The sequence below is a fragment of the Novosphingobium sp. UBA6272 genome (assembly GCF_002440635.1).
In the GTDB taxonomy this organism is placed as follows: Bacteria; Pseudomonadota; Alphaproteobacteria; order Sphingomonadales; family Sphingomonadaceae; genus Novosphingobium.
On record NZ_DJUW01000002.1, the window covers coordinates 108884 to 195566 of the forward strand.

An 86683-nucleotide genomic window follows, 5' to 3' on the forward strand; every position below is an offset into this window, starting at 1 on the left:
GATCCGCGTGACATCGCCGCGCAGCACGCAGTTGTACCACACGCTGACATCGGGACCGATTTCGACATCGCCGATGATCCGGCAGCCGGGGGCGATGAAGGCGCTATCGTGAATGCGCGGTGTCTTGCCATGGATGGCCATGATGGTGGTGTCGGGTCGATTCATGACTAGTACTTTCCAAGGAAGTTGGCCCAGGTGACATAGGGCAGGATCGAGGCGTGGTCATCGCTCCATACACTGGCTGCCGGAGCAACCGGCTTGCGCCACGGCATTGCCGGAGCAAGCCTAGCCAACTCGTCGAGCCGCGCCGGATCGCGGCTTATCGCCACCCAGGTCGAGCCGGTGAAGGGGCTTTCCTGCGGCGGGGAATCCTCGCGCACCAGTGCATGAAGCCTGCGGCGCTTGACCAGTGCGGCGAGCGCAGGCTCGAGTTCGATGTAACGATTTGAGATATGCACGAACAGGATGCCTTGCGGGGCCAGTGAATCGAAATAGACCCCGAACGCTTCGTCTGTCAGCAGGTGCAGTGGGATTGAATCCGAAGAGAATGCATCGATCGCGAGCAAATCGAAGCTGCCGTGGCGAATCCGGGCGAGATTGATTCGGGCATCGCCCAGCACAACCTGCGCGGCCGGGGCACATGCGCTCAGGTAAGTGAAGCGCCCGTTGCGCGACAGGTCAAGCACGGCCTGGTCGATCTCGAACACAGTCCAGGCCTGCCCCGGCCGGGCGTAACCGGTCAGCGAACCGGTGCCGAGGCCAACCACGGCAAGCCTGGGTCGATACGGGACCAGCCGGTCGGCATTGGCAAAGCCGATCGCTACGCCGGACCCCGGACCATAATAGGACATCGGCAGGCAGCTCAGCGCCGGATCGGTCGATTGCTGGCCATGCAGCGTCGTGCCATGCGCCAGGGTCCTGAGCTTCTGGTCGGGAAAATCCCGAACCGTATAGATTCCGAAATAGCTGCGGGTACGCACACCAATGCGGCTGTCCTCGATTGTCTGGAGGCCGCCCTGCGTCACCATGGCGAGGCCCAGAACCGCCAGCGCCAATCCCCGCCAGCTAACCAGCGCTAGGCCGACCAGCGTCAAGCCGGCGGTCAGCGACCAGGTTATTGCAGCGGCATCCTCTTGTTGATTGAACTCATAAAGAAACCGCGCCAGCGCCCCGGCGGCAAAGACCAAAGCTCCCAGTGCCACGAACTTGAGCGGGGTACTGAGATCCTCGCGCGAACCCCAATCGAGCATGGCCGGCCGCGGCAACAGGGCCGCCGCGGCCAATACCAGCAGCGGATGCTCCCACACCCAGTCGAACAGCAGCGGCGCGATCAGCGCGGTAAACAGCCCGCCGAGCACTCCGCCCACCGACATGGCAAGATAGAACCCGGTCTGCCGCGCGCTATCGGGGCGTAAGTCGTAGAGCCGCGCGTGGAGCGCAACGCAGACGAAGAACAACAAGGCTACGCTGGAGATCACGGGCAGCAGTCCATGCGATCCCTGCGAAACCATCGCCAGGCCGCCGATCGACAGGATCGCCAGCCAGGCCAATGCCGAAATCACCCGCGCCGGACCGCGCCAGTCTGCGAAGGCGATAACGAAGCTCAGCAGGTAGATCCCGAGCGGAATGACCCACAGCAGCGGCATAGCGAAGATATCGGTGGTCAGGTGCGTCGTGGTCGAAAGCATCAGCCCCGAAGGCACGGCGGCAAGTGCGATCCACATGGCCAGGCGGCGGCCCGGGACCGGCGCTTCGGCTGCGGGAGTCGCTTCGCCTGCGGTGCCCAGGCCAGACCGTGCCCGTGCGCAGAGCGCAATCAATCCCAGCAGGAGCAGGTAGCCGGCCGACCAGCCCCAGGCCTGGGCCCGGATCGGCAGGTACGGTTCGAGCAGCAGCGGATAGGCGACCAGCCCGGCGAAACTGCCGAGATTCGATGCTGCATAAAGCGCCCACGGCTCACCGGCACCGGAGTGCAAGGCATACCAGCGCTGCATCAGCGGTGCCTGGGCAGAAACGAGAAAGAACACCGGCCCGATCGACAGCGCCAGCAAGGCCGGAACCCACAACACTTCGGACCCCGGCGTGGGACTGTGCAGATCGACCAACCCAACCGGCAAGGTCACCAAGGCGACCGCGAACAGGATCAGGTGCAACCGGGCCTGGCGCTTTTGTGGCAGGCGCGACAAGCGGTGTGCATACCAATATCCCGCCAGCAGCAGCGCCTGATAGACCAGCATCGCGCTGTTCCAGACATTCGGTGCGCCGCCAAGCCGGGGCAGCGCCATGCGCGCGACCATCGGCTGGATCAGGAACAGCAGGAACGATCCGGTCAGGATCGTCGCCACGAACAAACGGCGCGACGGTCCGGCCGTCGTAGTCACCGGTGCCAGTCCCTGCGGTTTATCCGGTAGGTGACATGGCGGAGCAGTGGGTCGTCTGCTGCAACCCGGGGATGATCGAAATCCTCGTCCACCTGATGGATCATCCCCAGACGCTCCATCACCGCGCGGCTGCGGTGGTTGCCGGTGCTGGTGATCGCGTAAGCGGCCTGGTCGTCGCGATTGGCGAACAGCCAGTCGATCGCCCCGCGCGCGGCCTCGGTGACATAGCCATGGCCCCAGGCATCCCGCGTGATCCGCCAGCCGAATTCGGCCTTGCCGACGATCGGCCCGACTGACCCGCGGATCACCCCGCACCAGCCGATCAGGCGTTCATCCTCGCGGCGGACCAACGCCCAGAAGCAATGGCCATGTTCGGCTTCGATTCCCTGCATCCGGGTAATCAGCGCAGCCACTTCATCGCGGCTCATCACCGGGCCGAGCGTCGCCATGACCTCGGGATCGCTACATACCGCATGGAACGGTGCGATATCCTCCGCTCGCCACGAGCGCATCGCCAGCCGTTCGGTCTCCAGCCGGATCTCAGCCACCCAGCAGCCGTGCCGCATGGGCGGCATGATATGTCAGCACGCCCGAGCATCCCGCGCGCTTGAACGCCAGCAGGGTTTCCAGGACCAGCGCATCGCGGTCTCCGGCTCCGGCAGCAGCGGCGTGCTCGATCATCGCGTACTCGCCGCTAACCTGGTATGCGAATACCGGAACCTCAAAGGTTTCCTTCACCCGGCGAACGATGTCGAGGTAAGGCAGGCCCGGCTTGACCATAACGCTGTCGGCCCCTTCGGCCAGATCCATCTCGACCTCGCGCAGAGCCTCCTCGGCATTGCCAGGGTCCATCTGGTAGGTCTTCTTGTCACCCTTGAGCAGGCCTTTGCTGCCGACCGCGTCACGGAATGGGCCGTAGAAGGCGCTGGCATATTTGGCGGCGTAGGACATGATCTGGACATTGGCATGCCCGGCCTGCTCCAGCGCCTCGCGGATCGCACCGATCCGGCCGTCCATCATGTCGCTCGGCGCGATCACATCAGCCCCGGCGGCGGCCTGGTTGAGGCTTTGCCCGACCAGCACATCGACGGTCGAATCGTTGAGCACATTGCCCGCGCTGTCGACCAGTCCGTCCTGTCCGTGACTGGTATAGGGATCGAGTGCGACGTCGGTTAGCACCCCGATGTCATCGCCGCAGGCTTGCCTGATCGCCTTGATCGCCCGGCACATCAGGTTGTCGGGGTTGAGCGCCTCGGCACCGTCATCGCTGCGCAGCGCCGGTGGGGTGTTGGGGAACAGCGCGAGGCAGGGGATGCCGAGTGCAACCGCTTCCTTTGCCCGGGCCGCGATCAGATCGACCGACCAGCGCGAAACCCCGGGAAGCGAAGCGATCGGCTCTTCCACGCCGGTGCCTTCGGTAACGAACAGCGGCCAGATCAGATCGGCAGGGGTGAGCACCGTCTCGCGGTGCAGCGCGCGGCTCCAGGCGGAGGCCCGGGTGCGGCGGAGGCGGGTTGCGGGATAGGACGACATTTCCGGGTCATAGGCCGGGGGCCGCGCGGCCTCAACTCTTCAATCGATCGATCTCGCGGCGCGGGCTCTGCCCGGCATTGGCCTGGCGCGGGGCCAGGCTGGTCATCGCCGCGCCCGGGGCCACTGCCTTGAGCTGTGCCATGCGGGCCTTGAAGGCGGTCAGTTCCTTCTGATCGACCTGGTTATTGACGGTAAAGCGCACCGACAGCGGGTTGACCACCGTACCGTTGCGGTAAAGCTCATAGTGCAAGTGCGGCCCGGTCGACAGGCCGGTCGAACCGACATAGCCGATAACTTGCCCGGCATTGACCCGTGCGCCGTTGGGCACTGCGATCCGGCTCATGTGGGCATAGGCCGTTGCATAACCGCCGCCATGATCGAGCTTGACGTAATTGCCGTGGCCGCCATGCCAACCGGAGTAGATCACCCGGGCATCGCCGACAGCGTAGATCGGGGCTCCGTGGGGGGCGCCAAAGTCCACCCCGGCATGCATCCGCGTATAGCCCAGCACTGGATGGCGACGCGCGCCGAAGTTCGAAGTCACTCGCCCGCCATAGACCGGCATGATCAGCCCGGTGCGCTGAGCACCCATGCCGGTAGCTTCGAAAAAGATCCCTTCCTTGCCCCAGCGCAGCAGCTGCGCCTTGGACCGGCCGTCGTGCTCCAGCCCGGCGAACAGCAGATCGCCGACCTGGGTTTCGCCGCTGGAGGAGCGACGGTAGGAGACGATGATATCGAAAGTATCGCCCGGCTCGATCGCGGTATCGAGGCTGAGATGCTGGTCGAGCGCCTGCAGATATTGCTGGATCGCCTCGATCGGCGCGCCGGCAGCGCGGGCCGAGCGGTAGAGGCTGGTGCCGACCACGCCGCGAATCCGCAGGGGGGTGTTATCGACCGCGATCGGCTGCTGCGTGATTGCCAATCGGCCATCAATCCGGGTAACCGTCAGGTCGAGATCGAAGCGGGCACGAAAGGCCAGATGCTCCAGCGGTGGCGCCATGCCCGGAGCAGCGGCGGCGCCAAGCCGCAGATCGACCTGAGTGCCGGCCGGGATCGTCCCGACCGGAACAACACCGGCAACCAGCGCCGTGGCCAGTCCGGCATCGGCATCGCTCACCCCGGCGCGCATCAGCATGCGGGCAAAGCTGTCCCCCTGAGCCAGGGTTGCGGTCAGCTGCCGGTTGGTCCTCTCGGGCGCGACAGCGAGCAGCGCCACCGTCTTGGTTGCACCCATCCGCCGGCCGCTGTCGCCACCGAAGGCCAGCGGCTGAATCATCTGGCTGCGAAATTCGTCGCGGGCAACCGTATCGAGTGGCATGGCCGGGGCGGAAGCAATCGCATTGTCGGTCGGCCAGCAGGCCAGCGCGGCAAGACTGAGGCCAAGCAAGGTTGCCAGACCGCGAAACCATTTGGCGCTGCCGATGTCTTCGGCAAGGTCGGGGGCCCAGTCGATGCTCTCAAGCCGTTCGAAGAATGCGTCGCGGTCCTGCCAGAGCTGCGCCAGCCGCAGCGGTTCGGCCCGGCGCTGGCCAAAGCTGCGCGGCGCCGCGGTTGCAGCGCTGACGGCCAGACTGGGCGCTGTTTCGCGCGGCTTCAACAAGGCATGCCCCCAAAGTGCTGCAACACGGGCATTTCCCTGCACCCGGCGTGGTTAATCTTCGCCTAAGACCGCTTCCTTTTTTGGTCCTTGCGATGGGTCCCTTGGGGGAATCTCGGCTTCCCGCCCTTGCCCTCCGCCATGCCGCTTGCCACATCGCTTGTATGGGCACGCGCAACCCCGTCCGGTCGACCCGCCTCAAGGCGGTGCTCGGTCCGACCAATACCGGCAAGACCCACTTGGCGATCGAGCGGATGTGCGCCCATTCGTCGGGCATGATCGGTTTCCCGCTGCGGCTGCTGGCGCGCGAGGTCTATGACAAGGTTTGCGCGATCAAGGGTGCCGACAAGGTCGCACTGATCACCGGTGAAGAGCGGATCGAGCCCAAGAATGCCCGCTATCTGCTATGCACGGCCGAGGCCATGCCGGTCAGCGCCGATCTGGCCTTTGCCGCGATCGACGAGGCGCAGCTCGGCGCGGACCGCGAGCGCGGCCATATCTTTACCGACCGCCTGCTCCACGCCCGCGGCCGCGACGAAACCATGATCCTGGGTTCGGCCACGCTCGAACCGATGGTCAGGGCGCTTTTGCCCGACGCCGAAATCGTCTCGCGCCCGCGCTTTTCGACGCTCAGCCATGCCGGAGCCAGAAAGCTCAGCCGGATTCCACCGCGCAGCGCGATTGTCGCCTTCAGCGCCGAGCAGGTTTACGCAGTGGCTGAAATGCTGCGGCGCTTCCGCGGCGGGGCGGCCGTGGTGATGGGCGCGCTCTCGCCCGAGACGCGCAACCGGCAGGTAGCATTATACCAGAATGGCGAGGTCGATTACCTCGTGGCCACCGACGCGATCGGGATGGGGCTCAACCTCGATATCGATCATGTCGCCTTCGCCGGCCTGTCGAAGTTCGACGGGGTGCGCCAGCGGCGGCTGACGACCTCAGAAATGGCCCAGATCGCCGGGCGGGCCGGACGCCACCAGCGCGACGGGACCTTCGGCACCCTGGCCGGCAGCGGCAGCCACGATTCGGAATTCACCCCGGAAGAAGTCTACGCCATCGAGGAGCACCGCTTTCCGCCGCTGACCAAGCTGTTCTGGCGCGAGGCCGAGCCTGATTGCGCTAGCCTCTCGGCGCTGATCGCGGATCTTTCGCGCCCACCCGAGCGGCCCGAACTGGCTCCGGCTCCCGAAGCGGTCGATCTCGCCGTGCTGCGGAGGCTGGCCGAAGATCCGGAGATTGCCGCGTCGGTGCGTGGGCCGGCGCTGGTCCAGCGGTTCTGGGCGACCTGCTCGCTCCCCGATTTCCGCCAGCATGGTGCGGAGACCCACGCCCGATTCGCGGCGCGGCTGTGGCAGGACCTGCGCCACGGCCAGCTCGGCGGAGACTATGTCGCCAAGGCGATCGCCGATCTCGACAATCCCGGCGGCGATATCGACACGCTGCAGATGCGGATCGCGGCAATCCGGACCTGGGCCTATGTCGCCCAGCGGCCAGACTGGGTGCTTGCCAAGGAGGAGATGGCCGCACGGGCCCGCGCCGTCGAGACCCGGCTGTCCGATGCATTACACGCCCGGCTGACTGAACGGTTCGTCAACCGCCGCACTTCGGTGCTGATGAAGAAACTTGGTCCCGATGCCGGACTGTTGCCGGTAACGCTGGAGGGCGACGAAGTCCGCGTCGATGGCGAACCGATCGGCCATCTTGCCGGGTTCCGTTTCCGGGTCGACCCATTGGCCCGGCTGGCCGACCGCAAGCTGCTGCTAGCCGCAGCCGAGCGCCACCTTCCCGAGCTGCGGGTACGCCGGGCCGAAGCGCTGCTGCAAAGCGGGCTCGAGGCCCTGACGCTCGAAGGCGCAAAACTGGCCTGGGAAGGCGAACCGATCGCCCGGCTTGAAGCGGGGCGCAGCGTGCTCGCGCCGCGAATTCTGCTCGATCTTGCGCTCGATATGCTGCCGGGTGAACTGAAAGGCCGCATTCTTGCAGCACTGGAAGGCTGGCTGGGCACTGCGCTTGGGGCGCTGGCTCCCCTGCGCAAGCTTGAGGTCGCCAGCGCCGAACTGGCCGGCGGGCCGGAACTGCGCGCCTTGCTGATTCGCCTGATCGAACAGGGCGGACTGCTGCCGCGGGCCGATTCGGGGCTTGAGCGGCTTGCCCCGGACCAGCGCGACCGCCTGCGCAAGCTGGGGGTGCGGGTCGGGGCGCTCGACCTGTTTGTGCCCGACATGCTGAAACCTGCGGCGCTGGCGAGCTGGCGGACGCTGTGCGCGGCGCGGGGTAGCGCCCTGCCTGCGCCGGTACCCGGCATGCCACCGGTGGTGGCAACGCCGGGCAAGATGGCAACGCCGCCGGGCTATCGCCGGATCGGCAAGCAGGCGCTGCGGCTCGACATTGCCGAGAAGCTGCTGCGCGCGGCGCACGAAGCGCGCGTGAACGCAAAGGGCCGTCCATTCACGATCGACCCGGCGCTTGCGATCTCAACCGGTCTTGCCACGGTCAGCTATGCCCAGCTGCTCCGGCTCGCCGGGTTCAATGCCTCAGTCCCGCGGCCCTTGCGCGAGGGCGCGTTCGGCCCGCCGCAGCCGGCCAGCTGGCGCTGGCGCCCGGTGCGGCGAGAACCCTCGCCGCCCAGCCCGGCACCGCCGCCGCCAGATCCCGGCAATGCCTTTGCCGCACTGGCGACGCTGGTTCGCTGATGCGGCTCGACAAGCTGCTGTGGTTCCTGCGCCTGGCCAAGACCCGCAGCGCGGCCCAGGCGCTGGTCACTTCGGGGCATATCCGGCTCAACGGCAAGCGGGTGGATCGCACTGCCCAGTCCGTTTCCAGCGGCGACGTGCTGGTCTTGCCCCTGCCCCGCGGGGTCACTGTGATCGAGCTGATCACCCTGCCGGACCGGCGCGGACCGCCCGCAGAAGCGCAAGGGTGTTATCGCGTGCTTGACGCGGCGGGCGGAAATCCCATAGCAGCAGGCAACAACAACGCACCTTAGGGGACCAAGCCGCCATGACCTATGTCGTCACCGATGCCTGCATCAAGTGCAAGTACACCGACTGCGTCGAGGTCTGCCCGGTCGATTGCTTCTATGAGGGCGAGAACATGCTGGTGATCAATCCCAGCGAATGCATCGATTGCGGCGTTTGCGAGCCGGAATGCCCGGCCGAAGCAATCCTGCCCGATACCGAAAGCGGCCTGGAATCCTGGCTTGAGCTCAACGCCAAGTTCTCCGCCGAATGGCCCAACATCACCCAGAAGAAGGATCCGCCGGCCGACGCCGACGACCACAAGGGCGAAGAAGGCAAGTACGACAAGTTTTTCTCGGCCGAGCCTGGCCAGGGCGACTGAGCGCACGGCGGGCGCCCGCCCGCAGCTGTCCAGCACTGAAACAAGTGTCCTGAGAACGTTTCGATTCTCGGGACTGGCAATTATGTTACCGTTGTGTTATATAATAGCACGACTGCAGCGGGCTTTTGCCTGCAAGACAGCCAGTTTCAGGAAAGGCGGGATGCACATAGGCGGTTGATGGAAGCATCGGGCCGGGACCAGTCCCATCGCCCCGGCTTCTCCAGCTGTCCCTGATTGCAGGCGCAAATGCGCAATCCCGTGAACAAGAAGGACGGTTGCATGGTGGCCAAGGCCCACGCTTTCGATGTTGGTGACTACGTTGTCTATCCCAAGCACGGGGTTGGCCGGGTGATTGAACTGCAGGAGCAGGAAATCGCCGGGATGACGCTCGAGCTTTATGTGCTGCGCTTCGAAAAGGAACGCATGACCCTGCGGGTCCCGACCAACAAGGTCGAAGCGATCGGCATGCGCAAGTTGTCCAGCGACAAGACCCTGCGCGAAGCGCTCGATACGCTGAAGGGCAAGCCCAAGGTCAAGCGCACCATGTGGTCGCGCCGCGCCCAGGAATACGAAGCCAAGATCAATTCGGGCGACCTGGTTTCGATCGCTGAAGTGACCCGCGACCTGTTCCGCGCCGATGACCAGCCGGAACAGTCCTATTCCGAACGGCAGATCTTCGAAGCCGCCTCTTCGCGCCTGGCGCGCGAACTGGCCGCGATGGAAAAGACCGACGAACCCGCCGCGCTCAAGAAAATCCTCGCGATTCTCAACGAGTACGCGCCCAAGTATTACGCGGAAGCCGCCGCGACCGTCTGATCCGGCAGCTCGGCAATACGAAAAGGGCCGTCCCCAGGGGGCGGCCTTTTTTGTTTGGGCCCTTGAATGCGCCGACTTGCTGTATTATGTCTCCAACACACATTGGGAGAATCGCCATGAGAATCAGGTTCGGCAATTTCGCCAAGGCGCTCGGTCCGGTTATCGCCATTGCCCTGGCGGCCGGCGTCGCGGGCTGCGACGGCAAGGTTTCGATCAACGGGGACGAGGGCAAGCCGCTTGCCGAACTCGACATGTCGGGCAAGGCCCCGGACGAGCTGGTCCTGGCCGGCCCGGACGAGATCCGCGTCACCACCGGTGACAAGCTGGCGATTTCGGTCGAGGGTGATCCCGAGGTCAAGGACCAGATCCGCTTCAGTCTGAAGGATGGCAGCCTGGCGATTCACCGCAAGGACAAGGCCTTCGGTTCGGGTGACAAGGTCGCGATCGTCAATGTCACCATGCCCGCTCCCCGCGAAGTGGTAATGGCCGGATCGGGCAAGATCACCACTGCCCAGCTGGCCAGCAAGGCCGAGGTGACCGTGGCCGGATCGGGCACGATCGAGACCGGCTCGGTTTCGGGCGAATCACTTGATGTGACGATCGCGGGTTCGGGCAATTTCCGCGCAGCCGGGAATGTGAAGACGCTCGACATGACCATCGCCGGCAGCGGCTCGGCGCAGATGGACGCGCTTAAGGTCGACAAGGCGGATATCTCGATCGCCGGATCGGGCAGCACCACCTTTGCTTCAGACGGCGAGGTCGAGGCCAGCATCATGGGCTCGGGCAATGTTACCGTGAAGGGCCGCGCGCGCTGCACGGTCAGCTCGATGGGTTCAGGCAAGTTGGTCTGCGAAACTCCGGTCCAGCAGAAGCAGGATGACAAGCCGGAGCCGCCCAAGGCCTTGGAGCCGCCAGAGCCTCCAAAGCCCTGAAGCGCGCTTCAAACGCGGTGAACCGTTCACGCGGTTAAGGCGGATGCAATCGGCCAGCTCCCACAGAGGCGCAAAGCCCGTGGGAGCAACCGATGCGCCGCCTCTTCCTTTTGTTGCTGATGCCGCTGACCCTCGGCGGCTGCGTCGCGCGAACACTGGTCAATGTCGCGACCGCCCCGGTTCGGGTTGCCAGCAAGGGCATCGATCTCGCCACCACCAGCCAGGCCGAAGCCGACCAGAAACGCGGACGTGAACTGCGCAAGCTGGAAGAGCGCTATGGCAAGCTGGAGCGCAATTGGCGCAAGGCTGATCGCCACTGCAGCGAAGGAAATTCCGACGCATGTCTGGAACGCGACACGATCGCCGCCGAGATGGACCAGATCAGGCCCATGCTACCCGCGCCCGTTCCCGATTGATCAGGCTGCGGCGCGGAGCAAGCGGTCGTTGATCGCCGCGCCGATCCCCTTGCCTGGCACCGGCGCGATGGCAATGCGCGGCGCGCTGGCGGCCTGACCGGCGTGCAGGCATTCGTAAAGCCGCGCCGCAGCCTCCGCCAGATCTCCGCTCGCCGACAGGGTTACCTGGCCAGCAACAGCTCCGAACCCGATCAGGAACTCGTCGCCCTCTGCCCAAAGAGCATTCAGCCGCACCGGTTTTCCCGGCGAATAATGACTGGCAAGCTGGCCCGGGGCTTCGATCCGCCCTTGCGCCGTGGCGTCAAGCGGGGGGCCGATCAGCGCCGCGATTTCGTCTCCGGTAATCGGTCCGGGGCGCAGCACCTGCCAGCCCTCGCCGCGTAGTGCGACAATCGTGCTCTCGATTCCGGCGGTGCAGGCTCCACCATCGAGCACCAGATCGACCCGGTCGCCCAGCGAGGCGGCAACGTGTTCGGCACGGGTCGGGCTGACCCCGCCCGAACGGTTGGCCGAAGGTGCCGCCAGCGCCAAGCCGCTTTCCGCCAGAACTGCGCGCATCACCGGATGGGCCGGGCAGCGCAACGCAATGGTCGATAGACCCGCGGTCACCGCCGGAGCGATTCGCGCCGTGGGCTTGAGCGGCAAGACCATGGTCAGCGGACCGGGCCAGAACCGCGCGGCCAACATGCGCGCGCGATCGTCCAGTTCGGCGATTTCCTCCGCCGCAGCCAGATCGGGCACGTGGACGATTAGCGGATTGAAATCGGGCCGGCCCTTGGCGCGGTATATTGCCGCTACGGTCGCCGCGCTGTCCGCCCTGGCCGCCAGCCCATAGACCGTCTCGGTCGGCACCGCGACCAGCCCGCCGGCGCGCAGCACTTCGGCCGCGGCGGCTATTCCCGCAGCATCGCCTGACCTGATCTGCACCTTGCCCGTCATGCGCTCCCGCTATAGGCGGTTGGCGATAAAGCCAAGGGAAAGCGCGCCATGGATTACACCGCCCCCACCGCCGATCAGGTTCTGGCGATCCGGGTCAATGCCGGAATCGAGGAACTGGCCGGGCACGACCGTTTCGCCGCCGCCAGCGCCGACATGGTCGAAGCGATCGTCGAAGGGATCGGGCAATTCGCCGCTGGAGAATTCGCGCCGCTCAACCGCAAGGGCGATCTCGAAGGGGCCAGGCTCGCCAACGGCACGGTCAGCCTGCCGCAGGGCTTTGCCGAAGCCTATCAGGCCTATGTCGAGCAAGGCTGGAACACCATTTCCGGTCCGGTCGAGCATGGCGGGCAAGGCCTGCCGTTCACCCTCGCCGCCAATGTCCTTGAAAACCTCGGCGCGGCGAACATGGCCTTTTCGCTGTTGCCGATGCTGACCGTTGGGGCGATCGAATCGCTGCACCACCACGGCAGCGATGCGCAGAAGGCGACCTATCTGGCCAAGCTGATCAGCGGCGAATGGTCGGGCACGATGAACCTGACCGAACCCCAGGCCGGCTCCGATGTCGGCGCGCTGCGGACCACCGCGACACCGCGCGGCGATGGGACCTGGCTGATCAAGGGCACCAAGATCTTCATCACCTGGGGCGAGCACGATCTGGCCCGCAACGTGATCCACCTGGTTCTGGCCCGCACCCCGGGCGCGCCTGCGGGCAGCCGGGGGATCAGCCTGTTCGTGGTGCCCAAGTACCACGTGAACGGCGATGGTTCGCTGGGCGGTCGCAACGATCTGCGTTGCGCCGGGCTGGAACACAAGCTGGGGATCATGGCCAGTCCGACCTGCGTGATGAGCTTTGGCGATAACGATCAATGCATCGGCGAACTGGTCGGGCATGAGAACGAGGGCCTCAAGGCCATGTTCACAATGATGAACTCGGCCCGGATCAATGTCGGCAACCAGGGCGTGCAGATTGCCGAACGGGCGCTGCAGGCGGCCCGCTATTATGCCCGTGAGCGAGTCCAGTCGGCCCGCGCCGGATCGCTCGACAAGAACCCGGTGGCAATCATCGAACATCCCGATGTGCGGCGGATGCTGCTGCGGATGCGCGCGCTGACCGAAGGGGCCCGAGCCCTGCTCTATTACACCGCCGGCATGGTCGATCGCGGCGCACTGGGCATCGCAGGCGCACAGCAACGCGCCGATTGCCTGGTGCCGCTGATCAAGGCCTGGGGCACTGACGTCGGCTGCGAAGTGGCCAGCCTGGGGGTGCAGATCCACGGCGGGATGGGCTTTGTCGAGGAAACCGGCGCCGCCCAGCATTACCGCGATGCCCGGATTGCGCCGATCTATGAAGGCACCAACGGGATCCAGGCGGCGGATCTGGTCACCCGCAAGCTGGGCTATGAGCAAGGCGGCGTCCTCGCCGCGCTGTTCGCCGATGTTATCGCCGATAGCGCCGATGCGCCGCAGCTGCGCGCGCTGGCCGAGGATTGCCGCGACGTGGCGACGTGGATGGCGGGCAGTGCCAGCCTGGACGACAAGCTGGCCGGATCTGTGCCGTTCTGCACCATGGCCGCGATGGCAGTCGCCGGATGGCAGCTGCAGCGCCAGGCCCGCGACGGGGCCGGCGGCGCAGCCAAGACCGTGGTTGCTCGCTATTTTGCCGAACATCTCGCCCCCGAAGCGCGCGGGCTCAAAGTCGCAGCCATGGCCGGGGCAGACCTGCTCTATGCCCTCGATGCCGAGGCGCTGGCCGGATGAGCGACCAGGGCGAACCCTTGGCGAGGATCGCCGCCGCGTTGGAGCGGATGGCCCCCGGAGGTCCCGGTCTGACCGACTGGGATGCGGCCCCGGCCTATGTCTGGCACGGCACTGCCCGGCCAGTCACGACGCTGAGTGCCCCGCCGCTGGCGCTGCTGCAGGGTATCGACCCACAGAAGCAGGCCGTGGTCGACAATGTCGCGCGGCTCGCTGCCGGCCATGCTGCGCATGACATGCTGCTGTGGGGATCGCGCGGGATGGGCAAGTCGGCGCTGCTCCGCGCCGCAGTACTGGCCGCACAGCAGCAAGGCGGAAGGGTCGCGCTGATCCAGGTTGCCCCCGAAGCGCTGGCTTCGCTGAGTGAACTGTTCGGCGAACTCGGCCAGCAGGAACGCCGCTTCCTCGTCTTCATCGACGACCTCGGCTTCGAAGAGCATGACAGCGCCGGGCCGCGCGCGCTGCGATCGTGGCTGGAGGGCGGGATCGATGCGCGCCCTGCCAATGTCCGGATCGCCGTGACCAGCAATCGCCGCGCGATCGTGCCCCGGCATCTCTCCGAACAGGACGATCCGATCAACCCGCGCGACGCGGTCGATGATCGGTTGGCGCTGGCCGACCGCTTTGGTCTGTCGATCGGGTTTCACAATTGCAGCCAGGACGATTACCTGGCGATCGTTGGCGGCTATTGCGCTGAATATGGCCTCGACTGGGACCACGGCGCGGCGCTGGAATGGTCCAAACGCCGCGGCGCGCGGTCGGGCCGGGTCGCCTGGCAGTTCGTTACCGAGCTGGCCGGACGCGCCGGAAAGAACCTCTGACCTTACTGCTGCTTGACCTTCTGGTCTGGTTGGAACGCGCCCTTGTATTGCGCCGGATCGCCATCAAGCTGGCGGCGCGGAGGCAGGCTGCCGACCTTGACCGGCTTGATCGCCGGCGAAGGCGCGGCCCCCGGCGAGATCACCCGCCAAATGATCCCGGCGGTATCGTCGGAGACCAGCAGCGCCCCATCCTTGGCAAAGGCGACCCAGGTCGGCCGGCCGCGGGTTTCGCCATTGTCCTTGAGGAACCCGGTCAGCACCGGGACTGGCAGGCCCTGCGGATTGCCGTTGGCATCGAACTTGACGAAAACCACGTCGTAACCGGCCGCCGGCTTGCGGTTCCACGAACCGTGGCGGGCGATGAAGGCCCCGCTCGAGAACGCCGGACCGAGCCGTTCGCCCCCGACATCGAATGCCAGCCCCAGCGCGGCGACGTGGGCGCCCAGCGCATATTCCGGTTTGCGCACGAAATCGTCGATAAACTCTGGCGGCGGTGATTTGACCCGGTCGTCGTCGTACTTTTTCCAGTAGATCCACGGCCAGCCATAGTGCGCCCCGACCGGCACGTTGGTCAGGTAATCGGGTACCAGGTCAGGTCCGAGCTGGTCGCGCTCGTTGACCGTGGTCCACAGTTCCTCGGTCGCAGGATTCCACGCGAGGCCGTTGGGGTTGCGCAGACCGTTGGCGAACTGGCGCGGGCGGGCGTCCTTGGTCAGGTCCTTTTCCCAGATCGCGGCGCGGCCCATTTCCTGATCCATCCCGCGCTCGCCGATGTTCGAGGCCGAGCCGACGGCGACGTAGAGCCGGTTGCCATCGGGGCTGAGCACAAGATTGCGCATCCAGTGATTGCCCGCCGCCGGCAGGTCCATCACCTTGCGCGGATCGCCGGCGATCGCGGTTTCGCCCAGCTTGTAATCGAACACGATCACCGCATCGTGATTGCCCACATAGAGCCGGTCATCGGCCCAGGCGAGGCCGGAGGGCGAAGCCAGGTGCTTGCCCGCCAGCAGGGTGAACTTCTGTTCGGCGACACCATCGCCGTCGCCATCGCGCAGCAGGACCAGCGTATCGGCGGATTCGCCGTGCGATCCCGCGCGCTGCATCAGCTTTTCGGCGATCCAGCCGCCAATTCCGCCACCCATGTTCGAAACCGGCGAGTCCGCCAGCGCGACAACCACATCGCCATTCGGCAGGGTATAAATCACGCGCGGGTGGTCGAGTCCTTCGGCGAAGCGCTTGACCTCAAGTCCCTTGGCCGCGACCGGGGCTTCGCCCGCAGCCCAGCCAACCGGCCGGGCGATTTCGATCGAGGGGATTTTCTCGACTTTGGGTTCGGCAATCACCGGATCCTTGCCGGACAATTCGTCCGTGGTGTGCTCGGCCGGGGTACCGCGCCAGATGTAAAACACGAACCCGCCGATAACGAGCAGGAACACCGCGAGGGCAACGAGAAGCTTGCGTTTGGTCGACATGATAAGCGTGATACTTTGTCACCGCCTAGGCGGCAACCAAAGTCTGGGCTATCGCTGCCGCCATGTATGCTTTCACCCCCGATCCGAACCAGCCCAAGGCCGAGCTTTACCGCGAACTGGCCGAATCCGCCCGCGCGCTGACCGCTGGAGAGCCCGATCCGATCGCCAACATGGCCAATCTCGCTGCATTGATCTGGCAATTCGTGCCCGGGCTCAACTGGGCCGGGTTCTACCGCCTGGTTGAGGGCGAGCTGGTGCTGGGGCCGTTCCAGGGCAAGCCGGCCTGCATCCGGATCGCGCTGGATCAAGGGGTGTGCGGCGCGGCGGCACAAAGCGGAGCGACACAGCTGGTGCCCGATGTCCACGCCTTCCCCGGCCATATCGCCTGCGATGCCGCCAGCGCTTCGGAACTGGTCGTCCCGGTCCGGCGCGGCGGACTCGTAATCGCTGTGATCGATCTCGACAGCCCAGATCTGGGGCGGTTCGACGCCGAGGACGCGGCCGGAATCGAATCGCTGGCTGAAGTCATTGCGGCAGTAATTTAAGCCGTCAGCCCTGCACCGAATCGGGACAGCGCCGAGAGAGCGCCGCTCCAAGCCTTGGTCAAAGGCGGGACCTGATGCTAAATTCCGGGTTAACACCGGAATCGTCCGGCCAATCCAGGGGATTGCCATGTCTGTTCGTCTTGCCATCTTTGGCGTCACCGCGCTGGCTTTTGCCGCGCCGGCCTATGCCCAGTCGCACTTGCCGCCGCCTCCCCCGCCCCCGGGCGTGGTCGATGCCCAAGGCAATGTCTATGACGGGCCGATGCCGGACAACCGACCGGTGTGGCAGGGCTCTCGCCATGCAGCGCCCGGCTATCCCCCGATGCAGCCCGAAGCGACCCGCACCTATCCCCCAGGCTGGGAACAGGCCCGCGCCAACTGGCTGGGCGAGTGCCGCCGCCGCTATGGCAGCGGCAACAAGGTTGGCGGCGCAATCCTGGGCGGCGTGATCGGCGGGGTTGTCGGCAACCGCGTCGGCGGCAAGGGCAATCGCACGCTCGGCACCGTCGCCGGGGCGACCGTCGGCGCCGTGGCCGGCGGGGCGATCGGCGATGCCGCCGACAAGCGCGCCGCGCGCGACTGGTGCGAGGACTACCTCGAACAGAACACCACCTGGAGCCAGGGCATGAGCTATGGCCAGCAGGTGGTCGGTTATGGCTATGCCCCGATGACCGTGATGGTTCCGGTGGCCTACGTCCAGGGCCAGACCCAGCCGCGTGAGTGCAAGGAGACGATCGTCTATGAAGACTATGTCACCACCACGACCCCGGCGCGCTACCGCACCGTGACCACTTACAAGCGGGTGCCGGACAAGCGGGTCCGGATCGTGCCGGACAAGCGGATCCCCGCCAACTGAACCAAAATGAAGGGGGCCAATCGGCCCCCTTCTTCTATTCCGGCACCGGAAGGCTCACTCAGAGCTTGCGCCCGATCAGTTCCTTCATGATCTCGTTGGTGCCGCCGAAGATCCGGGTCACCCGCGCCCCGCGCCACATCCGTGCGATCGGGTACTCGTTCATGTAACCGGCCCCGCCGAACAGCTGCAGGCACTTGTCCATCACTTCCCATTGCAGGTCGGTGTGCCACAGCTTGGCTGCGGCGCCCTCCTCGGGGGTAAGCTCCTTCTTGAGGTGCCGGGCCAGCGCCCAGTCGAGGTGCGCCCAGCCAACCTGCAGCTTGGCCTTGATATCGGCCAGCACGAAACGGCTGTTCTGGAAATCAAGGATCGGCTTGCCGAAAGCCTTACGATCGCGGGTGTATTCCACCGTCATGTCGAAGGCGCGCTGCGCGCTGGCCATCGCCGAAACCGCGATCGACAGGCGCTCCTGAGGCAGCTCGCTCATCAGGTAGATGAAGCCCATGCCTTCCTCACCCAGACAATTGGTGATCGGCACGCGGACGTCTTCGAAGAACAGCTCCGAGGTGTCGGCCTCGTCCTGCCCGATCTTGTCGAGGTTGCGGCCGCGTTTGAAGCCTTCGCGGTTCGCTTCGACCAGCACGATCGAGACGCCCTTGTAGGCCGGCTGCACTTCGGTATCGGTCTTGCAGCAAACCAGGATCAGGTCGGCGTTCTGGCCATTGGTGATATAGGTCTTCGATCCGTTGATCACATAATGGTTGCCGTCCTTCTTCGCCGTGGTCCGCATCCCCTGAAGGTCGGAGCCAGTCCCCGGCTCGGTCATCGCGATCGCCGTGATCACCTCGCCCGAAACCAGCTTGGGCAGCCACTGGCGCTTCTGCTCTTCGGAACCGTAGTTGACGATATAGCTGACGACGATGTCCGACTGGAGCGAAAACCCGGTGGTGACCCCGCCGTAATAGGATGTCTCCTCGTCGACGATCGCGTTGTAGCCGAAATCGAGCCCGAGCCCGCCGTACTCCTCGGGCACGGTCGGGCACAGCAGGCCGAGCTCGCCCGCCTTGGGCCAGATCGACTTCGGAACGATTCCCGCCTCGGCCCATTCGGCCTGATGCGGGGCGATCTCTTCCTGCATGAAGCGCCGGACCGTCTGGCGGAAGGCTTCGTGATCTTCGGTGTAGGCCGTGCGGGCCAGCGAATCGAGCGACATGGCGGTTCCTCTCAAAGGCTTTGCTTGCCGAGAGGCGTAATGCGCCGTGGGCACGGCGGTCAACCGGAATTTAATCGCGCGGTTAATCGACCTTGGCGAGCTCGGGCGGGGGCGGCAACAGCGCAATCCGCAAGTGTCCCAGCCGCAGCGACGGCTGGGCGCGGTCGATCCGCAGCAGCCCGCCGAGTTCGGGCCGGGCGCCAAGTGCCTTGGCGCTGACCTCGGTCAGGCGCAGGCGGTAGGAACCATAGGGCACCGAATCGAAGAACACATAGCCGTCGAAATCGCTTTGACCCCGCAGCACCACGGCGCCGCTGGCATCGACCAGCTCAATCCCGATCCCGCCGCGCGGCTCGCCATCGGCGCCGAGCAGCGAACCTTCGATTTCCCCGGTCGGGGCAAGCGGGAGCGAGACCTTGGCGGTCACTCCCGGCCGCGGCACCACCACCATGCCCCGGCCCTTGGGCTGAAGCAGCGGGTCGGGCAGGCTGCCGCCGTCGATCGAGACCAGCACCGGAACATAGGGCACCAGCCCGTCGATCACCGCCCGGCCCGAGGCATTGGTGGCCTGGTCGCTGTGGCGGAAGCCGGCCTCGACCGCGACGCCCTCGACCGCCGGTTCGTTGGCCTGGCGATAGCCGTCGCCGTTGTCGTCGCGGTAGACCTCGATCGCGGCCTGCCCGGTTTCGGCCAGGCGTTCGCGCGAAAGGCGCCAGCCGCCGTCGACCGGATCGGGCCCGACGCTGAAGGCCAGGGTCAGTCCGAAGCCGACATTGCCGCGGTTGTCGACGCGCCCTTCTCCGCGCAGCGCAAACTTGCGGAACTGGTGAACGTAACCCAGCGAATACTCTTGCCGATCGCCAACGCCGTCATAATCGAAGCCGGCGCGGACCGACGATGCCTTGCCGACCGGCGCATCGACCACGATCTGGGTACGCTGGAAGCCGGGATGGTTGCCGTCGAGACCGAAGGCCACCTGGCCGCGCAGCCGAAGTCGCCCGATCCCGGTGTTTCCGATCAAAGTCAGCCGGTTACCACGGTCTTCCCCGACCAGAACCGGGGCCGGCCCGGCGATCTGGCGGTTGAGCAGTTCGAGCGTCAGGGTGGCACGACCGATGTGGGCCGAACCGCGCGTTAACACTTCGGTAACTTTCAGCCCGCGCCGCGACAGCGTCTGGCGCATCCCGGCCTCGACCGGAAGCCGCCACGACCCCAGCTTGACCGAACCCGACAGCCGAAGCCCGAATTCGCGGCGCTGTTCGATCGAAACCAGATCCGAATCGAATTCGCCATCGACCCACAGCACATGCGCGTCAAAGTTGATGCCTTTGATCCGGCCCAGCGCCTCACCGCGCAGCGCCCGGCCCGCGCCAAACTGCTGCGCCCCCGAAAGCTCGACGAGCATCGGGCCAACCGAGCGGCGCACGGTCGCTTCGAGGTAATGCTTGCGGCGTCCGGCGCGGGTGAGGCTGTGATAGCCGAGACCCGCGGTCGTTCGGCTATTCAGCCCGCGCTCGACCCCGACCCCCCAGCGCCAGCCGGACTGGGCCAGATAACTGGGCGCGCCCAGATCGACCAGATCCTTGCCCTCTTCGAGCATGCCCGCCCAGTACCAGGTCTTGCCCGCGGGCAGGTTCTGGAGCCCAACGTTCTGGCTGCTTCGTTCGTGGCGGACCTGACCTTGGGGGCCGTAAAGCACGACATCGAACTCGTTCTCACCGAACTGCAGCTCGACATCGGGGAATTCATAGCGCCCGTCACCGCGATCGGCCTGATAGGCCCGCAGCACACCGTTGCGGTAAAGCTCGGCATCCCAGCCAGCCGGCAGCGTGCCGCGCAGCGTGGTGGTGCCGAAACGCGAGGGCAGGTTGATCGGGCGATTCGAGATGAAGGCGCCGCGGCCATAGGCGCTTTGCCCGGAAAGCGATCCCGGCGGCGTTTCGACGTCACCGAAGGCGACCTGCGTCGCGCCGAGCGGACCAAGCAATTCGCCGGCGGGATCGTTGCGGTAAACCTTGAGCCGGAACGAATCCGGCAACAGCGAATCCCGCCCGGCCAGCCGCGCCGAATAGCTCATCCCCAACGCTTCACCGCTGGCCAGACCTTCATACTGGGTGCTGAACCCGCTCTTGCTGGACCATTGGCCCTGGATCTGAACGTCGACAGCCGGAGCGCGCCAGGCTTGATACGGCGCATCGGCCTGCGGCAGCTTGGCAAGGTCGAACTGGCCGCTATCGGGCTTGCGAAGTCGCGCCGCGCGACTTTTGCGCTCCATCGCTTCGAGGAACGGCAGCTTGCGGTCGCTTTCGATCACCACTGCCAGATTGGCCAGGTCAGGCCGCAGTTTCACGCCCATCCATTGCGACAGCGCCGAGAGGCTCATGCACCAGCCCTCGGGCGTATCCTGAATCGCGCCGGAGCCGATTGCACGACTTCCGTTCATGGTTTGTACCGTATTGGAGTCGCGATCGATGACGAGCCGCTGATCCTCGGCAAAGATCCAGCCAGTCGCGCGGCGCGACTTCTTGTCGAGTCGCACCGGCAGGTCGAGCGCCTGGATCAGATCCGCGAAATCGACGCAGACGCCGCTGGGGGTCTGATAACCGCGCAGCGGTTCGCCCAGCCGGAACTGGCCGCTACGCAGTTCGAGCAGGAGCGAATCGTCCTCGCTGGCGGTCCAGCCTTGGGCAGCCGCCGGCGCCGCCCAAACGGCAAGCGCCGCCGCAACGAGTGCGGCGGCCTTGCGCGTGCGGGTGAGCCAGCGTTTCATGACGTCAAGCCGGGGGAGTTTCGCTGCAGAATCGCATAGTTACGAGACTGTAAGGTTCGCTTCGGTGATCAGCGCGCCGCCGTTTTCCGGCAGTTCGCGGTATTCGAGCTTGATCGGTCCCTTGACCCGGGCGGCCTGCTCGGCATTCAGCGGTACGTGGACCTTGCGGCGATTGACTTCGGGATAGACCGCGATGCCGCGCAGGCTGAACAGCACCTCGCCGCGCGGGCTTTTGCCGATCAGTTCGCCATAGACCGAACGCTGCCCGGTCCGGCCCATGTCGACTTCGAGGAAGGCCTGGTTCTCGAACCGGACTTGCCGGGCGCTGGTGATCGAGGCCTGGGCCTCGAGCCGGCCCTTGCGGACGAAAACCGGGATGGTGATGCCGTAGATCGGCGTAAGCTTGATCGTCACGCCGCTGGCCGGCGCGGCCTCGGGCGGAGCCGCCGCATCGGGCGCGCCCGGGGTCGGGATCGCGCGAAAACTCATGTGCACGCGATATTCGCCGTCGGGCAGCCCTTCGGGTGGGCGGACGGAGATCCGAACTGCCTGGGGCTGTCCCGGCAGCAGGGTTACCCGGCGAGGCGCAAAGCGGACCATATCGAGCGCGGCGCGTTCGGTGCTGTTGGCGTCCGCCTCGGCCACTTCGTCGAAATCGCCGCTTTCCTCCATCCGGCGCAGCTCAAGCGAGATCCGGTAAGTTGCGGGCTTTTCGCCGATATTGCTCAGCACCACCTCGGCGTTGCCGCCGCTGTTGATCATCACCCGGGTCGGAGCGACCAGCAGATCGCCCTGGGCGGAGGCAGGAACGGACAGCGCCGCTGCGCAGGCCATGGCAAGGCTGCGGACCAGACGGCGGAGCGGAGGAATTCGGATCATCGGGTTCCCTCAAGGATCGCGGGCGAACAAGCCTGAAACGGCCGTCCGGGAATTCCCCTAGCTTTAGGAAATCAGAGTTAATTTTTGGCTAACCATGGCAGGGTCGGGCAATGGAAAGGGGCCGCTTCCGCCACGCGGAAACGGCCCCCTGTGCGATCCCGTTTACCCCTTTGGCGGGGATTTGGGTAACTTACTGGTATTCAACCGAAACCTGGAAGGTGCCGGCATAGGCGCCCGGGACCTGGCCGCCCGCAACGCCGAGCGTACCGCCCACGTTGAAGCTGCCCTGACCCGAACCGTTTAGCTGGAAAGCACCGTTCGGATTGGTGTTGAAGCCGCTCAGCGACATCGTTTCGGTGCCGCCCGAACGGGTCAGGTTAACCGGAGCGGTCGGGAGCGAGACGACGACCATCGCGTTCGGCGAACCGACCACGTCGAAGGCTGCCGGGCTGCGGGTGCCGGTCGAGATCAGCGAACCCGACGAAGAAACGGTCGAATCGGCGTTGACGGTCACGCTGCCGCCGGTGTTCGCAGCGATCTGGCCGAACTGCAGGTCGGCAGTGGCGGTGACAGTCAGCGAGCTGAGGACTTCCGCGGTGGCAGTGCCGGTCGCGGTGGTAGCGGCCTGAGCCGAGGTAGCAAACGAAGCGGCGGCGACGGCGCCGACCACAGCGAGGCGAAGCGAATTGCGCATAGTAATTTGGTCCCTTCAAAACTTGATGCCGGCAGCGCGTTGCATCGCTACCCGAATGGCCGGCAAACCCCCCATTCGCATCGCCTTAAGTAGGACCACTAAGTTCAATGTTTACTTGCAGGTGTGGTTAACAGCCCAGCCCGGTTTGTTAACGGATTCTCCTGGAAACTGCCTATATTCCGCCGCCGGTTAACCGCTGGCAGATCAGATCGAGCTGATCGAGAGTACGGTAACGGATCGTCACCGCGCCCGAGCGCGGATCGGCATCGGTGTTGATCCGTACCGACAGGCCGAGGAACTCTTCGAGGTGCCCCTGCACCGCAACGATATCGGCAGCATCCGCGCCGTCGCGTTCGCTGCGGGCCCGGCGCGGTGCCGTGCTCCCGGTGGCGGCCTTGCGAGTGAGCCGCTCGACCTCGCGGACCGAAAGATGGCGGGCCACGGCCTGGTCGGCCAGGGCCTGGGCGTTCTCGCTGCCGATCAACGCACGCGCGTGACCCATCGAGAGCTTGCCCTCCTCCACCAGCTCGATCACGCCTTCAGGCAGGCTTAAGAGCCGCTGCAGATTGGCGACATGGCTGCGGCTCTTGTCGACCAGCTTGGCGATCTCGGCCTGGGTCAGCCCCTCGTCTTCAGCCAAGCGGTGGTAAGCGCGGGCTTCTTCGATCGGATTGAGGTCTTCGCGCTGGAGATTCTCGATCAGCGCCAGCGCGGTAATTTCACGGTCACTAAGTTCGCGAATAATCGCTGGAATTTCATGAAGTTGAGCGCGCTGAGCCGCCCGCCAGCGGCGTTCGCCGGCAACCAGCCGCCATTGTCCGCGGCCATGCGGGGTGACGATCACCGGCTGAATCACCCCGCGTGCTGCAATCGACGCGGCCAGCTCGGCCAGCGCTTCTTCGGCGAAGTGCCGGCGCGGCTGACCGGGATGGGGCACGATGTCGGCCACGGCCAGCATGGCGAGGCCATTGGCCGGATCGAAGGAGGTGCCCTCCGCAGAACGCGGCGCGGCTGGGGTGACCAGCGGCTCTTCACGGCGGGTTTCCCCCAGCAGCGCGCCAAGCCCGCGACCAAGTGCCGGACGCTTGACTGCAGGCGTTTTGATTACGGATTCGTCGCTCATGCGGCCTTCCTCTTCTCGGGCAGGCGGGAAATCAGCTCGCGCGCCAAGGCCATGTAGGCGCGGCTGCCGGTGCAGTTGTGATCGTAGATCAGCGCCGGAAGGCCATGGCTCGGCGCTTCGGACAGGCGGACATTGCGCGGAATCACCGCCTCGAACACCAGGTTGCCAAGGCAGGAGCGGACATCGTCAGAAACCTGGTCGGTCAGGCGGTTGCGGCGATCGAACATGGTCAGGGCAATGCCGACAATGCCGAGATCGGGATTGAAGCGCTGCTGGACCCGCTCGACCGTCTGGAGCAGTTGCGACAGCCCTTCGAGGGCAAAGAACTCACATTGCAGCGGGACCAGCAGTGTATCCGCGGCGCACAGCGCGTTGAGCGTCAGCAGGCCTAGCGACGGCGGACAATCGATGAAGGCGATATCGTAACCGGTGTGACCCGAGAGCGCGGTGCGCAGCCGCTCGGTGCGGTTGTCGACCGAAACGAGCTCCACTTCCGCACCGGACAGGTCGACCGTCGCCGGAACGATGTCGAGGCCGGGGATCTTGGTTGGGGTGGCGCAGGCGCTGAGCGGCATCTGATCAACCAGCAGGTCATAAGACGAATGCTCGCGTTGATCCGTGCCGATCCCGATCCCGGTCGAGGCGTTGCCTTGCGGATCGAGATCCACTAGCAGCACCTTCCAGCCGATCGCGGCCATGGCCGTGGCGATATTGATCGCAGTGGTGGTCTTGCCCACTCCGCCCTTCTGGTTGGCGATCGCCACGCGAATCACGGTTTCTTGCCCTTTCTGCCTTCCAAGGTGCCGACAATAACCCCGGAATCCGCGTCGGTCAGCGATTGTTCCACGTGGAACAGGTGATTCCAGCCCTTGAGCTCCAACAGTTCCTGCCGGGCCGAGCGCCCCTTGGGCAACAGCCAGACCGTATCGCTTGTGGAGAATCTTGCGGATAGATCGAGCAGTTTCGGCAAGGGAGCGAAGGCCCGTGCCGAAATGGCGCGGAATTGGCGGGTCTCGAGTGCTTCAACCCGCATGCTCGCGACTTTGGCATTCGTCAGCCCGAGCGAATCGCAAACCCGCTGCAACCAGTTGATTCGCCGCGCCCGCGATTCAACCATCACCACTTCGCACTCGGGCCGCAGAATTGCGATCACCAGACCGGGAAATCCCGCCCCGCTCCCCAGATCGAGCCAGGGCGACCCTGTTTCACGTGGAACATGGGCGAGGAGCTGCGCCGAATCGGCATAGTGCCGCACCCACAGCGCTTGCAAGCTCGATTCGGACACCAGGTTCTGGACCTCGTTCTCGGCCGCCAGCAGCGCGGTCAGGCCGTCCAGCCGCGACTGAACCGCGTCGCTCCATTCGGGAAGGCTCCGGAACCAGTCCCGCGCAGCTGCTTCATCGGCCAGGATCATGCCGCCCTCCGCCGGGCGTGGACCAGCAGCGCCGCCAGAGCAGCCGGAGTGATCCCCGGCACGCGCCCCGCCGCCGCCAGGGTGGCAGGCCGCGCCCGGCTGAGCCGCTCAACCATCTCGCGCGACAGGCCCGGGATCGCTTCATAGGGAAAATCATCGCCCAGCGGCAGCGCTTCGCCAGCGCGCAGCTCGCGCAGCTCAGCGTCCTGACGAGAGAGATAGGGTGCATAGGCGGCATCTTCGGTCACTTCCTCGGCCAGGTCGGCATCGGTCAGCACCTGCGGATCGATCCACGAAGCCAGCGCGTCGAGCTCGACCCCGCCAAAGCGCAGCCACTCGCGCAGGCTCAGCCGCCCGACATCGGCGCGCACCGGCAGCCGCGCCCGGGCCATGTCGTTGCCGGTCACCACCTGGTCGAGCTCGGCATCGAGCCGCGCCCGGTCAGCTTCGCGCCGGGCAAACCATTCGGCCCGCGCCGGTCCCACCGCGCCCAGCGTCAGGCCCAGCGGTGTCAGCCGGCTCCCGGCATTGTTGGCCCGAAGGCGCAGCCGGTACTCGGCCCGCGCGGTCAGCATCCGATAGGGCTCGCTCACTCCGTGCAGGGTCAGGTCGTCGATCATCACCGCCATGTATGAATTGGCCCGGTCAATCGCCGGCCCGTCGCGCCCCAGCACGGCGGCAGCGGCATGCATCCCGGCGACCAGGCCCTGCGCGGCGGCTTCTTCATAGCCGGTCGTCCCGTTGATCTGCCCGGCGCAATAGAGCCCCGGCATGGCGCGCAGCTCCAGACTAGGCCGCAGCGCGCGCGGATCGATATGATCGTACTCCACCGCATAACCCGGCACGGCCATCTCGACCCGCTCCAGCCCCTCCATCGTCCGCAGCATGGCCAGCTGGACATCGGCAGGCAGCGAGGTCGAGATTCCGTTGGGATAGACCAGCGGGGTATCGAGCCCCTCGGGCTCCAGGAACACCTGATGCCCGTCGCGATCGGCGAAGCGGTGGATCTTGTCCTCGATCGAGGGGCAATAGCGCGGGCCATTGGCGCCGATCGCGCCGGAAAACAGCGGTGAGCGGTGCAGGTTGGCGCGGATCACGTCGTGACTGCGCGGATTGGTGCGGGTGATCGCGCAGAACAGCTGCGGCAGCACCCGGCCGACACCGCCATAGTGCAACGGCAGCGCCGACATGGTCCAGGGCTCCGCGTCGCTCGGCTGCTCGTCGAGCCGCGCCCAGTCGATCGTCCGCCCATCGAGCCGCGGCGGGGTCCCGGTCTTGAGTCGGGCCATCGGCAGGTCGGCCTCGCGCAGCTGCGCCGCGAGCCGCTGGGCCGAGGCTTCACCGATCCGACCGCCGACGATCCGCTCTTCCCCGCGGAACAGGATTCCCCCCAGGAAGGTCCCGGTGCACAGCACCACGGCGGGCGCAGCCAAGGCAGTGCCATCGGCCAGCTCGATCCCCACGACCCTTCCAGCCTCGATCCGCAGCGCCGCCGCCTCACCCGCGATCTGGGTCAGATCACCCTGCAAGGGCAACAGCCGCTGTACCTCGGCCTTGAAACGCTTGCGATCGGCCTGGACCCGCGGCCCCTGCACCGCCGATCCCTTCGAGCGGTTGAGCATGCGGTAATGGATCGCCCCGGCATCGGCCGCGCGGGCCAGGATTCCGTCGAAGGCATCGACCTCGCGGACCAGATGGCCCTTCCCCAGCCCGCCGATCGCCGGATTGCAGCTCATCGCCCCGATCGCGCCCAAATCGAAACTAACCAACGCAGCATGCGCCCCCATCCGCGCCGCCGCCGCCGCGGCTTCCACCCCGGCATGGCCTCCGCCGACAACGATGACATCGAACTGCTGCATGATCGCTGCGCCCTTAGCGCAGTGCGGCGGAAAGTGGGAACGGGTTTTCGGTGGGTGGTGGCTTGGTGATCACCAAGCGCTCTGTTTCACGTGAAACACTCACTTCCCGATGCAGAACCGTCCGAACAGCGCATCGAGCATATCCTCGGTCGCGGTCTGGCCGAGCAGGGTGTCGAACGACACCCGGGCCAGGCGCAGCGCTTCGGCGATCAGCAGGGGGTCCTTGTGCTCGGCGGCCTGGGCGAGTGCGGTGCGGGCCTCGCTGAGCAGGTCGTGCTGGCGTTCGTTGAGCGCGGCCTCGCCGGGGCGCGGCAGGGCCTGGCTGGCGGTCTCGATCAGATCGACCCGCAGTGCGCCGATCCCCTGACCGGTCCGGGCCGAGATCCGGTGGCGCGGGGCCTCCTTGACGAGGTGGTCGGGCTTGTCGGTCTGCGCCTCGATCTCCCAGGCGCCGGGCGGGCCCATCTCTTCGGGGCCGAGCCATAGCACCAGGTCAGCCCGGTCGAGCGCTTCGAGCGCGCGTTCGATCCCGATCGCCTCGACCACATCGTCGACCGAATCGTGCAACCCGGCGGTATCGGCGAACAGGAACGGCACCCCGGCGATCGCCACCGGGCGGGTCAGGACATCGCGGGTGGTTCCGGCGATCGGGGTTGCAATGGCCGCTTCCGCTTCTACCAAGCAATTGAAAAGCGTACTCTTTCCGGCATTCGGCGGGCCTGCGACGACGACCCGGAAGCCTTCCTTGAGCAATTCCGCACGGGGCCGCTCTAGCCAGGTCCGGATCGCCTTGCCGAGCACTTCGATCTTGAGCGCGAAATCGGCCGGCAGGGTGGCGACATCGTCTTCGTCAGCAAAATCGAGCACGGCCTCGACCGCGGCGGACAGATTAAGCAGTTCCTCGCGCCAGGCCTGAACCTCGCGGCTGAAGGCACCGCCGGCCATGGCCATGGCGGAGAGCCGCTGGAGCTCGGTCTCGGCCTCGAGCAGGTCGGCCAGCCCCTCGGCTTCGGCCAGGTCGATCTTGCCGTTGAGGAAGGCGCGGCGGGTGAACTCGCCTGGCTTGGCCCGGCGTAGTCCAGGTATCGCCGCCAGCGCGGTTTCAACCGCGGCGATCACTGCCCGGCCCCCGTGGCATTGCAGCTCGACCGTGTCCTCGCCAGTCTCGGTCCCTGGGCCGGGCAGCCACAGCACCAGCGCCTCGTCGATCACCGCCCCCTGCCGGTCACGCAGCCAGGCCAGCGCGGCGCGGCGCGGCGCGGGCACGCGCCCGGCCAGGTCAAGCAGGGCGTCGCGTGCACGCGGCCCAGTGACCCGCACCACCCCGATCGCCGCCGGAGGGGCGCCGCTGGACAAGGCAAAGATCGTATCGGTCATGGCAGGGGCCTAGCACGTCCTCCCCGCCAAGGGAGGATCAATCGTCCTTTTTCTTCGCCGCCCCCGCCGCAAAGGCATTGCCGCTTTCCATGAACTGCTGGAACAGCTTCAGCCCCATCTGGCCCATCGGCGCGATGTTCTTGGCGAAATCCTGGACCTGCTCGACCGAGCCCGCGCCCTTCATCGCCTTCGATATGACATCGACGTAGACCGAATTGGCCTTGGACACATCGGGCAGGCCAAGGAAGGCGCGCGCCTCTTCGGGGGTGCAATCGATCTCGACATGGACTTTCATGGCATTCTCCTCATCGCACCCAGTCGTTTCCCTGCGCCAAGCTGGCATAGGGCCTTCACAAAGTCCACGGCTGGCTTAGGAAGGGCGCGAAGTACCAGCGGAGAGCCCCCCAATGTCCGAGACCGTCCAGATCCCCTCCATCAAGCACGATGGCACCATCCCCGCCTATGTCGCGCGTCCGGCCGGCACGCCCAAGGCGGCGATCATCGTCATTCCTGAGATCTTCGGGGTCAATCCGGGGATCCGCCAAAAGGCCGACAAGTGGGCGGCGAAAGGCTATCTTGCGGTCGCGCCCGATATCTTCTGGCGCTTCGCGGCGGGGGTGGAACTCAACCCCGATGTCGAGGCCGAGCTCAACCAGGCGTTCGGCTATTTCCAACAATATGATCCGGCCGACGGGGTCTATGACATCGAGAGCGCGATCAAGTGGATCCGGGGTGAAGGCGTCAGCAAGGTCGGCTGCTCGGGCTACTGCCTAGGCGGGCGGCTCGCCTACATGGCGGCGGCGCGGACCGATATCGACGCCTCGGTTGGCTATTACGGGGTGATGATCGATACGATGCTGGATGAAGCGCATCACATCGCCAACCCGCTGCTGCTGCACATTGCCTGCGAAGACCAGTTCGTTTCGGCCGAGGCCCAGGCTGCGGTCCATGCTGGGCTCGACGATCACCCGCGGGTGACGCTGCACGACTATCCCGGCATGCCGCACGGCTTCGCCGCCGAGATGGGCGACCGCCGCCATGACGCCGAGGCCGAGCTGGCCGACAGCCGGACCGAAGCCTTCCTGGCCGAGCACCTGGCATGAGCGGCGCGCGCAAGGGCGTAGCCGCCTGGCACGAATACATGGAAAGCGGCGGCGATGCCGACCTGCTTTCCGCGCTGACCGCCGAAGACGCGGTGTTCCACTCGCCGGTGGTCCACTCCCCGCAAGCGGGCAAGGCCAAGGTCATGCTCTACCTGCTCAGCGCCGCAAAGGTGCTGGGCAATGACAGCTTTGTCTATGTCCGCGAAGTGGTCGAGGGCAACGACGCCCTGCTCGAGTTCACCAGCGAGATCGACGGGATCTACATCAATGGGATCGATCTGATCCGCTTTGATGATGAGGGGAAGATCAAGGATTTCAAGGTGATGGTCCGCCCGGTCAAGGCGGTCAACAAGCTATGGGAAATGATGGCGGCGCAGCTTCAGGCGGCGCAGGGCTAGGCCCCGAGGCTGCGGCGCAGGAATTCCAGCCTCAGTTCGACCGGCACCAGCGGCAGGTCGGTCACCGCATAGCCATAGCGTTTCCACGCTGCGGTCACGGCCTCGTCGCTCGCCACGGCTTGCTCCCAATCCTGAATCCGTTCGGCATCCTGGACATAGATTGCGGCCCAGGCCGGTGCGCGCAGGATCGGGCCCTGATAGCGCAGGTCACGGCAGGCCTGATCCACCGCGCGCGGCACGGTCAGACCCGATACGTCGAGAAAACCCACTACATCGGGAAAGCCGCGATCGAACAGCACCGGTTCGGGATGTCCGGCGTGGCGCTCGAACTCATGACGGTGCGCCGCAAGCATGGCTTCGGCGAAACCAAGTGGATCGCTTGCCCGCAGTGCCATGCCGCCGGGTGACTTGAGCAGCTCGCGCGCGACCTCGGGTGAGGTCTGTACGCCCGCGGCTGCGGCGGCATCCAGCAGGGTGGTCTTGCCCGCCCCCGGCGCGCCGGTAAGAACCGCGTGCCGGGGAACGAGCAGGCCCATCTTATTGATTCATCGTCGCGAAGAAGTCTTCGTTGGTCTTGGAATCCTTCATCTTGTCGAGCAGGAATTCCATCGCGTCGACCGTGCCCATCTGCATCAGAATCCGGCGCAGCACCCACATCTTGCTGAGCTTGTCCTTGGCGACCAGCAGTTCTTCCTTGCGGGTCCCGGACTTGCCGACATCGAGCGCCGGGAAGATCCGCTTGTCGGCCACCTTGCGGTCAAGCACGATTTCGCTGTTACCGGTGCCCTTGAACTCTTCGAAGATCACTTCGTCCATGCGGCTGCCGGTATCGATCAGCGCGGTTGCGATGATCGACAGGCTGCCGCCCTCCTCGATGTTGCGCGCCGCGCCGAAGAAGCGCTTGGGGCGCTGCAGGGCGTTGGCGTCGACACCGCCGGTCAGGACCTTGCCCGACGACGGCACCACGGTGTTGTAGGCGCGGCCGAGGCGGGTGATCGAATCGAGCAGGATCACCACGTCGCGCTTGTGCTCGACCAGCCGCTTGGCCTTCTCGATCACCATTTCGGCAACCTGGACGTGGCGGGTGGCGGGCTCATCGAAGGTCGAGGAGATCACCTCGCCCTTCACCGAGCGCTGCATGTCGGTGACTTCTTCCGGGCGTTCATCGACCAGCAGCACCAGCAGGAACACTTCGGGATGGTTGTCGGTGATCGCCTTGGCGATGTTCTGCAGCAGCACGGTCTTGCCGGTCCGTGGCGGGGCAACGATCAGCGCGCGCTGGCCCTTGCCCTGCGGCGAGATGATGTCGATCACCCGCGCCGACTTGTCCTTGACGGTCGGGTCGAGCGTATCGAGGCTGAGCTTTTCGTCCGGATAGAGCGGTGTCAGGTTGTCGAAATTGACGCGGTGGCGAACCGCTTCTGGATCGTCATAGTTGACACTGATCAGCTTGGTGATCGCGAAATAGCGTTCGCCGTCCTTGGGGGCGCGGACCTCGCCTTCGACCGTGTCGCCGGTGCGCAGGCCCCATTTGCGGACCTGATTGGGCGAGACGTAAATGTCGTCGGGTCCGGCCAGGTAATTCGCTTCCGGGCTGCGCAGAAAGCCGAATCCATCGGTCAGCACTTCGATCGTGCCCTGCCCGATGATTTCCTCGCCATCCTCGGCCAGTTCCTTGAGGATCGCGAACATCAGATCCTGGCGGCGCATCGTCGATGCGGCTTCGACTTCCAGCTCTTCGGCCATTTCGACCAGTTCGGCGGAGGTCTTTTTCTTGAGTTCTTTCAAGTGCATTTGTCTTGTATTCCAGTAATTTGCTTATGCTGATCTGGCCGACCGATCATGGGGCTTGGAGAAAGCGGATCGTGCCGCGAGCAAGGCGCGGTCTCGTGTCGGACAAGATCGAAATAGGCTCGCGCCCCATGTGTGTCAATCAAGCGCTGACAGCGCGGCCTATTGGCGACCCCGGCCTTGCTCGGCTTCGGCAGCATTCTGGGCGGCAGTCCCGGCGAACTGCATCGCCTTTCCGGCGCGCAGTGCGCAGCTGGCCACTTCGGCGTCGATCCCTTTGAAGAAGCCGGTTTGGGAACCGATCCTTCGGATGTGTCCGGTCCAGTCGGCTTCAGCGACCTGCCCATCCAATCGGCCGACAAAGTAGGATGAGGCGGCGAGCAGACCGTAACGCTTATCCTTCTCTTTCTCGTCAACACCGCCAACCGAATAAAGCATCGCCATGAAACAGCGCATGTCTGCCTCGGTGGCGGGGGGCAGCGGCTGGGTCGCGGCACCGGCCGCAGCGATCATCGGAAACAGGAACATCGGACTTCCCCTTCGAACTGGCCAGTCAGAACGGCCGCAGCACCACCAGGATCACGATCAGCACCGCAGCCAGGCCTGGCACTTCGTTGAGCAGCCGCAGACGCCGGCCGGTCAACCGCCGCTCACCGCGTTGCAGCGCGGCGTGATATCCCGCCAGCCAGACATGATAGGCGCTCAGCGCCAAAACCAGCGCCAGCTTCGCGTGGAACCAGCCTTGGGCAAAGGCTCCCGTGACATAGGCCAGCGTCAGCCCTAGCACCCAGACCACCACCAGCGAGGGCCACAGGATGATCTTGAGCAGCTTGCCTTCGCGGTCGAGCCAAACTGCGTTCTCGGGCGATCCCTCAGGCGCTTCCTGATGATAGACGAAATAGCGCGGGAGCATAAACAGCCCGGCCATCCAGAAGATCACGAAAATGATGTGGCCGGCCTTGAGCCAGAGATAGGTCATGGAAAGCACCCAGGTCATGTGCGGCTATATAGGTCAGCCCCACCAGTTTCGCACCAGATTCAACAGCTGGCCAACGTGCTCGACCGGCGTGGTCTGCCCGATCCCGTGGCCAAGGTTGAACACGTGCGGGCGATCGGCGAAGGCCTCGAGGATCTTCAATGCCTGACGGTCCATCTCCTCGCCCCCGGCCAGCAGCAACAGCGGATCGAGGTTGCCCTGCACCGGCAGCCCGGCGGGCAGGGCCTTGTCGGCCCACAGCGGATCGATCGTTTCGTCAAGCCCGACCGCGTGAACCGCGGTTTCGCGCGCATAGGCCGGGAGTTTTTCCCCGGCACCCTTGGGAAAGCCGATCACCGGTACATGCGGAAAGCGGGCCTTGATTGCCGCGACGATCGCCGCGTTGGGCGCGATCACCCAGCGTTCGAATTCGGATGGGGCCAGGCTGCCGGCCCACGAATCGAACAGTTGCACCGCTTCGGCCCCGGCAAGGATCTGCCCGCCGAGATATTCGATTGTTACCGCCACGATTCCATCGATGATCGCCTGGAACGCAGCAGGATCGCGATAGGCCAGCTCGCGGGTGACGTGCTGATCGCGGCTGCCCTCCCCCGCCACCATGTAGGTCGCGACGGTCCACGGGCTGCCCGCGAAACCCAGCATGGTCTTGCCGGGCGGGAGCAGCGCCTTCACCTGCTTGACCGTTTCATAGATCGGGTTGAGCCGTTCCGGCACGGCATGCAGGCTGGCCAGCGCGGCATCGGCGAGGCGCGGCGAAAGGTGCGGGCCCTCGCCCTGCAGAAACTCCAGATCCTGGCCCATCGCATAGGGCACGATCAGGATGTCGGAAAACAGGATAGCCCCGTCCATGCCATAGCGGCGCAGTGGCTGGATCGTGATCTCCGCGGCGGCCTCGCTGTTATAGACCAGCGCGAGAAATCCGCCCTTCTCGGCCCGCAGCGCGCGGTACTCGGGCAAGTAGCGCCCAGCCTGGCGCATCAGCCATGCCGGCCGGGGACGGACGTTTTCTCCATGCAGGGTATCGAGCAGCAAACCGGGCATCGCAGGCCTATTCCAATCAAATACAAATAAGATTCTTAATAGGATTCAGGTGTAGTTGGCCCTGTGGAAAGCGGGCACAAGCGCGCCTTGCCGGAATTCTCCCGCGCTGAACAGGGTAAAGGCGATCCCGAATCGCGTCGCCCCCGCGTCAACCGCATCTTATCCCCACTGTCCCCAGCCTGTGGGGAACACCGTCCACATGTCCACAAGTGCCCGATCCGAATCCCGGCAGTGGGGGCGGATCGTGATGGCAAACTTGTACCCGCATTCCTCCCGTGGTTTATGCAGAGGACTGTCCACAGGGGTTCTCCGTTTCCGATCATGCCGCGCCTGCACCTTCACCTGCTATCGGATTCGACCGGCGAAACGCTTGAGATGCTGGCCAAGGCCGCGCTCGCCCAGTTCGAAGGGGCAGAGGTGATCCGCCATTTCTGGCCGATGGTCCGCTCGCAGCAGCACCTTGACCGGATCATGGGAGAGATCGGTGCCAATCCGGGGCTGGTCTTCTATACCCTGGTCAATCCCGAAACGCGAACCAAGCTGGAGGAGCGTTGCCGCGCACTCGGCCTGCCGGTGGTCCCGGTGCTCGATGCCGCGGTCGAGGCGCTGGAAGCGGCGCTGGGCCAGCACCCGAAGGCCCGCCCGGGCAGCCAGCACGCGATGAACGAGGCCTATTTCAAGCGCGTCGACGCGATCCACTATACTATTGCCCACGATGACGGGGTCGGCTGGGAGAATTGGGAAGAGGCCGATATCGTCCTCGCCGGGGTGTCGCGCAGCTCGAAGACCCCGACCAGCATCTACCTCGCCAATCGCGGCTACAAGGTTGCCAATATCCCGATCGTGGTGGAAAGCCCGCCGCCTCCGGCGCTCTACGGGCTCAAGCATCCGCTGGTGGTTGGCCTCACCACTGCGCCGGACCGGCTGGTCCAGGTCCGCCGCAACCGTCTGCTCTCGCTAAACCAGGCGCCAGAGACCGCCTATGTCGATGCCGACCGGGTCGCGCGCGAGGTGCAATATGCCCGGCGGATGTTTGCCGACAACGACTGGCCGGTGATCGATGTCACCCGCCGCTCGATCGAGGAAACCGCCGCGGCGGTGATCAACCTCTACAACGAGCGCCACCCCCAGGAAGAGAGCGACGCGTGAGCCTGATCCTCGCTTCGCAAAGCGCTTCGCGGCGCGCGATGCTCGATGCAGCCGGGGTAACTTACCGCGCGGTCCCGGCGCATCTCGATGAGCGCGCGCTTGAGGCTGGCCTCGGCGATGCCTCACCGGGCCAAGTGGCGGTCGAACTGGCTGCGGCCAAGGCACTTGCGGTTGCTCGCGATCATCCCGGCGCCTTGGTGCTGGGCAGCGATTCGCTGGTCGAGGTCGACGGGCGGCGCTTTGACAAGCCGGAAAGCCGCGATCAGGCTGCGGACCATCTACGGACCTTCTCGGGCCAGGAAATGCGGCTTTACTCTGCCGCCGCGTTGGCGCGCGACGGCGCGGTGCTCTGGCGTCACGCAACCCTCGCCCGGCTCACGGTTCGCGAACTCTCCGATGCCTTTATCGAGGACTATCTGAGCCACGAATGGCCGGCAGTCTCCGGCTGTGTCGGGGTATTCCGGATCGAGGCGCGCGGCGTGCAATTGTTCGAAGCCATCGAAGGCGATCACTTCACCGTATTGGGCATGCCGCTGCTCGACGTGCTTGGTGCCTTGCGTGAAGCCGGGGAGTTACCGGCATGAGCGCTCCCTACGCCGAGGTGATCGGTGATCCGATCGCCCAGTCGAAAAGCCCGGCGATCCACACCTTCTGGCTCGGCAAGCTGGGGATCGATGCCGATTACCGCGCTTGCCATGTGGAGCCGGAGGGGTTGGCCGAGTACTTCGCCGCGCGCCGCGCCGATCCCGACTGGCGCGGCTGCAATGTCACCATGCCGCACAAGCAGGCGGTGATGCCGCTGCTCGGCGCGCTTGACCCGCTGGCTACACGGATCGGGGCGGTCAACACCGTGGTGCGTGGCGAGGACCGGCAGCTGACCGGGTACAACACCGATGTCGCGGGGTTTCTCGAGCCGCTTTTACCATTGCTGGCAGAAAGTCACCTCTACCGGATGGCACGAATCTTGGGGGCCGGCGGTGCGGCGCGGGCGATCGTTGCGGCGCTGGCCGACAAGGGCTTCACCCTGGTCCTCGCCGCGCGCGATCCGGCCAGGGCGCGGGCGCTGCTCGATGAGCTGGCACCCAAGGGCGAGCATCATGCGGTCGATCTCGCGCATTTTGCCCCAGAAACCGATTTCGCTTTCGACGACCGTACACAGTTGCTGGATCTGGTGATCAATGCCAGCCCGCTCGGCATGGCCGGGCAGCCGCCGCTCGCTTTCGATTTCAGCCATGCCCCGCCAGGCAGCGTGGTTTATGACATTGTCACCAACCCGCTGGAGACGCCGCTTCTGGCAGAGGCGCGGCAGCGCGGTTTTGCCACGATCGATGGCCTTGCCATGCTGATTGGCCAGGCGGCGGCGGCCTTTGAGAAGTTCTTCGGCCAGCCTGCCCCGCGCAGGTACGATGCCGAATTGCGCGAACTGCTGACCCGATGAGCGAGAAGCGCCCCTTCATCCTCGGCCTGACCGGTTCGATCGGGATGGGCAAAAGCGCTGTGGCGGCGATGTTCCGCGGCCTCGGCGTGCCGGTCTTTGATGCCGACGCCGCGGTGCACGAACTGCAGGGTCCGGGCGGGGCTTGCCTCGCCCCGATCGAACGGGCCTTTCCCGGCACGACCGGTCCGGCGGGAGTCGACCGGCAAAAACTGGGTGCGGCGGTATTCGGCAATCCGCAGGCGCTCAAACTGCTCGAATCGATCGTCCACCCCGAAGTAGCCGAGCTGCGTCGGGTCTTTCTGGCCGACAATGCCGATGCGCCGCTGATCGTGTTCGACATTCCGCTGCTGTTCGAAAAGACCGGCCAGCATGGGCTCGACGCGGTGGTGGTGGTTTCCGCCCCGGCCGATCAGCAGCGGGAGCGGGTCCTGGCCCGGCCCGGCATGACGGTTGAGAAATTCGAGCAGATCCTGAAGCTGCAGGTGCCCGATGCCGAAAAGCGCGCACGGGCCGATCATGTGATCGATACCGGGGTCAGCCTCGCCGAAACCCGCCATGCAGTTCAGCGCCTGGTCCATCTGCTGACCGGACAACAAAAATAGCTGCATGACCCCTTGTAACCGATCTGTAATGGGCAGATATCGGATGGGTAATGCGAGAGATCATCTTCGACACGGAAACCACCGGACTTGATCCCAAAAGCGGTGACCGTCTGGTCGAAATCGGCTGCATCGAGATGGTCAACCGGGTGCCGACCGGCGAGACATTCCACTGCTACTTCAATCCCGATCGCGACATGCCGGCCGAGGCCGAGCGGGTTCACGGGCTGTCGATCAGCTTCCTGTCCGACAAGCCGCGGTTTCACGAAAAGGCTGCCGATTTCCTCGAGTTCATCGGGGAAGAGACGATGCTGGTCGCGCACAACGCCGGGTTCGACTTTGGCTTCGTCAATTCCGAGCTGGAAATGTGCGGGCTGCCGCCACTGTCGCGTGAACGGATGATCGATACCGTGGCCATGGCCCGGATGCGGCACCCTGGTGCGAAGAACTCGCTCGATGCGCTGTGCACCCGCTATGGCATCGACCGCAGCCACCGCACCAGACACGGCGCGCTGCTTGACGCCGAACTGCTGGCGCAGGTCTATGTCGAACTGACCGGCGGACGCCAGATCGGCCTGTCGCTGGCTGCTGAAACCCAGGCGATCGAGGTGACGACGCTTTCTGTCGCCCGTCGGACCCGACCCTTCCGTCCCGCCCGTCCGCATGCGGCGAGCGAGGCTGAACGCGCGGCGCATGCCGCGTTCCTCGAAACGGTGAAGTCTCCGGTATGGAACGACTGATCCTGTTTCGATCACTTTGACAGGAGAAGCTACCATGGACATTCGCGTATCCGGCCACCAGGTTGAAACTGGCGAAGCGCTGCAAGAGCATGCACAGACCCGCCTGGCCGCGATTGTCGAGAAGTACTTTCCCAAGGCATTGTCCGGAACGGTGACCTTCAACCGCGCGCCGGCGGCGGCGTTCCGCTGCGATATTGTCACCCACCCGATGCAGGGGCTGGTGCTCAAGGGTGCCGGAATCGCGCAGGACGCGCATGTCGCGCTCGATCAGGCGGCCGAAAAGATCGACAAGCAGCTGCGCCGCTACAAGCGCCGGATCAAGGACCGGCACGAAGCCTCGACTCATGCCCAGCGGACCGAGGAAGCGGCCTATACCGTGTTCGCTGAGCCCGATGAGGCGGCCGAGGAAGTCAATGTCGATGCCCCGGTGGTGATTGCCGAAACCCGGGTCGACGTGCCCGAAGCGACCGTTTCCGACGCGGTCATGATGCTCGACCTGCGCAACACCAATGCCCTGCTGTTCAAGAATGCTGGCACCGGCAGGCATAATATGGTTTATCGCCGCGGTGATGGTTCGATCGGATGGGTTGAACCAAGCTGACGCGCAGGCTAAAGGCGCGCGCTATTCCGACAAGTGAGGGGGGCTTGTGGCGGCATCAACCGCTGCCCGAACCATTGCTGGTCCGGTCGCGCAACTTGGATTGAACGTCTGAAATGACAGCACTATTCACCTTGATGCCCGAAGCTGTTGGCACCATCGATGCCGACAGCAAGCAGGCCATCCTCGACCAGCTCGCGCAGCGATTCGCCGGCGTCTACGGGCTTGATCCCGTGCTGGTGCTCGAACGGATCGAAGAGCGCGAAAAGCTGGGCAGCACCGGTTTCGGGCGCGGCGTGGCGATCCCGCATGCCCGGATCCCCGGGCTCAGCCGTCCGGTCGGGGCCTTTCTGCGGCTGACAAGCCCGGTCGCCTTCGATGCCGCCGACGGTATGCCGGTTGATCTGGTGTTCGGCCTGCTTTCACCCGAATCTGCCGGAGCCGCGCACCTTCACGCCCTCGCCGCGATCAGCCGGCTGATGCGCGACGAGGCGATGCACCGCGCGCTGGGTGAGGCTCCGGGGGCAGAAGCGCTTTACGGACTGCTTTCGAATTCGATCGAAAAGGACGCGGCGTAATCACGCGCCTGCCCGCCCACCTTGAAGTGGCGGGCCTGATCCGGGCGGTCGAGGCATCGGGCGGTTTTGCGGCCGTGCTCCATAAAGGTGAACGCGAAGCCGGCACAATCCTAGTCGTCCTGACCGAAAACGGCGCGAATACGCGGCTTTTCGAGCGCATGCCGAGTGTCGAAACAGGCCGTGAATGGATCTGTACCTTGGTTCAAGATCCTGAAAATAAACCTGAATTTAACCAGGTATTGGAGCGCAGGACAGCCCGCGACCGTGATCTGTGGATTATCGAACTGGATATCGCGGATGGTGAACGGTTCATCCCATAGACAGGGATGATGGGTTGACTTTGCTGCAGCGCACAATCAAAGGCGCGGGCAATCTTTGATGCGCAGGCGGCGCGCGCGGGCAATGCGGTCCGCCACGCAAGCACGCAGACGGGGGGCAGCCGGCAGGACTTCCGGCTTGGGGCTTTGAAACCGCACAGCGGCAGAATCGTTCCCAACCATCCTGCGCCTGGTGCGTCCACCGCCCAAAAAGTTCTTATTGTGAGTCCCAAGCTTCAAAAGGCCTCCGCGCTTGCGGTGGCCGCAATGATCGTAACGATAGTTGCCAGCGCCGGTGGTTCGGGCGCGGCGGCGCAGAACAGAGTTCCTGCGCCAGCCATCCAGGAACCAGTCACCCAGATCAATTCGCAGCTGATTGTCGAGCCGCTTCCCGCTGAGGCCCAGATCAAGGTCCCCCAGGTGGTCGAAGCGCCCGAAGTCTTGCCTGCACCTGCCATCAAGGCGCCGTCGCTTGTCGCGATGGTCTCGGCCCAGCCGCAGCCTTCGGAACTCCCGCGTGAACTGCACTGCCTGGCCGGCGCGACCTATTTCGAGGCCAAGAGCGAATCGCTGGCCGGCCAGCTCGCTGTGGCGCGGGTGATCGTCGCCCGCTCGAAGTCGGGCCGCTTTCCCAATTCCTATTGCGGCGTGGTATTCCAGCCCTCGCAGTTCTCGTTCGTGCGGGGCCGTTCGATGCCGGCGATCGCGAAGGGTTCAAAGCAATGGAAGAATGCCGTGGCGATCGCGCAGATTGCCCATGCCAACAGCTGGGCCAGCCCGGTTGAAGGCGCGCTGTTCTTCCACGCGGCCTATGTCAGCCCCGGCTGGAAGCTCCGCCGGGTCGGCCGGATCGACAATCACGTTTTCTATCGTTGATTGACCGGACAGTTCGATCAAGGGGCGGGCCACGTGCCTGCCCCTTTTCGTTTGTACCTAGCTCTCGGGCTTAAATTCGACCCAGACTGGGGCGTGATCGCTGGCCTTCTCGCGCCCGCGGTGTTCCTTGTCGACGCCGCAAGCGACCAGCCGGTCGGCCAGTTCGGGCGAAAGCAGCGCGTGATCGATCCGGAACCCGTGATCGCGCTGCCAGGCACCGGCCTGGTAATCCCAATAGGTCCAGATCCCGCCCTGCGGATTATGCGTGGCAAGGGCATCGGTCCAGCCGTCACCCAGCAACCGGAAGTACGCATCGCGCGATTCGGGCTGCATCAGCGCATCATCGGCCATTGCCTTGGGTGACCAGACGTCGTTGTCGTGCGGGATCACGTTGAAATCGCCCAGCACGATTGCGGGAACCTCTTCGGCCCGGATCGCGGCCATCCGCGCCCGCAGCCGCTCCATCCAGCGCAGCTTGTAGTCGAATTTCGGACCCGGCTGGGGGTTGCCGTTGGGCAAGTAGATGCAGGCCACCCGGGTGCCGAATACCTCGGCTTCAAGGTAGCGCGAATGATCGTCTTCGGGTTCCCCCGGCAAGCCGCGCTGGACTTCGATCGGGGTCATCCCGTCGGCCAGGATCGCGACTCCGTTGAAGCTCTTCTGGCCATGCCACAGCGCGTGATAGCCCAGCTTGTGGAACTCGTCGGCGGGGAAACCTTCGTCCTGGGTCTTGATCTCCTGCAGGCAGGCCACCGCCGGGCGGGTCTCTGCCAGCCATTCCAGCAAGCGCGGCAAGCGCGCCTTGATCCCGTTGATGTTGAAAGTGGCGATCCGCATCAGATGGCGAAGGACGAACCGCAGCCGCATCCGGCGCTGGCATTGGGATTGGTCACCCGAAAGGCAGCGCCGCCCAGCGATTCGACGTAATCCACCTCGCTGCCGGCAACCAGATCGAGGCTGACCGGATCGACCACCAGGCTGACCCCGTCGCGTTCGATCACCAGGTCATCGCCATAGGGCGCATCTTCCAGTCCGAACTTGTACTGGAACCCGGAACAGCCGCCGCCTTCAACCGAAAGGCGCAGGATCGCAGGCTTGCCCTGCTTGGCCGCAATCGCTGCGACGCGGGCGGCGGCAGAGGGGCTGAGAGTCATCGTGGGCGCATCCATGGACCCGATGTAGGGACTGCCGTCCGCATCGGCAAGAAATCACGCGCTCTGGATATAGCTCCGCATCGCCTCGGCATCTGCAACCACCCGGTCGATCCGGTATTTGACCAGATCGCCGATCGAGACGAAGCCCAGCATTTTCTCGTCTTCGACTACCGGCAGGTGGCGAATCCGGCGGCGGGTCATCTGGCCCAGCGCGTCGAGCACGTCGGTGCGCGGATCGACCGTGATCGGCGGTGAGGTCATCACATCGCCGACCGACTTCTCCAGCATCGCCGGGCCGTGCGCCGCGAGCTGATAGACCACATCGCGTTCGGAGAAGATTCCGGCGATCTTGCCGCCGGCGAAAACCGGCAGCGCGCCGATTCGCTTTTCGGCCAGAATCTGAACCGCTTCAGCCACGCTGGTATGGGTGTCGCAGCTGACGATATCGCTGCTTCGCCCTTCAATCAGTCGCGCAATCGTCATGGCAACTCTCCGGGTCTGTTATGGTCCCGCGAGGATGACACGAAGCGCAAGCTTTGGCGAGTCAGGGTTCTTCCGGTTCGCTTTCTTCGGGATAGAGCCGGAAGTCCTCGACCGGGGTGCCCCCGATCAGATGCTCCTGAATGATCCGTTCCAGCACCGGCTCGCTCGCCGAATGGTACCAGACCCCCTCGGGATAGACCACGGCGATTGGCCCGGCGGCACAGATCTTGAGGCAATCCGCTTTCGTCCGGGCGATCCCGCCATCGCGGTCAAGCTTCAGTTCCTTGAGCCGCTTCTTGAGGAATTTCCAGGCCGGCGCACCGACTGCGGGCGAACAGCATTCGCCCTTCTGGGCTTCGGCGCACAGGAAGATGTGGCGGCGAGTGGAATCGCCGCCATTGATGGCAAGCGCGGCGCGGGCGCGGGCCAGCTCTGCCGGGTCGACGCTCATGCCCGCAGGCTCCATTCGGCCAGAATCGCGCGGTAATCCTCGGCAATCGGAGTCGGGCGGTCGTCGGCGATCGCCACCAGCGCAGAGCGGGCAAAAGCCACCGGGCGGCCGTTCTGGACCAGCAGCTGGACCACGCTCCAGCTGGAATTGCCGACCCGTTCGACCGCGCAGTGAACGGTGACCGGGTCGGGAAAATGGCCCTGGCTGAGGTATTCCATCGCCACGCTGGCAACCATGGCCCGGCGCTCTCCGATCCGGATCGCGCTGCCCATGCTCATGTTGAAGCGCACTCGGGCGTCTTCCATCATCGCTGCCAGCGCCACGTTGTTGAGATGCTGGTTGGGATCGATATCGGCGAACCGCGTGGTGATCGCATGAGCAAAGGGATAGCGCGCCGGATCGAGCAGCGCCGCGTCGGGACGGGCCATTGGCCTACTTCGGCGCCTTGAGCCAGCGATCGAGCCAACCGAGCACGGTCTGATGCCATTGCAACGAATTCTTGGGCTTTAGCACCCAGTGATTCTCGTCCGGGAAAACCAGCAACTCGGCCTCAACCCCCTTACGCTGCAACGCGGTGAAAGCGCCCAGCCCCTGGCTGTAGGGAATCCGGAAGTCCTTCTCTCCCAGCACGACCAGCATCGGGGTCTGCCACTTGGCGACGTGGTTGGCGGGGTTCCACTTTTCGTAAGCGGCCGGATCCTCGTGATAGGGTTTGCCGCCGTGTTCCCATTCGTTGAACCACAGTTCCTCGGTCGAATAGGCCATTGCGCGCGAATCGAACACGCCGTTGTGATTGACCAGGCACCGGAACCGATCTGGCCATTGCCCTTCGATCCAGTTCATCATGTAGCCGCCATAACTTGCCCCCAGCGCGCAGGCGCGGCTGCCGTCAAGCTGCGGCCGTCCGGCCAGCGCGGCATCGAGCCCAAGCTTGAGATCCTCAAGCGGCTTGCCGCCCCAGTCCCGGTTGATCGAATCGGTGAAGGCCTGACCGTAACCGGTGCTTCCGTGGAAATCGATCGAGACCACGGCATAGCCCTGGCTGGCAAAAATGCGGGGGTTCCAGCGGAACGACCAGCCATCGCCGAACGAACCTTGCGGGCCGCCATGAACGAACAGCAGGACCGGCAACTTGCCAGTGGCATTGGCCGGCATGTGCACTTGCCCCCAAACCGTGGCGCCGCCCGCGCCCTTGAAGCTGAACCGCTCGCTTTTCAGCGCGACCAGCGCGCCAAGCTGGGCATCGTTGGCGCGGCTCAGCTGACGCGGTGCCTTGCCCTTTTCGGCAATCCATACTTCGGCCGGGTAGGAGATGCTGTCACGCGTGTAGAGGATCGCGCCGTTCGCCAGCGGGGTAAGATTGGCGATGTGGCCTTCGCGCATTCCTTTGGGTGCGAGCGCGAGGCGGGTTACCTTGCCACCGGCCAGTTCGACCCGGAAGGCCGGGGTATCGAGCACATCTTCGGCGGTGACGATTAACGCCTTCGAATCCGGTGTCCATGTCAGCGACCCAGCCGAACGATCCCACCCGGCGGTGAGGGCCCGCTTCTCGTGTGTTGCCAGGTTCATGACATGCACGACTTGGCGGTCGCTTTCATAGCCGGGACGGGCCATCGCCACCCAGGCCAGCCACTTGCCGTCGGGCGAGGGAGTAGGCAGCGTGTCGGTGGCGAGATTGCTCTTGGTCGGGCTGTGCGGAGCCTTACCGTCCAGCATGGCGTGCCAGACATCGAGGTTGGTTGAGAGCGGCTCTTTGGCATCGGCCTGGCGCGCAGCGAAGAACACGCTTTTCGAATCTGCTGCCCAGGCCAGTTCCTCGCCCCCGCCCATCGGCTTGGACGGGATGTCGCCGGTCAACGTGCCGACCGGTCCGTCGAGCGAGACGGCCGCGCCCGCCACCTTGCCGTCGGCGGCCAGGTCCAGCGCAAAGCCGCGGCTATAGTTGCCAGGGGTTTCCCAGCTGTCCCAATGGCGGACGAAGCCGGTGCCGTGCTTATAATGCCGGGCACTGCCAGGGCCCGGCTGGCTGGTATTGCCATCGTTATCGCAGCCCAACGTCGGGCAATCGCGTGCAACATCGCCCCAGACCAGGATCCGCTTGCCATCCGGCGAAAGCTTGAATCCCGCCACATCGGCCTTGAAATCACTGGCCTGAACCGGCGCGGCGCCCGATGCAGAAAGGTCAAGGAACCAGACCTGATCCTTGCCGCTCTTGTCCGAGATGAAATAGAGCCGCTTGCCGTCGGGGCTGAAGGCCGGGCTGTTTTCACCCGCATCGGCCAGATCGCCGATCCGCTCGGCCGCGCCGCCTTTTGCGGGAACGCGCCACAAACCGGTCGCGCGCTTGTAACTGGCCGGATCGGTATCGGTCTGCTGGAATACCACCCAGGCCCCGTCGGGTGACGCGGTCGGCGCACCGACCCGCTTGAGAGTGATCAGATCTTCAGGGGTCATCGCCCGCGGCGCGGTCTGCGCGGCGGCGGGCATGGCGATCAGGGACAGGGCGAGCGCGCCAAGCGCAATGGCAGGATGCTTCATGGAGGCCCGATTAGCGCGGACCGCGCGGCAGGCCTAGCCCTTCTTGCCGACGATCCTGGCAATCTCGGCCGCGACCATCCGCTCCACCAGTGGCGGCAGGTTCTTGTCGAGCCATTCGGCCAGGGCCGGACGCAGCAATTCGCGGGTCAGGGCTTCCAGCGAGGTTTCGCCCGAGCGGACGATCTGCGGCGCGGCGCGCGGTTCGGCCATTACCGCCAGCGCCGCCAGCGATTCGCTGATCGAGCTGACCGTATCGTTGGGTAGCAGCGGGGCATCTTCTGCCGCGCTCTCTTCCTCGACCAGTTCGCCGATCGAATCGAGATCGAGGATGTCGTCATCCTCGGCCGATTCGGGTTCGACAGGTTGAGCGACAGGCTCGGCCCGCGTCGACGGCTCGGCCACAACGCCGCGATTGTCCCGCGCGATCACTTTCTTGATCGAATCGAGGATTTCCTCGACCGAAGGTTCACCAGCCTGGCGCATTGCCCAAAATCCCCAAGCCGTCCCGCAGCGGGACAGAATCACTAAGGGGTTACTGAACCGTCCTGCGCCTTGGTGTCAACGGTTCGTGTTGCCGCCGGCTTGGGGTCGGGGTTGTCGTTCCAGTCAAAGAACGAACCCTTTGCATTCCGGTAGTTGGTCTCGGGATCATAGAGCGTGCCGCCATCGAGCCCGAGATCGCGGGCTTCGGCCTTGCCCATCGCGGCCAGCAGGTTGAACCCGGCGACATAGGCATTTCGCTTGGCCGTGACCAGCTGGACCTGGGCGTTGAGCAGTTCGTTCTCGGCATTGAGGATGTCGAGAATCGTCCGGTTGCCGACCGAGTTTTCGGCGCGGACACCTTCCAGCCCCAACTCGGCCGCATCGACCGCGGTCTGCGAGCTGGCAATCAGCGATTGGGCCGCCTGCCACTGGGCATAGGCGGCGCGAACCGAAGCGATCACTTCGCGCTCGATTCCGATTTCCTGTTCCAGCGTTGCGCTTTCGCGGGCCTGGGCCAGACGCTTTTGCGCAGAGGGCAGCCCGCCCTGATACAGCGGCACTGTCGCCCTGACACCGACCGTGGTGTCGGTCGTGCTTTGCGCCGATCCCGGAATCTTGTTCGAGCCGAGGAAATCGTTGTAGCCGCTGCTGGCAAAGACCGAGACTTGCGGCAGACGCCGCGCGTTGGTTGCGGCGGTATCGTATCCGGCGGCGCGCGAGCGCTGCCGCGCGGCGATCAGATCGGGATTCGCATCAAGCGCGATCGCCACGGCTTCGTCGGCATTGCCCGGCAGGCCAACCAGCGGCGGCGGCGAGGCCAGGTTCTGCGGGGCCTTGCCTACCACCTGGATATAGCGTTCGCGTGCGGCGATCAGATTGGCTTCGGCGTTACGGGTCAGGCCTTGGGCCAGCGCCAGCCGGCTTTGCGACTGGGCCACATCGGTGCGGGTCAGATCGCCGATCTCGAACCGGTCCCGGGTGGCCTGCAGATTGACTTCCAGCCGCTGGACGTTGGCACGGTTCAGCTTGACCACGGCCTCGGCCAGAATCACGTCCATATAGACCGCAACGACCTGGCTGAACAAACCGCTTTCCACGCCGCGCAGGTCGGCCCGGCCGGCATCGACGCGGGTTTCGGCTGCGCGGACCGAGTTGCGAATTCCGCCGCCGGCATAAAGCGGCATGCCGAGGTTGAGCGAGGCATCAAGGTTGCGATCGGGCGCGAGCGGATTGCTGCTGCTGCCTTCGACAAATTCGCTGTAGGTCGCGGTACCGGATACCGACGGAAGCCCGGCAGAACGGGCAATCGGCACGCCCTCATCCACTGCGCGCTGCTGCGCCCGGGCGGCCTGCAACGTCGGGTTGGTGTTGTAAGCCATGACCAGCGCTTCGCGCAGATCGTCCGCCAGCACCGGGGCGGTGATCATCGCCAGCATCCCCGCAATCAGCGCTTGGCGCGCAATCCTTGAACCACTGGGACTAGCCATCCGGTCAGAAACTCCAAGCCTTGGGTGCGGCGAATTCGCGCAGCACCGGGAAACCCACGTCGGCGCTGGGGGCAAGAACCACCGCATCGCCTTGCTTCGTGCCAGCCGCGAGGCGGGTTACCCCGCGTTCGGCCAGACCCGCCACCACGCGCCCGCCATCGGCCAAGGCTTTCGCGAGATTTGCCGGAACCTGCGCAATCCCACCGTCGATCAGAATCAGCGTGAAGCTGCCGGCCGATTGCAGGGCCAGCGCCGCATTTGCATCCACGGTTTCGACCGACTGCACCAGAGGTTCGACCAATGCCGCCAGATAGCCGCTGTCGCTAACTACCAGCACCTTGTCGCCGGCTTGCGGGGCGGCATCGGCCAGCAGCATCGCCTGAGCCAGCGGAGCCGGTATTGCGCGGCCATTCGCGGCCGGTATTGCGCGGTCGATATAGGCATGGCCACGCGCTTCGACCGGAACGAAATCCTCTCGCGCAACGCGGGCAAAGCGGGCGAGCAACCAGTCCTGGTTGATTCCGGACACGCGCAGCTGGCTGTCGATCATCGCCCGGCGGGCAGTGGAAAGCGCATCGGACTGGGCGGAAATGGTTTCGGCGGCAAGGGTCATAGGGGCCTCTGGCAGGCTGTATTGCACAGACAATACAGTAACGCAATTCCTTCGCTCCTTAGGGGAACAGCCGCCAAGCGCCAAGTGCTTTGACGGCAGGGCATTAGCGGGCCTATGGGGCGGCAGAGACCCACTCCGAACCGACGAGGCACAGCATGGACATGGTGACGATCCGCGAGGAAGACCTGATCGAAAGCGTTGCCGACGCCCTGCAGTTCATCAGCTACTTCCACCCGATGGACTACATCCGCGCGCTTGGCGATGCCTATGAGGCCGAACAGGGCCCGGCCGCCAAGGATGCGATCGCCCAGATCCTCACCAACAGCCGCATGTGCGCCGAAGGCCATCGCCCGATTTGCCAGGACACCGGAATCGTCAACGTCTTCGTCGAATGGGGCCAGCAGTGCCGGCTCGATTCAAAGCTGTCGCTGCAGGACGTGGTCGATGAAGGGGTCCGCCGCGCCTACCTCCATCCGGAAAACAAGCTGCGCGCCTCGGTTCTGGCCGATCCCGCCTTCACCCGCCGCAACACCCGCGATAACACCCCTTGCGTGCTCCATGTCACCATGGTGCCGGGCAGCACGATTTCGATCGATGTCGCGGCCAAGGGCGGCGGGAGCGAGAACAAGTCCAAGTTCAAGATGATGAACCCCAGCGATAATATCGTCGACTGGGTGATCGAGATGCTGCCGCAGATGGGCGCCGGCTGGTGCCCGCCGGGCATGCTCGGGATCGGCATCGGCGGCACTGCCGAACATTGCATGCTGCTGGCCAAGCAGGCGCTGATGGAGCCGATCGACATGGCCCAGCTCAAGCAGCGCGGAGCGCAGACCGATATCGAGGCGATGCGGATCGAGATCTTCGACAAGGTCAACGCGCTGGGCATCGGGGCGCAGGGGCTGGGCGGGCTATCGACCATCCTCGACGTAAAGATCCTGGACGCGCCGTGTCATGCAGCGGGCAAGCCGGTTGCGATGATCCCCAATTGTGCAGCAACCCGTCACGCTCACTTCACGCTCGACGGATCGGGCCCGAGCTATCTGGAAAAGCCGAACCTGAACGATTGGCCCGATGTCCACTGGACCCCTGATAAGGCGGCCAAGCGCGTCGATCTCGACACGCTGACCGCTGAAGAGGTGCGCGGCTGGAAGCAGGGTGACCGGCTGCTGCTCAATGGCAAGATGCTGACCGGACGCGATGCCGCGCATAAGCGAATCCAGGACATGCGGGCCAATGGTGAGGCGCTGCCGGTCGATTTCAAGGGCCGTGCGATCTACTATGTCGGCCCGGTTGATCCGGTTCTGGGCGAGGTCGTCGGTCCGGCCGGCCCGACAACCGCCACCCGGATGGACAAGTTCACCGAGATGATGTGCGAGCTGGGCCTGCTGGTGATGATCGGCAAGGCCGAACGCGGGCAGGGCGCGACCGAGGTGATCGCCCGAAGCAAGACTGCCTACTTGATGGCGGTCGGCGGCGCGGCCTATCTGGTGTCGCGCGCGATCCGCGAGGCCAAGGTGGTCGCCTTCGAAGATCTCGGCATGGAAGCAATCTATGAATTCACGGTCGAAGACATGCCGGTGACCGTTGCGGTCGACAGCGAGGGCAACAATGTGCACCAGCTGGCCCCGCTGGTCTGGCGTGACAAGATCGCCAAGGAAGATCTGCTCGGTTGATCTATCGACCAAGGACCTTTGCGGTTCGACCAAACCGCTGGCCTTTGGCCCTTGAAGGTCGCTATCGCTGCCAGCCTGATGGAGCAATTCGACGTCCGACCAGACCGCGTGCCGACCCGTACGGTGCTGATCTCGATCGCCGGGATCTGGCTGTGCTATCTGGCGCTGATCACTCTGCGCAGCCTGCTGCTCGATCGCAGCTATTTCGTCGAGATGCTGGGCCTGCGCACCGTTGTGACCCTGGCCGGGATAACTGTCACCGCATTGGCTTGGCTGATCCTGCGGCTGTTCGACAATGCCCGGATCGGGATCCGGATGGGAGTGGCGCTGGTGGTGATGCTGCCAGCGGCACTCGGCCTCGCGATGATCAACCGTCAGGTTTTTTCCGGCCTTGACCAGAAGATGCTCGGCCAGCAGCGCAATCCGACCGAAGTCCAGATTCGCCACGACACTGCCGGCAACGTACTGGTCGATGTGCCCGATCCACCCAACCTGACCCCGGACCAGCTGGCTGCGCTGCAGAAGAAATTTGCCGAACAAGCGTTGTGGCGCCAGCTGACCGATATCGCAATCGGCCGCTACTTCCTGCTGCTGGCCTGGGCCGCGCTCTATTTCGCGATGGTCACCGCGCAGCAGGCCCGCGCTGCCGAACGGCGCGAGGGCGAGTACAAGCGCGCGGCCAAAGCGGCAGAGCTGCGGTCGCTGCGCTATCAGGTCAATCCGCACTTCCTGTTCAACACGCTCAATTCGCTTTCGGCGCTGGTAATGACCGGCAAGGGCCATCAGGCGGAGAAGATGATCCAGTCGCTGTCGAGCTTTTATCGCCGCAGTCTGGCCGAAGACCCGACCGGGGATGTTTCGCTCGATCAGGAAATGGCGCTCCAGCGCGCCTATCTGGAGATCGAGGCGGCCCGGTTTCCTGACCGGCTGATCACCCGGTTCGACATTCCCGAAGCGCTGGAAGATGCGCGGGTGCCGGGCATGATCCTGCAGCCACTGGTGGAGAACGCGGTCAAATATGCCGTTGCGCCAACCCGCCAGCCAGTGACCGTGACGATCGCCGCGCGCGAGGAATATGGCAGGCTGGTGATCGAAGTCAGCGACAATGGCCCGGGTGTACCGAAAGGCGAAAAGTCCGGGTTCGGTATCGGTCTCGCCAATGTCCATGATCGGATCGAGGCACGTTATGGCCAGGATGCAAGCCTTGCCGCCGGCCCCGATCAACAGGGAGGCTGGCATGCCTTGCTGCGCATGCCGCTGGAACGCCATGCTGGATAATTCTGCCCCCAAGCCGCTGCGTACCCTGATCGTCGATGACGAGCCGCTGGCGCTGGAGCGAATGACGATGATCTGCCGGGATATCCCTGCGATCGAAGTTGCCGGAACCGCTCAGGATGGTGCTGCCGCACTGCGCCAGATCGGGGCGCTGGCCCCCGACCTGGTCCTGCTCGACATGACCATGCCCGAGCTGGACGGGCTGGCGGTTGCCCGGGCGCTTACCCGGCAGGAAGATGCCCCGGCGGTGATTTTCGTCACCGCGCATGACAATTTCGCGGTTGAGGCCTTCGATCTTGAAGCGGTCGACTATGTCTTGAAGCCGGTCACGCCCGACCGGCTTGAACGCGCGGTGGTTCGCGCGATCGCCCGGCGTGGCCAGCGCGCCGCCGGCGGAGGCAATTGGCTCAGCGAATTCTGGGTTCCATACCGTTCCGAATTACTGCGAATCTCGGCCGAGGACGTCGACCGGATCGATGCCGAGCGTGACTATGTCCGGCTCCATGTCGGACAGAAAGAGGGTGCCAGCCGGTCCTACCTGCTGCTGCAGACCGTCTCCGGGCTCGAGGCGCGGCTTGATCCGGAACGCTTCATCCGCCTGCACCGTTCCACCATCCTGCGGCGCGACCGGATTAAGGGCCTGCGCCACGACGGACTGGGAGTCTGGTCGGCGGAGCTGGAGGATGGCAGCCTGGTGCGGATCGGGCGAACCTATCTCGCCAAGGCCAAGGCCATGGCCGGGCGCTAAAGCCGGTTCACCGTTCTACAATCGTGAAAGTGGGCCCGGGAGCGGGGACTGGGTGCCCCCGGGCCATTTGCGCTGCTTCAAGCCGGGAGAGCAGCGGTAACCTGGGCGCGGACGTCGACCTTGCAGCGATTGTGCTTGGCGCGATCGGCAAGCCGGCTGGCCACCGGTGTGATTTCGCAGACACGGCGTGCAGCGCTTTCGATTCGGCGGTCGAGTTCAGCCTGACCGGCCGCGCTGCGGAGGTTGAGATCGGCGTAGCGGACCTTGGCGGTATCGGCCTGAGCCACGCCCGCGCCGAGCAGGGTAAGGGCAATGGTGGATGCGAGAAACCGGGTCATGGCAATTCTCCTTGTCAGACTTTGCTGCGGCGCTTGGGTTGGGGGACTGAGTGGGGGTGGCGCCGATCTTTGGGATAGGGCTATCCCAATCAGGCGCCAGCGCAGCTCGATTTGCGGCCGCATTAGCCGGACGAAGGATCAACCGGCTCGACGAACCGCCGACGGGGCCCGCCGAGTGTATTGCATGAATAATACACATCGATTCGCGTGCTGGCCTTGCGCGCCGACTTGGCTATGAGGGGGTGATGGGTCTGTTCCTCGCCTTTTTGTTCGGCGTCGGCAATTTCGCCGCGCACCGCGCCGTGCTGAACAGCGACCACCCGATGCTGGCTCGGGCGCCGTGGCTATTCCAAATGATGGGCGGTCGCTTCAGCCTGGCGCTTGAATTCATCATGCTGCTCGGCGCGATGCTTATGATAGCGCAGGGTTCGACAAGCTGGGCTTGGATCTATGCGTTCTATTCGGCGGTCAATCTTGGTGCAGCCTGGCTGATCGTGACCAAGCGGATCTGATCCTTTTGGCCCTGACCCTGTTCCACATCAGCGACCTGCATTTTGGACGAGAAGATCGCGTGGCGCTCGATTGGGTCAGCGCGGCGATCGCGGCGGAACAGCCTGATGCGGTGCTGATCACCGGCGATCTGACGATGCGTGCCCGCCACCGCGAATTCGAGGCCGCCTGCGCCTGGATTGGCGGGCTGGGTGTGCCGACGACGGTCGAGGTTGGCAATCACGACCTGCCCTATTTCAACCTGCTTGAGCGATTCACCCGGCCCTATCGCCGTTACCGCGCGATCGAGCGGTTGATCGAGCGCGAGCTTGATTTCCCGGGCTTTGCCGTGGTTCCGCTCAAGACCACCACGCGCGCGCAGCCGCGCTGGCCGTGGGTCGAAGGTTGGGTTCGGCCTGCAGCGCTGGCCCAGACCCTCGCTGCAATCGATGCCTTGCCGCGCGACACGCAGATCGTCGTCACCGCGCATCACCCGCTGCTGGAACGTGCGCCGAGTGGGCGGCGGCTGACCATTAATGGCGAGGCGGCGATGGCTGCGCTGGCCGGGCGCAAGGTTGCCGCCGTTCTCACGGGTCATGTCCACGATCCGTTCGACCTGGTCCAGGAAACCGCGGCAGGTCCGCTGCGGATGATCGGAGCTGGGACGCTATCGACCCGGCTGCGTTCTTCCCCGGCGAGCTACAACCGGATCGTGATCGGACCGCAAGGCATCGCGGTCACCGCCCGTAACCGGGCGCATCAGTCTACCGCAGCAGTCCAGGTCGATAAAGTTCCGACCGGCCCGCTGCCAGGCGAATCTGCCAGCTTGCTGCTTGGCTGATCCGGCCGAGGCCGGCACAAATGAAAAGGGGCCGACCTTGCGGCCGGCCCCTCTTGAATTTCCGGCCGAAGCCGAACGCCTTAGCGCTTCGAGAACTGGAAGCTGCGGCGCGCCTTGGCCCGGCCGTACTTCTTGCGCTCAACCACGCGGCTGTCGCGGGTCAGGTAACCGGCGGCCTTGACGACCCCGCGCAGAGCGGGCTCGAACTTGGTCAGCGCGGTGGCGATGCCGTGCTTGACTGCGCCGGCCTGGCCCGAAAGCCCGCCGCCCTTGACGGTCGCGACAACGTCGTACTGACCGGCCCGGTCAGCAACCTGGAACGGCTGGTCGATCACCAGGCGCAGGGTCGGACGGGCGAAGTAGACTTCCTGATCGCGGCCGTTGACGATGACCTTGCCGGTGCCCGGCTTGATCCAGACGCGGGCGACCGCGTCCTTGCGGCGACCGGTGGCATAGGCGCGGCCCTGGGCGTCGACTATCTTGTCGCGCAGCGGCATGGTCGGCGCAGCGGGAGCTGCCGGGGTTTCGGCGATGGCGCCGAGATCGGCGAGATCGGTGACGGTTTCTTCAGACATTACGCGCCCACCTTGTTCTTGCGGTTCATGGCAGCAACATCGAGCGGCTGCGGCTGGGTACCACCGTGCGGATGCTCGGTGCCGGCGTAGAGGTGCAGGGCGCGCATCTGCGCGCGGCCCAGCGGACCACGCGGAATCATGCGTTCCACGGCCTTTTCAAGCACGCGTTCGGGGAAGCGGCCGGCCAGAACCTTGTCTGCAGTCACTTCCTTGATGCCGCCGGCATAGCCGGTATGCTTGTAATAGGTCTGCTGCTTGAGCTTGTTGCCGGTGAACTTGACCTTGTCGGCGTTGATCACGACGACGTGATCGCCGCAATCGACGTGCGGGGTGAAGCTCGGCTTGTGCTTGCCGCGCAGATGGTTGGCGATGACCACGGCGAGACGGCCGACCACCAGACCTTCGGCATCGATCAGATGCCACTTCTTTTCCACCTCGGCCGGTTTGATGGACCGGGTGACCTTGCTGAGCGCCTTCATGGCTGGATAATCCCTTGGCTGTTGCCGCGAATCCGGCCAGCCGGGCCCGCGGGAAGGCGGCCCATTCGTTCAATTGTTTGGTAAAGTCAAGTTTTCCGCGGCTCTTCGAAGAGGTAAAATAGTACCGTTACGAGTTCGACAAGGTCCAAACCTCACGCGAAACCTTGACGGTCCCTTCAAGTCTGGTCGTAATGATCCGCTCAACCTGCCGGGCGAGGCCTCCTGGCATCAGGCCTTCTGCATGGATTCGAATCTCCACTTCACCTTGGCCGCCATCGGGAAGTGGAACCTTGCGCGTCTCAATGTGCTCACGAAGACCTGGGTTGAAAAGCTCCTTGGGCCAGGCCGAAGTGCCGGCCGCTGCCGAAACCTGCTTCAGCAGCGCAGTCCCTTCCATCTTGGTTGTGGCTGCAATCGGTGCCCGGTCAATCAATTGCGCACCGACGGCGACCGTCTTGCGACGCACATCTTGATCTATGGGCGCGCCCATTGAGCGGATGATTCCGCGCGAATCAAGTTGCGCCGGAAACAGACCGTTGTCGGGCCGCTTGCGTTCAATCTCGGCAAGCCCGGCAAGCAGTTCGGGAGCCTCAACATCGGCACCGATCAATTCGCCATCCAGTCGATAACCATCACCGTCAGGCGTAAAGCGAATCGAATATCGCCGCGTCACCACGATCTGCTTGCCGCCCGAAAGCGACCGGTAAAGCACACGGGTCAAGGTGAGTGCGGTACTTGGCGGCGCGAAGCGGCTGGCTGCAGTTTCCGCCAAAGCCGAACCGGTATGAACCGTTGCCAGCGCCGGAATCAAAGCAGCAGCGCCAGCCAGAAAGAGTGCCCGTCTGCTCATGCGCCCGCTCCAGACACAATCAACTTACGCGCAGCAAGGCAGGGGTGCGTTTGGCCAAGCTGCAGCACGGCGCGATTGAACATCGCGGCGTCGATCTTGAGAAACACGCCCTTCTCCTTCTTGGCACCAGCTATATTGGCGCAGGCAAGTGGCGTTTCGTCAAGCATTTCTACGGATATTGTGTCCAATTTGGTACAGTTCAAGACGCGTAAGACCTGCCCCGAATTCGGTAAAAATACTTTGCCAATCATTATGTTGACCGCCCCAAACGGTGCACACCCCAGACTGTCGAGGCTAGAACAAGCGCTCCCACCAACTGGTGAAGCGCAGCCAGCCAGATGGCCATCCCGCTCCAAACTGTGGCAATTCCCAGCATGATCTGGGTCCCGAAGGCCGTGTGAATCGCGATCGAAGCGCGGCGGTCCATCTTCCGCACACGGCGAGCCAACCAAATCAACAGCGCTACAACCACCCAGGCCCACCAGCGGTGAACAAAGTGCACCAGATAGGGGTCATAAATCGCCGCATGCAGCGCGCCTGAATCGCCTGCGATCCCGGCGGGAACCAGGCGCCCCTGCATCAGCGGCCAGGCATCCCACGAAAACCACCCGCTGCCGGCGACATAGCCGGCGCGCAGCCCTGCAACCAGGGCACCGTAGAACAATTGCAGCGCAAGCCCGGCCAGTGCTGCGGCGCCGAAACCTGTCAGCCTCGCGCGCCCTTCACCCCTGGCCAGAGCCCGCAGATCAAGCGCGGTCCAGACCAGCAGCGCCAACGTCGTGAGCGCCAGCGAGAGGTGCGTTGCCAGCCGCAAGTGGCTGACCTTGACGTCCTGAGTCAACCCGGACTTGACCATCCACCAGCCCACAGCACCCTGCAGTCCGCCCAGCGTGAGCAGGCCGAGCAGCCGCCAGCCATAGCCCAGCGGGATCGCGCGGCGCAGCCAGTACCAGACTAGCGGCACGGCAAAGGCCAGCCCGATCACCCGGCCAAGCAGGCGGTGAAACCATTCCCAGAAATAGATTTCCTTGAAGCCCGCCAAGGTCATCCCGGCCGGCCCATTGACCTCGGTATATTGGGGAATGCGCTGATAGGCCTCGAATTCCGCCTGCCACTGCGCTTCGCTGAGCGGCGGCAGGGTCCCGGTAATCGGTTTCCATTCGGTAATTGAAAGGCCGGATTCGGTAAGCCGGGTGATTCCGCCAACCACCACCATCAGGACGACTAGTCCGGCCACGAACAAAAGCCAGCGTGCCAGGGCAAGCGGACGGGCGGTCGATGCGGTTTGCATGGCCGCGCATTTGCTGATGTCGGCGGCAAAGCGCAAGCCTGATCCGACGAACGGCGTGGCAACCTTCCCCTTTGGGCTTGAAGGATGTTACACCGTCACATACATGGGCCACGCAATGCGTGACGCTCTCGTCTTGATTCGCAACCGGTTGGACCGGGCAGGAGTGATCCTGTCGGGGCTCTGTGCCCTGCACTGCATTGCCGGGCTGCTGCTGGTTGCCGGGCTGGGTCTTGGCGGCGAATTCATCTTCGCCCCGGCAATTCACCGCATCGGTCTGGCTCTGGCGATTGTTGTCGGCGGCATCACTCTGGTGATGGGCGTGGTCCGCCATGGCGACCCCCGGCCCCTGCAGGTCGGCGCCGCCGGATTGGGCCTGATGATCGCCGCGCTGGTGATGGGGCACAACTCGGCCGAAGCCCTGCTGACCATTGCCGGGGTCTCGCTGCTCGCCTGGGCGCATCTTCGCAACTTGCGGCTTTCCCACTGATCGCTATTTGGCTGGGGCATGACAGCCCAGCTTTCCATCATCCTGAATGGCGAATCGCACCGCGCCGCGCCTGGCTCGATCGCCGATCTGGTCCGCAGCCTCGAACTTGATCCCACCAAGGTCGCAGTCGAGCGCAATGGCGATATCGTCGCGCGCTCGACTCTGAACGCTGTGGCGTTGGCCGAGGGCGACGTGCTGGAGATCGTCCATTTCGTAGGCGGTGGTCAGGGGGATGATACCTGGACCGTCGCGGGCCGGACTTTCCGCTCGCGGCTGATCGTCGGAACCGGCAAATACAAGGACTTCGAGCAGAACGCGGCCGCGGTCGAAGCTTCGGGCGCTGAGATCGTCACGGTCGCGGTGCGCCGGGTCAACGTCAGCGATCCCAAGGCCCCGATGCTGACCGATTTCATCGATCCCAGGAAGATCACCTACCTGCCCAACACCGCCGGCTGTTTCACCGCCGAGGATGCGATCCGCACCTTGCGGTTGGCGCGCGAGGCGGGGGGCTGGGACCTGGTCAAGCTGGAAGTGCTGGGCGAGGCCCGCACGCTCTATCCCGATATGCGTGAGACGCTGAAGGCCTGCGAAGTGCTTGCGAACGAGGGCTTCCTGCCGATGGTCTACTGCACCGACGATCCAATCGCGGCCAAGCAGCTCGAAAGTGCGGGGGCGGTGGCGGTGATGCCGCTGGGAGCGCCGATCGGCTCGGGGCTGGGAATACAGAACCGGGTGACGATCCGCCTGATCGTCGAGGGCGCAAGCGTGCCGGTGCTGGTCGATGCCGGGGTCGGCACGGCAAGCGATGCCGCCGTGGCGATGGAACTGGGCTGCGACGGGGTGCTGATGAACACCGCGATCGCCGAAGCAAAGGATCCGCTGCGCATGGCCCGGGCGATGAAGCTGGCGGTCGAGGCTGGGCGCCACGCCTATCTGTCCGGACGGATGGCGACCCGCAAATATGCCGATCCGTCGAGCCCGCTGGCCGGGCTGATCTAACCGGCTTTGCGCAGCCGGATCATCACGAAACGCGATTCGCCGCCTTCATAGCCGCGCCCTTCGCCGGTCTCGGTCTCGATCCGGTCCCAATCGCCGGCTGCGGTGTACCAGGCCCGAATCTGGTCTTCGCTGGGATAATTGTAATAGCGTCCCAGCCGGTCGCGACCCTCGCTCCCACCGCTCTTGTAAGTTGCGGCATGCCAGCCGCCGGGTTTCAACGCCCGCCAGATTCGCACCAGCACATCGGGCAGCCCCGCGCGCGGGACATGCAGCAGCGAATAGGCCGCGATCACTCCGTCGTAGCGCTCTGCGGCATCGAGTTCGCCGAACCGCATTACCCGCACGGCCCGACCCAGCCGCGCCTCGGCCTGGGCGGCCATTTCGGGCACGCCATCGGTCGGCTCGACCTGAAAGCCCAACGCTTCCATATGCGCCGCATCGCGCCCCGATCCGCAGCCCAGCTCGAGAATCGAGGCGCCCGCAGGCAGCTTCTCCAGAAAGGGATCAAGGTGGCGTCCGATTCCGCCTGGGCCGCTTGCGGCATAGTCCGGCGCTTCGCGGGCGTAGAATTCCAGCGTGGCGGGATCGAAGCTGGTCATGGCGAATTCCGGCAGGGCGTTTGGGTAGCAACCCCTAGTGTCACGGAAAGCGTCTGGAAGCCATCGTGGTTAACGGGATGATAACCAAGTTCTGGTGATCTCGGTGCCGAACCAAACGGGGCAAGATCATGGCCAATACCGGTACCGCATCGCTGACCATCGCCGAACTGCGCGAATTCGCCGGCTTCACCGCCTGCGAGCAGCGCTATATCAAACGCAGCCTCGATGTCGGGCTGGGGCGCCAGGATGCTTTCAAACTGTGGGCCCGCGATGCCGCGGAAACGACTTCGATCCGCAGCCAGTACGTGGTCTATCAGGAACTCAAGGGCCTGCGCGGCAAGGTCCCCGCTGAAACCGGGTTTGAAGCGCTGGAACAGTTCATGGGCAAGCTGATCCGGATCGCCGCTTTCGATCTGGCCCAGGAGCGGCTGACCTGCTTCTCAGCGTTCCGCTTTCTTTATGAGCGACTGCTTGGTCCGGAAGCCCGTCCGTTCTTGCCCAGCGCCTTTTGCGCGGCCAGCGCGCTGCCGCAAATCCGCCCCGAGCGGCGCAAGCATTTGCTGCAATCGATCAGCGAAGCAGCCGCAACCGCCCCGGGTTGGTCGGCGCGCGCACCTTCATTCTTCCCGGAATGGATCGAAAAAGAGGCGGCTTGAGCGCTTGAACGGGCATTCAGGCAATTTTCAGAATCGACAAGTACGGATTTAGCGGGCAAACCCCGCCTCGCTCGCCACCGGCGGGCAAGGGTTAACACAAGGGGATTCCCACATGAAGAAGATTGCTCTGTTCGCCGCCGTTGCGGCTGGCTCGCTCGCCCTCGCTGCTTGCGGTGGCGAAAAGAAGGAAGAAGCTGCTGCCACCACCGAAGAAACCGCTGCCGCAACCGACGCTTCGGCTGCTGCTTCGGAAGGCGCTGAAGCCGCTTCGACCGACGCTGCTGCTGCTTCGAGCGAAGAAGCCAAGTAAGCGCTAACGCGTTTGCGAATAAGGGCTGGGCCGGCGGGTGTGGACCACTGCCGGCCCGGCCCTTTTCATGTCCGGGGCAGATTCGCGTCGATTGCCGCGCGAATCGTAACCCCAAATCAACCATTGCCCGCATATCCCCTGTCCTGGCAAAGTTGCCGGGGGAGCCCTTGTGTCCACCATTGTCCTCGATGGAGTGAACGAAGAGGCCTTTCGCCGCTCGATCGAGAGCCGGCTGAGGCAAGGGCTTGATCGCGACGCGGTCGAGCGTCTGCGCGCACTGCTGGCACCCTTTGCCGGCCCGGATAAGATCCTCCCCGAACGGTTCCTGACTGTCCATTCCGCCGAACTGATCCTCAACGGCTGGGACCGCCTGGCCGAGGCTGTGGCCCGGCATGATCGTGAGGGCTGGCCGATCACCGCGCTTTCGATCGCCTTCGGCTGGCCGGGCGAGGAAGTGCCGGTTCCCGATGCCGACGGGCGGCTCAGCCCGCTGATCGAAACCGCGTTCTTCACCGACGAAGCCTATCCCTTTTCGCGCAGCGCGCGTGAGGATCTGCTCGAAGGCTATTCCTACCACGGCTGCACATGGTCGGACGAGAGCGTCGCGACCGAGACCTGCCTGCGGCTGGACGGGATCGACGATCTGCATGGCGCACTGGCCTTGCTTGAAGCTCGCCTGCTTGCCAGCGAAGAGCCCGACGAGGAAGAAATCCGCGCCGGTTCGCTGGGCGCCTGCCTGCTTTCGGCACTGTTGTTCCAGGCCGTGGCGGCGCAGATCGAACGGGCCGGACTGCCTCGGCCGCTTTGCGTGCTGTCCGGCAGCAACGGGGTCTATCCCTATTTCGACGCGCCCGTTGCCGGCATGCCGGCCGAACTGCTCGGTGCCGATGAAGAGGACGAGCCCGCGCTAAGCCAGGTTCCCGGGCCGCGCTACAGCAGCCTGCTGGTCACCGGCATTCCGCGCGCGCGCAAACGCGCCGTTCTGGTGCTCGAGGAGAGCGACGAGGACAAGGCGCTGCGCACCGCTGACCTGCGCAACCTGGCGCACCGCGAAGAGGGTGCCCCGGCTGCGCCGATCGCTCCGCTATCCGCAGCCGAACCGCAGACACCCGGCGAAGGCGGGATCATCCCGCGCGCCGATGGTCCGCTGCTGGCGAAGAAGGAACCGCACAAGGCCTGGGACTTCCGCGACATGCTGTCGCCCCGCGATGCGCCTGCGGATCAGCCGTCCCTGCCGCCCGAGGATCTGGGCGATGCGCATGCTGCGGTACCGGAATTGCCGCAAGGGCTGGCAGAACCGTTGCCCACCGAGCCGGACATGCCGCCGCAGTCCTTGCCCGAAAGGATGGCATCACTGTCCGGGGCTTCGTTCCCGCGCATCCCGCGCCTGCCTCGCACCCCGCCGCCCGAACCCGGATTTTCGCTGCTGGATGAAACGGTGGCGGAGCGCCTTGAGAAGCTGGTCGCGCCTGAGCCTGCACCGGAAGCGCCCGCTGAAACGCCGCGCGAGGCTGCGACAGAACCGGCACCGGCCGGCTTCGCGGCGCCCATCGACACCCCGGCCTGGCCACTCGGCATCGGTTGGCTCGAAGACATCGCGGCGGATCCCGGGCAGCTCGACACGACCCCGGTCGAAGAAGAACCAAAGGGTCTGCTCGCCAGATTGCGCCGCTGGATCAGCCGGCGATAAGAACTGAGGCCATCACGTGATGGCCGACCAGATCCCCTGAACCTTCTTGACGACGCTGGCGAAGAGATAGGCGACAACGGTCAGGCCCAGCGCGAGGTGCCCGCGCAGCTTGATCCACCGGGCATGGTAGATCGCGCCCTTCGCCAAAGCTTCGAAGTATTCCTCACGCATGTCGGCAATCGGCTGCGACAGGACGTTTTCGAAGGCTTTTTTCGAGAACGCGAACCGCAGGATCAATACAGCCAGCGTGCCGGGCGCCGGTTTGATGATCTGGCGACCCGAGAAGAACGAGGCGAACGAGAGGAGGGCCCCAAATGCCTTGTGGTCAATGTAATCCAGCATTGAGATGGCAAGATCTCCCAACGAACTGGCAGACATGAGCTTCCTGGCTGCGCGCAGTTCAGCTTCGCGGACCAGTATCTGCAGTTCGTTGATCCGTTCAATCTCAGCGATTTGACGTATTTGCCTAGGGTCCGCAGCTTCGATTTGAATCTCGAAACTAATCGCCCGCTGCCACTCCTCCGACGGATCAAGCATCTCCAACGGCGGACTCTTGTCGAGTTCTTCAGGCATAGGAAGCCGCCCCCCAATTCATCTGGCCGCCGCTGGCGGCAAACTCCCAGGCGTTGAGCGCGCGCTGGCCCGCCCCGGTAATCTGGTACAGCCGCCGCGGCATGCCCGGATCGCGCGGGTCCTTTTCAGAGCGGGACTTGATCAGCCCCTTTTCTTCCATCCGATTCAGCGTGACGTAGATCGTGCCACGTTTCAGGCGACCGGCACTTTCCTTAATCATCTCAAGGCCATACATCTCACTTTTGGCCAGCAAAAGCTTCAGGACGATGGATTCGATTCCGGTCGGGAATGGCGATTTGCTCACGGGCGAATGTCCTAGAAGTGAAATCCAGGAAATGAGTCTTACAACGTGTAAGACTCATCGTCAAGCGGGTGGCGGATTGTGGTAGCCGCCCGCCTCGCTCATCCCTTGTAAAGCGCGTCGAGCCGCTCGCCATAGCGTGCTTTCAGCTTGTGGCGCCGGATCGACTGTTTGGGGGTAAGTTCCTCGTTGTCGATCGTGAAGGGTTCATCCGCGAAGGTGAACTGGCGGACCTTCTCGATCACCGAGAGGTCCTGGTTGACCCGGTCAAGTGCGGCGCGCACCGCCGAGCGGAAGGCGGGAAGGGCCTGCAAGGCCTTCATGTTGAACTTTTCGCCATTGGCCTGGGCCCATTCAATCGCCCATTCGGGATCGGGCACGACCAGCCCGACCACATAGGGGCGGCGATCGCCGACCACCATCGCCTGGGCGATCTCGGGCTGCAAGGTAAGCAGGCCTTCGACCCGCGCGGGCGAAATGTTGTCGCCCTTGTCGTTGACGATCATGTCCTTCTTGCGGTCGGTGATCATCAACCGCCCGGCCTCGTCGAGATGGCCGATATCGCCGGTATGCAGCCACCCGTTCTGCAGCGCCTTGTCGGTTTCGGCCTGATTGCGCCAGTAGCCGTGCATCACCAGTTCGCCGCGCACGAGGATTTCGCCATCCTCGGCGATCTTCAGCTCGACCCCGTGAAGCGGCGGGCCGACGGTGTCCATCTTGAGGCCTGCCCGGGGCCGGTTGCATGAAATCACCGGGCCAGCCTCGGTCTGGCCATAGCCCTGCAGCATGGTCAGCCCCATCGATTCGAAAAAAACGCCCACTTCGGGGCTGAGCGGTGCGCCGCCCGAAACCATCGCCTTCATCCGCCCGCCAAAGCGGGCGCGGATCTTGGGGCGCAGGGTCTTCTCCAGGATTATGTCCATCGGCTTGTCGCGCCAGCGGCCGCGGCCGGCGGCCTTCTTCGCGCCGATCCCCATCGCCCGGTCCATCAGGTAGTTGGCGACCTTGCCCTGCTTTTCGACCTGCTTCATGATCCGCGCGCGCAGCACTTCGAACAGCCGCGGGACCACCACCATCACCGTCGGGCGGGTCTCCTCGATATTGCTGGCTAACTTCTCGAGCCCCTCGGCGTAATAGATCTGTGCGCCGACCGAGACCGGCAGCATCTGCCCGCCGGTGTGCTCATAGGCGTGGCTCAGTGGCAGGAACGAGAGGAAGGCGTCGTCATCGTCGAGCCCGAAATCCTCGTTCAACACCCGCGCCGCGCCATCGGCGTTCATCAGGATCGCGCCATGATGCTGCATCACCCCGCGCGGCGCCCCGCCGGTGCCGCTGGTGTAAATCAGGCAAGCGGTATCCTGCCGCCCGATCTTCGCGATCCGGGCATTGACTGCCGCCCGCGCCGGCGCACCGTCGCCGACGATCAGCTTCTGCCAGTCATGATATTCGAAGTTGCTCGCCTGGGCGATCTTGAGCGGCTCGATCCCGATCACATGCTTGGCATGGCCGGTGCGGAGCAGCGCTCCGATCAGCGGTTTGGACAGCTTGTCATTGGCGACGATTACCGCGCTCGCGCCCGAATCCTCCAGGATGTGCTGGTGATCGCGTTCGGTATTGGTGACATAGGCCGGAACGGTGATGCAGCCCGCCGCCATGATTGCGAAATCGGCGATGCACCATTCGGGGCGGTTTTCGGACACCAGCATTACCCGGTCACCGTCTTTCAGCCCCATCGCGCGGAGCGATTCGGCCAGGCAGCAGACCTGCCGCGCCGCCTCGGCCCAGCTGATCGCTTGCCACTTGCCGCCATGCTTGGCCCACAGGAACGGTGCCTCGCCCTTGGCGTCGGCCCGTTTGAGCAACAGTTCGACCAGATTGCCGGTCTCCGGCAGGTCCGATATATCAACCACGCGCACCGCCCCTTTCGCAGTACATCCTTGTCCCGTCAGTTTCGATAGGCGGGCTTTGTCCTAGCGGCAAGATGTCCGCGGCTTAGTCACCCATGCCTATTCGGTACGGCCTATTCCGAAACCGCCTTGCCCTCGCTGCGCGGATCGGCACCGCCCCAGGCCTGGCTGCCGCGCAGTTCGATCGCATTGGCTTTTAGCGGCAGCGCGCGCGGCTGCACTTCGGCGTGGCCCAGCGCCTTCAGCGCCGGGATCATCGCCTCGAGCGAGGAGCCCTGCTCGACAAAGACGATTTCGGTGCCCGGCGCGAAGATCACTGGCAGGGCCAGCGCATCCTGCACCGACAGGTCCCAGTCGATCACCCCGATCACCCCGCGGATCACCTGGGCCGGGATCGTTACTCCGCCGGCCGCGCCGATCACCAGCTTGAGCCGCCCATCGGGTCCGAACACCAGCGTCGGGGTCATCGAGCTGCGCGGGCGTTTGCCCCCTTCGACCCGGTTGGCGACCTGGCGGCCGTCCAGCTCGGGGTTCATGTCGAAATCGGTCAGCTCGTTGTTGAGATAATAGCCCCCGGCGATGATCCCCGAACCGAATGGGCTTTCGATCGTCGAGGTATAGGACACCGCATTGCCGGCCCGGTCGACCACCGAAAAGTGCGAGGTGCCGTATTCGGCCAGCTGCTCGGAGGTGGCGAAGGACAGCGTCTCCCCGCCCGGCGGCGTTCCGGCCACGGCCTTGGTGATCGACTTGCCCGGATCGATCAGCGCCGAACGCGCGGCAAGGTACTTGCGGTCGATCATCCCCGCGACCGGGACCGGCACGAAATCGGCATCGGCGGCATAGCGGGCACGGTCGGCATAGGCGAGCCGCTGGCTCTCTGCGATCAGGTGCCAGGCGACCGGATTGTCCTTGCCCAGCGCTTTCAGGTCGAACCGTTCAAGCTGGATCAGCGTGGCGATCAGCGTGGTCGCGCCCGAACTTGGCGGACCCATCGAGCAGACCCGGTAACCGCGATAGGTCCCGCAGACCGGGGCCCGGTCCTTGGCGGCATAGGCGGCCAGATCGGCCTCGGTCATCGGCGCCGGATTGACCGGGGCCAGGGTGACCTTGCCGACGATATCGCGGGCATTGGCGCCCGAATAGAACGCCTTGGCGCCTTGCGTCGCGAAGGATTCAAGCGAAGCGGCCAGGGCCGGATTCCTGACCAGGGTACCGACTGGGAGCGGCTGGCCATCGGCCCCGAAGAACATCGCCCGCCCCTCGGCAGTGAAGCCGGCGGTGCGAGCATTGCTCTTGAGCATGCCGTAAAGCCGCGGCGTGATCACGAAGCCGTCGCGGGCCAGCTTGATCGCCGGGGCGAACAGTGCGGCCCAGGGCAGGCGCCCATGCGCCGAATGGGCTCGTGCGGCGAGCGCGATATTGCCGGGCACGCCGACACTGGTCCCACCGGGCACGGCTTCCTGAAATTTCAGCAGCTTGCCGTCCTTGTAGAACCAGTGCGGATGAGCCGCCGCCGGGGCCTTCTCGCGCCCGTCAATCGTTTCGACCGTCCCGCGGGCATTGGTGGTGACGTAAAGCCCGCCGCCGCCGATCCCGCTGCTTTGCGGCTCCACCACGGTCAGCGCGATCATCGTCGCGATTGCCGCATCGGTGGCGCTGCCGCCCTGGCGCAGCATCTCGGCCCCGGCCTCCGCCGCGCGCGGATCGGCGGCGCTGACCATGCCCTTTTCATAAAGCGAAGCGGCCGGCGGCCTGGTGGATGACGGGGCAGTGGCGCAGCTGGACAGGGCCAGCGCGGCTGCGATCGGGAACAGGGTGCGCAGGTTCATCCGCGCAGTGCTATTCGCTTCCAACCGCCTCGGCAATGGTGGCGAAGCCGTCGCGCTGCATCAGCCGTTCCAATCCGCGCACGATCGTCCGCGCGATGCCCGGTCCGGCATAGGCCATGGCGCTGTAAAGCTGGACCAGGCTGGCCCCGGCGCGGATCCGTTCCCAGGCGTCTTCGGCACTGGCGATGCCACCGACTCCGATCAGCGGCACCTGGCCGCCGGTCGCCTTGCGGAAATCGCGCACGCGCTGCAGCGCCAGCGGCTTGAGCGGCGCGCCCGACAGGCCGCCTGCCTCGCCGACCTGAGCCGAACGCAGCGGCGGGCGTGAGATCGTGGTATTCGAAACGATCAGCGCACCGAGCTGCTTTTCGATCGCGATCCGGGCGATCGCCTCCACATCGGCAGGCTCCAGATCGGGCGCGACCTTCAGGAACACCGGCACCTTGGCGCCCCCACGCGCTTCGATCACCGCATCGAGCAGGGCGGTCAGCGCGCCTTCATCCTGCAGCGCGCGCAGGCCGGGGGTGTTGGGGCTGGATACGTTGACCGCCAGATAGCTTGCCAAGGGAGCCATCAGCCGGGCCATAGTGGCATAGTCGGCAATGCGGTCAGCCGAATCCTTGTTGGCACCAATATTTATCCCGACGATCCCAGGGCGGCCATGGCGCCGCGCCAGCCGCTCGACCGCCGCCTGCGCGCCGCCATTGTTGAAGCCCATCCGGTTGATCACCGCGCGGTCCTCGGCCAAACGGAAAAGCCGCGGTTTCGGGTTGCCGGGCTGGGGCAGGGGCGTGATCGAGCCGACCTCGGCAAAACCGAAGCCCAGGCCCAGCAATGCATCGGGAACTTCGCCGTCCTTGTCGAACCCGGCGGCCATGCCGAGCGGGTTGGGAAAGCGCAGGCCAGCCACTTCGATCGCCAGCGGGCCATCGGCGCGGTTGGTTCCGGTCAGCGGCAAGGCCTTCAACGCGGCCAGCGAAAGGCCGTGGGCCGATTCGGGATCGATCAGAAACAGGGCGGGGCGAAACAGCGAATAGAGCATGGCCGCGCCTATGGCAGCGGCGGCTTTGACTGTCGATTCCGGAGGACGCCGAATCGAGTCGTCACCGTCTGAAAAGGCGGAATTCCGCCGATTATGTCCGAAACATCCAACTTCTGAGGCAAATTTGTCGATTCCATACAATCCCTTCGCTGCCGGTATACGTATGCAGCTCATGCGACCCGAAGGACTCGTGGCATTCTGCACCGAGATCCTAACTTCAAAAGCGGCTCCCCGGTTTGACCAGGGAGTCGCTTCTTTTTTGCGCCACGCACAGGCGTTGCAAGCCTTGGTCGATGGGCCTAGGGGAAACCGGAACGAATCACTCCGATTTAACCGGGAGCCCTGCCCATGCGCCTCTCCAGCATGGCCGACTATGCCGTGGTGACCATGACCGCTGCCGCCAAGCACTGCGGTGGCGCGCGCGTCTCTGCGACCCAGCTGGCCGAAGAGACCGGCCTGCCGGCACCGACCGTGCAGAAGCTGGTCAGCCGCCTGACCGCTGCCGGCCTGCTGCGCAGCGCGCGCGGGGCGGGCGGGGGCCTAAAGCTGGCGCGTCCGGCTGCGGCGATCACTCTCGCCGATATCATCGAGGCAGTCGAAGGCCCGATCGCGCTGACCGCCTGTGTCGATAATGGCAAGCACGATTGCGGGATGGAGCAGGCTTGCTCGGTCAAGCCGCACTGGCCGGTGGTCAATGCCGCGATGCGCGGCGCGCTGGCCGGCGTATCGCTGACCCAGCTGACGGGAGCCGCCCAGTGAGCGAGGCGGTAAAGGATCAGGCCGCACGCGATGCGGCCGCCAAGGTGGCCGATTACGAGCACGGCTGGTCGGCCGATATCGAAACCGATTTTGCCCCCAAGGGCCTCGACGAATCGACTGTCCGGTTCATCTCAGCCAAGAAGAACGAGCCCGAATGGATGCTCGACTGGCGGCTCAAGGCGTTCCGGCACTGGCAGACCATGCCGATGCCCGACTGGGCCATGCTCAATGTTCCGCCGATCGACTACCAGGACGCCTATTACTACGCCGCGCCGCGGGCCAAGCCCAAGCTGGCCAGCCTTGACGAGGTCGATCCCGATATCCTCGAGGTTTACAAGAAGCTCGGCATTCCGCTCGAAGAGCAGAAGGTGCTCGCCGGGGTCGAAGGCGCGCGCAAGGTGGCGGTCGATGCGGTGTTCGATTCGGTCAGCGTCGCCACCACCTTCCGCGAGGAGCTCAAGAAAGCCGGGGTGATCTTCCTCTCGATCAGCGAGGCGATCCGCGAATACCCGGACCTCGTGAAAAAGTGGCTCGGCAAGGTCGTGCCGGTCCATGACAACTTCTTCGCCGCATTGAACTGCGCGGTCTTTTCCGACGGGACCTTCGTCTACATCCCCGAGGGGGTGCGCTGCCCGATGGAGCTCTCCACCTATTTCCGGATCAACGCCGAGAATACCGGGCAGTTCGAACGCACCCTGATCATTGCCGAAAAGGGCAGCTACGTTTCCTACCTGGAGGGCTGCACCGCGCCGATGCGCGATGAAAATCAGCTCCACGCCGCCGTGGTCGAACTGGTCGCGCTCGACGATGCCGAGATCAAGTATTCGACTGTGCAGAACTGGTATCCCGGCAACGCCGAGGGGCTGGGCGGGATCTACAATTTCGTCACCAAGCGCGCGCTGTGCCAGGGCAAGCGCAGCAAGGTCAGCTGGACCCAGGTCGAAACCGGCTCGGCGATCACCTGGAAGTACCCCAGCTGTGTCTTGAACGGCGAAGACAGCGTGGGCGAATTCTACTCGGTCGCGGTGACCAACAATTTCCAGCAGGCCGATACCGGCACCAAGATGATCCACAACGGCAAGGGCACCCGCTCGACGATCATTTCGAAGGGCATTTCGGCCGGCAAGAGCCAGAACACCTATCGCGGGCTGGTCCGCGTCGCCCCGGGCGCGGAAGGCGTGCGCAATTTCACCCAGTGCGATTCGCTGCTGCTGGGCAAGGACTGCGGCGCACATACCGTGCCCTATATCGAAGTGCGTAACCCTAGCGCGCAGATCGAGCACGAAGCGACCACCTCGAAAATCTCTGACGACCAGCTGTTCTACGCGATGCAGCGCGGACTCGATCAGGAAGCGGCGGTGGCGCTGATCGTCAACGGCTTCGCCAAGGAAGTGCTGCAGCAGCTGCCGATGGAGTTTGCGGTCGAGGCGCAGAAGCTGCTGGGGATTTCGCTTGAGGGGAGCGTGGGGTGATGAAGATTCCCGTCAAGCGTGGCGATATCGTCGATGTCGATCTCAGCGGAGCGCAAGGTGTTGAAAAGAAGAATGATAATCGCTCAGGCGGAAGGCCATGCTTGGTAGTCCAGAATGATCAAGGGAACAAGTTCTCTCCCATGACGATCATAGTGCCTTTGACTGATGCCAAGCAAAACAAGCTTTTGCCGGTACAAGTGGCAGTCACTGCGGCAGAGCTAGGATTCCGGGGCGCAAAGGACTCTGTTGTCGAGTGCGGACATGTTCGAACAATTGATGGAGATGCCAGAGTTCGAAAGTTTTTGGGGCACCTAGATGATGCAGCGATGGATCGGGTTGATCAGGCCCTCGCAGTAAGTGTTGGATTGAAATGACCAAGAAAACCCTCACCGTCCGCCCGCTTGATGAGCGCGAGGCCCCAGAACTGCAGAAGCGCGGGCGTGGCTGGGCGATTTCGGACCAGCGGCTCGACAAGATCCACGATCAGGCCCGGCGCAACAAGATGGAGCCGACCGAGGCGCAGAAGCTGCTCGGCGCGAAGCTGAACGAGGCCAATCTCGGCAAGTTCAAGCTGACCCGCCAGCAGGTGATCGGCTCGGCGATCGTCGATTTCGCCTGCAACCCGCTCAAGATCGCGGTGTCGATCGACGAGGGCGGCGATCCCGCGCTCATCGCCCGGCGCGACAAGAGCCTTGAGGCGGTCGGCGTCAAGCTGCTGCGCTTTGCCGCCGCACGAGTGTTGGACGAACCCGATACCGTGGTCGCCGAGATCCTCGCCGCGATGAAAGCCAGCTACGACGAACGCGGCCGGGCCCGGCGCCAAAGTTACCCGAGCCGGGGAGAGCGGCGGTGAAGCAGCTTGCCACTTTCCTGGTCGCAACCCTTGCGTTCGGCGCGGCCTCGGCCGGCGCCAACGAGCCGCTGACTTACGACCAGGCGATCAGCCGGCTGCGGGCCTGCGCCACGGCCGGGGCGACGAATGCGCCCCGCGGCAGCCTGCGCGAGGCGGTGGTCGCCGTGCGGTCGCTGTGCCGCCCGCAGATTGACCGGGTCTTTGATGCCACGGATGAGCGCATAGCTGCAGACAATCCGGACGCGTCCGCCGAGCTTCTTGGCGAGCTGCGCACCAAGGCGCGGCGCAAGATCGACCGCGATCTCGCCGTGCTCGTTTCGACTCAGACAGGACTGGCACAGTAATGCTGACAATCACCGATCTTCACGCCACCGTCGCCGACAAGCCGATTCTCAAGGGCCTGTCGCTGACCATCAATGCCGGCGAAGTCCACGCGATCATGGGCCCCAACGGCGCGGGCAAATCGACCCTGGGCTATGTCCTGGGCGGGCGGCCCGGTTACGAAGTGACCGGCGGATCGGTGCAATTTGCCGGGCAGGACCTGCTCGCGCTGGAACCGCACGAACGCGCTGCCGCCGGGCTGTTCCTGGGCTTCCAGTACCCGGTCGAGATACCCGGCGTGTCCTTCGTCCAGTTCCTGCGCGAAAGCCTCAACGCCCAGCGCGCCGCGCGGGATGAGGCGCCGCTCTCGGGCGGGGAATTCCTCAAGCTCGCGCGCGAAAAGGCGGCGCTGCTCAAGATGGACATCGAGATGCTCAAGCGCCCGGTCAACCTGGGCTTCTCGGGCGGCGAGAAGAAGCGCGCCGAGATGGTCCAGATGGGCATCCTCGGTCCGAAACTGGCAATCCTCGACGAAACCGATTCGGGCCTCGACATCGATGCGCTGCGGATCGTGGGTGACGGGATCAATGCGGTAATGCGCGCGCCGGACAAGGCAGTGCTGCTGATCACCCATTACCAGCGCCTGCTCGATTACGTGAAGCCGGACTTCGTCCACGTTCTGGCCGGCGGGCGGATCGTGCGCACCGGCGGGCCGGAACTGGCGCTCGAGCTTGAAGAGCATGGCTATGAGGCGGTGGCGTGAGCGGCACAGCCCATCTTACTCTTCGCGCCTTCGCGCCTTTGCGAGAGGAATACTGTGCTCACGCAAAGGCGCAAAGGCGCGAAGCGGCGGTGCGACAATGACAGCACTTGCGCTTCCGACTCGCCGCGATGAGGCCTTCCGCTATGCCGACATGACTGCGCTGGAGCCGCTGTGGCCGGTGGCAGTCGAAACGATCCGGCTGGGGGAAAGCGAGGAGCGGTCGCTTACCATCGTCAACACCGGCGACGCTCCGGTTGTGCGCGAGATCGCGGTAACCGTTCCGGCGGGTGCCTGCTTCCGGCTGCATGTGCTCAATGCCGGCCACGCCTATGGCCGGATCGCTGTGCGGGCGCAGCTGGGCGAGGGCGCCGAATTCCATCTTGGCGCGGCGCAGCTGGCCGGTGCCGGGCAGACCGTCGAAGTGGTCACCGAAGTGGTGCATACCGCGCCCAATGCGGTCAGCCGCCAGGTGGTCCGCTCAGTCGCGGCCAACAAGGCCACGGCCAATTACCTCGGCAAGGTGCTGGTCGCGAAGGGCGCCGACGGCACTGACGGTTCGCAGTCGGTCCGGGCCATGCTGCTCGACCGGACCGCGACCGCCAATGCCAAGCCCGAGCTGGAAATCCACGCCGACGACGTCAAGTGCGCGCATGGCTGCGCGGTGGGCGAGCTCGATGCCAATGCCCTGTTCTACATGGCCCAGCGCGGTCTCCCGCCCGAACTGGCCAAGCGTTTGATGCTGCAGGCCTTCCTGGCCGAAGCCTTCGTCGATGCAGAAGATGGCGACGCGCTGCTCGAACAGGCGATCGCGGCGCTGGAGACGATGCTGTGAATGCGGCCCAAAATCCGACCGCGCGGGCACTGTCGCGCTGGGAGGGTGAAGGTGGCGCACCTTTGCCCGCCGCGCTGCGCGACCAGTTCCCCGGCCTCGTCGGCGGCTGGCACTACTTGGATAGCGCCGCCACGGCGCAAAAACCGCAGGCCGTGATCGATGCCGTTACCGCCGCCTTGGGCCGAGATTATGCCACGGTCCACCGCGGGGTCTATGCCCGCTCGGCCGAGATGACCCTGGCTTTCGAGGCGGCGCGCGAGAAGGTCGTCGGCCTGATCGGCGGCCGCGCGGAAGATCTGGTCTTCACCCGCGGCGCGACCGAGGCGATCAATCTGGTTGCCTACAGCTATCCCGAAAAGGGCCGGGTGCTGCTGTCCACGCTGGAGCACCATTCGAACATCGTGCCGTGGCAACTGGCCGGCTGGCAGATCGATGTCTGCCCGCTGACCGCTGATGGTCGGATCGATCTGGACGCGGCCGAGGCGATGTTGACGCCCGCGCACACCATAGTTTCCTTCGCGCATGTTTCCAACGTGCTTGGCTCGGTGCTTGACGTGCCGCGCGCGGTGGAACTGGCGCACCGGGTCGGAGCCAGGCTTCTGCTCGATGGCTGTCAGGCGGTGGCGCGACTGCCGGTCGATGTCGCCGCGCTGGGCTGCGATTTCTACGCCTTTTCGGCGCACAAGCTTTACGGCCCGACCGGGATCGGCGCGCTGTGGGGGCGGGCCGAACTGCTCGACGCCATGCCACCCTGGCAGGGCGGCGGCGCGATGATCGACAAGGTCAGCTTTGCCGGCACGACTTACGCCCCGCCGCCGCAGCGGTTCGAAGCCGGCACCCCGGCGATCGTTGAGGCGATCGGGTTCGGCGCGGCGGCGGACTATGTCCGCGCCATCGGCCTGCAGGCGATTCACCAACACGAAGCGGCGCTGGTGGCAGAGCTTCGCGACGCATTGCGCAGCCGCAACGACGTGACGCTGTTCGGGCCGGAGGAAAGCGCCGGGATCGTTTCGTTTGCGATGGACGGGGTGCATCCGCACGACCTCGGCACCATCTTGGACGAGGAAGGCGTGGCGATCCGCGCCGGGCATCACTGCGCCCAGCCATTGATGGAGCACCTGGGCGTATCGGCCACGGCCCGGGCCAGCTTCGGGCTCTATTCTGATCAAGCCGATATCGCCGCGCTGCTGCGCGGGATTGAAAGGACACGGAGGATTTTCGGGTGAGCATCTCTGAAGACACCGGGGAACCGAGATTCACGGTCGAGCAAGTGGACAGCGTGGCGGCCCCGCCGCGCGCCAAGGTCGAGGACGCGGAAAGTCCGGCCGAAAAGCTCGATCGCAAGCGCGACTACCTTGAAGGGTTCCTGGCTGAAAAGCCGCAGAACGTTCCTCCGGGCGCTCCGGGCGGGGACCTCTACGAAGCGGTGATCGCCGCGCTCAAGGACATTTTCGATCCGGAAATTCCGGTCAACATCTATGACCTTGGGCTGATCTATGGCGTCGATGTGGCTGACGACGGCGGCGTGGTGGTGACGATGACCCTCACCACACCGCATTGCCCGGTTGCCGAATCGATGCCCGGCGAAGTCGAGCTGCGGGTCGGCTCGGTGCCCGGCGTGCGCGATGCCGAGGTCAATCTGGTCTGGGATCCGCCGTGGGATCCGGCCAAGATGAGCGACGAGGCCCGGCTAGAGCTTGGAATGCTATGATCCTTCGAGACGGGCCTTCGACCCTTCGACAAGCTCAGGGCTCAGTCCCTCCTCAGGATGAGCGGGTGATGGAGAAATGCAATGACTGATAAGTCCGCTCATGCTGAGGAGCCGCTGAGCTTGCCGAAGCGGTGTCTCGAAGCACCCGCTGCCGTAATCCTGACCCCCGCTGCCGAGGCGCGGGTGGCCAAGCTGATGGGCGATGCGCCGGAAGGAACGATCGGGGTCAAGCTCAGCACCCCGCGGCGGGGCTGTTCGGGGCTGGCCTATTCGGTCGACTATGTCAGCGAGGCCAACGCCTTCGACGAGAAGATCGAGACGCCGGGCGGGCTGTTCTTCATCGATGCCGCCTCGGTGCTTTACCTGATCGGCAGCACGATGGACTGGGTCGAGGACGATTTCACCGCCGGTTTCGTATTCCAGAACCCCAATGCCAAGGGTTCGTGCGGCTGCGGCGAGAGTTTTACGGTTTGAAGGTAGCGCTTGCTCCAGGCCGGCTCACCCGAAGGACCGAAGATGGCCCGCAAAGGGCGCGGCTGCGCTGATCGTCGAACGACGCGCCAAATCAAGACGCAGCTTCGATCAGGTGGCGCCGGTCTCTGTCCGCGTTCTTTGGGTCTTCGGGTGAAACTCTGGTTCAGCCCTTGGGTCTGGGCACAAAGGTTTCCCCTGTTTCCGCGTCGATGAAGGCGATCAGCGCCTTTTCGAGCTCATCAAGGTCTTCGTCGGCCTCCAGCATGTCCTGCAGCCAGCTGTGTTCTGCGGGTTCGAGTGAGGCAGCGCTCTCTGCGGAATCGTCCCATTCCTCCAGATAGTCGGCCTCGTCTCCGCCGATCTTGAGCAGACTGCCGAACCCGGAGGCGTTCGGGGCGGCACTGGCCATCCGGCCCAGAAAGCCGCCGACCCCCTGGCCTTCGCGGGCCATAAAGCTTTCCAGTTCGGCCGCGCGGTCCTCGCTCAGTGCTTCGTGTCCGCCGAAGCCAAGCAGGAACTGGGCCACGCCCTTGACGAACAGGTCGGTCCATTCGGGGGCATTGGCATCGTGCAGCGTGGCATCCTTGATCCGGAACAACAGTTCGGCCTCGGCCTTGCTGACCCCGGCCGGGCGCTCGCTGCCGGTGCCGAAGATCAACCGCTTGAGCAGGGTGACTTCGGTGGCGTTGACCCCGTGCGGCGACAGTGCGCCATGGCGGGTTGGGCCTTCGCCCAGGACAACGGCTTCCTCGATCTGTTTCAGGGCATAGTCGCGCAGTGCTTGCGGCACGCTGGTTGCCACCTCGATCACACGGACCAGCAGTTCCAGCTCGGCCATGGTCCCGACACGGCCATCACGGTCGACCCGGGAAACCAGTTCTTCGGCCATTTCGGCATCGACGTAGCCGCGCGGCTCTACCGCATAAACAACAAAGCTGGTCAGCGCATCGCAGAAGAAATCGCACCATTCCGGGGTGGTCTCGGCGGCGGTCTCGTTGGCGACGAACAGCGATTCCGCTTCATCCGGGCTCATCTTGCCATCGGCCCAGCCGAGCCGGCGCAATTCGAGGATTTCCTCGTTGGTGATCCGTCCGTCACCCGCGATCTGGGTGGTCAGGTCACCGAATTCGATACTCATGGCGCACAGGCCCCCGCTATTCAAAACCGGGACCGATGTGCCGTAATATCCTTAAATCCGGGTTACCTTAACGCCCGCGCAGCGCGGCGACGCAGGCTGCCCGGTCGACATCCTGGCCGTCGCTGGCGCGGCGCGCCTCGACATAGGTCGCCTCGGGCTCCCGCCCCGGAGCGCCCGGATAGAGGTAGATGTCGAGCACGCAGGGCTGTCCGGTGAACTGCAACTTGCGGGCATCGCCTTCCCACACATCAAGCCGGGCCGGGCCGAACTGGTCGATCAGGTCCTGCGCCCGAGCACCGACCACACCTTCGAGCCCCGGCCCCGCGATCACCCTAGGCTTCGGCGGCGTGGTATGGCCGGGGCTGCGCAGCGGCACCTTGGTCGGCGGCTTGGGCGCACTTGTCACCGTGCCGCCCGAACCGCAGGCGGACACCATCAGCCCAAGGGCAAGGGAGAAAAACAGGCGAGCGATCATGATCTTGGCGCCCCCTTGCGATGAATGAGGTGGACCGCGCAAGCCGCGCCCAGGAACGGTGCGACGAAATTGACCACAGGTACGGTGAGCAGAAGCGCCACTACGCCGCCCAGGCCCAGCCGTTCGATCCCGGTCAGCGGCGGCGGACTGCCGGCTGTAGCGCGGTGGCGCAGCCAGACCATGTCCTGCAGCTCGCGCCCCAGCAGCACCGCGTTGACCAGCAGGAACACCAGCGGCGCGCCAACCCCCGTGATCGCCAGCACCAGCGCGACCGGAAGGGCCAGCAGGTTGAACAGCAGCGCGCGGCCTGCCCCGGCCAGCGCGCGCCGTGCTTCTTCGTGCAAGCCGAGCTTACGGGCCCGGGCGGCCATTTCGGGGTAGTCGCGTTGTTCGACTGCCAGCACCACTTCGTCGGCGAAGAACTGCAGCACTGCCAGCGCGATGATCCGCCACAGCAGCCAGCCGGCGATCGCCAGGATCAGCACCGCGGCAAGCTGGCCCAGCCCGTCCGCCTCGCCATAGCGGTCCAGCAGCCAGATCAGTCCGAACCAGCCGCCGATCCCCAGCGCGATGAAGACCAGCAGTGTTACCGCCAGGCTTTTCAGCCAGATCGCCAAGATCCGGCGGTCGGCCAGACGGGTTAGGGCAAGGGCAAAGGCGGGCAACATCGCGGTGGGATCGCTTGCCGCCGCCACGCTGTCAACGCCGCTTCCCACATGCGGCAAAAACGGCTAGGCGCGGCGCTCATTTTTCTGCCGTATCAGGGGTCTGTTCATGTCCAAGCCGTCCACCCAGGTCATCGCCATCGGCAATGCCATCGTCGATGTCATGGCCCCGTGCGACGATGCGCTGATCGAACGCTTCGGCATGACCCGCGGCGGGATGACGCTGGTCGACACCGAGCGCGCGCATGAGCTGTACCAGGCGATGGGCCCGGCGCGTGAAATCTCGGGCGGCTCGGCGGCCAATACCCTCGCCGGTCTCGCCGCGCTCGGCGGGCGCTGCGCCTTCATCGGCCAGGTTGCCGATGACCAGCTGGGTGAGGTCTTCGCCCACGACATCCGCGCCGGTGGGATCAGTTTTGCAACGCCAGCCCGGGCCGGCGATCCGCCGACCGCCCGCTGCCTGATCTTCGTCACCCCCGATGGCCAGCGGACGATGAACACTTTCCTCGGTGCGTCGCAGTACCTGCCCCCGGCCGCGCTTGACGAAGCCGCGATCGGCGATGCCGAGGTGCTCTACCTCGAAGGTTACCTGTGGGATCCGGAAGAGCCGCGCGCGGCGATGCGCCGGGCGATTGCCGCCGCGCGCGGTGCAGGCCGCAAGGTCGCCTTCACCCTGTCCGACGCTTTCGTGATCGACCGGCACGGTGACGATTTCCGCGCTATGATCGCGGCCGGCGAAATCGACATCCTGTTCGCCAACCATGTCGAACTGGCGGCGCTGACCGGCCGGGACGATTTCCACGACGGAATCGCCGCGCTGCAGGATCAGGTTCCGCTGCTGGTCGTAACCCGCAGCGAGCAGGGTGCTGTCGCCGCCACTGGCGGACAGCTTTACGAAGTTCCGGCCGAGCCGGTTGCCCGAGTGGTCGATACCACCGGTGCCGGAGACTTGTTTGCCGCCGGATTCCTCCATGGCCACGTCAATGGCCGTCCGGTGTCCGAATGCCTGACGCTCGGCGCGATCTGCGCTGCCGAGATCATCTCGCATTATGGCGCCCGGCCCGAAGCGGACTTGAAGGAACTGGTTGCCCAGCGCCTGGGCTAGGCAAATATTGCGGACGCGACCGGCCGCTTGAAATAGCATTACAGTAAAGATTCGTTATCCACAGCCTTATCAACTAAGCTCGACCCTTCGGGTGATTCGCGAATGCACTGAAGATGCAGCGCAAAGCCGGGGGTCGGATCATGAATGTCGTCACGCCAATCGGGCAATTTGCCAGCCGCCGCGATGTGGCCGTGGATGGAGAGCATCCGCGGGTGGTTGTCGCCGATATCGCCAGTCGGCCACGCGGCAATGCCCGGATCATCACAGTTGCCAATGAAAAAGGCGGAGTCGGCAAGTCGACCCTGGCCTTCCACCTCGCCGTGGCCCTCGCCGATTGCGGGCACAAAGTGCTCGCGGTCGATCTTGACCGGCGCCAGCAATCGCTCAGCCGTGCGCTGGTTGCGCGCGGCGGTACGGCTAAGCGTCTGGGCGTGCGGCTGCCGCTGCCGCGCGAGCTGTTGCTCCTGCAGCATTCGGGCGCGCATCTTTGCCAGGAACTGGCCCGCGCCGGCTGGGACTGCGACTATGTGGTGATCGATGCCCCGGGCCAGGATGCCCCAGTCGTTCGCCGCGCGATCGCCATGGCGGACATGCTGGTCTCTCCGATCAATCCCTCGTTTGTCGACCTTGGCCTGCTCGGCCAGTTCCACCCGGTCACCCACAAGCTTAACGGGCCCGGCTGCTTTGCCGCGTTGGTCCTGGAACTGCGCGAGGCGCGGGCCGAGGCGGGCCTGCCGCAGCTTGATTGGCTGGTGATGCAAAACCGCAAGCGGCGCGATGCCAGCCACAACCAGGGCAAGGTCGATTCCGCCTTGCGGCGCTTGGCGCAGCGGTTCGATTTCCGGGTCGGTGCAGGGCTTTCCGAACGCGTTGCCTACCGCGACCTTGTGCTAATGGGCCTCACTCAGCTCGATCTGCACCGTCTGCCCGATCTTCCGCGAGCGCGGAGCGGCGCGAACGGAGAGGTGCGGCAATTGCTCGACGATCTCGATATCGGGCACGAGATTGGCGGGCTGCTGTCCAGAGCCCGCCTCGAACAGCTCCGGGTCAAGACCTGACGTGAGGGTCTATTCGTCCCACTTGGGATAGCGCAGGATCGGGGTCTGTCCGCGCAGGAAGTCACGCGGCAGCGTTCCCGTCAGTGCCTTGAAATCGCGGATGAAGTGCGACTGGTCGGCGTAGCCGGCTTCATGCGCCAATGCGGTCCAGGCAAGGTCGGGATCGAGCTCTTTGCGGTGCACGGCATGGCCGATCCGGCAAATCCGGGCGTAGTGCTTGGGATTAAGTCCGGTCAACTGGCGAAAGCGGCGCTGGAAATGCCGCAGCGACAAACCGGCGGCATCGGCCAGATCCTGGATCGGAATTGTCCCGCGCTTCATCCGCAACCGTGTCGCTTCACGGGCGACCGGATCGTTGCAGGCCTTGCCCGCGCTCAGCGAGAGCAGCCAATGATCGACCAAAGCAGCCATCGACTGCCAGTCCGGCGCTGACCGCAACTCGTCGAGCAGGCCATCGGGCAGGGTCAATGGGACCAAGCCGTCTACCAACGAAACCGGATCGACTTCGAACAGACTTCCGGCAGCGGCTGGTTGCAACCGTGCTGAAAATGTCCGCAGCGGACCATTGATCTCCATGTCGTAACGATAATGGGTCAGCGGTCCGAACAAGCCGACTTCCGGTGCTTCAAGATGTTCTCGTGATTCGAGATCGTAAAGGCCGTGCCCGCCTTCAAGAATAATCTGGACGAAGCAATTGGGCCGGGCCGGGATCACCCGGCGAACCAAATGGCCGCGATCGGCAATTTCTCCGCCGATATAGCCGATCAGGCAGGATTCGAGTCCCTTGCAGCCGCTTTCGATCAGGGTAATCTTCACCCCGCCAATCCCCCGTTTGCGCGCGACCGCAGTTGTACTTTTACGACATAGCTTCGCGTTCGACTTCGCGCCAGCCTATATCGTGCCGACAGAAGCCTTCGGGGAAATCGATCTTGTTTACCGCTGCATAGGCCAGCTTCTGCGCCTCGCTGACGCTGTCCCCGAGCGCAGTCACGTTGAGAACGCGGCCGCCGCCCGCCACCAGCCTGCCCTCCCGCAGCGCGGTTCCAGCATGAAATACCTTGGCGCCCTCTGCCTCCGCCGCGGCGATGCCGCCGATCGCGCCGCCGGTTCTGGGGGTTCCGGGATAGCCCTCGGCAGCCATCACCACAGTCAGCGCGGTCTGGTCTGAAAAGCGCGGGGCGGGCAGGGTGCCCAGCCGGTTTTCGGCGGTGGCCAGCATCAGTTCGGCCAGATCGCCGTCGTAGCGCTGCATCAGCACCTGGCATTCGGGATCGCCGAACCGGCAATTGTATTCGATCAGCTGGACCCCGGTCGGGGTCAGCATCAGCCCGGCATAGAGCACCCCGGAATAGGGCATGCCTTCTTCGGCCATGGCCCGGACGGTGGGCACCACGATGCGTTCCAGCGCCTCGCCTTCGAGCAGCGGGGTCAGCACCGGGGCCGGACTGTAGGCTCCCATCCCGCCGGTGTTTGGCCCTGTATCCCCGTCGCCGACCCGCTTGTGGTCCTGCGCCGAACCGAAGGGCACCACAGTGTGTCCATCGGTGATCGCGAAGAAGCTGGCCTCCTCGCCTTCCAGGAACTCCTCGATCACGGCTTCGGCCCCGGCCGCGCCGAACCGGCCGGAAAAGATCTCGCGCACGGCTTCTTCGGCTTCGGTCCGGGTCATCGCAACGGTCACGCCCTTGCCTGCAGCCAGCCCATCGGCCTTGATCACGACCGGGATCGGGAAGCCGTTGAGCGCGGCCAGGGCGGCATCAAGGCTGGCGACCCGCTTGAAGGCAGCAGTGGGGATGTTGTGACGGGCACACAGTTCCTTGGTGAAGGCCTTTGATCCTTCCAGCTGGGCCGCCGCCTTGCCCGGTCCGAACACCGCAACCCCAACGCTGCGGAGGCTGTCGGCCAGGCCATCGACCAGCGGTCCTTCGGGCCCGACGACGACCAGTCCGATCTGCTCAGATTCGCAAAAGGCCAGCACGGCGGCATGATCGGCAGGATCGAGCGCGACCAGTTCGGCGTGTTCGGCTACGCCCGGATTGCCCGGACAAGCGAACAGCTTCGTGCACAGGCGGGATTGCGCCAGCTTCCAAGCCAGCGCATGTTCGCGCCCGCCCGACCCGACCAGCAGGATATTCATGTCAGCGCCGCCTTATTCCGATGAAGAACCCGCCGGGCTGGTAGCGAAGGAAGCGGCAGGGGACAACGCCGCAGCGCTCTCGGTCAGCGAGATTTCCGCATTGCTCAAGCGCACGGTCGAGGACCGCTTCGGTTTCGTCCGCGTGCGGGGCGAGATCAGCGGGTTTAAGCGCGCCGCCTCGGGCCATGTCTATCTGGGGCTCAAGGACGAGAATGCCCGGCTCGACGCGGTGATGTGGCGCGGCACGGCGCAACGGCTCAATTTCCAGCCCGAGGACGGGCTCGAGGTGGTCGCGACCGGCAAGCTCACCACCTATCCCGGGCGCTCGAACTACCAGATGGTGATCGAGCGGATGGAAGTGGCTGGCGAAGGCGCGCTGCTGGCACTTCTGGCTCGCAACAAGGCCCGGTTCGAGGCAGAGGGGTTGTTTGCGCCGGAGCGCAAACGGGCGATCCCCTATCTGCCGCGCGTGATCGGGGTGGTGACTTCACCAACCGGAGCGGTGATCCGCGACATCCTGCACCGCCTGGCCGACCGGTTTCCGGTGCGGGTGCTGGTCTGGCCGGTGCTGGTCCAGGGCCAGGGCGCGGCCGAACAGGTGGCGGCGGCCGTGCGCGGCTTTTCGGCGCTGGCCCCCGGCGGCGCGGTGCCGCGTCCGGACCTGGTGATCGTGGCGCGCGGTGGCGGCTCGATCGAGGATCTCTGGGCCTTCAACGAAGAAGTGGTGGTCCGCGCCGTGGCCGACTGCACCGTGCCGGTGATTTCGGCGGTCGGGCACGAGACCGACACCACCTTGTGTGACTTCGCCGCCGATCGCCGCGCCCCGACCCCGACCGCAGCGGCGGAAATGGCGGTTCCGGTCCGATCCGAATTGCTCAACCAGATCGCCGAACTGGCGCTACGCAAACGCCGCGCGGTGCTGCGTCCGCTGCAACTGGGGCGTGAACGGCTCGCTGCCCGGGCCGAGCGTATGCCTGCCCCGCAGGCGCTGCTGGCCCCACAGGCGCAGCGGCTCGATGACCTGTCGGAGCGGTTTCGCCGCGCGCTGTGTGATCGCACCGCCTTGGCCCGGGGCGAGCTGCAGCGGGTGGCCGGACGACTTTCGCTGCCGCTGGTCGCCTCGCGGGTCCAGACCGCGCAAGGGCGGCTCGATGGCCTGGCCCGGCTGTTCGTCTCGCTCGATCCGGACAAGGTGTTGGGGCGCGGCTATGTCCGGGTGACCGGCCCTGACGGGCGGACCCTGACGACCCGCGCGGGGGCCGCAGCGCAACCTTCGCTCACACTGCATTTCCAGGATGGCGAACTGGCGGTCGGCACCGGCTCTGCGCCAGTCCGTGCCGCAGCCCGGCCAAAAACCGGTCCCGCGCCCGATGATGGACCTCAGGGTAAATTGCTCTGAAAGGATCGCTTTGCTAGGACGGGCGCCATGTTGATGAATTCTGCCGATCGCCCCGCCATGCTGTTCTATCAGGCCAATGGCTTTCGCGTGCTGAGCCCGGGCAACCACGTGGTCTGCGCGGTATCGGGTGACCGGGTTATGCTTGAAGCGCTGCGCTATTGGAGCGTTGAGCGCCAGGAAGCCTACGCCAGCCCCGAGCTCGCCAGCCGCCGGCTGCTTGGCCAGGGTTGATAAGGTGATGCAGCGGCGTTTGTTTCTGGCGGGCGGCGGGGCGCTGGCCGGCCTCGGATTGTGGCGTGCTCGCGGCTGGGCGGCCGAGCGGCTTGGGCTGGATCCCAGCGCCGATTTCGCGCTGACCGGGCAGCTGACCCAGGGCGGCTGGGCGCGCGGCAAGGCACCGGCCGACACCCGTCAACTCACTTTCAATGGCCGTCAGGTCCGGCTTGCGGCGGACGGCGCCTTCCTGATTGCGTTCGATCGCGACAGCGGGCCGCGCGGTGAACTGTTGGCCGAACTGCGCGACGGCGGATCGAGCCGGGGCGGTTTCGCCATCTCCCCGCGCGCCTGGCAGATCGAGCGGATCCCGCTCGGGCCGCGTCCCGGAACCCCGCCGAACGAGGAATATGCCCGCCGCCGCGCCGCCGAGACCGCCAGGATCAACGCTGCCCGGGCCATTGACCATCAAGTCGATGGCTGGCGGCAGAAATTCATCTATCCGGCATTCGGGCGGATTTCCGGGCGGTTCGGATCGCAGCGGATCTACAACGGAACGCCCGGCTCCTACCATTCGGGCATGGATATCGCGACCGGCTCCAGCGGCACGCCCTTTGTCGCACCGGCTGACGGAGTGGTGATCCTGGCTGCGGCGGAATCATTCAGCCTCGAAGGCCGCCTGCTGATGATCGACCATGGCATGGGTCTCAACAGCGCCTTCCTGCATTGTTCCAGCCATGCGGTGAAGGAAGGCGACACCGTCCGTCAGGGCCAGTTCATCGGCCGGGTTGGCGCGACAGGGCGGGCGACCGGGCCGCATCTCCATTGGTCGATCAAATGGCGCGAGGCGCGGCTCGATCCGCTGCTGTTTGTCGGGCCGATGCCGGGCTGAGCCGCGACTATTCGACCCGGCGCACCTTGATCGCCCGCTGCCCGTCGATGTTCATGCGGTAGACGCCAAGCGCGCCCTTGGTGATCTTGACCGGATTGCCTTTGACCGGATCGAACACCAGACTTTCGCTGTCGGTCTGTTCCCAAACCGATCCGTCCGCCAGGGTGATTTTCCAGGCTCCATAACCGAAAGTCCGGGCCATCGCGACGGTGCCTTCGATCGACTTGACCTCATCCTTGTCGTCATCACCCCCGCCGAAAATACCAAGGCTCGGCAGTGCAAAGCCGAACAGGCCCTTCTTCGCCGCGCGGACCGAGGCGCGATCGGTCACCACGACATCGCCGCTGGCGGCGGCCTGTTCCAGCTTGCCGACCTGCGCGTCATAGCACGCAAGCCGCGCGGCCGGATCGGGAATCGCCTTGCACTGGACCAGATCCTTGTAGGCCTGCGGCTGCGGCGGCGGAACCTTTTCCTTGGCCGCGGCTATGCCGGCCAAAGCCAGTGTTCCGGCGGCAAAGAGGACGATCCGGTGAAGACGCATGGCTAACAACTCCTTTACCATTCACGCCCTGTCGCGGAGCGGCCTTGGTTCACGCGGTTAATAGGCTGCGAAAACCCGGCTTGTCACTGTGACTTTATGGTTACAGTCGCAATCAAACCTGCCCGGAAATGCGTCAGTTTGCTTTACAGTGGAGTCTCGCGGCGGCACGGAAGGCAGCATCGGGTGGAAAAGGGCCATTTGTTGGCCTGATCTGCCTGTTCACGCGCCGGATTTCGGTCCGGCATCCAGAACACAGAGGGACTGGAAACACATGAAAAGCTTGCTCAAACTCGCATCTGCCCCCGCAGTGCTCGGCTTCGCGCTGACCGCTCTGCCGGCATATGCCCAGGATGCGGCTGACGAAGAGGTCGATGCTGATACCATCGTCGTCACCGGTTCGCGCCTGGCTTCGCCGAACCTGGATTCGGCCAGCCCGGTTACCGTCGTTTCGGCGGAAGACATCAAGAGCACCGGCACCACCCGCGTGGAAGACCTGGTGAACTCGCTCCCGCAGGTTTTCGCCGGCCAGGGTTCGAACTATTCGAACGGCGCTTCGGGTGCTGCGACTCTGAACCTGCGTGGTCTGGGTTCGGAACGTAACCTCGTTCTCGTCAATGGCCGCCGCCTTGTCCCTGGCGATCCGAGCACTTCGGCTGCCGACATCAACATGATCCCCGGTGCCATGGTCAAGCGCATCGACGTGCTGACCGGCGGCGCTTCGTCGGTTTACGGCGCGGACGCGGTTTCGGGTGTCGTCAACTTCGTGATGGACACGAAGTTCGAAGGCTTCCGCATCGACGGCCAATACAGCTTCTACAACCACAACAACGACATCGGCACCCAGGTCACGGATGCACTCTCGGCCCGTGGCTTCGCGATCCCGCGCGGCATGGTCACCGATGGCGGCACGGTTGACGCAACCGTTGCCTTCGGCACTGCCTTCGACGGCGGCCGTGGTCACATCACCGCCTATGCCGGCTACCGCAAGGTCAATGCCGTGCTGCAGCGCGACCGTGACTATTCGGCTTGCTCGCTGACGCCGCGCACGACGGCGCAGGTTGCTGCGAACGGCGCGCTCTATACTTGCGGCGGCTCGCTGACCTCGGCCAACGGGACCATCTTCGACGGTTCATCGTCGACCTACCAGATCGGTGCAGGTCGCACCCTTCCGGCCGGTTTCACCCGCTACAACTTCGCGCCGCTGAACTACTTCCAGCGTCCAGATGAGCGCTACACTGCGGGCGTCTTTGCCGACTACGAAATCAGCGATTCGCTGAAGCCGTACATGGAATTCATGTTCATGGACGACCGTACCCTGGCGCAAATCGCGCCGTCGGGTGACTTCGGCAACACCACCTGGATCAACTGCGACAACCCGCTGCTGGGTTACAATGGTACCAATGGCTCGGGCGACGTACTTTGCCGCCCCGACAACTTGCTGTCCGACGCTTCGGATCCGTTCGCAACGGTTGGTAACAGCGGCGGTGCGCCAGTGGTCTTCACCGACGCGCTGGGCAACAGCTACACCCGCGGGTTCGCGCAGATCCTGCGTCGCAACGTCGAAGGCGGTGGCCGCGTTAGCGATCTCCAGCACATCTCGTATCGCGGCGTGGTCGGCATGAAGGGCGACCTGGGTGATGCCTGGCAGTACGATGCGTTCTATCAGTATGGCCGGACCAACTATAACCAGGTCTACAAGAACGACTTCTCGGTTACCCGCATCACCCGCGCGCTTGACGTCGTAACCAATCCCGTCGGCGGTGCTCCGGTCTGTCGTTCGGTTCTTGATGGTACCGATCCGAACTGCGTTCCCTGGGACATCTGGGGCACCGGCACGGTCACCCAGGCTGCACTCAACTATGTTCAGGTCCCGGGTATTGCCAAGGGTATCAACACCGAACAGATCGTGAGCGGCTATCTGACCGGCGATCTCGGCAAGTACGGCATCAAGAGCCCGGCTGCCAAGGATGGCTTCGGACTGGTCGTCGGTGCAGAATACCGTAAGGAAACGCTGGACTTCGTGACCGACGTTTCGTTCCAAACCGGTGACCTTGCCGGTCAGGGTGCCCCGACCCCGTCGGTTGCAGGTCAGTTTGACGTGAAGGAAGTCTTCGCCGAACTGCGCGCTCCGCTGGTTCAGGAAAGCTTCGTCTATGACCTGACGGTTACCGGCGGCTTCCGCCACTCGTCGTATAGCGTCAATGGCGGTGCATCGTTCTCGACCGACACTTACAAGGTCGAAGGCGAATTCGCTCCGATTCGCGACATTCGCTTCCGCGGTGGTTACAACCGCGCCGTTCGTGCACCGACTCTGCAGGACTTCTTCGCCCCGCAGATCGTTGGCCTCGACGGTTCGGACGATCCCTGCGCCGGTTTCGTGATCGGTTCGGGCGGCTCGGGCCGTCCGGGTGATCCGGGCTGTATCGCTCAGGGCCTGAGCGTGGGTCAGACCGTTGTTGCCAACCCGGCCAACCAGTATAACGGCCTGGGCGGCGGCAACCCGAACCTGAAGCCGGAAATCGCTGATACCTGGACTGCTGGTGTTGTCTTGCAGCCGGGCTTCCTGCCGGGCTTCTCGATGAGCGTCGACTGGTTCAACATCAAGGTGAACAACGCGATCCAGGGCATCGGTGCTGATACCATCATCACCCAGTGCACGAACACTTCGGATCCGTTCTTCTGCGGTCTCATCCGTCGTGACTCGACCGGTTCGCTCTGGCGTTCGTCGAACGGCTACATCATCAACCTGCCGCAGAATATCGGTTATGCGTCAACCAAGGGCGTCGACGTGTCGGCCGCTTACAGCCGCCAGCTTGGCGGTCTGGGCCGCATGAACGTAACCTTCGTCGGTACCTGGCTCGATGAACTCGTCACCTTCGACGGGATCACCGTTCCGGTTGACTGCGTGGGCTACCATGGTGGTCTGTGCGGTTCGCCGAACCCCAAGTGGCGCCATCAGATGCGCGTCGGCCTCGACACCAAGATGGGTGTCGGCGTCTCGGTGCGCTGGCGCTACTTCGACGGCGTCGCGCAGGACCGCTCGAGCACGAACCCGAACCTCGCGGGTACGACTCAGCCGGCCAACCTGCGCATTCCGTCGGTTAGCTACTTCGACCTCGCGCTGACCGCGGACGTGGGCGACCACTTCAAGTTCCGTCTCGGTGCGAACAACCTGCTCGACAAGACCCCGCCGCTCACCAGCGGCGCGGCTTGCCCGGCCGGTCCGTGCAACGGCAACAGCTGGGCGCAGGTGTACGACTCGCTGGGTCGTTACGTCTACGCCGGTGTGACCCTCGACTTCTAAGTCGAACGGCTCATCTGCCAGTAAACAGAGTGGCGGGTTCCTTCGGGAACCCGG

96 protein-coding genes (1 of these 96 only partly in view) are annotated in these 86683 nt (G+C 64.8%); 47 read left to right on the forward strand and 49 right to left on the reverse strand.

Annotation, left to right across the window (positions count from 1 at the left end):
• The 5 genes in view from B2V17_RS01205 to B2V17_RS01225 are tightly spaced (at most 31 nt apart) and all read right to left on the reverse strand, a layout consistent with a single transcriptional unit that may run on beyond the window.
• On the reverse strand, positions 1-165 hold the 5' portion of the coding sequence (locus B2V17_RS01205; protein ID WP_292994331.1) for a gamma carbonic anhydrase family protein. It extends 402 nt beyond the left edge of the window; the window shows 165 of its 567 coding nt (coding positions 1-165); its start codon is at positions 163-165; its stop codon lies off the left edge, out of view.
• A gap of 2 nt (positions 166-167) precedes the next feature.
• Positions 168-2381, reverse strand: a complete 2214-nt coding sequence (locus B2V17_RS01210) for a hypothetical protein (RefSeq protein ID WP_292994333.1) — start codon at positions 2379-2381, stop codon at positions 168-170.
• Positions 2378-2929 carry a GNAT family N-acetyltransferase gene (locus B2V17_RS01215; protein WP_292994335.1) on the reverse strand — a complete coding sequence of 184 codons (552 nt, stop codon included), beginning with the start codon at positions 2927-2929 and terminating at the stop codon, positions 2378-2380. Before B2V17_RS01215 ends, B2V17_RS01210 begins: the two co-directional genes overlap by 4 nt.
• Entirely contained in the window at positions 2922-3914 is a 993-nt protein-coding gene (gene hemB / locus B2V17_RS01220) for a porphobilinogen synthase (RefSeq protein WP_292994337.1), read from the reverse strand. Before hemB ends, B2V17_RS01215 begins: the two co-directional genes overlap by 8 nt.
• Before the next feature lie 31 nt (positions 3915-3945).
• Positions 3946-5511 carry a M23 family metallopeptidase gene (locus B2V17_RS01225; protein WP_292994339.1) on the reverse strand — a complete coding sequence of 522 codons (1566 nt, stop codon included), beginning with the start codon at positions 5509-5511 and terminating at the stop codon, positions 3946-3948.
• Between the two features lie 164 nt (positions 5512-5675).
• On the opposite strand from B2V17_RS01225, the gene B2V17_RS01230 reads away from it, so the two are divergent.
• From B2V17_RS01230 to B2V17_RS01255, 6 genes are all read left to right on the forward strand, one after another.
• Positions 5676-8201, forward strand: a complete 2526-nt coding sequence (locus B2V17_RS01230; RefSeq protein ID WP_292994341.1) for a helicase-related protein — start codon at positions 5676-5678, stop codon at positions 8199-8201.
• The gene (locus B2V17_RS01235; protein WP_292994343.1) at positions 8201-8494 is read left to right on the forward strand and encodes an RNA-binding S4 domain-containing protein; all 294 of its coding nucleotides are present in this window, start codon (positions 8201-8203) and stop codon (positions 8492-8494) included. The genes B2V17_RS01230 and B2V17_RS01235 overlap by 1 nt, the downstream gene beginning before the upstream one ends.
• A gap of 14 nt (positions 8495-8508) precedes the next feature.
• Positions 8509-8847, forward strand: a complete 339-nt coding sequence (fdxA, locus tag B2V17_RS01240; RefSeq protein WP_292994345.1) for a ferredoxin FdxA — start codon at positions 8509-8511, stop codon at positions 8845-8847.
• Positions 8848-9126: 279 nt separating this feature from the next.
• Complete coding sequence (locus B2V17_RS01245) at positions 9127-9663, forward strand: CarD family transcriptional regulator (protein ID WP_292994756.1); 537 nt, start codon at positions 9127-9129, stop codon at positions 9661-9663.
• A 116-nt stretch (positions 9664-9779) separates the two neighbouring features.
• Positions 9780-10595 carry a head GIN domain-containing protein gene (locus tag B2V17_RS01250; RefSeq protein WP_292994347.1) on the forward strand — a complete coding sequence of 272 codons (816 nt, stop codon included), beginning with the start codon at positions 9780-9782 and terminating at the stop codon, positions 10593-10595.
• A 92-nt stretch (positions 10596-10687) separates the two neighbouring features.
• Positions 10688-11011: a hypothetical protein gene (locus B2V17_RS01255; RefSeq protein WP_292994349.1), complete on the forward strand. Its 324-nt coding sequence runs from the start codon at positions 10688-10690 to the stop codon at positions 11009-11011.
• On the opposite strand, the gene B2V17_RS01260 is transcribed toward B2V17_RS01255, so the two are convergent.
• Positions 11012-11950, reverse strand: coding sequence for an L-threonylcarbamoyladenylate synthase (locus B2V17_RS01260; RefSeq protein WP_292994351.1), 939 nt, complete (start codon positions 11948-11950; stop codon positions 11012-11014). It lies immediately after the preceding gene.
• A gap of 48 nt (positions 11951-11998) precedes the next feature.
• Here B2V17_RS01260 and B2V17_RS01265 point away from each other — a divergent pair, with 48 nt between their 5' ends.
• Together B2V17_RS01265 and B2V17_RS01270 are read left to right on the forward strand one after the other, a co-directional pair.
• Entirely contained in the window at positions 11999-13708 is a 1710-nt protein-coding gene (locus B2V17_RS01265) for an acyl-CoA dehydrogenase (protein ID WP_292994353.1), read from the forward strand.
• Positions 13705-14526: an ATP-binding protein gene (locus B2V17_RS01270; protein ID WP_292994355.1), complete on the forward strand. Its 822-nt coding sequence runs from the start codon at positions 13705-13707 to the stop codon at positions 14524-14526. The genes B2V17_RS01265 and B2V17_RS01270 overlap by 4 nt, the downstream gene beginning before the upstream one ends.
• A 2-nt stretch (positions 14527-14528) precedes the next feature.
• Here the strand turns inward: B2V17_RS01270 and B2V17_RS01275 are convergent, their stop codons facing one another.
• Positions 14529-15998, reverse strand: coding sequence for a PQQ-dependent sugar dehydrogenase (locus tag B2V17_RS01275; protein ID WP_292994357.1), 1470 nt, complete (start codon positions 15996-15998; stop codon positions 14529-14531).
• 62 nt (positions 15999-16060) lie between these two features.
• Between B2V17_RS01275 and B2V17_RS01280 the strand changes: the two genes are divergently transcribed.
• Positions 16061-16543 carry a GAF domain-containing protein gene (locus tag B2V17_RS01280; protein ID WP_292994359.1) on the forward strand — a complete coding sequence of 161 codons (483 nt, stop codon included), beginning with the start codon at positions 16061-16063 and terminating at the stop codon, positions 16541-16543.
• A gap of 127 nt (positions 16544-16670) precedes the next feature.
• Positions 16671-17399 (forward strand): glycine zipper 2TM domain-containing protein, encoded by a 729-nt coding sequence (locus tag B2V17_RS01285; protein ID WP_292994361.1) that lies wholly within the window; start codon positions 16671-16673, stop codon positions 17397-17399.
• Between the two features lie 58 nt (positions 17400-17457).
• Here the strand turns inward: B2V17_RS01285 and B2V17_RS01290 are convergent, their stop codons facing one another.
• From B2V17_RS01290 to B2V17_RS01335, 10 genes are all read right to left on the reverse strand, one after another.
• On the reverse strand, positions 17458-18612 hold the full coding sequence (locus B2V17_RS01290) for an acyl-CoA dehydrogenase family protein (protein ID WP_292994363.1): 1155 nt from the start codon (positions 18610-18612) through the stop codon (positions 17458-17460).
• Positions 18613-18694: 82 nt separating this feature from the next.
• Positions 18695-21382 (reverse strand): MSCRAMM family protein, encoded by a 2688-nt coding sequence (locus B2V17_RS01295; protein ID WP_292994365.1) that lies wholly within the window; start codon positions 21380-21382, stop codon positions 18695-18697.
• A 39-nt stretch (positions 21383-21421) separates the two neighbouring features.
• Positions 21422-22261: a molecular chaperone gene (locus tag B2V17_RS01300; RefSeq protein WP_292994367.1), complete on the reverse strand. Its 840-nt coding sequence runs from the start codon at positions 22259-22261 to the stop codon at positions 21422-21424.
• A 190-nt stretch (positions 22262-22451) separates the two neighbouring features.
• On the reverse strand, positions 22452-22955 hold the full coding sequence (locus B2V17_RS01305; protein ID WP_292994369.1) for a DUF4402 domain-containing protein: 504 nt from the start codon (positions 22953-22955) through the stop codon (positions 22452-22454).
• A 172-nt stretch (positions 22956-23127) separates the two neighbouring features.
• Positions 23128-24078, reverse strand: coding sequence for a ParB/RepB/Spo0J family partition protein (locus tag B2V17_RS01310; protein ID WP_292994371.1), 951 nt, complete (start codon positions 24076-24078; stop codon positions 23128-23130).
• Positions 24075-24851 carry a ParA family protein gene (locus B2V17_RS01315; protein WP_292994373.1) on the reverse strand — a complete coding sequence of 259 codons (777 nt, stop codon included), beginning with the start codon at positions 24849-24851 and terminating at the stop codon, positions 24075-24077. Before B2V17_RS01315 ends, B2V17_RS01310 begins: the two co-directional genes overlap by 4 nt.
• Positions 24848-25489, reverse strand: coding sequence for a 16S rRNA (guanine(527)-N(7))-methyltransferase RsmG (gene rsmG / locus B2V17_RS01320; protein WP_414690748.1), 642 nt, complete (start codon positions 25487-25489; stop codon positions 24848-24850). The genes B2V17_RS01315 and rsmG overlap by 4 nt, the downstream gene beginning before the upstream one ends.
• Entirely contained in the window at positions 25489-27351 is a 1863-nt protein-coding gene (mnmG, locus tag B2V17_RS01325; RefSeq protein WP_292994377.1) for a tRNA uridine-5-carboxymethylaminomethyl(34) synthesis enzyme MnmG, read from the reverse strand. The genes rsmG and mnmG overlap by 1 nt, the downstream gene beginning before the upstream one ends.
• A 99-nt stretch (positions 27352-27450) precedes the next feature.
• The gene (gene mnmE / locus B2V17_RS01330) at positions 27451-28728 is read right to left on the reverse strand and encodes a tRNA uridine-5-carboxymethylaminomethyl(34) synthesis GTPase MnmE (RefSeq protein ID WP_292994379.1); all 1278 of its coding nucleotides are present in this window, start codon (positions 28726-28728) and stop codon (positions 27451-27453) included.
• Positions 28729-28765: 37 nt separating this feature from the next.
• Positions 28766-29023 carry a DUF6489 family protein gene (locus tag B2V17_RS01335; RefSeq protein WP_292994381.1) on the reverse strand — a complete coding sequence of 86 codons (258 nt, stop codon included), beginning with the start codon at positions 29021-29023 and terminating at the stop codon, positions 28766-28768.
• Between the two features lie 112 nt (positions 29024-29135).
• On the opposite strand from B2V17_RS01335, the gene B2V17_RS01340 reads away from it, so the two are divergent.
• Positions 29136-29831, forward strand: a complete 696-nt coding sequence (locus B2V17_RS01340; RefSeq protein WP_292994383.1) for a dienelactone hydrolase family protein — start codon at positions 29136-29138, stop codon at positions 29829-29831.
• On the forward strand, positions 29828-30229 hold the full coding sequence (locus B2V17_RS01345) for a nuclear transport factor 2 family protein (RefSeq protein WP_292994385.1): 402 nt from the start codon (positions 29828-29830) through the stop codon (positions 30227-30229). Before B2V17_RS01340 ends, B2V17_RS01345 begins: the two co-directional genes overlap by 4 nt.
• On the opposite strand, the gene B2V17_RS01350 is transcribed toward B2V17_RS01345, so the two are convergent.
• From B2V17_RS01350 to hemE, 5 genes are all read right to left on the reverse strand, one after another.
• Entirely contained in the window at positions 30226-30765 is a 540-nt protein-coding gene (locus B2V17_RS01350; RefSeq protein ID WP_292994387.1) for an AAA family ATPase, read from the reverse strand. The two genes, B2V17_RS01345 and B2V17_RS01350, sit on opposite strands and share 4 nt — an antisense overlap.
• A gap of 1 nt (position 30766) precedes the next feature.
• Positions 30767-32023 (reverse strand): transcription termination factor Rho, encoded by a 1257-nt coding sequence (gene rho / locus B2V17_RS01355; protein ID WP_292994389.1) that lies wholly within the window; start codon positions 32021-32023, stop codon positions 30767-30769.
• 159 nt (positions 32024-32182) lie between these two features.
• Positions 32183-32548 (reverse strand): hypothetical protein, encoded by a 366-nt coding sequence (locus B2V17_RS01360; protein ID WP_292994391.1) that lies wholly within the window; start codon positions 32546-32548, stop codon positions 32183-32185.
• A 25-nt stretch (positions 32549-32573) separates the two neighbouring features.
• Positions 32574-32999 carry a CopD family protein gene (locus B2V17_RS01365; protein ID WP_414690739.1) on the reverse strand — a complete coding sequence of 142 codons (426 nt, stop codon included), beginning with the start codon at positions 32997-32999 and terminating at the stop codon, positions 32574-32576.
• 33 nt (positions 33000-33032) lie between these two features.
• Complete coding sequence (gene hemE, locus B2V17_RS01370; protein WP_292994395.1) at positions 33033-34058, reverse strand: uroporphyrinogen decarboxylase; 1026 nt, start codon at positions 34056-34058, stop codon at positions 33033-33035.
• A 321-nt stretch (positions 34059-34379) separates the two neighbouring features.
• Between hemE and B2V17_RS01375 the strand changes: the two genes are divergently transcribed.
• The 9 genes from B2V17_RS01375 (at position 34380) to B2V17_RS01415 (ending at position 40353) form a co-directional block, all read left to right on the forward strand.
• Positions 34380-35207 (forward strand): pyruvate, water dikinase regulatory protein, encoded by an 828-nt coding sequence (locus B2V17_RS01375; protein ID WP_292994397.1) that lies wholly within the window; start codon positions 34380-34382, stop codon positions 35205-35207.
• On the forward strand, positions 35204-35791 hold the full coding sequence (locus B2V17_RS01380; RefSeq protein ID WP_292994399.1) for a Maf family nucleotide pyrophosphatase: 588 nt from the start codon (positions 35204-35206) through the stop codon (positions 35789-35791). Before B2V17_RS01375 ends, B2V17_RS01380 begins: the two co-directional genes overlap by 4 nt.
• Positions 35788-36645, forward strand: a complete 858-nt coding sequence (gene aroE, locus B2V17_RS01385; protein ID WP_292994401.1) for a shikimate dehydrogenase — start codon at positions 35788-35790, stop codon at positions 36643-36645. Before B2V17_RS01380 ends, aroE begins: the two co-directional genes overlap by 4 nt.
• Positions 36642-37247 (forward strand): dephospho-CoA kinase, encoded by a 606-nt coding sequence (gene coaE / locus B2V17_RS01390; protein WP_292994403.1) that lies wholly within the window; start codon positions 36642-36644, stop codon positions 37245-37247. The genes aroE and coaE overlap by 4 nt, the downstream gene beginning before the upstream one ends.
• 50 nt (positions 37248-37297) lie before the next feature.
• Positions 37298-37984 carry a DNA polymerase III subunit epsilon gene (gene dnaQ, locus B2V17_RS01395; RefSeq protein ID WP_292994405.1) on the forward strand — a complete coding sequence of 229 codons (687 nt, stop codon included), beginning with the start codon at positions 37298-37300 and terminating at the stop codon, positions 37982-37984.
• A gap of 34 nt (positions 37985-38018) precedes the next feature.
• A complete protein-coding gene (gene hpf, locus B2V17_RS01400; protein ID WP_292994407.1) occupies positions 38019-38585 on the forward strand; it encodes a ribosome hibernation-promoting factor, HPF/YfiA family in 567 nt (188 codons plus the stop codon).
• Positions 38586-38698: 113 nt separating this feature from the next.
• Positions 38699-39160: a PTS sugar transporter subunit IIA gene (locus B2V17_RS01405; protein ID WP_292994409.1), complete on the forward strand. Its 462-nt coding sequence runs from the start codon at positions 38699-38701 to the stop codon at positions 39158-39160.
• A 26-nt stretch (positions 39161-39186) separates the two neighbouring features.
• Positions 39187-39480 (forward strand): DUF1491 family protein, encoded by a 294-nt coding sequence (locus B2V17_RS01410; RefSeq protein WP_414690740.1) that lies wholly within the window; start codon positions 39187-39189, stop codon positions 39478-39480.
• 264 nt (positions 39481-39744) lie between these two features.
• Positions 39745-40353, forward strand: a complete 609-nt coding sequence (locus B2V17_RS01415; RefSeq protein WP_292994411.1) for a cell wall hydrolase — start codon at positions 39745-39747, stop codon at positions 40351-40353.
• Positions 40354-40410: 57 nt separating this feature from the next.
• On the opposite strand, the gene xth is transcribed toward B2V17_RS01415, so the two are convergent.
• The 9 genes from xth to B2V17_RS01460 all read right to left on the reverse strand — a co-directional run bounded on the left by xth (position 40411) and on the right by B2V17_RS01460 (position 47562).
• Positions 40411-41190, reverse strand: a complete 780-nt coding sequence (gene xth, locus B2V17_RS01420) for an exodeoxyribonuclease III (RefSeq protein WP_292994760.1) — start codon at positions 41188-41190, stop codon at positions 40411-40413.
• On the reverse strand, positions 41190-41522 hold the full coding sequence (gene erpA, locus B2V17_RS01425) for an iron-sulfur cluster insertion protein ErpA (protein ID WP_292994413.1): 333 nt from the start codon (positions 41520-41522) through the stop codon (positions 41190-41192). Before erpA ends, xth begins: the two co-directional genes overlap by 1 nt.
• A gap of 39 nt (positions 41523-41561) precedes the next feature.
• Positions 41562-41990, reverse strand: a complete 429-nt coding sequence (locus B2V17_RS01430; RefSeq protein ID WP_292994415.1) for a CBS domain-containing protein — start codon at positions 41988-41990, stop codon at positions 41562-41564.
• Positions 41991-42051: 61 nt separating this feature from the next.
• Complete coding sequence (locus tag B2V17_RS01435) at positions 42052-42441, reverse strand: (2Fe-2S) ferredoxin domain-containing protein (protein WP_292994417.1); 390 nt, start codon at positions 42439-42441, stop codon at positions 42052-42054.
• Positions 42438-42869: an acyl-CoA thioesterase gene (locus B2V17_RS01440; RefSeq protein WP_292994419.1), complete on the reverse strand. Its 432-nt coding sequence runs from the start codon at positions 42867-42869 to the stop codon at positions 42438-42440. The genes B2V17_RS01435 and B2V17_RS01440 overlap by 4 nt, the downstream gene beginning before the upstream one ends.
• A gap of 4 nt (positions 42870-42873) precedes the next feature.
• Positions 42874-44979 carry an alpha/beta hydrolase family protein gene (locus tag B2V17_RS01445; RefSeq protein ID WP_292994421.1) on the reverse strand — a complete coding sequence of 702 codons (2106 nt, stop codon included), beginning with the start codon at positions 44977-44979 and terminating at the stop codon, positions 42874-42876.
• A 33-nt stretch (positions 44980-45012) separates the two neighbouring features.
• The gene (locus B2V17_RS01450) at positions 45013-45462 is read right to left on the reverse strand and encodes a DUF2497 domain-containing protein (RefSeq protein ID WP_292994423.1); all 450 of its coding nucleotides are present in this window, start codon (positions 45460-45462) and stop codon (positions 45013-45015) included.
• Between the two features lie 41 nt (positions 45463-45503).
• On the reverse strand, positions 45504-46949 hold the full coding sequence (locus B2V17_RS01455) for a TolC family outer membrane protein (RefSeq protein WP_292994425.1): 1446 nt from the start codon (positions 46947-46949) through the stop codon (positions 45504-45506).
• A gap of 4 nt (positions 46950-46953) precedes the next feature.
• Positions 46954-47562 carry a protein-L-isoaspartate O-methyltransferase family protein gene (locus tag B2V17_RS01460; protein ID WP_292994427.1) on the reverse strand — a complete coding sequence of 203 codons (609 nt, stop codon included), beginning with the start codon at positions 47560-47562 and terminating at the stop codon, positions 46954-46956.
• Positions 47563-47723: 161 nt separating this feature from the next.
• Here B2V17_RS01460 and B2V17_RS01465 point away from each other — a divergent pair, with 161 nt between their 5' ends.
• The 3 genes from B2V17_RS01465 to B2V17_RS01475 are packed head-to-tail and all read left to right on the forward strand — an operon-like array spanning position 47724 to position 51258.
• Positions 47724-49235 (forward strand): fumarate hydratase, encoded by a 1512-nt coding sequence (locus B2V17_RS01465; RefSeq protein ID WP_292994762.1) that lies wholly within the window; start codon positions 47724-47726, stop codon positions 49233-49235.
• A 51-nt stretch (positions 49236-49286) separates the two neighbouring features.
• Positions 49287-50513, forward strand: a complete 1227-nt coding sequence (locus tag B2V17_RS01470; RefSeq protein WP_292994429.1) for a sensor histidine kinase — start codon at positions 49287-49289, stop codon at positions 50511-50513.
• Complete coding sequence (locus B2V17_RS01475) at positions 50503-51258, forward strand: LytR/AlgR family response regulator transcription factor (RefSeq protein ID WP_292994431.1); 756 nt, start codon at positions 50503-50505, stop codon at positions 51256-51258. Before B2V17_RS01470 ends, B2V17_RS01475 begins: the two co-directional genes overlap by 11 nt.
• Before the next feature lie 77 nt (positions 51259-51335).
• On the opposite strand, the gene B2V17_RS01480 is transcribed toward B2V17_RS01475, so the two are convergent.
• Positions 51336-51596, reverse strand: coding sequence for a UrcA family protein (locus B2V17_RS01480; protein WP_292994433.1), 261 nt, complete (start codon positions 51594-51596; stop codon positions 51336-51338).
• A 245-nt stretch (positions 51597-51841) separates the two neighbouring features.
• Here B2V17_RS01480 and B2V17_RS01485 point away from each other — a divergent pair, with 245 nt between their 5' ends.
• Together B2V17_RS01485 and B2V17_RS01490 are read left to right on the forward strand one after the other, a co-directional pair.
• Positions 51842-52108 carry a hypothetical protein gene (locus B2V17_RS01485; RefSeq protein WP_292994435.1) on the forward strand — a complete coding sequence of 89 codons (267 nt, stop codon included), beginning with the start codon at positions 51842-51844 and terminating at the stop codon, positions 52106-52108.
• A 5-nt stretch (positions 52109-52113) separates the two neighbouring features.
• Positions 52114-52926: a metallophosphoesterase family protein gene (locus tag B2V17_RS01490; RefSeq protein WP_414690741.1), complete on the forward strand. Its 813-nt coding sequence runs from the start codon at positions 52114-52116 to the stop codon at positions 52924-52926.
• A gap of 80 nt (positions 52927-53006) precedes the next feature.
• On the opposite strand, the gene rpsI is transcribed toward B2V17_RS01490, so the two are convergent.
• The 5 genes from rpsI to B2V17_RS01515 all read right to left on the reverse strand — a co-directional run bounded on the left by rpsI (position 53007) and on the right by B2V17_RS01515 (position 56121).
• On the reverse strand, positions 53007-53501 hold the full coding sequence (gene rpsI / locus B2V17_RS01495; protein WP_292994437.1) for a 30S ribosomal protein S9: 495 nt from the start codon (positions 53499-53501) through the stop codon (positions 53007-53009).
• Complete coding sequence (gene rplM / locus B2V17_RS01500; protein WP_292994439.1) at positions 53501-53980, reverse strand: 50S ribosomal protein L13; 480 nt, start codon at positions 53978-53980, stop codon at positions 53501-53503. The genes rpsI and rplM overlap by 1 nt, the downstream gene beginning before the upstream one ends.
• 127 nt (positions 53981-54107) lie before the next feature.
• The gene (locus tag B2V17_RS01505) at positions 54108-54830 is read right to left on the reverse strand and encodes a hypothetical protein (RefSeq protein ID WP_292994441.1); all 723 of its coding nucleotides are present in this window, start codon (positions 54828-54830) and stop codon (positions 54108-54110) included.
• On the reverse strand, positions 54827-54997 hold the full coding sequence (locus tag B2V17_RS01510) for a hypothetical protein (protein WP_292994443.1): 171 nt from the start codon (positions 54995-54997) through the stop codon (positions 54827-54829). The genes B2V17_RS01505 and B2V17_RS01510 overlap by 4 nt, the downstream gene beginning before the upstream one ends.
• A gap of 83 nt (positions 54998-55080) precedes the next feature.
• Positions 55081-56121, reverse strand: a complete 1041-nt coding sequence (locus B2V17_RS01515; protein ID WP_292994445.1) for a COX15/CtaA family protein — start codon at positions 56119-56121, stop codon at positions 55081-55083.
• Between the two features lie 115 nt (positions 56122-56236).
• Between B2V17_RS01515 and B2V17_RS01520 the strand changes: the two genes are divergently transcribed.
• On the forward strand, positions 56237-56608 hold the full coding sequence (locus B2V17_RS01520) for a MerC domain-containing protein (RefSeq protein WP_292994447.1): 372 nt from the start codon (positions 56237-56239) through the stop codon (positions 56606-56608).
• 18 nt (positions 56609-56626) lie between these two features.
• Complete coding sequence (gene thiS, locus B2V17_RS01525; RefSeq protein ID WP_292994449.1) at positions 56627-57607, forward strand: sulfur carrier protein ThiS; 981 nt, start codon at positions 56627-56629, stop codon at positions 57605-57607.
• Here the strand turns inward: thiS and B2V17_RS01530 are convergent.
• Positions 57604-58206, reverse strand: a complete 603-nt coding sequence (locus B2V17_RS01530) for a class I SAM-dependent methyltransferase (protein WP_292994451.1) — start codon at positions 58204-58206, stop codon at positions 57604-57606. The two genes, thiS and B2V17_RS01530, sit on opposite strands and share 4 nt — an antisense overlap.
• A gap of 128 nt (positions 58207-58334) precedes the next feature.
• On the opposite strand from B2V17_RS01530, the gene B2V17_RS01535 reads away from it, so the two are divergent.
• The 3 genes from B2V17_RS01535 (at position 58335) to B2V17_RS01545 (ending at position 60862) form a co-directional block, all read left to right on the forward strand.
• Positions 58335-58862 carry a hypothetical protein gene (locus B2V17_RS01535; RefSeq protein ID WP_292994453.1) on the forward strand — a complete coding sequence of 176 codons (528 nt, stop codon included), beginning with the start codon at positions 58335-58337 and terminating at the stop codon, positions 58860-58862.
• Positions 58863-58974: 112 nt separating this feature from the next.
• On the forward strand, positions 58975-59172 hold the full coding sequence (locus B2V17_RS01540) for a hypothetical protein (RefSeq protein WP_292994455.1): 198 nt from the start codon (positions 58975-58977) through the stop codon (positions 59170-59172).
• Between the two features lie 169 nt (positions 59173-59341).
• Positions 59342-60862, forward strand: a complete 1521-nt coding sequence (locus tag B2V17_RS01545; RefSeq protein WP_292994457.1) for a hypothetical protein — start codon at positions 59342-59344, stop codon at positions 60860-60862.
• A gap of 12 nt (positions 60863-60874) precedes the next feature.
• On the opposite strand, the gene B2V17_RS01550 is transcribed toward B2V17_RS01545, so the two are convergent.
• From B2V17_RS01550 to B2V17_RS01570, 5 genes are all read right to left on the reverse strand, one after another.
• On the reverse strand, positions 60875-61435 hold the full coding sequence (locus B2V17_RS01550) for a hypothetical protein (RefSeq protein WP_292994459.1): 561 nt from the start codon (positions 61433-61435) through the stop codon (positions 60875-60877).
• On the reverse strand, positions 61428-61739 hold the full coding sequence (locus tag B2V17_RS01555) for a PadR family transcriptional regulator (protein ID WP_292994461.1): 312 nt from the start codon (positions 61737-61739) through the stop codon (positions 61428-61430). Before B2V17_RS01555 ends, B2V17_RS01550 begins: the two co-directional genes overlap by 8 nt.
• A 98-nt stretch (positions 61740-61837) precedes the next feature.
• Positions 61838-63646 carry an AMP-dependent synthetase/ligase gene (locus B2V17_RS01560; protein WP_292994463.1) on the reverse strand — a complete coding sequence of 603 codons (1809 nt, stop codon included), beginning with the start codon at positions 63644-63646 and terminating at the stop codon, positions 61838-61840.
• Between the two features lie 110 nt (positions 63647-63756).
• Positions 63757-65475 carry a gamma-glutamyltransferase gene (gene ggt, locus B2V17_RS01565; protein WP_292994465.1) on the reverse strand — a complete coding sequence of 573 codons (1719 nt, stop codon included), beginning with the start codon at positions 65473-65475 and terminating at the stop codon, positions 63757-63759.
• Between the two features lie 10 nt (positions 65476-65485).
• Positions 65486-66517 carry a quinone-dependent dihydroorotate dehydrogenase gene (locus B2V17_RS01570; protein WP_292994467.1) on the reverse strand — a complete coding sequence of 344 codons (1032 nt, stop codon included), beginning with the start codon at positions 66515-66517 and terminating at the stop codon, positions 65486-65488.
• 348 nt (positions 66518-66865) lie between these two features.
• Here B2V17_RS01570 and B2V17_RS01575 point away from each other — a divergent pair, with 348 nt between their 5' ends.
• The 10 genes from B2V17_RS01575 to B2V17_RS01620 all read left to right on the forward strand — a co-directional run bounded on the left by B2V17_RS01575 (position 66866) and on the right by B2V17_RS01620 (position 73702).
• Complete coding sequence (locus B2V17_RS01575; protein ID WP_292994469.1) at positions 66866-67276, forward strand: SUF system Fe-S cluster assembly regulator; 411 nt, start codon at positions 66866-66868, stop codon at positions 67274-67276.
• Positions 67273-68748: a Fe-S cluster assembly protein SufB gene (sufB, locus tag B2V17_RS01580; protein WP_292994471.1), complete on the forward strand. Its 1476-nt coding sequence runs from the start codon at positions 67273-67275 to the stop codon at positions 68746-68748. The genes B2V17_RS01575 and sufB overlap by 4 nt, the downstream gene beginning before the upstream one ends.
• The gene (locus B2V17_RS01585) at positions 68748-69122 is read left to right on the forward strand and encodes a type II toxin-antitoxin system PemK/MazF family toxin (RefSeq protein ID WP_292994473.1); all 375 of its coding nucleotides are present in this window, start codon (positions 68748-68750) and stop codon (positions 69120-69122) included. The genes sufB and B2V17_RS01585 overlap by 1 nt, the downstream gene beginning before the upstream one ends.
• On the forward strand, positions 69119-69601 hold the full coding sequence (locus B2V17_RS01590) for a DUF559 domain-containing protein (RefSeq protein ID WP_292994475.1): 483 nt from the start codon (positions 69119-69121) through the stop codon (positions 69599-69601). The genes B2V17_RS01585 and B2V17_RS01590 overlap by 4 nt, the downstream gene beginning before the upstream one ends.
• Positions 69598-69945: a hypothetical protein gene (locus B2V17_RS01595; RefSeq protein WP_292994477.1), complete on the forward strand. Its 348-nt coding sequence runs from the start codon at positions 69598-69600 to the stop codon at positions 69943-69945. Before B2V17_RS01590 ends, B2V17_RS01595 begins: the two co-directional genes overlap by 4 nt.
• The gene (gene sufC, locus B2V17_RS01600; RefSeq protein WP_292994479.1) at positions 69945-70685 is read left to right on the forward strand and encodes a Fe-S cluster assembly ATPase SufC; all 741 of its coding nucleotides are present in this window, start codon (positions 69945-69947) and stop codon (positions 70683-70685) included. Before B2V17_RS01595 ends, sufC begins: the two co-directional genes overlap by 1 nt.
• Before the next feature lie 97 nt (positions 70686-70782).
• The gene (locus B2V17_RS01605; protein ID WP_292994481.1) at positions 70783-71517 is read left to right on the forward strand and encodes a SufD family Fe-S cluster assembly protein; all 735 of its coding nucleotides are present in this window, start codon (positions 70783-70785) and stop codon (positions 71515-71517) included.
• Between the two features lie 62 nt (positions 71518-71579).
• Complete coding sequence (locus B2V17_RS01610) at positions 71580-72743, forward strand: aminotransferase class V-fold PLP-dependent enzyme (protein ID WP_292994766.1); 1164 nt, start codon at positions 71580-71582, stop codon at positions 72741-72743.
• Complete coding sequence (locus B2V17_RS01615) at positions 72740-73228, forward strand: SUF system Fe-S cluster assembly protein (protein WP_414690745.1); 489 nt, start codon at positions 72740-72742, stop codon at positions 73226-73228. Before B2V17_RS01610 ends, B2V17_RS01615 begins: the two co-directional genes overlap by 4 nt.
• An 81-nt stretch (positions 73229-73309) precedes the next feature.
• On the forward strand, positions 73310-73702 hold the full coding sequence (locus tag B2V17_RS01620; protein WP_292994483.1) for a HesB/IscA family protein: 393 nt from the start codon (positions 73310-73312) through the stop codon (positions 73700-73702).
• A 163-nt stretch (positions 73703-73865) separates the two neighbouring features.
• Here the strand turns inward: B2V17_RS01620 and B2V17_RS01625 are convergent, their stop codons facing one another.
• From B2V17_RS01625 to B2V17_RS01635, 3 genes are all read right to left on the reverse strand, one after another.
• A complete protein-coding gene (locus B2V17_RS01625) occupies positions 73866-74840 on the reverse strand; it encodes a hypothetical protein (protein ID WP_292994485.1) in 975 nt (324 codons plus the stop codon).
• Positions 74841-74907: 67 nt separating this feature from the next.
• Entirely contained in the window at positions 74908-75315 is a 408-nt protein-coding gene (locus tag B2V17_RS01630; protein ID WP_292994487.1) for a hypothetical protein, read from the reverse strand.
• Entirely contained in the window at positions 75312-76031 is a 720-nt protein-coding gene (locus B2V17_RS01635) for an EI24 domain-containing protein (RefSeq protein WP_292994489.1), read from the reverse strand. The genes B2V17_RS01630 and B2V17_RS01635 overlap by 4 nt, the downstream gene beginning before the upstream one ends.
• A gap of 58 nt (positions 76032-76089) precedes the next feature.
• Here B2V17_RS01635 and B2V17_RS01640 point away from each other — a divergent pair, with 58 nt between their 5' ends.
• The gene (locus B2V17_RS01640) at positions 76090-77085 is read left to right on the forward strand and encodes an adenosine kinase (protein ID WP_292994491.1); all 996 of its coding nucleotides are present in this window, start codon (positions 76090-76092) and stop codon (positions 77083-77085) included.
• A gap of 140 nt (positions 77086-77225) precedes the next feature.
• A complete protein-coding gene (locus tag B2V17_RS01645; protein ID WP_292994493.1) occupies positions 77226-78143 on the forward strand; it encodes a division plane positioning ATPase MipZ in 918 nt (305 codons plus the stop codon).
• Between the two features lie 9 nt (positions 78144-78152).
• On the opposite strand, the gene B2V17_RS01650 is transcribed toward B2V17_RS01645, so the two are convergent.
• Both B2V17_RS01650 and purD read right to left on the reverse strand, forming a co-directional pair.
• The gene (locus B2V17_RS01650) at positions 78153-78959 is read right to left on the reverse strand and encodes a helix-turn-helix domain-containing protein (RefSeq protein WP_292994495.1); all 807 of its coding nucleotides are present in this window, start codon (positions 78957-78959) and stop codon (positions 78153-78155) included.
• Between the two features lie 40 nt (positions 78960-78999).
• The gene (purD, locus tag B2V17_RS01655) at positions 79000-80280 is read right to left on the reverse strand and encodes a phosphoribosylamine--glycine ligase (protein ID WP_292994497.1); all 1281 of its coding nucleotides are present in this window, start codon (positions 80278-80280) and stop codon (positions 79000-79002) included.
• Between purD and xseA the strand changes: the two genes are divergently transcribed.
• Genes xseA through B2V17_RS01670 form a run of 3 tightly spaced genes read left to right on the forward strand, consistent with a single transcriptional unit; the run spans position 80279 to position 82784 of the window.
• Positions 80279-81679: an exodeoxyribonuclease VII large subunit gene (gene xseA / locus B2V17_RS01660; protein ID WP_292994499.1), complete on the forward strand. Its 1401-nt coding sequence runs from the start codon at positions 80279-80281 to the stop codon at positions 81677-81679. The genes purD and xseA overlap by 2 nt on opposite strands.
• A 27-nt stretch (positions 81680-81706) precedes the next feature.
• A complete protein-coding gene (locus B2V17_RS01665) occupies positions 81707-81910 on the forward strand; it encodes a DUF2093 domain-containing protein (protein WP_292994501.1) in 204 nt (67 codons plus the stop codon).
• Between the two features lie 7 nt (positions 81911-81917).
• A complete protein-coding gene (locus B2V17_RS01670; protein WP_292994770.1) occupies positions 81918-82784 on the forward strand; it encodes a M23 family metallopeptidase in 867 nt (288 codons plus the stop codon).
• Positions 82785-82791: 7 nt separating this feature from the next.
• Here the strand turns inward: B2V17_RS01670 and B2V17_RS01675 are convergent, their stop codons facing one another.
• Positions 82792-83325 carry a hypothetical protein gene (locus B2V17_RS01675; RefSeq protein WP_292994503.1) on the reverse strand — a complete coding sequence of 178 codons (534 nt, stop codon included), beginning with the start codon at positions 83323-83325 and terminating at the stop codon, positions 82792-82794.
• Between the two features lie 271 nt (positions 83326-83596).
• Here B2V17_RS01675 and B2V17_RS01680 point away from each other — a divergent pair, with 271 nt between their 5' ends.
• Positions 83597-86629: a TonB-dependent receptor domain-containing protein gene (locus tag B2V17_RS01680; protein ID WP_292994505.1), complete on the forward strand. Its 3033-nt coding sequence runs from the start codon at positions 83597-83599 to the stop codon at positions 86627-86629.
• The last annotated feature ends 54 nt before the right edge of the window (positions 86630-86683 follow it).

Coding starts and splice junctions, on each gene's coding strand:
- hemB (WP_292994337.1), bottom strand. CDS start 3,914: ATGTCGTCCTATCCCGCAACCCGCCTCCGCCGCACCCGGGCCTCCGCC.
- B2V17_RS01230 (WP_292994341.1), top strand. CDS start 5,676: ATGGGCACGCGCAACCCCGTCCGGTCGACCCGCCTCAAGGCGGTGCTC.
- B2V17_RS01235 (WP_292994343.1), top strand. CDS start 8,201: ATGCGGCTCGACAAGCTGCTGTGGTTCCTGCGCCTGGCCAAGACCCGC.
- fdxA (WP_292994345.1), top strand. CDS start 8,509: ATGACCTATGTCGTCACCGATGCCTGCATCAAGTGCAAGTACACCGAC.
- B2V17_RS01245 (WP_292994756.1), top strand. CDS start 9,127: ATGGTGGCCAAGGCCCACGCTTTCGATGTTGGTGACTACGTTGTCTAT.
- B2V17_RS01250 (WP_292994347.1), top strand. CDS start 9,780: ATGAGAATCAGGTTCGGCAATTTCGCCAAGGCGCTCGGTCCGGTTATC.
- B2V17_RS01255 (WP_292994349.1), top strand. CDS start 10,688: ATGCGCCGCCTCTTCCTTTTGTTGCTGATGCCGCTGACCCTCGGCGGC.
- B2V17_RS01260 (WP_292994351.1), bottom strand. CDS start 11,950: ATGACGGGCAAGGTGCAGATCAGGTCAGGCGATGCTGCGGGAATAGCC.
- B2V17_RS01265 (WP_292994353.1), top strand. CDS start 11,999: ATGGATTACACCGCCCCCACCGCCGATCAGGTTCTGGCGATCCGGGTC.
- B2V17_RS01270 (WP_292994355.1), top strand. CDS start 13,705: ATGAGCGACCAGGGCGAACCCTTGGCGAGGATCGCCGCCGCGTTGGAG.
- B2V17_RS01275 (WP_292994357.1), bottom strand. CDS start 15,998: ATGTCGACCAAACGCAAGCTTCTCGTTGCCCTCGCGGTGTTCCTGCTC.
- B2V17_RS01280 (WP_292994359.1), top strand. CDS start 16,061: ATGTATGCTTTCACCCCCGATCCGAACCAGCCCAAGGCCGAGCTTTAC.
- B2V17_RS01285 (WP_292994361.1), top strand. CDS start 16,671: ATGTCTGTTCGTCTTGCCATCTTTGGCGTCACCGCGCTGGCTTTTGCC.
- B2V17_RS01290 (WP_292994363.1), bottom strand. CDS start 18,612: ATGTCGCTCGATTCGCTGGCCCGCACGGCCTACACCGAAGATCACGAA.
- B2V17_RS01295 (WP_292994365.1), bottom strand. CDS start 21,382: ATGAAACGCTGGCTCACCCGCACGCGCAAGGCCGCCGCACTCGTTGCG.
- B2V17_RS01300 (WP_292994367.1), bottom strand. CDS start 22,261: ATGATCCGAATTCCTCCGCTCCGCCGTCTGGTCCGCAGCCTTGCCATG.
- B2V17_RS01305 (WP_292994369.1), bottom strand. CDS start 22,955: ATGCGCAATTCGCTTCGCCTCGCTGTGGTCGGCGCCGTCGCCGCCGCT.
- B2V17_RS01310 (WP_292994371.1), bottom strand. CDS start 24,078: ATGAGCGACGAATCCGTAATCAAAACGCCTGCAGTCAAGCGTCCGGCA.
- mnmG (WP_292994377.1), bottom strand. CDS start 27,351: ATGCAGCAGTTCGATGTCATCGTTGTCGGCGGAGGCCATGCCGGGGTG.
- mnmE (WP_292994379.1), bottom strand. CDS start 28,728: ATGACCGATACGATCTTTGCCTTGTCCAGCGGCGCCCCTCCGGCGGCG.
- B2V17_RS01335 (WP_292994381.1), bottom strand. CDS start 29,023: ATGAAAGTCCATGTCGAGATCGATTGCACCCCCGAAGAGGCGCGCGCC.
- B2V17_RS01340 (WP_292994383.1), top strand. CDS start 29,136: ATGTCCGAGACCGTCCAGATCCCCTCCATCAAGCACGATGGCACCATC.
- B2V17_RS01345 (WP_292994385.1), top strand. CDS start 29,828: ATGAGCGGCGCGCGCAAGGGCGTAGCCGCCTGGCACGAATACATGGAA.
- B2V17_RS01350 (WP_292994387.1), bottom strand. CDS start 30,765: ATGGGCCTGCTCGTTCCCCGGCACGCGGTTCTTACCGGCGCGCCGGGG.
- rho (WP_292994389.1), bottom strand. CDS start 32,023: ATGCACTTGAAAGAACTCAAGAAAAAGACCTCCGCCGAACTGGTCGAA.
- B2V17_RS01360 (WP_292994391.1), bottom strand. CDS start 32,548: ATGTTCCTGTTTCCGATGATCGCTGCGGCCGGTGCCGCGACCCAGCCG.
- B2V17_RS01365 (WP_414690739.1), bottom strand. CDS start 32,999: ATGACCTATCTCTGGCTCAAGGCCGGCCACATCATTTTCGTGATCTTC.
- hemE (WP_292994395.1), bottom strand. CDS start 34,058: ATGCCCGGTTTGCTGCTCGATACCCTGCATGGAGAAAACGTCCGTCCC.
- B2V17_RS01375 (WP_292994397.1), top strand. CDS start 34,380: ATGCCGCGCCTGCACCTTCACCTGCTATCGGATTCGACCGGCGAAACG.
- aroE (WP_292994401.1), top strand. CDS start 35,788: ATGAGCGCTCCCTACGCCGAGGTGATCGGTGATCCGATCGCCCAGTCG.
- coaE (WP_292994403.1), top strand. CDS start 36,642: ATGAGCGAGAAGCGCCCCTTCATCCTCGGCCTGACCGGTTCGATCGGG.
- dnaQ (WP_292994405.1), top strand. CDS start 37,298: ATGCGAGAGATCATCTTCGACACGGAAACCACCGGACTTGATCCCAAA.
- hpf (WP_292994407.1), top strand. CDS start 38,019: ATGGACATTCGCGTATCCGGCCACCAGGTTGAAACTGGCGAAGCGCTG.
- B2V17_RS01405 (WP_292994409.1), top strand. CDS start 38,699: ATGACAGCACTATTCACCTTGATGCCCGAAGCTGTTGGCACCATCGAT.
- B2V17_RS01415 (WP_292994411.1), top strand. CDS start 39,745: ATGATCGTAACGATAGTTGCCAGCGCCGGTGGTTCGGGCGCGGCGGCG.
- xth (WP_292994760.1), bottom strand. CDS start 41,190: ATGCGGATCGCCACTTTCAACATCAACGGGATCAAGGCGCGCTTGCCG.
- erpA (WP_292994413.1), bottom strand. CDS start 41,522: ATGGATGCGCCCACGATGACTCTCAGCCCCTCTGCCGCCGCCCGCGTC.
- B2V17_RS01430 (WP_292994415.1), bottom strand. CDS start 41,990: ATGACGATTGCGCGACTGATTGAAGGGCGAAGCAGCGATATCGTCAGC.
- B2V17_RS01435 (WP_292994417.1), bottom strand. CDS start 42,441: ATGAGCGTCGACCCGGCAGAGCTGGCCCGCGCCCGCGCCGCGCTTGCC.
- B2V17_RS01440 (WP_292994419.1), bottom strand. CDS start 42,869: ATGGCCCGTCCCGACGCGGCGCTGCTCGATCCGGCGCGCTATCCCTTT.
- B2V17_RS01445 (WP_292994421.1), bottom strand. CDS start 44,979: ATGAAGCATCCTGCCATTGCGCTTGGCGCGCTCGCCCTGTCCCTGATC.
- B2V17_RS01450 (WP_292994423.1), bottom strand. CDS start 45,462: ATGCGCCAGGCTGGTGAACCTTCGGTCGAGGAAATCCTCGATTCGATC.
- B2V17_RS01455 (WP_292994425.1), bottom strand. CDS start 46,949: ATGGCTAGTCCCAGTGGTTCAAGGATTGCGCGCCAAGCGCTGATTGCG.
- B2V17_RS01460 (WP_292994427.1), bottom strand. CDS start 47,562: ATGACCCTTGCCGCCGAAACCATTTCCGCCCAGTCCGATGCGCTTTCC.
- B2V17_RS01465 (WP_292994762.1), top strand. CDS start 47,724: ATGGTGACGATCCGCGAGGAAGACCTGATCGAAAGCGTTGCCGACGCC.
- B2V17_RS01475 (WP_292994431.1), top strand. CDS start 50,503: ATGCTGGATAATTCTGCCCCCAAGCCGCTGCGTACCCTGATCGTCGAT.
- B2V17_RS01480 (WP_292994433.1), bottom strand. CDS start 51,596: ATGACCCGGTTTCTCGCATCCACCATTGCCCTTACCCTGCTCGGCGCG.
- B2V17_RS01485 (WP_292994435.1), top strand. CDS start 51,842: ATGGGTCTGTTCCTCGCCTTTTTGTTCGGCGTCGGCAATTTCGCCGCG.
- rpsI (WP_292994437.1), bottom strand. CDS start 53,501: ATGTCTGAAGAAACCGTCACCGATCTCGCCGATCTCGGCGCCATCGCC.
- rplM (WP_292994439.1), bottom strand. CDS start 53,980: ATGAAGGCGCTCAGCAAGGTCACCCGGTCCATCAAACCGGCCGAGGTG.
- B2V17_RS01505 (WP_292994441.1), bottom strand. CDS start 54,830: ATGAGCAGACGGGCACTCTTTCTGGCTGGCGCTGCTGCTTTGATTCCG.
- B2V17_RS01510 (WP_292994443.1), bottom strand. CDS start 54,997: ATGCTTGACGAAACGCCACTTGCCTGCGCCAATATAGCTGGTGCCAAG.
- B2V17_RS01515 (WP_292994445.1), bottom strand. CDS start 56,121: ATGCAAACCGCATCGACCGCCCGTCCGCTTGCCCTGGCACGCTGGCTT.
- B2V17_RS01520 (WP_292994447.1), top strand. CDS start 56,237: ATGCGTGACGCTCTCGTCTTGATTCGCAACCGGTTGGACCGGGCAGGA.
- thiS (WP_292994449.1), top strand. CDS start 56,627: ATGACAGCCCAGCTTTCCATCATCCTGAATGGCGAATCGCACCGCGCC.
- B2V17_RS01530 (WP_292994451.1), bottom strand. CDS start 58,206: ATGACCAGCTTCGATCCCGCCACGCTGGAATTCTACGCCCGCGAAGCG.
- B2V17_RS01535 (WP_292994453.1), top strand. CDS start 58,335: ATGGCCAATACCGGTACCGCATCGCTGACCATCGCCGAACTGCGCGAA.
- B2V17_RS01540 (WP_292994455.1), top strand. CDS start 58,975: ATGAAGAAGATTGCTCTGTTCGCCGCCGTTGCGGCTGGCTCGCTCGCC.
- B2V17_RS01550 (WP_292994459.1), bottom strand. CDS start 61,435: ATGCCTGAAGAACTCGACAAGAGTCCGCCGTTGGAGATGCTTGATCCG.
- ggt (WP_292994465.1), bottom strand. CDS start 65,475: ATGAACCTGCGCACCCTGTTCCCGATCGCAGCCGCGCTGGCCCTGTCC.
- B2V17_RS01570 (WP_292994467.1), bottom strand. CDS start 66,517: ATGCTCTATTCGCTGTTTCGCCCCGCCCTGTTTCTGATCGATCCCGAA.
- B2V17_RS01575 (WP_292994469.1), top strand. CDS start 66,866: ATGCGCCTCTCCAGCATGGCCGACTATGCCGTGGTGACCATGACCGCT.
- B2V17_RS01585 (WP_292994473.1), top strand. CDS start 68,748: ATGAAGATTCCCGTCAAGCGTGGCGATATCGTCGATGTCGATCTCAGC.
- B2V17_RS01590 (WP_292994475.1), top strand. CDS start 69,119: ATGACCAAGAAAACCCTCACCGTCCGCCCGCTTGATGAGCGCGAGGCC.
- sufC (WP_292994479.1), top strand. CDS start 69,945: ATGCTGACAATCACCGATCTTCACGCCACCGTCGCCGACAAGCCGATT.
- B2V17_RS01605 (WP_292994481.1), top strand. CDS start 70,783: ATGACAGCACTTGCGCTTCCGACTCGCCGCGATGAGGCCTTCCGCTAT.
- B2V17_RS01620 (WP_292994483.1), top strand. CDS start 73,310: ATGACTGATAAGTCCGCTCATGCTGAGGAGCCGCTGAGCTTGCCGAAG.
- B2V17_RS01625 (WP_292994485.1), bottom strand. CDS start 74,840: ATGAGTATCGAATTCGGTGACCTGACCACCCAGATCGCGGGTGACGGA.
- B2V17_RS01630 (WP_292994487.1), bottom strand. CDS start 75,315: ATGATCGCTCGCCTGTTTTTCTCCCTTGCCCTTGGGCTGATGGTGTCC.
- B2V17_RS01640 (WP_292994491.1), top strand. CDS start 76,090: ATGTCCAAGCCGTCCACCCAGGTCATCGCCATCGGCAATGCCATCGTC.
- B2V17_RS01645 (WP_292994493.1), top strand. CDS start 77,226: ATGAATGTCGTCACGCCAATCGGGCAATTTGCCAGCCGCCGCGATGTG.
- xseA (WP_292994499.1), top strand. CDS start 80,279: ATGTCAGCGCCGCCTTATTCCGATGAAGAACCCGCCGGGCTGGTAGCG.
- purD (WP_292994497.1), bottom strand. CDS start 80,280: ATGAATATCCTGCTGGTCGGGTCGGGCGGGCGCGAACATGCGCTGGCT.
- B2V17_RS01665 (WP_292994501.1), top strand. CDS start 81,707: ATGTTGATGAATTCTGCCGATCGCCCCGCCATGCTGTTCTATCAGGCC.
- B2V17_RS01670 (WP_292994770.1), top strand. CDS start 81,918: ATGCAGCGGCGTTTGTTTCTGGCGGGCGGCGGGGCGCTGGCCGGCCTC.
- B2V17_RS01675 (WP_292994503.1), bottom strand. CDS start 83,325: ATGCGTCTTCACCGGATCGTCCTCTTTGCCGCCGGAACACTGGCTTTG.
- B2V17_RS01680 (WP_292994505.1), top strand. CDS start 83,597: ATGAAAAGCTTGCTCAAACTCGCATCTGCCCCCGCAGTGCTCGGCTTC.